Raw genomic sequence first — 113,905 nt, 5'->3', positions numbered from 1 at the left:
GAGCATTCGCTCAGCCACTGTGATGACCGGGGTGAAGTGATATTCAAAGCGGATATTGGAGTGCTTTCCCGTGCGGTCAGCCAGATTCAGGGTGTCTGGATCCGTCCGGCGGATCGAGGGAAGGGGCTGAGTGCCGGGTACATGGCTGCCGTGGTGGTTCTGGCTCAGCGACTGGCTCCCGTGGTGAGCCTCTACGTCAATGACTACAACGTCCGGGCCCGCGCCACCTATGAGACTGTGGGTTTTGAGCAGGTAGGAACTTTTGCCACGGTGTTGTTCTGAGTGATCAGCGAGTCAGATCTGACTGGAAAATCTACACGGGTAACTCTTGATGGTTTGCTCAGAATAAATGAAAGAGCGTGAGTTGGCGAAAAGTCGTTGACACGAGTAGATCTTGTTGCAAGACTATCCGACATGACTGAGATCACACCTTTCTCCTTGGGCATCGTCGGCGCTGGCCAGTTCTCCGGCCAGTTCGCCAAGCTGTTCGCCGCACACCCCTATATTTCTGACGTCTATGTCACCGACGTGCTTCCCGAGCGTGCAGCGACGCTGGCGGAACGCCTGCAGCTGGCGGGTACCTATCCCAGCTTTGAAGCCATGCTGGAGAGCGATCTGGACGCGGTGGCCATCTTTACCCAACGCTGGACGCATGGCCCGCTGGTGGTTCAGGCGCTCCGGTCAGGCAAACATGTCTACTCTGCCGTGCCGATGGCGATCAGCGAGGAGGAGATTGCCGCGATCATCGAGGCAGTCAGGGAGACCGGTCTGACCTACATGATGGGGGAGACCAGCTACTACAACCCCGCCACCATCTATGCCCGCAACCGTCAGGCGGAGGGCGCCTTCGGACGGATCTTCTATGCCGAGGGTGACTATGTGCACGATATGGACCTGGGCTTCTATGCCGCCTACCAGTACAGCGGCGGCGATAACTGGAAGAGCACCGCGAGCTACCCGCCCATGCTGTACCCCACCCACTCGCTCGGTGGCGTGATCGGTGGAGTTGGTGGGCACCTGGTGAGCGTAAGCTGCCTGGGTGTCCGGGATGATCGCGGGGATGGCGTCTTCGATCAGGAGGTCAGCATGTTCAATAACGACTTCTCCAATGCCACGGCGCTGTTTGAGATGGCTGGCGGCGGCAGCGTGCGCGTCAACGAATTCCGACGGGTGGGCTACCCCTCTCACCTCCGTGAGAGCCGTTTCCGGTTCTTTGGCACCGAGGGCAGCTTTGAGCAGCTGGTGGAAACCGCCGTCTGGCAGGACAAGGAAGGTTTCACCGATGTCTCTGAGCTGCTGGAGACCGCCCCCAGCATGGATCCTGATGATCCTTCGCTGGCTGATGTCGACCCGGCGCTGCGCGATGCCTTCATCTCCGGGCTTGCTCCGGTGCACGACGCGGCCAGGCTGCCCGCTGAACTCAAAGTGCTGCCCAGCGGCCATGAAGGCAGCCACCACTTCCTGGTGGACGACTTTGCCTTAGCGGTGGCCACCCAATCCCTGCCGCCGGTCAATGCCTGGCAGGCTGCCCGCTACACATTGCCCGGCATTGTGGCTCACCAGTCAGCCCTGAGGGGTGGCGAGCGGCTTCCCATCCGTGATTTCGGGGATGCCCCAGCAGAGCTTCAGTAACGCGCGGCTACCATATGATCATGTCTCTCACCCCGGATGCCAGGCCTGCGGTTACGCGCAAGGACGTTGCGCGACTGGCCGGCGTGAGCACCGCCGTCGTGAGTTATGTGATCAATGACGGGCCCAGGCGGGTCTCACCCGCCACGGCTCTGAAAGTGCGCGATGCCGTCGCGGTGTTGGGCTACCGTCCCAATGCCGCGGCGCGTGCGCTCAAGCTCGGGTCCTCCGAACTGCTCGGCATGGTGGTTCCGGTGATCACCAATCCGTTCTTCGCCTCGCTGACCCATGCCGTGGAGCGGGCGGCCGCTCGGCGTGGCTATGCGCTGTTGGTGGCCACCTCAGGCGGCTCAGTCAAAAAGGAACGGGAGCAGATCAACCATCTGGCCAGTCGACGGGTGGACGGTGTCTTCCTCAGCAGCGTCCTTTTCGAACCGGATCTGAGCGATCTGGAAGAGCTGCGGATCCCGTCCGTCCTCCTGAATCACAGTGTGGAAGCCTCGGGCTTCAACTCGGTGGGCGTCCAGCTGGCCGAAGGCTCACGAGTCGCAGTGGACCACCTGCGTGGCCATGGGCATCGGGACATCGCTTTGGTGATGGGCAACAACGCCGGGCGCGAGCTCGACGGCCGCGAAGTGGGCTGGCGTTGGGCGCTGGCCGGTGTGGGTCTTCCGGAAGGGCCGGTCTTCCGGGTGGACTTCGACCGTGAGGGAGGCTACCTGGCGGGGCAGCGCTTCCTCACCCTGAAACAACCGCCGCATGCGGTGTACATCAGCTCCGATCTGCAGGCTGTCGGATTCCTGAGGGCCATGCATGAAGCAGGCGTCCGGGTTCCCGAAGAGGTGGCGATCGTGTCGTTCGATGGTTCCCTGGAAGCCGAGTACGCCTGGCCACGACTGACCACGGTGGCTCAGCCGATCGTCGCCATGGCGGAAGCCGCGGTGACGGCGCTGATCGACGGCGGAAGCACGGGCCAGGTCCGGAATCAGACCTTTCCCGCTGAGCTCGTCATCGGTCGTTCCTGCGGCTGTGAACCGACCTACTCGGGGTCGGCCTTGGCTTCGCGGAGTGGCCCGACGGTGCCCTCGGTGCCATAGTCGCCTTTGGCATACTGGCCGATTTCCGTTGCCGCAGTGCGCGCCGGGGCAGCGCCGGCGTCACCATAGCTTCCCCTCACGTACCGCCCTACCTCACCGGCTTGGGTGCCCAGAGGCTCAGGCAGGTTACCCTGCTCCCCGGCCTCGCCGTAGTTGCCTTCGGTGTACTGGCCCTCGGTGTCCTCCGAATGGCGGCCCGTCAGAGTACCGGCCTTGCTGTACGTTCCCTTGACGTAGCGTCCCCGGAGCTCGGGCTCGCCGACGTTCTCCTCGACAGCCGCGGTCTCCGGTGGCAGGTCTGGATTGTTGATCTCGGTCATGATTTTGTCCCTTCACAACATGGTGATGCGTTTGATGTTCGCAATGCCAGCTTAGTCCCGGCCAGGGGACTGAGATAGAGGAGCCGGTGACTCAGCTGGAGCTGGTGTTCTCCTGCTCCGCCGCCTGGCGGTTCAGAGCCAGGGAAGTGCCACTGAGCATCTCTGCTGCCTGCAGAAGGGTGGGCGCGTGTGAGGAGTTCCAGGCATGGGTGAAGAAAAAAGCGTCGGGACCATGCCATTGCAACCCACCATTGATGGTGGAGATCAGCCCGGCACGGGCCGTGCGCAGCATCTGGGCGCTGTGTTCCATATCGCGGGAGAGTGCACGCAACTCCTCCAGGTTGGCACCCAGTAGGTTTTCACTCATCTGAGTTTCTCCCGACCGTCACCTCACCAGCCTAAGCGAGCAGACGATGCCGGGCTATGGGGAGTACTGCCCATGGATGCGCGGTCACAACTCACCGGTCAGATATCGCTGGATGGTCGGTGCCACCCACTCCACTAACTCATCCATGGTCGCTGAGGCCAACGGCTCCACCCGGAGCACATGCCGTGCCATCAGCAATCCGATCACCTGGCTCACTACCAGGCTGCCGCGCATCCGGCGCTGTTCCGGTGAGCCCTCCAGTCCCTGAATCAGCACCGGCATCAGTAGCCGGGTCAGAGCCTGACTCAACAGGGCTGCGCGTGCCGGTGAACTCACGGCGGCTTTCACCAGAGCCAGAAGGGCCGGCCGGGCCTGTGATTCCCAGAGGCCCAGGACCGTGCGAAGGAGGGCCTCGGCCCGCTGATCCGGACTTTGACTGGCCACCTCCGCCAGGACCGTGGCCGGGTCTGCAGGGAGCGCCACGCAGGCCGTGAACAGATCCTCCTTGGAATCGAAGTAGTGGTGGACCAGCGCGGGATCCACACCTGCCTGGCGGGCTATCTGACGCATGCTGACGCTGTCGAACCCAGCTTCCGCGAAGAGCTCCCGGGCACAGGAGAGAATCAGCTCCCGGGTATCTGAGCTGCCTCCACGCCGTCCGCGCCTCCGCAGGCCCTCCGGGCCTACAGCCCCTTGCATTGCGCCCCGGGATCCTGTCGCCTGGGCGGGGGTGCCCGTCATGCGGTTTTGCGCCGCAAGGTCAGCGCGGCCAGAACCAGCAGACCCAGCACGACGGTGGCCAGCACGATCACATCTCCCCAGAGCAGATCCGTGGCCTCCGCGTGTCTACCGAGTTCACCGAGTGCCTCCACCGAGTAGCTCAGTGGCATGAACCGGGCCGCTGCCTGCAGAAAGTCATTCATCTGGTCCCGTGCGACGAAGAGCCCGCAGAGCAGAAGCTGAGGGATCACCACCACGGGCATGAACTGGACGGCCTGGAACTCCGTGCGGGCAAAGGCGGAACAGAGCAGGCCCAGCGCAACACCGAGGACGGCGCCAAGAACGGCCACCAGCATCACCAGCCAGGCAGGCCCCTTAATGTTCAGGGCGAAACACCAGTATGCGATGCCGGTCGCGACGAGCGTCTGCGCGGCTGCCATCACGGAGAACGCCAGTGCGTAGCCGATCACCAGATCAGCCTTGTGGATTGGCGTGGTCAACAACCGTTCCAGGGTGCCCGAGGTACGTTCGCGGAGCATGGTGACCGAGGTGACCAGAAACATCACCACGAAAGGGAAGACCGCCAGCATGACCAGGCCGATGCGGTCAAAACTCCGGCCCACGCCGGGCGGCAACTTCTCGTTCTCGAACAGGAAGTAGATCGCGGTCAACAGCAGGGCAGGGACCACCAGGATCAGGGCGATGCTGCGCGGATCCCGACGCAGCTGACTCAGCACGCGCACCGTGGTGGCCCACGTCATCGACAGATTCACGACCCTGCCTCCTGGTCCGTGGTGGGCACCGCCGCATGAGCTGCCCGAGCGGAGGCAGTACCTCCCGAGTCTGCACGATCCGAGCCTGCCGCGAGGATCAGCTGAAGGAACGCCAGTTCCAGATCCTCAGACGTCCCGCGACGTCGCAGTTGAGCGGGTGTCAACTGAGCCAGCAGGCGGCCTTCACGCAATAACAGCAACGCATCACAATGGCTGGCTTCCTCCATAACATGACTGGAGACCAGCAGGGTGCGTCCGGCGGCTGCCATTGCGGCGAACCTCTGCCATAGATCGGCACGCAGCACCGGGTCCAGCCCCACCGTGGGCTCATCCAGGACGAGCAGTTGCGGGTCGGCCGCCAGTGCGCAGGCCAGGGAGACCCGGTTGAATTCGCCACCGGAGAGATCGCTGGCCTTGCGCTGCGCCAGTGCGCTCAGGCCGACGTCGGCGATGGCCTCCAGCGCCGCAGCGCGGGACCGGCCGTACAGCCTGGTGAAGTACCGGACGTTCTCCAGCACCGAGAGGTCGCGGTAGATGCTCGGTGCCTGGGTCACGTAGCCCAGAGTGTGTCGTAGTTCCGGGGCGCCCGCAGGGTGGCCCAGAACGCTGATCTGCCCGCTGCTGATCCTCTGGACGCCCACCACAGCACGGAGCAGGGTGGTTTTTCCTGAGCCCGAGGGGCCGAGTAACCCGGTAATGCTGCCGTAGCTGAGGCTGAAGTCCAGCTGCTTGAGGATCTCTGCCTTTCCATGCCGGATGCTCAGCTCGCTGACCAGCACGGCAGGCTCAGCCTCGACCGCCATCAGATGGGACATCGGGGCCTCCTTAATTCAACAGGTGATGAATTCAGCGTAGAACTGACTCTTGCACCTGTCCAGACTCCGGGACAGATCGCCGGAGCTGGCATGGCAGGGCTGCAGAAGCCGGGTAGATTAGAGGAGACTTTTCCAGCCTCGCCTCGCGGGGCCACCTCTGATTCCGGAAGGGAGCCGCTCCCGTGGTTCTTCGCCTGTCTACTCTCTTTGTGCGAACCTTGCGCGAGGATCCCGCGGATGCGGAAATTGCCAGCCACAGGCTGCTGATCCGGGCCGGGTACATTCGTCGCGCGGCTCCTGGCATCTACACCTGGCTGCCCCTGGGACTGAAGGTGCTGGGCAAGGTGGAGGCCATTGTGCGGGAGGAGATGGCGTCGATCGGCGCTCAGGAAGTGCATTTCCCCGCGCTACTGCCCCGCGAGCCTTATGAGGCGACCAACCGGTGGACCGAATACGGTGACGGAATCTTCCGGCTCAAGGACCGCAAGGACAACGACTACCTCCTGGCTCCGACCCATGAGGAAATGTTCACCCTGCTGGTCAAGGACCTGTACTCCTCGTATAAGGACCTGCCGGTGAGCCTCTACCAGATCCAGACCAAGTACCGCGATGAAGCCCGTCCGCGGGCAGGTCTGATGCGTGGGCGGGAGTTCATCATGAAGGACTCCTACTCCTTCGACATCGACGACGCCGGCCTGGACGCGAGCTATGCGGCCCACCGTGCTGCGTACTTCCGGATTTTCGCCCGACTGGGACTTGAGGTGGTGGCGGTCAAGGCTACCTCCGGTGCCATGGGTGGCTCCAAGAGCGAGGAATTCCTGCACCCCACCCCGGTGGGTGAGGACACCTTCGTCCGCTCGGCCGGTGGCTATGCGGCCAATGTCGAAGCGGTCTCCACGGTCGTTCCCGAAGCCATCGACTTCACCGATTTCGCTGCGGCCGAGGTCCGGGACACCCCGGATACGCCGACCATCGACACGCTGGTCAGCGCCGCCAATGAGCTGGCACCCCGGGCCGATGGCACGGCCTGGACGGCAGCGGACACGCTCAAGAATGTGGTGCTTGCCATCAGCCTGCCCACCGGTGAGCGCCAGATCGTGGTGATTGGTGTTCCCGGAGATCGCGGCGTCGATCTCAAGCGCATCGAAGCGAATATCGGGTCCCACCTGGGCGTGGGCGGCGAAGTGGGCGTTGAGGCCGCCAATGAAGAGGACCTGAAGAAGCACCCGCTGCTGGTCAAGGGGTACATCGGCCCCGGACTTACGCTCGATGCCGCCGTGCTCGGTGCCGAGGCGAGCACCGGACTGGTCTACCTGGTGGACCCCCGGGTGGTGGCTGGAACCCGCTGGATCACCGGCGCCAACCTGCCCGGGAAGCATGTCTTCGGCCTGGTGGCCGGTCGCGACTTCGGCTGGGACGGGGTGATCGAAGCGGTGGAAGTCCGCGATGGTGATGAGGCCCCGGACGGCAGCGGCGCCCTGGAAATTGCACGCGGCATTGAAATGGGCCACGTCTTCCAGCTGGGACGCAAGTTTGCGGAGGCCTTGGATCTTAAGGTTCTGGACCAGAACGGCAAGCAGGTCGTCGTCACCATGGGCTCCTACGGCATCGGCGTCACGCGTTCCGTGGCAGCGATCGCCGAGGGCAATAACGACGAGAAGGGTCTCATCTGGCCGCTCGCCGTGGCCCCGGCGCATGTTCATCTGGTGGCCGTGGGGCGCGATGACGCCGTGTTTGCCGCCGCCGAGCAGATCGCTGTGGACCTTGAGTCGGCTGGTGTGGAAGTGCTCTTCGATGACCGCCCCAAGGTCTCGCCCGGGGTGAAGTTCGGTGATGCCGAGCTGATCGGCGTGCCGATCGTCCTGGCCGTGGGTCGCGGTCTGGCCGATGGCGTCATCGAGCTTAAGGACCGTCGCAGCGGCGAGGCCTCCAATGTGCCGGTGGCGGATGTGGTGGAGCGGGTGCTCGCGCTACGCGCCACTCTGGTCTGAGAGCCAGTGCTCTGATGCCCCGCACGGGAAGTTGAGGATTGGTGCCGTCGGGATTTGAGGACCTTTCGCTGTGGACCCTGCTGCTCATTGTGGTGGCAGGGTTCGGGGCCGGCTGGATCGACGCCGTGGTGGGCGGTGGAGGGCTGCTGCAGCTTCCCGTCATGCTGATGGTGCCCGGAATCACGCCGGTGCAGGCGCTTGCGACCAATAAGATGGGCTCGATCTTCGGTACCGCCACCAGCTCGGTGGCCTACTATCGACGGGTCGGTCCGGATCTGCGGACGGCTCTGCCGATGGCCGCCATCGCCCTGCTGGGCAGTCTCGGTGGGGCGGTGCTGGCCGCCAACCTGCCGCAATCGGTGTTCAAACCGATCATTGTGGTCGCGCTGATCGTGGTCGCGATTTTCACTGCGGCCACGCCGCGGCTGGGGGCTGAAACGGCCTTGCGCCACTCGGGTTCCCGGCACCATGTGCTGGCCGGGGTGATTGGTGCCGGCATCGGGTTTTATGACGGGCTGATCGGCCCAGGAACCGGGTCTTTCCTCGTCATCGCCCTGGTCTCGGTGCTGGGGTATGCCTTTCTGGAGGCGAGCGCGAAGGCTAAAATCGTGAACCTTGCGACCAACGCCGGGGCTCTGATGTTCTTCCTTCCGCATGGTTCGCTGCTCTGGGGGCTCGGCCTGGTGCTGGGGGCCTCCAATATGGGCGGTGCCTATCTGGGGGCCCGGATGGCAGTGGCTCGCGGCAACACCTTCATCAGGGTGGTGTTCCTGACGGTGGTGGCGGCACTGATTCTGAAGCTGGGCTGGGACGTCGTGAACGAGAACTTCCTGCGGCACTGAGTTCAGCTGACCGGCGCGTCAGCCCATGTCCAGCTGGTGAGGATGCGGCAGACCCTCGAGGGTGCGCCCGGCGAGCGTGCTGGAGATCCAGAGCGAGCGCTGCAGGTCTTTGCGATGACCGGGTTTGGCCGCGTACCAGAGGATGTTTTCCATCTCCCGTGCAATGCTCCACTGCCGGGCTACCTCCTGGTCCAGACCGGCCGCTGAGCACAGCGCCTGGAGCCGCTCCAGGAGGGCAAGTTCCGGATTACGCTCCGGCAAGTCAGCCAGCCGGTTGTTCAGCATCGGCGTCACGGCAAACTCGGCGTCGCCCACCACGGCCTGCGGGTCGATGGCCAGGAAATCGCTGGCCTGCCAGCCGGTGCTGCCCGGCCTGGCCAGAATGTTCATGCCGTGAAGATCGGCGTGCACCAGCACATCCCGAGACTGGCGCCGTCCAACGGCCCCGCGGGTCTGGCACACCTCCAGCGCGGCTTCCAGCAGCCAGCGCGGACACGGCTCGGCCAGCCGGGACCACTCGGCCGGGAAATCATCGCTCCAGCGCTCGGCCCGATCCGCCAAGGAGGGAATGACCCGCCACTGCGGCCGCCCGTCCTCGGCGATGGAGAGCGTACTGACCAGCGATCCCCAGACCGCAATGGCCTCCGGCAGGGGCGCAGCCTGCAGCCAGCGAGCCGCATCGAGCCGTTCGAGGAGCATGGCGCTGCTGGCGGCATCGTGGTCCAGTAGGCGCACCGCTCCCTGCCCGGACCAGAGTTGCAGGGCGTCCGGCTCATGAGCGATGTCCTCGTAGGGGAAGGAGATCTTGAGGACGGCCGGGGAACCGTCTGCCTGGCGTACCGGGAGGGCGATGGCGGCGAAACCGTTCCAGGGCACAGCGCCGGGTTGTAGATCCGGGCGCAGATCCCAGCGTTCGCAAGCATCGTGGATCAGGGTAGGCAGGCGTTGCAGCCAGGCGCGGCGCTCCGCGGTGGTGGAGTAGCGCTTCAGCAGGTCAGCTGGCAGAGGGATGCTCACGCACCCAGTCTGTCAGTTCGAGCCGTCCTCAGTTCGAGTTGGGCAAGCCCGGGAGGGGCCGCGCGGGCACTCCCTGAGCCCAGGTGCGCTGGTTGGTGCTGCTGGCCAGGAGTGCGGTGATGGCCTGATCTCTGAGGCTGCCAGTGCTCAGCGCCACGGCCTGCCCATAAACCACGCCGAGTTGATCCTCCAGAGAAGCGAGGCCACGCTCCGGCTGCGCCAGGAAATCGGCTGGAACCGTGAACCCTGCCTCCCTGGCCGGGGGTTGGACGCAGTGGGCGCGCAGGGCGGTTTCTGCGACCTGCAGTGCAGTTTGGTGGCTGGATAGCAGGGGGAGCGCGGTCTTGGTGGTGGTCACTGAGCTGGTGCGGGCCAGGACCAGCTGGTAGGCATAGATGGCTTTCTGCTCGGCCAGCGCCACGGCGGCAAGCGCACCGTCCGGGGTCACCGCATCGGCAGCGACCGGCATCGGGCTGGCACAGGACGTCGATGCCGCCTGCCCGGCTGTCGGCCCAGCTGTTGGTAGGGACGTGCTGGGCTGTCCGGGGGCGGGAAGTCCTGCCTGTTGGGCCAACTGGGAAGCGGTGGCCAGCTCGCCGGCGCCGGTGGCGGCCAGGACTCGGGCCATGCCGCCGTCTGCGGTGCGGGCGGCATCGAGGGCTCGCTGGGCTGCCTGACTCAGCTTGCTCAGCAGGGAGGGTAAGTCCGAAGGAGCCGGGGGAGTAGCCGGGGGAGTTGTCGGAGAGGTTGCGGCGGATGCCGAGGTGCTGGGGCTGGCGGTGCTGCCTGCCGGGCTGGTTGCGCCGGTTGTGCTGGTTGCCTCAGTTGCGCTAGGCGCCAGTGCGGCCTGGGCCGCCTGCAGGGTGGCCTGCACCGCGTTGAGCGCGGGCAGGGCGGCGGAGCCGGGGGAGGAGCGCTGAACCGCCTGCTGGGCTGCGGCGGTCTGGGTCAGCAGACTCACGACGTCGGTCAGGGCGGCACTGCGCGCCAGTTCCGTGGCGCTGGGCGGCGTGGGCGGATCTTCGGAATGGGGCCTCACCGCGCTGCCCATCACCGCTGCCAGCAGGGCACAAACTAGCAGGACCCCGGTGGCCGTCCAGACAGCGATCCAACCGCGCTTCGTTGAACGGAATGGGTCCGAGGGTTGTTTCTGCTCAGCCGGAGCCTGGGCCCGGGCAGATCCTTCGTTGCTTCGCTCCTGCGCGCGCAAGGCCTGCCGGGTCAGCGGGACGGCGGCCGGAGATGCTTCTGCTTCTGGGGCTGTTTCCTCTGATTCATCGGCGGCGGCTTCAGCGACCGTGGCGTCAGAGGGCTCGAGATCGGTGGGTGAGTCGGCATCGACGGATGGCTCGGAGTTGGTGGCAGACGTGGCTTCGGCGGACGGTTCAGTGTTGGTGGCAGACGTGGCTTCGGCAAGGGAGAGGCTCTCCGCTGACTCATCGCGGTCCTCAGCCTGCTGAGGCTCCTCGGATTCTGCAGGGGCCGCGGCTTCAGTGTCCGGTTCCCGAGTGATGTCCTGGTCTTGAGCAAGAGCATCATCACCAGCGTTGTGATCAGCAGCGTCGTCGCCCGCTGTGGACTCTTCGGAGGACGATTCCTCCGCAAGCTCAGGCTCCGCAGGCTCCTCAGGTTTGGAGGGCTCGGAGGGTTCGGGCTGGGCGGCCTCGGACTTTTCCCCGGGCGTCGGATCGGTGTCCTCTAGGGCAGGCCCAGTGGAGGCTTCTCCGGGTTCCGTGCCTGTCTCGGCATCGGCTTCATCGACAGTCGCTTCTTCAGCTTCCTCAGCTTCTTCAACTGGCGGTGCCTCAACAGGCGGTGTTTCAACCTCAGGTGCCTCGGCTGTGTTCTCTGTTGCGTCCTGTGCGGCGGGCGTCTCAACAGGTACCGAAGGGGCAGGCGTCGTGGTCGCCGGGATGGTTTCTGTGCTTGCTGCGATGCTCGGGGCCGAGGGCGGCCCCGCAGGCGCTGTGGCACGCCGAGGCTTCTTGCGGGGACTGCCCGCGCCACCCCCGGCCGACCCTGAAGCCGACGAGCCGGTCACCGCGCCATCTCGTGGCGGGTTGACGGCGGAATCATCGGCGGCAGAGGGTTTTGTCACAATCCTCGATCATGCCATGTTCAGCCATGGGCCGCACCTCTCCCAACTGAGTAGCACAAATTGCATGTGGAAACGTTTCCAGAGCGCAATTTCTGCTACTCAGTTGGGAGAGAGGAGAGGGGGCGTGGGTCTCCCGCAGGGCACCTGCCGTCACGGTTGGCGCTGTATTGTCGGTAGGCTAGGGAAGTAACTCTGTGTCACCGGCCCGCAAGGGAACCGGGCACAGATACCGTGCGCCAACAGAGCGCACCAGTAGAACGAGTGATCAATAGCGGTGGGAGGATGGCGAACATGCCACGATCGGAGCAGGCACAACGTCTCTATGAACTCCTCCAGCCCACGGTGGAGCGGGCCGAGCTGAGCCTGGAGGACGTGGTGGTCCGCACCCTCGGGAAGCGACGCACCATCGAGGTGTACCTGGATCTTCCCGAGCAGGAGACCGGCAGCCTGGGCCTGGACCGGATCGAAGAGATCACTCCCGCCATCTCAGATGCGCTGGACCTGGATCCGGAGGACGACGGCACCCCCTATGATCTGGAAATTTCTTCGCCCGGCGTCGACCGTCCGCTGACCAACCTTCGGCACTGGCGCCGCGCGCTCGGTCGCATGGTCAACGTCACCCTGGAACATCCCTGGGAGTCCACCGCAGCCGGTGCAGTAGCGTTGCTGCCTTCCGCGGAACACCCCACCGTACTGCGCGGTCGCCTCGTAGCGGTCCATCCGGATGCCGCTGAGCTACGCGCTGAAACTCAGGTTAAAAAAGGTATGAAGCCCAGAATCGGAGCCCCGGTTCCGGTGGAATTCTCCGCAATCCGCCACGCTGCGGTGGACGTGGAGTTTGCCGCGGTTCTGGACTCCGTGGAGGAACAGGTCGATGCCGCCGATTGGCAGCACAGCGAGGGCGAGGCCGCATCGAGCGGGCTCGCAGAGGAAGGTCAGGACTGAGCATGGACATCGATATGAGTGCACTGCGCGCCTTGGAACGGGAACGCGATATCCCTCTGGAGAAGCTGGTCCCCGCGATTGAACAGGCCGTCCTGACCGCCTATCACAAGTCTCCCGGGGCCGTGGATCGCGCCCGGGCAGAGCTGGACCGCAAGAGCGGGCGCGTCACCATCTGGGCCGCTGAGTACGATGATGATGGCGTCGTAGTCGGCGAGTTCGACGACACTCCAGACGGCTTCGGACGTATCGCCTCGATCGCCGCTCGCAACGCCATCCTGCAGCGCCTGCGCGATGTCGAGGATGAGAACGTGCTGGGTGAATTCCGTGGCAAGGAAGGCGAACTCGTCTCCGGTCAGATCCAGCAGGGCCACAACCCGAATATGGTTCAGGTGAATCTGGGTGCAGTGGAAGCTGTACTGCCTCCCACCGAGCAGGTCCCGGGGGAGACCTACCCGCACGGTGGACGTCTGCGTGCCTACGTCATCGACGTTCACCGCGGGCCCAAGGGCCCCTCAATCACCCTGTCCCGCTCGCACCCCGGCCTGGTTCGTAAGCTCTTCGAGCTGGAGGTTCCGGAGATCGCCGACCACTCGGTGGAACTGGTGGCTCTGGCCCGCGAAGCCGGGCACCGCACCAAGCTGGCGGTCCGCGCCACCAAACCCGGCATCAACGCCAAGGGTGCCTGCATCGGTGAACTCGGCTCCCGTGTGCGTGCCGTGATGACCGAACTCAATGACGAGAAGATCGACATTGTCGATTACAGCGATGATCCGGCAGTGTTTATTGCCAGCGCTCTCTCGCCCTCTAAAGTGACCTCGGTCGCCATTCTGGATGAGGCCGGACGCTCCGCCCGGGTCCGCGTTCCGGAGTACCAACTCTCCCTCGCGATCGGCAAAGAGGGGCAGAACGCCCGGCTCGCCGCGAAGCTCACCGGCTGGCGAATCGACATCATCTCCGATACCGCACCGCAGGACGCGACGGGAGAGGGCGCCCGGGATTCGGGCTGAACCCCCGCATGGGGATAGACTGGACGTTGCCGGGTCATTCGACCGTCGTCTCCCATCAAAGGTTTCCCGTGGTCCTTACGCAGCATTCTGCGGCTGAGGGGCCTTTGAGAACCTGCGTGGGATGCCGGGAACGCGATCTGGCAGAACGAATGCTGAAAGTGGTGCTGCTGGCCGATGGCGGGCTCACGGTGGATTTTCGCCGGAGACTTCCAGGCCGCGGCGCATGGCTGCATCCCGATGCTTCGTGTTGGGATCCGGCAATTCACCGCAAGGGTTTGAACAGGGCCTTCCGAGGGCCGGTAGACACCGTGCGGATGGAACAACAACTCAAGGAATTCGAACGAACCACCCAATCTGAAAGCAGGATAGAAACCTGATGGAAACCCGATGAGTACCCAGCGATGAGTGCCCACTCATGAGTGTCATCCAGCGCTCACACCTCGGCCTTCTCCTGGTGGAAAGCCGAAATCAGCAATAGATGGTTCGTGCCTGTCCGGTGCGAACCGAGACAGGAGTAAAGCGTGGCCAAGGCCCGTGTACATGAGCTCGCCAAAGAGCTCGGCATCAGTTCCAAGGACGCTGTGGCAAAGCTGCAGGAACTCGGCGAATTCGTTCGCTCCGCGTCCTCAACCATTGAAGCCCCCGTGGTGAAGAAGCTCCGTGAGGCCTTCCCGCAGAACGCTTCCGCCAAGGATTCCTCCGCCGGTGCGCCGGCGGCCCGTCCCGCGGCACGGCCCGCTGGAGTGAAGCCGGGAGTTGTTCCCGGCCCGAAGGCACCGGCATCCAGCCCGGCGCCGGCTGCACCTGCAGCTCCGGTAACCCAGGCTGCTGCACCGTCCGCTCCCTCCGTAGCAGCACCGGGCGCCTCCGCGTCCTCCGCCCCACGTCCGGGTGCGGCTCGCCCCGGCGCAGCACGTCCGGGTGCGGCTCGTCCTGGCTCTTCCGCCGGCGGTCCCCGTCCGGGCAATAACCCCTTCGCCTCCTCGCAGGGCATGCCCCGTTCCGGTGCACGCCCCGACCGAGGTGAGCGGTCCGACCGTCCTGAGCGTGCCGATCGGCCCGGTCAGAGCAGTGGTGGCCCCCGCCCCGGCGGGCCCCGCCCGGGCAATAACCCCTTCGCCTCCTCGCAGGGCATGCCCCGGTCCGGTGCACGCCCCGACCGTGGTGAGCGTTCCGCCCGTCCTGAGCGTTCCGATCGTCCCGGTCAGAGCAGTGGTGGCCCCCGCCCCGGCGGTCCCCGCCCGGGCAATAACCCCTTCGCCTCATCGCAGGGCATGCCCCGTTCCGGTGCACGTCCCGATGGCGAGCGTCCCGGCGGGCCCCGCCCGGGCAATAACCCCGTCGCCGCCTCGCAGGGCCTGCCCCGTTCCGGTGCACGGCCCGATGGCGAGCGTCCCGGCGGGCCCCGCCCGGGCAATAACCCCGTCGCCGCCTCGCAGGGCATGCCCCGTTCCGGTGCACGTCCCGATGGCGAGCGTCCCGGCGGTCCCCGCCCGGCAGCCGGTGCCGGTGGACCCCGGCCCGCTGCTCCTCGTCCTGGTGCCCCGCGCCCCGGAGGCGCTGGCGGAAACCGGCCGACGCCGGGCATGATGCCCAACCGCACCGAACGTCCGGCTCCGGCCGCTCGTGGTGGCGCAGCTGGCGGCCCCGGCCGTGGGCGTCCCGGCGGCGCGCCTGGCGGTGCTCCGGGTGCCGGTGGCGGTGCTCCCGCTGGTGGTGGCTTCGGTAAGGGCGGCCGCGGTCGCGGTGGAACGCAGGGTGCTTTCGGTAAGGGAGGCGCCGGTCGCGGCAAGCAGCGCAAGTCGAAGCGGGCCAAGCGGCAAGAGCTGGAGCAGATGAGTGCTCCTTCGCTGGGCGGCGTGAGCGTACCCCGTGGCGACGGCAGCACCGTGGTGCGCCTGCGCCGGGGCTCCTCCATCACCGACTTTGCGGACAAGATCGAGGCAAACCCCGCAGCACTGGTGACCGTGCTGTTCCACCTGGGCGAGATGGCCACGGCCACTCAGTCCCTCGATGAGGACACCTTCGCCCTGTTGGGTGAGGAGCTCGGTTACAAGCTGCAAGTCGTTTCCCCGGAGGACGAGGAGCGCGAGCTGCTGAGCACCTTCGACATCGACTTCGATGCCGAGCTTGAAGCTGAAGGCGACGACGAGCTGGAGGCACGCCCGCCGGTCGTCACCGTCATGGGTCACGTTGACCACGGTAAGACCCGCCTGCTCGACGCGATCCGCAACTCGGACGTCGTCGCCGGCGAGCACGGTGGCATCACCCAGCACATCGGTGCTTACCAGGTCAGCCACGAGCACGAAGGCGAACTGCGCAAGATCACCTTCATCGACACCCCCGGTCACGAGGCGTTCACCGCCATGCGTGCCCGTGGTGCCAAGGTCACCGACATCGCGATCCTGGTGGTCGCGGCCGATGACGGCGTCATGCCTCAGACGGTGGAAGCGCTCAACCACTCGCAGGCTGCTGGCGTGCCGATCGTCGTCGCGGTCAACAAGATCGACAAGGAAGGTGCGAACCCGGAGAAGATCCGTGGCCAGCTCACCGAGTACGGTCTGGTTCCCGAGGAATACGGCGGCGACACCATGTTCGTAGATGTCTCTGCGCGCCAGAACCTCAACATCGACGCGCTGCTTGAGGCGGTCATGCTGACCGCTGACGCCGCTCTGGACCTGCGTGCCAACCCGAACAAGGACGCCCGCGGCATCGCGATTGAAGCCAACCTGGACAAGGGCCGTGGTTCCGTGGCCACCGTCCTGGTGCAGTCCGGAACGCTGGAAGTCGGCGATACGATCGTGGCCGGCACGGCTCACGGACGTGTCCGTGCCATGTTCGATGATGACGGAAGCGCCGTCACCGAAGCCGGGCCTTCGCGTCCGGTCCAGGTGCTGGGTCTGTCCTCGGTGCCGCGCGCCGGTGACACCTTCTTCGTCACGGCCGATGAGCGTACCGCCCGCCAGATCGCTGAAAAGCGTGAAGCTGCGGATCGCAACGCGGCCCTGGCCAAGCGGCGCAAGCGGATCAGCCTGGAGGACTTCGATCAGGCGGTGGCCGAGGGCAAGGTCGACACCCTCAACCTCATCCTCAAGGGCGACGTGTCCGGTGCTGTTGAAGCCCTGGAAGATTCCTTGCTCAAGATCGATGTGGGCGAAGGCGTTCAGCTGCGGGTTATTCACCGCGGCGTGGGTGCTATCACCCAGAACGACGTCAACCTGGCCACGGTGGACAACGCCATCATCATCGGCTTCAACGTCAAGCCCGCCGAGCGGGTGGCCGACCTGGCTGACCGCGAAGGTGTCGATATGCGTTTCTACTCGGTCATCTACGCGGCGATCGACGACATCGAGCTGGCGCTCAAGGGCATGCTCAAGCCGGAATACGAGGAAGTGCAGCTGGGTACCGCGGAAATCCGTGAGATCTTCCGCTCCTCCAAGTTCGGCAACATCGCCGGTTCCATCGTGCGCAGCGGCCTGATCCGTCGCAATGCCAAGGCCCGCGTGCTGCGCGGTGGCAAGGTCGTGGGGGAAAACCTCACGGTCGAGTCGCTCAAGCGGTTCAAGGACGATGCGACCGAGGTCCGCGAGGGCTTCGAGTGCGGTATTGGCCTGGGCTCGTTCAACGATCTGCAGCTCGAAGACATCATCGAGACCTTCGAGATGCGCGAGAAGCCGCGCGTCTAAGTCCTCACTCAGTGATGGGGCCCCCGCCCGCTTCGCGGACGCCCGAAGCCGTCCCTGGGGCCCTATCACTGATGTCGTATAGCGCATGACTCGCTCGCGTATTTGAACGTCTGATTTACAGGAGGAACAATGGCTGATCCGGCACGGGCTGCGCGGTTGGCGCAGCGTATCAAGGTCGTCGTTGCCGAGGCTCTGCGCAAGCAGGTCAAGGAGCCCGGGGTGGAGAACATCACCCTGACCGAGGTGCGCGTCACCAACGACCTGCAGCATGCCACGGTGTATTACACGATTTTTGGCGATGCGGCTGCGAAGCAGGAGGCGACAGAGTCCCTGGAGCGTTCGCGCGGAATTCTGCGACGCGAAGTGGGCCGGAACCTGACGATTCGTCTGGTGCCGACGCTGGAATTCGTCTCAGACGAGATTCCGGAGACGGCGAGCCAGCTCGAGGAGCTCATCCGCCAGACCAAGGAGCGCGATGCTGCTCTGGCGGCAGCGGCCGCAGGGGCAACCTTCGCTGGCGATGCCGACCCGTACAAGTCCGCAGCGGACGAGGACGACGAAGACGACGAGGCGTAGCCGCCCGTCATTTCGCGAACGAAAACGGAAAGAGCACCTGCAATCGCGGGTCCTCAAGAGTGGGGCACGAGGGCCCCGGCGTGGCGCCGCAGGCGACCATCCGGGAGTGCCCCACTCGCCGTTAAAGTTCGCGAAATCGTCCAGCAACGTTCGCAGGATCACGCCCTCCGAACGAGCCCCATGACCTCAGGGAACGTCCGGGCCTTCTATACTGGAAGGCGTGGTTTCTGGACTGATAATCGTTGACAAGCCGCAGGGCTGGACGAGTCACGATGTAGTCGCCAAACTCCGCCGCCTTGCCGGTACCCGCAAAGTGGGCCATGCCGGGACCCTGGATCCCATGGCGACCGGTGTTCTCGTGATCGGCCTCAACAAGGCCACCCGGCTGCTGACCTTCATCGTCGGCACGGGCAAGAGCTACGACGCCACCATTCGACTGGGCCAGTCCACCGTGACCGACGATGCCGAAGGCGAAGTGACCGCCTCGCACGGCACCGAGGGCGTCACCGAGGCTGGCATTCAGGAACAGATCGCTGCGCTCACCGGCGCCATTGAGCAGATTCCGAGCAGCGTCAGCGCCATCAAGGTCAACGGGGAACGTTCCTACGCCCGGGTCCGCTCGGGTGAAGAGGTGGTCCTGGCCGCGCGTCCGGTGAGGATTGATCGCTTCGAGGTGCATTCGATGCAACGCATCACCCTGGAGGATGGCCTCGAGGTCATCGACCTGACGGTCAGCATCGACTGTTCCTCCGGGACGTATATTCGTGCCCTGGCCCGGGATCTCGGGCGGGGCCTGGGCGTCGGCGGGCATTTGACGGCCCTGCGCCGCACCGCCGTCGGACCCTACACACTGGAGCAGGCGAGCAGCCTGACGCAGCTGGAAGAACTTCGTGAGGCTGGTTCTGACCTGCCGGTTCTGGAGCTCGGCCAGGCCGCACGCCAGTTACTGCCCGTGCGTGAGGTCACTGCGGAGGAAGCGATTGAACTCTCCTTCGGCCGTCGCATTACCGCAGGGCCGACCGAGCATCCCGCCACGGAGCCATCGGCAGCCTTTGATCCCGAGGGGCGACTGGTGGCTCTTCTGGAGGACTCGGGGCCTTCCGGTAAAAAAGCCAGGGCCATTCTGGTTCTACAGGCCGAGGGGGATCATGCCTGACGCCTGGTTTTATCTTTCTCTGGTGATCGGCGGTGCCTCCTTCCTGCTCTGCCTGGGGTATGCGGTGGCCAAAAAAGCACCTAACGATGTGACGATCCTGGCAGCAGCCGCGGTGGAGCTCTACCTTCTGGTGTTCGTCGTGGCCAGCATCGTGCGAGCCAGCATCGGCGAGCGGATCGCCGGTGATCCCTGGGAGTTCTGGGGCTATGCCGCCACCGCGGTGGTGATCCCGATCGGTGCGGTGTACTGGTCACTGATGGAGCGCACCCGGTGGAGCAATATTGTTCTGGCTGCCGTGGGCCTGATCGGCATCGTGATGATGTTCCGGATGGAGCAGATCTGGTATGGCTTCGGCGGGGTGATTCTGCGATGACGAAAAAGATCTCTGAGCTGCGTTCCAGGGATTCGGGTTCCAGCCGGGCCACCGGACCGGGACGGCTGTTGATTGCGGTGTATGCCGTGTTCACGCTGGCGGCGGGTGCCCGGGCCGGCTACCAGCTGGCCAGCAATTTTTCTGCGGCTCCGCTGGCCTATCTGCTCTCCGCGGTGGCGGCCGTGATCTATCTGCTGGCAACCGTATCCCTGGCTCTGCGGGGCACCCGCTGGTACTGGGTATCCGTGGTGGCCGTGTCCGTGGAACTGCTGGGTGTGCTGATCGTCGGTTCGCTCAGTCTGGCCGATGCCCAGGCCTTCCCCCGTGACACGGTGTGGAGTGGCTATGGCCGCGGCTATGGCTTTGTCCCGCTGCTGTTGCCGATCCTGGGCCTGATCTGGCTGTACCGGCATCATCCACGGCTCAGCGCGGCATCCCTGGGACCTGAGCCTTCGAACCCCGAGCCTTCACCTACCGAAGAAAAAGAACGTCCATGACTGTCCATCTCTCCCCGGAATCTGCCACGACCCCCGAAGATCTGGTCCAGACCGACCTGGTCCCGGTGCTCAGCGATGGCACCGTGACGCTACGGGCGCTCACCTTGGCCGATGTGCCCGGCATCGTGCGCAACTGCCGCGATGATCAGGCTCAGCGCTGGATTTCCCGGCTGCCCCTGGACTATGGCGAGTCCGATGCCGTTCATTACCTCACCGAGATTGTGGCCACAGGATGGCGGGACGGCAGCACTCAGGATTTTGCCGTGGCGGACGCCTCCGACGAGGGGCTGCTGGGCACCATCGGCCTTCACGCCTTCCGGGCCGGAACGGCGGAGCTGGGGATCAATCTGGGCCCGGCGAGTCGCGGCCGCGGTGTAGGCTCGCACGCCGTGGCACTTCTGCTCGACTACGCGTTCAACGGGCTGAATCTGGAGTACCTGTACTGGTTCGCGCTGGCGCCTCACTGGGCAAGCCGCAAACTCGCCGAGAAATCCGGATTCCGTTTTGAGGCGGAACTGCGGGGCTTCGCTGATCATCGGGGAACAAGCGCTGCGGTTTGGATGCTGTCTCAGAGCAGGGAAGAGTACCTGAGCCGGGTTGAGCCCCGGACGGCGCGGCTGGTCGATGGCCTGCCTTCAGAACCCCCTGGAGCATAGGCTAGGGCCAAGACACCGCAACAGACATCGAAGGATTCCCGCCCGGAGGCGTCGGATCCGTAGGGACGAAAGGTGAGCCGCTATGACCGAGAGTGATGCGGTACCCGCAATGGAGCCAGAAGATTCTGGCGCGCCCGAAGGGGAAACCCCCGAAGGGGAAGACACTGGAGGGGAAGACACTGGAGCTGAGCAGCCCGGTGCGGCGAAGAAGGAGCCACCAACCTCAGAATGGCGCCTGTTCCGCCTCGTGCTGGCGGTGTTCGGCCTCCTGTTGGCGGGCGTCGGTCTCTTTGACCTGTTCTCCGGCATCTCGAATCTGCCCGATGCCGGGAGCAGCCTCAACGCCACGATCCAGAGCAATTATCGTTTCCTGGCTGCTTTTCTGGTGGGCACCGGGATCAGCTATCTGTTGATTGCCTTCAAATTCGTCTGGTCGAAGGCGCTGATGGTGCTCAGCTCGACGGTGTTCCTGGGTGGTCTGGCCCGCGTGTACTCCTGGGCGGTATCCGGTCTTCCGGAGGTGACCGTGATCCTGTTGCTGATTGCCGAACTCGTGCTGCCGCCCGTCATCGTGGTCTGGTACCTCTGGGTGGAGCGGACGCAGACTCTGCGGGCCCGCTTTCTGGCCACCGGAACGCTTCCCGGCTGATTCCGTTCCAGCCGCCCATACTCATTTCATTGAGGCTTTCAGCCCATCACTTAAGGGACCTACCGCACAGTGCACGTCTACCATGGTTTATCCCAGTTGCCCCAGGCCTTCGGACCGTCCGTGGTCACACTGGGCAATTTTGACGGCGTCCATCGCGGTCATCAGCAGGTGCTGTCCTGGCTCGTGGCGGAAGCCGTGCGCCAGAAAGCTTCCTCGGTGGTGATCACCTTTGATCCGCACCCGCTGGAGGTGCACCGTCCGGATTCGGCACCGGGGCAGATCATGAGTCTGGCTCAGCGCCTGGACGCTCTCGCCAGCACCGGTCTGGATGCCACTGTGGTGATCCGGTACACCCTGGACTTCGCCCGGAGCACCCCGGAGGAATTTGTCCGCTCGGTCCTGGTCGGAAATCTGCAGGCCAAAACCGTGGTGGTCGGTCAGGACGTGAGATTCGGCCGTGACAACTCCGGCGACCTGCACACCATGCAGGAGATGGGGGAGCAGTTCGGCTTCGCCGTCGTGGTGGTGGACGAACTGGGCGAACGGCGCCGCTGGTCCTCAACCTGGGTACGCGAGGCACTTGACCGCGGGGCAGTGGAAGAGGCAGCCGATATTTTGGGGCACCCACACACCATGGTGGGTGAGGTGGTCCATGGCGCCGCCCGGGGGCGCGATCTGGGCTTCCCCACGGCCAATCTGGCGCCGGAGGCAGAGGGCTATATCCCGGCCGATGGTGTCTACGCAGGCTGGCTGGTGGACGCGGCGGGTACCCGGTGGCCGGCAGCGATTTCGGTCGGCAGCAATCCGACGTTCGAGGGAGTCAGCCGCCAGGTGGAGGCGCACGTCCTGGACCGACCCGTGGAACTCGTCGAGGACTTCGATCTCTATGGCCAGCGCGTGCGGGTGGAGTTTGTGGCGCGGCTGCGGGGAATGGTCGCCTATACCGGACCGGAGGCGCTGATCGAGCAAATGTGCCAGGATGTGGCTGATTCCCGGATCATCCTCGCTGAAGCTGCCAAAGGGGTGGAACGATGAAATCCGCGAAAGCTCTCGAGACGGTCTACCGGATCGGCATTGCGATCAAGGGTTTCGACGGCGTTGTCGAGTTGGTGGCAGGTCTTGCGCTGTGGTTCTTCCCTGAGCTGCTGACCAGCCTCTTGAGCCCGATTGCCACCCCGGTGGAGGGCCATCATCCGATCCGGAACTTCATCGGCTACTGGGCCGGCCGGATGGACCACGAGCTCAGTAGCGGCTCGCACGCCTTCGTCATTTTCTTCCTGCTCGCCCACGGCATCGTCAAAATTGTTCTGGTCTATTGCCTTTTCAAGGAATATCACTGGGTCTACCCCTACGCTCTGGCGGTCCTGGGGCTGTTTACGGCATATCAGATCTACGTTCTGATCACCCGGCCGACCATCGGCATGGTGCTCTTCACTCTGCTGGACCTGGTCATCATGTGGCTGGTCTGGCGGGAATGGCGGGAGTTGGTCCACAAGGCCACTGCGAGTTCCGCCGCCCCAGCGGAGTCTGCCTCGACGGAGTGACGGCTCGCTTCGACAGAGTGATGGGTGCCAGAGTAAACTGAAGGTGCGAATCCGGCTGCAGTCCGTGGCGGCTGGATTCGGTGGTGTCCGGGACAGGTTCCGGCACCGCGCACCCGGTGGCGCAGCGCCATGCGGGACTCACGGCACATCCAAGGAGTTATCTGTGGCACTTGACGCCGCTGTAAAGCAAGAAATCATCAAGGAATACGCCACTGGCGAGGGTGACACCGGTTCGCCGGAGGTCCAGGTTGCGATGCTCTCCAAGCGCATCTCCGATCTGACCGAGCACCTCAAGATGCACAAGCACGATCACCACACCCGCCGCGGCCTGCTGCTGCTGGTTGGCCGTCGCCGTCGCCTGCTGGACTACTTGAAGGACACCGATATCACGCGTTACCGCACGCTCATTGAGCGCCTCGGCCTGCGCCGATAACCTGTGATCAGGGCCGTATTCCAGCAATGGAGTGCGGCCCTGACGGTTCCACCCTATGGCGGACTCATCGGGGAAGGCCCTTCGCGGTCCTCGGTAGTGGCTTCCGGGAGCATTCGCTTCCCGTGAGCTTCGATCGAAGACCAGAGGTTCCTGAGCCCGGACAGTCCTCCGTTGACCAGACACCCCTGAACAGAAACGGAGGTGACTCTCTATGGAGGGTCCCGAAATCCAGTTCGCTGAAGCAGTGATCGACAACGGTCGCTTCGGCACACGCACCATTCGCTTTGAGACCGGACGGCTCGCCCAGCAGGCTGCTGGCGCTGCCATGGTCTACATCGATGACGACACCGCCCTGCTCTCTGCCACCACGGCAGGCAAGCAGCCGCGTGACGGCTTCGACTTCTTCCCGCTGACCGTGGATGTCGAGGAGCGTATGTACGCTGCCGGCCGCATCCCCGGATCCTTCTTCCGTCGTGAGGGCCGTCCCTCCACCGAGGCCATCCTGGCCTGCCGCCTGATGGACCGCCCGCTGCGCCCGGCCTTCGTCAAGGGTCTGCGCAACGAGGTCCAGGTCGTCGTCACCGTGCTGGCGATCAACCCGGACGAGCTCTACGACGTTGTTGCCATCAACGCCTCCTCCATGTCCACCCAGCTCTCCGGTCTGCCGTTCTCCGGTCCGATCGGCGGCGTCCGGGTGGCGCTGATCGACGGCCAGTGGGTTGCCTTCCCGCGGCACTCCGAGCTGGAGAACGCGGTGTTCGACATGGTCGTGGCCGGTCGCGTTGCCGGTGACGACGTCGCCATCATGATGGTCGAGGCCGAGGCCACCGACAACTCCTGGAACCTGATCAAGGAACAGGGCGCCACCGCTCCGACTGAAGAGGTCGTGGCTGAGGGCCTGGAGGCGGCCAAGCCGTTCATCCGCCTGCTCTGTGAAGCTCAGGCTGATCTGGCCGCCCGCGCGGCCAAGCCCAGCGTCGAGTTCCCGATCTTCCTGGACTACCAGGACGATGTGTACGCTGCCGTTGACGCAGCAGCCGCCGCCAAGTTGGCTGAGGTTTTCCAGATCGCGGACAAGCAGGAGCGTGACAACGCCTCTGATGCGCTCAAGGACGCGGTCATCGCTGAGCTCGCCCCGCAGTTCGAGGGTCGCGAGAAGGAAATCTCCGCAGCCTTCCGTTCGGTCACCAAGAAGGTGGTGCGCCAGCGCATCCTCAAGGACCAGGTGCGCATCGACGGCCGTGGCCTGACGGACATCCGCCAGCTCACTGCTGAGGTTGAGGTTCTGCCCCGCGTGCATGGTTCCGCCATCTTCGAACGTGGCGAGACCCAGATCCTCGGTGTAACCACCTTGAACATGCTCAAGATGGAACAGCAGATCGATTCGCTCTCCCCGGAGAAAACGAAGCGGTACATGCACAACTACAACTTCCCGCCCTACTCCACCGGCGAGACCGGCCGCGTGGGTTCGCCCAAGCGCCGCGAAATCGGCCATGGTGCTCTCGCTGAGCGCGCCCTGGTACCGGTGCTGCCGACCCGCGAGGAATTCCCCTACGCGATCCGCCAGGTCTCCGAGGCACTGAGCTCCAACGGCTCCACCTCCATGGGCTCCGTTTGCGCCTCGACCCTGTCGCTGCTCAACGCCGGTGTGCCGCTGAAGGCTCCGGTTGCCGGTATCGCCATGGGCCTCGTTTCGGATGAGGTCGACGGCCAGACCCGCTATGCCGCGCTGACCGATATCCTCGGTGCCGAAGACGCCTTCGGTGACATGGACTTCAAGGTCGCCGGTACTTCCGAGTTCGTCACGGCGATCCAGCTGGACACCAAGCTGGACGGCATCCCGGCCTCCGTGCTTGCTGCCGCGCTCAAGCAGGCCCGTGAAGCCCGTCTGCACATCCTTGGTGTGCTGAATGCCGCGATCGACGTCCCGGACGAGCTCTCCGAGTTCGCTCCCCGCGTCATCGCGGTCAAGATCCCGGTAGACAAGATCGGCGAGGTCATCGGCCCGAAGGGCAAGATGATCAACCAGATCCAGGAAGACACTGGCGCGGACATCTCGATTGAAGATGACGGCACCGTGTACATCGGCGCGACCAACGGTCCCTCGGCCGAGGCTGCCCGGTCCGCGATCAACGCCATCGCCAACCCGCAGGTCCCCGAGATCGGTGAGCGCTACCTGGGTACGGTCGTCAAGACCACCACCTTCGGTGCTTTCGTCTCGTTGACCCCGGGCAAGGATGGTCTGCTGCACGTCACCGAGTTGCGCAAGATCAACGACGGCAAGCGGGTGGACAACGTCGATGACGTCGTCTCCGTCGGCCAGAAGATCCAGGTGGAGATCACCAAGATCGATGACCGTGGAAAGCTCTCGCTCTCCCCGGTGGTGGCCGGGGAAGCCGCAGCTGCTGAAGCTGTGGCGGTTGACGCTGACGCCGAAGCGGCAGCCAACTAGTCGCTTGGCTGTACAACTACCGCTCAACTCTGCTGGCTCGGGTGGGGTGACCGTCACCGACGGCTCCCTGCCCGGCCAGCAGTTTTGGCCTACGCACCCAGATTCCCGGACTGGTCTGTCGTCCTGGGACGGTTCCCTGGAACTGAGCGATGAGCACCTCCAGGGCGAGGTCCTGGCCGGTCAGCCCGGTGGCGCCATCGTCCGCCGCTCCATTCTGCCCGGCGGTGTCCGGGTCCTGACCGAGTCCATGCCCGGCCAGCGCAGCGCCACCCTGGGCTTCTGGGTGGGCGTTGGTTCCCGCGATGAGGCCGAGGGCCAGCATGGCTCCACACACTTCCTGGAACATCTGCTGTTCAAAGGGACCCCACGTCGCAGCGCGCTCGACATCGCTGCGGCCTTCGATGAGGTGGGTGGCGAATCCAATGCCGCAACCGCCAAAGAAAGCACCTGCTACTACGCGCGGGTGCTGGACGTCGACCTTCCGATGGCGATCGACGTGATTGCCGATATGGTGACCTCCGCTGTCCTCGATCCTGAGGAACTCGAATCAGAGCGTGAGGTCATCCTCGAAGAACTGGCGATGGACGGCGACGACCCGACCGACGTCGCGCACGAAAAGTTTGTCGCCACCGTGCTCGGCGATCACCCTCTGGGCCGTCCGATTGGCGGAACCGCGGAGACGATCCGTGGCGTGGCCCGGGAATCGGTCTGGGAGCACTACCAGCGCTTCTACCGGCCTGAAGAGCTCGTGGTGACCGCTGCGGGCGGCCTTGACCATGCTCAGGTCTGCCGGATGGTCCTGACAGCGTTGCACCGTGCTGGATGGGCGCTGGATCCGCATCAGGCACCGCGACCCCGACGCTCCGGCGAGCTGGCTCAGATCACCGGGACTCCCGGGGTGCAGGTGGTGCCGCGCACCGTCGAGCAGGCCAACGTGATTGTCGGCTGCCCGGCCTTTGCTGCCAATGATGAGCGTCGCTTCACCATGAGCGTGCTCAATGCGATTCTTGGCGGAGGTATGTCCTCCCGTCTGTTCCAGGAGATCCGCGAAAAGCGCGGTCTGGCCTACTCGACGTATTCCTTCTCCTCAGCCTTTGCCGATGCCGGATACTTCGGCATGTACGCTGGCTGCTCCCCGGCCAAGGTCCAGCAGGTGCTGGAGCTGATGGTGCAGGAGCTGGAGAAGCTGGCCGCCGATGGCGTCTCGGAGCAGGAACTGCGCAAGGCCACCGGGCAGCTCTCGGGTGGCATCGTGCTGGCCCTGGAGGACACCGGTTCGCGGATGTCCCGGCTGGGACGGGCCGAGCTGGTGGCGGGCGAGTTCATGGATATCGACGAGACGCTCGAACGCATCCACGCCGTCACCGCGGCGCAGGTGCGGGATCTGGCCCGGGAACTCGCCGCCGCACCGCGCAGCGTCACGGTGGTCGGGCCGTTCGAGGAGACCGAGACCTTCGGGTTCTAGGAACTGGTTGACGGCTGGGCTGGTGACGGGTGTTCGTTGCAACCCGGGCCGGCTGCCGGCCCATTGGAGCTAATGCTAATTTCCGTGGGTGCGGGAGACTCCCTGACGCGGAGCGAAAGGTGGGCAACTGCCCCGACTCGATTCCTCGCTTCCAGGCTTTCCACAGGTGAAGAGCCATGGCGAGTCTTCTGCAGGCCGTTGTAACCGTGCGCCTGCATCACAGGTGCGATGACGGTCATCAAATCGTCCGCAGTGACACGGGCCCCCTCAGCCAGGAACTCTGTTGAGGCGACCGTGCAGGTGCCATCCTGCGCCAGTCCATAGACTCTGGGGACTTGGCTTGAGCGAAAACTGATCTCCGGATACTTTGCGGATATAGCGTCCTTCAGGGCGGTGGCGATTCCCTCCGCATTCTCCTGTGCTGCTTTGACCATGGGCGGCGTGTCCACGGAGGGCTGACAGGCACAGAGGGTCAGGAGCGCCACCGTGCCAGCAATCAACGGCACTACGAGTCGCTTCATTGCCTCTTGATCCATGATCCGACTATAGAGGAGGCCCCGAGACGGGGGCAGGGGGAGTTCTCCCCATTGAGCCGCTTCATAGACCACCGGTATTTTTTTGGGGAGAGGATTCCTCTGGAAGGTGGAAGTCGTGAATAGCTTGACGGCGATGCAGGGATCACAGCCGCAAATTTTCCAGACGGCGGTCGGCATCATGGCGGTGGGTGACCTCAACGGAGTTCCCGCTGCCCGACTCATGCTCCGGGGCCCCGAAGTCGGAGACATTGTGGATCTGCGGGTGGGCGATCGAGTTCATCTCGAAGGGCGATGGTTCATGAGGCTGGATGCCGCGATCGCCAGCGAAGCAGCTCCTGGGGCTGGGTCAGTCACTCTCAGCTGGGAGGAGGGTAGCCCCGATGAGTGAGTTTCTCGGCGCCTCCCCAGAACAACTGCGGGCACTGGCGGTGGACGTCCTCGCTGCCAGAAGCCAGATTGATACCGCCGCACAGCTGCTGGACGGCTCGGTGGGCACCGCAAAATGGTACGGCAGCGATGCATCCACCTTTCGCCAGCAGTGGTCCGTTCGTCACCGTCCAACCTTGTCCAGCGTCGCCGGAAGTCTGGACGCACTCGCAGAGACGCTTCGCCGCAATGCCTTGGAACAGGAACAAGCGAGCGCTGTCGAAGGTGGGGGCGGCTCGGTTTCGGTCCGGACCATCACAGGCAGCCCTTCGGCCCCTGGTGGTCCGGGACCGCTTCCCGACTCGGATGACGCGCTTGGCCCTCGCAATATTCATCAAGGCCAGCTGAGTGACTGTTGGTTCCTGTCCGGTGTGGGTGTTGTGGGCATGAAAGATCCTCAGTTTTTGCGGAACCATATTCGATGGGATGAAGCGAGCGGGAAATACATCGTGACGTTCTACGAATGGGACGGTGTTGGTCCCTGGGCGACCGCCAAGCCGGTGGAGGTGTCGGTTGAACCGGTTGCCGTGGACCAGGGAGTCCGCGGTCCTGATGGCCAGACGAACCTCTATTCAGTCTGGGAGAACGCTGCAAGGACTCATATGAAAAATATGGGCCTGAACCTCGACCAAGGGAATGCGAACTGGACCGGATTGGAAATGGTGACTGGTCAGCATGCCCAGACGACACTCACCGCGTTTGAGTCCCTGAGTGATATCCGCTCGTCGCTGGACAATGGTGCCCTGATGACGGCATCGACCAAGCAATTTCAGATTTTGGGTGCGGAGAAGTCCAGCGTCGTTCCCAGCCACGTTTATATGGTCGATGGCGTGGTGGAACGGCCGGACCCAGCCAATCCTTCTGGGCCGCCCGTACAGATGATCCATGTGATCAATCCTTGGGGCGAGACGCTCGTCGACAATGGCGTCTCCAAAAGTGCAGATCTCTACCTGACAGAGGCCGAGTTCAGAAACTACTTCAATTTCACCAGTTCGGTGGAGCTTCCCAAAGACCGGTGAACCGTCAGCCACCACTATCCTGAAGGTATGAGTACTGAGTTGCGCGTCGCCGTCGTGGGCGCGAATGGACGGATGGGGCGAGCGGCCGTTGCCGCTCTGGAGGCGGCCGACGGGCTGGAACTTGTTGCAGCGCTGGGCCGGGGCGATGCCCTGCAGGTCCTGGTGGATGCCGGAGCGCAGGTTCTGGTGGAGCTGACGGTTCCCGATTCCTCCGAGGCCAATGTGCGTTTCGCTGTGGAGCATGGCATTCATGCGGTGGTCGGCACCACCGGCTGGGACGAGGCACAACGGGCGCGCCTGGAGTCGCTGCTGGCGCAGCACCCCGAGGTCGGCGTGCTGATCGCTCCGAACTTCGCGCTCGGCTCCGTCCTGGCTACTCGCTTCGCCGCGCAGGCCGCGCCCTACTTCGACTCGGTGGAGATCATCGAGTTGCACCATCCGCACAAGGTGGATGCTCCTTCCGGCACCGCGATACGGACCGCACAGCTGATCTCTGAGGCCAGGGCGCAGCGCCAGGTTCCTCCAGCCCCCGACGCGACCGAACGTTCTCTGGCCGGGGCCCGCGGTGCCACGGTGGACGGCATTCCCGTGCACTCGGTCCGCCTGGCCGGCCTGACCGCTCACCAGGAGGTCCTGCTCGGTTCTGCGGGGGAGCAGCTGACATTGCGCCATGACTCCTTCGGTCAGGATTCCTTCATGCCCGGCATCCTGCTCGGGGTGCGCACGGTGGGGGGACGTCCCGGCCTGACCTATGGCCTGGACGGCTACCTCTCGCTGGGAAACTGAGGCAGGCACGCCATGCGCACCAAAATCTGGGTAGGGCTACTCTGCCTGCTCTTGCTGTTCTATCTCGTCGTACTGCTCCAGCGGTCCATCCTGTTGCTCACCGATCCGAACCCGGTGGCCAAAGCGCTGGGCGCCGCGCTGACCCTGTTGCCGCCGATCGGCGCCTGGGCCATGCTGCGCGAGCTTCTGTTCGGAACGCGGATGGAGAAGCTGGCCAGCATTCTCGAATCAGAGGACGGCTTGCCGGTCGATGATCTGCCCCGGACCCCGGCCGGCCGCATTGTCCGCGAGGCAGCGGACGCCGAATTCCGCAAATACCAGGCCGAGGCGGAAGCCGCGCCGGGGGACTGGCGGTCCTGGTTCAGGCTTTCCTGCGCCTACGATGCTGCCGGGGATCGCAAGCGAGCCCGTAGCGCGATGCGCGACGCCATTTCGCTCTACCGGGGCAAAGGCCGTGCCGTACACGTCTAACGCGGACGATGCCGTTCAGCTGGCCTGGGCGGAGTCCGGGAACCCGGAAGGTGAACCGCTGCTGCTGGTCCACGGCAGCGCCCTCTCCAAGGCCGTCTGGCGTGGCATGGGTTATCTGGCCGCTTTTGCTGCCGACTATCGCGTGCTGACCCTGGATCTGCGCGGGCACGGCCGCAGCGGCAAACCACATGAGCCAGAGAGTTACCGGCTGGAGCGCGTGGTGGGAGACGTGCTGGCCGTCCTCGATGCGGCGGGAGTGGCCAGGACTCATTACCTGGGCTACTCCTTCGGTGCCCGCACCGGTTTTGCACTGGCGGAGACCTCGCCCGAGCGGATGCGTAGCTTTGTCTCGGTGGCCGGAACCTATCACACGCATCCTGGAACGATCGCTGAGCTGTTCTTTGCCGACTACGATGAGGCGCTGGCCCGGGCGGGGATGCCCGGGTTCCTGGCCGGTTGGGAGACGGCGCTCGGCCGGAGCGTCGATCCCGCCACCCGCCAGGCGTTTCTGGCCAATGACGCGCAGGCACTGCGAGCCTATTTCCACCAGGTGGAGTCCGGGGTGGGAGTCGAGGAAACGGCTCTGGCCGGCCTCAACGTCCCGACCCTGCTGCTGGCCGGTACCCAGGATGAGCCGCGGATGAGGGCTTCCCTCCGCGCGGCGGAGTTGATGCCGAATGCGCAGTTCATCGCCTTGCCCGGCCGCGGCCACAGCAATACTCTGATGCCCAGCGCGCAGGTGCTGGACGTCGTCCTGCCTTTTCTTGCTCAGTGGTGAGCTGACGCCCCTAAACCGCCGGGTTGAGGGCGTCAGCTCACCACTGAGCGTCCGGAGGGGAGGGAGGCTGACTTCCGGTGGCTTGCTGGTACTCCTCCCACAGGGCGGGCAGCATCGCCTTGGCCGTGCGACGGTAGCCCGTCCCGGAGGGATGAAAGCGGTCTACCGCGAACATGGTCTCCGGCTCTTCGCGGAACATCGGCCCCACCAGGGAGCCCAGTTTGACGTATCTCGTGCCCAGATCGCGCGCCACCTGAGCCTGGACTGCCGCCATTCTGCGGGAGGCGATCGATGCCACCGAGCGCAGCGGCTGGGGGACCGGCCGCAACGCTCCCAGATCCGGACAGGTACCGACGACGATCCGGCTACCACGTTCCTGGAGCGCCTGGATTGTTTCGCGCAGATGCCTGGCCGCCAGGACCGGGCTGATTCCGTGGGTTACGTCGTTCCCACCGACCACGATGACGGCCAGCAAGGGCCGGTAGCCCTCCTCCAGGGAGGCCAGCTGGCTGGCGAGCGCGGAGGATTCGCTGCCCACCACGGCAGCCGTACGTAGCCTCACGGAACGCTGGGTTCGTTTGGCCAGCCCACGGGCGAGTCGTGCGCCCAGCGTGTCCCGCGGACGTTCGGCTCCGAGCCCGGCCGCAATCGAGTCGCCGAGCACCACCAGATCGAAGGGGTCGCCGAACGAGTGTTTGTACCGGCGATCCGCAGCCGGAGCCTGCTCGCCCAGTGGTATGCCGATCCGACGCCGCGCCACCCTGCCCTGCGCTTTGAAGAGGTAGACGGCTGCAGCTCCGGCCGCCGTCGCGCCTCCGAGCCCGGCCCCCACCGCCAGAACCGTCCTGGACAGTGGCGAGAGAGCCGACAGCGGGGAGAGGGTATGGCGCATTCCAGGCCTGCCTGCTGGCCTGCTGATCCCCGAACCACTCCGGTTGGTCACGGCAACAGTCTAACCAGTATGCAGCGCACCAAGCTCCACGCTGAGCGCCGGGCTGCGGCGGCGCAGCAGCGCCATCGCCAGCAGAAACACGGCCGTCAGCGCCAGTACCAGGCGGCTCCAGGGCAGGGCATCGGCAAAGCGGGGCACGAAGTACAGCACGTTCAGGGCGACCGGCACGGCGAGGTATTCCCACCGACCGCTGAGCAGCACAAAAGGCAGCACGAGCAGCCCGTACCAAGGGTAGCTGGGGCTGACCACCAGCAGCACCACGGCCAGATACGTCACCTGAGTGTTCCACGGATGAGCCGGGTCAACCCGTCGCCAGGCCCAGATACCGGCCAGTACCACGATCGCCCCGCCGATCAGCACGGCGGTCTGCTGCGGGAACATCAGGCTCAGCAGCGCAAACCGCGCGGTGGGGTGCCCGGCATCGTACCCTTCCTCGCTGAGGTAGCCGGGCAGATAGCCCAGAATCGCGGTCCCGGACAGCAGCAGATACGGTAGGTACGCCACCGTGAAGGTGGCCAGCGAGAGCAGAACGAATCGCCGGGGCTTGCGGTAGAGCAGCCCGACGGCGGCCAGCACCGGAATGAGCTTGGTGGCCACGGCCGCACCGAAGGCTAACGCGGAGGCGGTCACCCGGCCCCGGGCCAACCACAGCACGGCCAGCAACAGCAGTGCGGCGCCGAGCAGATCGACGTGAGCATTGTTGACACCCTCCCAGACCACCAGCGGGGACCAGCCCCACCAGGCGGCCCGCTCGACGGGCACCCCGCGCTGCCACAGCAGGCCTGCGGTGACCAGCAGGCTCAGCAACAGTCCCGCCAGCTGGAAGGCCACGAATCCCACCGAGGCAGGAAGCGGAGCCCGGACCAGAAGAAAATACAGCTCCGCCACCGGAGGGTAGATCGTAGGGACCATACTGCGGTTGATCGCGGTGCAGAGCCCCTGCTGGACCTCCGCTCCGGTCGGGAAGTCCGCAGCGGGACAGGAAGCGGAGGGTGACGAGTCGCCGGTCTGTGGCTCGCCTGGCTGCGGCGCCCGGTGCTGCGGCTCAAAGAGCCAGGCCGGGCGCAAGGGATCCAGCGTCGGGTCCAGTGGAACATAGCGATAGGGTGACATCCCGGCCTTCTGCACGATCCCGTCCCAGGCGTATCTGGCCGAATCGTTGCTGCCAGCCGGCGGAGCGCTGGCCGCGGCCAGTCCCAGTATCAGCGAGCCCAGCAGCACGATGCCGGCCGCAGCACGCCGCGGGACCCTCCGGAACACGCGCCTCGCCTGCAGCGCTGCGAGCGCGAAGAGCAGCCAGCTCAGCAACACGCCGCCCAGCAGGACGGCATCCGCGCCAGTGCTTCGCCGGTTCAGGCCGGGGAGCAGCCAGGCTAACCGGCCGGCATCGGCCAGCGAGAACTCCAACCAGACAGAGAGCACCAGGAGCCCGAGTAGCATCAGCACGCCAACCCAGCCGGTGCGCAGGGGCACTGGTCCTGGTGGCACTGGTCCCAGTGCCCGGGGATTCCTTCTCACACTATGATCCTGCCGCACCGCTCCGCTCCGGAAGCCCCTCCGGCGCCAACCGTTCAGCTTTCGTAAGGACTGGGCGTTCCGGCTGCCCGGCGACGGTGCTTTCATCAGAAGATGGACCAGCTGACCCGACGGCTACAGCATCTGATGGACGCGATGAATGCCCGGATGCACTCCTCGGTGCGAGGATCCCGGTTGACCGTGCAGATCGGCCGCTGGATCGGGCCCGCCTTTCTGTTGTGTTTCGCCACCGGGATGTTCTCGCACTACCTCCAGGACCCGGGGGACTTCCCGGTGTTTTCCGGCTTCCCGGTACGCCCCGTCTGGATCTATCAGCTGATGCAGGGGCTTCACGTGACCAGCGGCATCGCTGCTATTCCTCTCCTGCTGGCCAAGCTGTGGTCCGTCTACCCGGCTCTGCTGCGTTGGCCGCCGATCCGGGGCCTGCGTGATGCCGCCGAACGCGGGTCCATAGCATTGTTCGTTGCGGCGAGCCTGGTGGAGCTGGCCATCGGCCTGGTGAACACCTACAAGTGGTACCCCTGGCCGTTCCCCTTCCGGCAGACCCACTACTGGCTGGCCTGGATTGTCATGGGTTCGCTGATCCTGCACCTGGCGCTCAAGCTGCCGGTGATCGTCCAGCACTGGCGCCGGCCGCGGCCCCGGGATCCGCAGCCCACAAGAACGCGGCGCGCCAGCCCGGGACGGACGCTCGGTTGGAGCCGGCGAGGCTTTCTGACCGGCATCGGCCTCGCCTCGGCGGCCCTGGTCATGACCACCGCAGGGCAGTCGTTCTCCTGGCTGTCCTTCGCGAATCTCTTTGCTCCGCGCAGTCAGGGGCAGGGGCCGCAGGGCGTTCCGGTGAACCGGACTGCGGAGCAGGCGCAGGTCGCTGCGCGTGCGCTGGACCCCAGGTGGAGGCTGCACCTGAGCTATCACGGGCAGGAACTGGCGCTGAGCCTGCCTCAACTGAGGGCCATGACGCTGGTGGAATACGAGCTTCCGGTGGCCTGCGTGGAGGGATGGAGCCAGAACGCCCGATGGCGGGGCGTTCCGGTCCGCGAGGTTCTGGCCCTGGTGGGGGCGCCTGCGGATTCTGTGCTGAGGTTCAGTTCCCTGGAGCCTGCCGGGAACTACCGGGAGATGCTCATGCCGGCGGCCTATGCCCAGGACGAGCAGACCCTGCTGGCGCTGGAATTGAACGGCGCGGTGCTGGATCTGGATCACGGCTACCCGGTGCGAGTGATGGCCCCAGGGCGCCCGGGGGTGTTGCAGACCAAGTGGCTGGAACGCATTGAGGTGGTGTCATGAGCCAGCGAAAGACTCCGCGCCGGCCGGTGGCTCCGATGTCCGTGCTTCGACTGGCGATGGCGATACTGGGAGTGGCGCTCCTGGGCATCGGCCTGCTGGGGCTTCCCACGCAGCTGAAGCCCGGTGAACTGGCCGGGCTGCTGGGATGGCTGGCGGCAGCGTTGGTACTGCACGATGGCGTGCTGGTGCCGCTGAGCCACCTGCTGGGCGGTGGACTGCGACGGCTGGCAACGGGCCTGCAGCCCGTATCTGCCATGATCATCCGGACCGTACTGCTGATCGGGGCCACGGTGACGCTCGTGGTGTTGCCGTTGCTCCGGGCGCAGCAACTTGCCCGGGACGTCTCGGTGCTGCAGGGTGACTATGGCGTTGAATTGCTCTGGTTCTGGGCTGCACTGCTGGTGCTGGGGGCCGCCGGTGCGGCGCTGGTGGAGGTGCGGTATCGAGCCCGGAACGGGGGTTCTGCCCCCGCCGGTCGGTCATAGTTTTAATCACTTACCGGCCCGTGCAGCCAGCCATTCCCCGGATTCCAGGGATTGTGGTGGATCCCGCCGGTGGTAAGTGCTTAAAACTTCAACGCCCGCTTCACGACGACCAGGCCGTCCGCAGGACAGCGAATTCGCGACCACGCCGACTGAAACTGCTCTCCATGGACCAGCCCGCTGTGGCAGCGATCTGGGGCAGGGCTCGCAGGCCCAGACGCGCCCAGGGAAAGGGCTCACTCATCGTGCCGCCGGGTCCATGCACGGTGGCCTGATAGCGGGTTGCGATGTGTCGAACCGGGTCAGTCTCCACCAGGAGGGTGGCGCCCGGGGCACTGAGCGCGCGGGCACGGCGGAACAGGCGGTGCGGGTCACCGCCGATGCCGATATTGCCGTCCAGGAGCAGGAGACCCCGCTGGTGAGGTCCCTCCAGCAGATCGGGAAGGGGATCGAACACCGACTGCACCAGTACGCAGGCGCCCCGGGCGCGGGCGCGCGCAGCGGCGGCCGTGCTGGAGTCCAGACCCAGGGCAGGGAGCCCCAGCGCTGAGGCCGCGGCGACCATCCGGCCCGGGCCGCAACCGATGTCCAGTACCGGGCCGCGCATCGCCTTCAACAGGCCGCGCTCCAGACGGTTGGCGGAGGCCAGCCAGCGCTCCACCCGGAAGTGAACCTCGGGTATCACGCCCGCTGCATCGACCAGGCGCAGAGCACCCTGCCCGCGGACCAGAGCCTCCTCATAGGGGTGGGTGCCGCCAGTGCCAAAGTCAGCCAGGCCGGCGGTAGCAGAACGAGGCACCTGGCGGAGCAGATCGAAGGATCCGGGCTGCTTGGCCGCTCTGGGTGGGCTGAGCAAGGCATCGAGTGTCATTGCTGTGCCCCCGAGGGGAGAGCGGGGAATCTCAGCTCGCTCCGCCGGCCAGCCAGCCGTCTACATTCCAGCCGTCTAATTTCCCGAGCAAACGGCGTTTCCGGACAGAGCCGTGCCACCGCGAGCGCATCCTGGAACTGATCAACATCCCGTAGCGGCGGCAGCATCCCGACGGACAGACCAGCCGCCAGCAACCGCTCATACTGGGCGCCGCCGGTCTGCGGGGTGGACATCGGCACCCCGCGGATCAGTGCTGGGTCCGGCACAGCCAGCGCGAGTGCCCAGAAGCCGCCATCCTCAGCCAGGCCCAGCCAGGCATCGCGGCGGGCACGGGCTGCAGGGAAACCAGCTGAAGAAGATCCGCCAGACGACCAGTCGCGGAACAAGGAATCCAGGGCGGCAGCCGAGACCTGCGGGGTGTCCATCCCGAGAATCAGAAGTGGACCCTCGACCGCTGCGCAGACGGCCGCCAGACGCAGATCCAGCCCGCCGGTCACCTGCGGAAGCACCCGGAAGCCGGCGGCATCGTGCGCCAGGGGGCAGCCGTCCATCACCAGGAGGCGGTAACGCGCGGGGAGCTGCCGAACGGTCTCCAGCGTCTGGCTCAGACTCGTCTGGGCCAGAGCGGCGGCCTGTGCCGGACTCAGCGGGGGAGTGAGCCGGGTTTTGACTCTGCCCGGGAGGCATTCCTTGGCGATCACCGCGATGGTGAGCTGCTCCAGCCAGTTCACCGTATCCGGAAGGGTCATGCGAGCGCCCCCAGAACCCGGTGCATATCCGCCACCGCAGTGAGCGTGCCGCGAACCGTTCCGGTGATTTTGGAACGGCCGATGCGCGGCCGGTAGTCCACCGGAAACTCTGCCAGCCGCCATCCTGCGTGGTGCGCCCGGAGCACCATCTCCAGCGGGTAGCCACTGCGTCGATCGGTCAGGCCCAGCTCCAGCAGCGGCTCCCGCCTGGCCAGTCGTAGCGGGCCAAGATCGCTCAACGGGGCGCCGGTGATCCGCCGTAGCCGCCAGGCCAGCGCCGCATTGGCCCACCGGGCATGCGGTGGCCACGCTCCCGCGGAGGCCTGGCGGGCGCCCAGCACCAGATCCGCCTCTCCAGCCGCGATCAAGGTGCGGAAGCTCTCCAGATCCGAGGGGTCCAGCGAGCCGTCGGCATCGCAGAAGGCGACCAGTGGTGCGGTGGCCGCGAGCAGCCCGGCATGGGCGGCGCTGCCGAAACCGCGCCGGGCCTCCTGGATCACCAGGGCACCGAGAGAGCGGGCTATGGCTGCCGAACCGTCCTCGCAGCCGTTGTCCACCACGATGGCGCGGGCACCCTCGGGGAGTCTGGCCAGCACAGTGGGCAGCGCCCGCGCCTCATTGAGACAGGGGAAGATGATGTCAATCTGGATCACTCTTCGACGGTAAATTTTCTGCGCTGTTCTGGTACCCGGATTTCCTTACAGAACCGGGACGATTGCGGATTGTCGGCGGAATCCGGCGCCAGAGTGTCCGCGGAAACCTATGCTGAAAAGGTGAAGACTGAGGGACCGCAGAAGCAACCGGGCCGGGGTGCCTTTGATGGCTGCGTCCCGGAGACCGGCAACCGCAGGATTCTGCTCGTCGAGGACGAAGAACTGATCGCCGGGGTGGTCCGTGATTACCTCCTCACCGCCGGCTATCAGGTGGAATCCGCCAGCGACGGCTTCACCGCGCTGCATCTGGCCGCCCACACTGCGCCGGATCTGATCATCCTGGACCGGATGCTGCCCGGCCTCGACGGCGTGGAGGTCTGCCGAAGGATCCGGGCGACCATGAGCGTGCCGATCATCCTGCTCACCGCGCTGGGCACCGAGGATGACCGGATTCTGGGTCTGGAAATGGGTGCCGACGATTACGTGACCAAGCCGTTCTCGCCCCGGGAGCTGGTCCTGCGGGTGGGGTCGGTGCTGCGTCGCAGTGTGAAAGAATTCACCCCGGAACCGGTCATCGAGCTCGCAGACTTCAGGCTCGACCCGGCCGCCCGGCAGGTCAGCCGTCGCGGCGAGCAGCTGACGCTCACCACCCGCGAATTCGATCTGCTGGCCTTTTTCCTTCGCCACCCGCACCAGGTGTTCAGCCGGGAGGATCTGATCAGGGCCGTCTGGGGGTGGGACTTCGGGGACCTCTCCACCGTCACGGTGCATGTCCGGCGTCTGCGCGAAAAGATTGAAGCTAATCCCACCGAACCGGCGCTGCTGCACACCGTCTGGGGTGTGGGCTACCGCTTTGACGTACCGGCGGCGGAATTCGGGGTGAGTCCGTGACGCTGGCCGATATCATCACCGTGCTGGTCTGGGTCCTGGCCTGGGCACTCCTGATCGGCGGGCTGACCCTGGTGCTCCAACGCCTGTTGCGCAGGTCCTCGATCGTGCTGCAGATCTGTCTGGTCGTCGTCGCAACCGTGGCGGTGCTCATCGCCGGGGTGATCAGTGCGATGAATGCGATGTTCCTCTCCTCCTCGAATATCGAGGTGCTCTGGTACATCCTCGCCATCGCCTCCGCCATGGCAGTGGTGGTGGCGCTGATCCTGGGACTGGGTCTGTCCCGCTACACCGCCCGGCTGGTGAATGCGGCCCGGAACATTGGCCTGGGCCAGACGGTGGCCCCGGAGCGTCGGATGAGCTCAGAGCTTGCCGCTCTGGCCGCGGAACTGCAGCGCACCAGCGAAAAACTCGAGCAGTCCCGCCAGCGCGAGGCAGCGGTGGAGGCTGCCCGACGGGAGCTGGTCGCCTGGGTGTCTCACGATCTGCGCACGCCCCTGGCGAGTATGAAGGCGATGACCGAGGCCCTGGAGGACGGGGTCGTCACCGATGTCTCCGGCTATCACCGCAAGATCATCGACCAGGCGGACCAGATGGCGGTGCTGGTCAATGACCTTATGGAGCTCTCCACCATCCAGTCCGGCTCGCTGGTCATTCACGCCGAGCCGCTGGACCTCTACGATCTGGTCAGCGATGCCATTGCGGATATCGCACCGTTGGCCCGGCGCAGAAACCTCTCGATGGATGGCAGCGCGGTCACCAGCTCTGTCGTCACGGTCGATGGCGGCCTGATCGGACGCGTGATCCGCAATCTGATCCTCAACGCGGTCAGCTACTCACCGGAAGGCTCCACAGTGTGGATCAGCACTGCTGAGATCGCGCCGGATGCCGCCTTCCCCCAGGGTGGGGTCGCCATCGAGGTCAGCGACGAATGCGGCGGGATTGACGAGCAGGACCTGGGCAGGCTCTTTGAAACCGGCTGGCGCAAAAGCCAGCAACGCCAGCGCTCCGCCTTCAGCGGAGCCGGCGTGGGGTTGAGCACTGTAGCAGGAATCGTGGCTGCCCATGGCGGTGAGGTGGGCGTCCGCAACACCGGGCGAGGATGCTGCTTCACGGTCAGGATTCCCGAAGCCAACGTCCCTGGAGCCCTGGCCGGGGTGAGCGCACCATGAACACTCCACGAGCCGGGCGGTGGTGGGCGGCTCTGAGTGGCCTGCTCGCGGTCGGTCTCGGACTGCTGCTCTCCGAGGTGACGGCGGGCCTGGTGAGCCCCTCGGTGTCGCCGGTGACCGCGGTCGGCTCGGCCGTCATCGACGTCCTGCCGCCAGGGCTCAAAGAAGGAGCCATCTCCTTGTTCGGCACCTCGGACAAACTGGTATTCCTCGTGACGCTCAGCACCGTGGTTGCCATTCTCGCCGCGCTCGCCGGGGTCCTGGAGTACCGGCGGCGATACCTCGGGTTGGTGGTGATCGCTCTCTTCGGTGTCCTTGGGGTGGTGGCGATCCTGAGCCGTTCCGCGGTGAGTGCGGGGCAGAGCGCCACGGCGGCACTGCTGGCGCCAGGGGTGGCTGTGCTGGTCGGAATGGCTGCGTTGCGGTTCCTGCTCAACCGGCTGCAGGCCTGGCAGGAAGCAGCAACCAGGCAGCCAGCAGCGCACTCCGGCCCCGAGCGCCGGATCTTTCTGCGGTCCATGGCCATTGCCGCAGCCGGAGGCCTGATGGCGGCGCTGGTGACCGGCGTCGTCCGTAGCTCTCAGGCGGCCTATCAGGCGGCCCGGGCCAGACTGAAGCTTCCGGTGCCGCAGAGCCCGGCTCCGGCGATCCCGGCTGGAGCGGTACTGCCGGTGGCCGGCATCAGCGATCTGGTCACCGCCAACCCGCAGTTTTACCGCATCGACACGGCGCTCTCCGTCCCGCAGGTCAATCCCGACGACTGGAAGCTCACCGTCACCGGCCTGGTGAACCGACAGGTGAGTCTCAACCTGGCGGATCTGCTGGCCAAACCCTTGGTGGAGCGATACGTGACCATCGCCTGCGTCTCCAATGAGGTGGGCGGGGACCTGATCGGCAATGCCCGCTGGCTGGGCTGGCCGGTGCGCGAGCTGCTGGCGGAGGCCGGGGTGGCGCCGGGTGCGGACATGGTGCTGTCCCGCAGCGTCGATGGCTTCACCGCGAGCACCCCTCTGGAGGCGATGCTTGACGCGCGGGATGCGCTGGTGGTGGTCGGGATGAATGGCGAGTTGCTGCCCCTGGAACACGGCTTCCCGGTCCGGCTCATCGTCCCGGGCCTCTATGGTTTCGTCTCGGCGACCAAATGGCTCACCGAACTGAAGGTGACCACTTTCGCCGCGGATACCGCCTACTGGTCCAGCCGTGGCTGGTCGGATCACGGCATGATCAAAAGCTCCTCACGGATCGATACCCCGGTGAACGGCTCCTCCGTTCCGGTGGGCTCGGTGACACTGGGTGGGGTCGCCTGGGCACCGGAGCAGGGTATTCGATCGGTGGAGGTGAAGGTCGATGACGGCGCCTGGCAGGCGGCCGAGCTCGGCTCCGGAATTTCCCGCGATACCTGGCTGCAATGGCGGGCGGACGTCCGGCTGACTGCCGGTCAGCACAGGCTCCAGGTACGGTGCACCGATGGGAACGGTCAGCTGCAGAGCAGTGCGGTGGCGCCTCCGGCACCGGACGGGTCCAGCGGATACCATCAGATTTCTGTCACGGCCCACTGAGCTTCAATGACCAGCCTCTGCTAGTCGCGCAGCGGTGCCAGCGCAAAGTTCCGCATTCCCTCGACGAAGCCATAGTGGGGGGTCCAGCCCAGCTCACGGTGTATCCGCTCCGAGCTGGCGGTCACATGCCGCACATCGCCGAGTCGGTACTCCCCGGTGATGACCGGGGCCGGGCCGCCCAGGGCGGCAGAGAGCGCTTGGGCCACTTCTCCCACGGTGCGTACCTCGGTGGAACCGACGTTGTAGGCCCGGAAACTGGGTCTTTGCTGACAAGGCTCATCCTGAGCCAGGCTCTGCAGGGCTGCCAGGTTCGCGGCAGCCACATCACGCACCTCGACGAAACTGCGGCGCTGCTGCCCGTCCTCGAAGACCCGCGGGGCGGCATCGCGCTCCAGCGCGCTGCGGAAAATGCTGCAGACTCCGGCATAAGGGGTGTTTTTCGGCATTCGTGCCCCATACACATTGTGATACCTCAGAGCGATCACCCGGCCACCGCACTCCCGCGCCCAATGGGAGCTGAGCAGCTCCTGGCTCAGCTTGCTCGTGGCGTACACATTGCGAGGGTCCACCATCGCGTCTTCATCCAGCAGACCTGGGTGCAGGAGCTCCCCGGTATCGGGATCCCGGGGGTCGAAAATTCCTGCGGCCAGGTCGGCTTCGTTCCGTGCTGCCGGGCGCACTGCCCGCCCGGCAGCCGTCCGGTACAGACCTTCCCCGTAGACCACCATGGAGGAGGCAAGCACCAGGCCCCGGATGTGGTGTTGGGCCAGCCCGGCCAGCAGTACGGTGGTGCCATGAATGTTCTGTTCCACATAGTCCGGCGCATCGGCAAAAGACACGCCCAGACCCACTTTGGCGGCCTGATGACTCACCAGATCCACCCCCTGCAGTGCCTGCGCCACGGCGTCCGGGTCGGTGACTGATCCCTGAACCAGCTCCACGCCATCGGGTACTGACGGTTTCTGGGTGTGGACCTGCGGGGACAGCGAATCAAGGATCCGTACCTGCCAGCCCTGGGCCAGGGCTGCCTCAACCACATGGCCGCCGATAAACCCTGCACCTCCCGTGACCAGAAGCCGCATCAGGGCTGGACCTTCCCGAATGAGGCGTTCGACGGCTCAGCTGAGGGAGGCAGCGCCAGGACGGCCTGAACCACTTCGGGAGCCAACCGTTCCTCGGCGCGGTAGTGCGGATCCAGACGCTCCACTACGGTGCCGAGAACCGCGCGAATCCGGGCCCGGGCTGCCGTGAGACGGGCAAACACCAGCTCCGCGGTGACCGGTTCTGACCCATCGTGGCCAGTGTCCGCATCGGTGATATACGCCAGCGTGGCGTAGCCCAGGTTGAGTTCAGCGGCCAGGACCGGCTCAGGATACTGCGTCATGCTCACCAGCTCCGCACCGGCGCTGGCCAGCCAGGCGGACTCCGCAGGGGAAGAGAATCGTGGGCCATTGATCACCGCCACCGTCCCGTGGCCCTGATGTGCTTCACCATGCTCGCGCAGGCTGTCGGCCAGCGTTGAGCGTAACCTCGGGCAGAACACGCCCGCGGCAGGAACGTGCTGCACGCCCAGGCCCTCCTGTCCCAGGTAGAAGCTGTCTGCCCGGCCCCAGGTGCGGTCGAAGAAATCGCTGACCACCGCGAAGCTGTCCCGGGGCTGGCCCGGCACCAGCGAGCCGACCGCTGCGGAGGAGATCACCGCGCGGACCCCCAGTGAGGCGAGTGCCCACAGATTGGCCCGGTAGTTGATCTGCTGCGGTGGCAGTCGGTGTCCGGCACCGTGTCTGGCCAGGAACGCGACCGGCCTGCCGTTGAGTTCTGCCAGGGTGATGGCGGACGACGGCGCCCCGAAAGGCGTCGGAATGTTCAGCGTCTGCAGGGTGCGGCTGCCGGGCAGGTGATACATCCCGCTGCCGCCGATGATGCCGAGCAGGGGCTGAAGATCAAGGCTCATGCCTTCATTCTTTCAGCGGGAGTGGAGCCCGTGTCCGCTCCCGGATTACGGAATGCTGACGTCCTGGACTAGCCCGGCGCAGGCCCGGAACTGGCCCGGGCGGCGAGGGAGAGAGGGAAGGATGCAAAGATGGCCGCTATGAGTGATCATCCGTACAGCGACTCAGACAGCAGCACCCCAGGGACCGGCACTGCCTCCGGTCAGACCCGCACCGCGGGGCTGGTGGTGGCATCCACCCGCGCCTCCACAGGCATTCGCCCGGACACCAGCGCGCCACTGCTGGAAGACTGGTTTCTCAGCCAGGGCTTCGAGGTGCTTCCGGTACGGATCGTGCCCGATGGCGAGCCGGTGCGCCAGGCTCTGCTGGACCTGCTGGCCGCGGGTGCTTCCGTGCTGCTGACCACCGGAGGCACCGGGCTCACCCCGGATGACCTGACTCCGGAGATGACCCGGCCGCTCCTGGACCGGGAGATTCCCGGCATCATGGAGGCCATCAGGCTGAAGGGCTCTGCCACGACCGCCACGGCCTGGCTCAGTCGGGGGTATGCCGGGGTGGCCGGGAACTGCCTGATCGTTAACCTTCCGGGGTCCCGGGGTGGAATCCGGGACGGGCTGGCCGTGCTGGAACCCCTGCTCGCTCATCTGCTGGACCAGCTGGCCGGCAGCCACGACCACTGAGCCCATCGGGGGCGGCATCGAACCCGTCCGGCGAGCGAATCGGTGCGCAACCGGGTACCCTTTGAAGCATGACTGATCCGTCCCGCAGCTACCCTTTCGGCACCCTCGTGGCCGCGATGGTGACCCCGTTCACCTCCGATGGCCAGCTCGATCTGGAGGAAGCCGCCAAGCTGGCGGTCAAGCTCGTGGACGATGGTTGCGATGGCCTGGTGGTCACCGGAACGACGGGGGAGACCTCCACCCTGACGGACGAGGAAAACCTCACTATGTTCCGCGTGGTCCGGGAGGCCGTCGGCGGGCGGGCCAAGATCATCGCCGGTACCGGCACCAATGACACCCGGCATTCGATCTCGCTGTCCCAGCGGGCTGAGGCGCTCGGCGTCGATGGCCTGCTGCTGGTCACGCCCTACTACAACAAGCCCAGCCAGAACGGCCTGCGTGCGCATTTTGAGGCGGTCGCGGATTCCACCGATCTGCCGATCATGCTCTACGACATCCCCGGACGCGCCGGTGTGCCGATTGCCACCGAGACCATCCTCCGCCTGGCTGACCACCCGCGCATCGCCGGTCTCAAAGATGCCAAGGGCGATTTCTCCGCGGTGACCCGGGTTCTGGCCAATACCGATCTGAGCGTGCTCTGCGGCGATGACGGGCTGACCCTTCCCTGGATGTCCGCCGGTGCTCACGGCGTGGTCAGCGTGACCGTCCATGTGGCCACCGCACAGTTCCGTCGCCTGGTTGACGCAGCTCTGGCCGGTGATTTTGCGACCGCGCGGGCGGTACATTTCGAACTCGACCCGGTGATCCGGGCCACCATGACGCACCTGCAGGGCGCGGTCTCGGTGAAGCAAATCTTGAAGTGGCAGGGAGTCCTGCCCAACTCAGCGGTCAGATTGCCGCTGGTGGAACCGGATGAACAGGAGCTCATTCCGGTCAAGGCCGACCTCGAGGAGGCCGGTTGGAGTCTTCCATGGTGAAAGAGAGAGCATGACTCAAGTTGCCCTACAAGGCCTGCACACCCCGCCCCCGCTCGCTGAAGGAACCCTGCGGATCGTTCCGCTGGGTGGTCTGGGGGAGATCGGCCGCAACATGGCCGTCTTCGAAATCGACGGCAAGCTGCTGATCGTCGACTGCGGAGTCCTCTTCCCCGAGGAGACTCAGCCCGGCGTTGACCTGATCCTGCCGGATTTCTCCTATATCGAGGACCGCCTCGATGATGTCGTGGCCGTGGTGCTCACCCACGGGCATGAGGACCACATCGGCGCTGTTCCGTACCTCCTGCGGTTGCGTGCAGACATCCCCCTGATCGGCTCTCAGCTGACCCTGGCGCTGATCGAGGCCAAGCTACAGGAGCACCGGATCAAGCCCTACACCCTGGCTGTGGAGGAGGGCCAGATCGAACGCCTTGGCCCCTTCGAATGTGAGTTCGTAGCGGTCAACCACTCGATTCCGGATGCGCTGGCAGTTTTCATCCGCACCGAGGGCGGCACCGTGCTGCACACCGGTGACTTTAAGATGGACCAGTTGCCGCTCGATGGCCGGATCACCGACCTCCGCGCCTTCGCCCGCCTGGGCGAAGAGGGCGTCGATCTGTTCATGGTCGACTCCACCAACGCCGACGTGCCTGGCTTCACCACCTCGGAGCGGGAAATTGGCCCCACGCTGAGCCGGCTCTTCGGTGAGGCTCAGAAGCGAATCATCGTCGCCTCGTTCTCTTCACACGTGCACCGCGTTCAGCAGGTGCTCGATGCCGCCGCCGAGCATGGCCGGAAGGTCGCCTTTGTGGGGCGGTCCATGGTCCGCAATATGGGGATCGCCGCTCAACTGGGCTACCTCAAGGTGCCGGACGGCATCCTGGTGGACCTGAAGAATGTGGACAATCTTCCTGATTCGAAGGTCGTCCTGATGTCCACCGGTTCCCAGGGGGAGCCGATGGCGGCCCTGTCCCGGATGGCGAACGGTGACCACCGTGTGCAGGTGGGCCCCGGCGATACCGTGATCCTGGCCTCCAGCCTGATCCCGGGCAATGAGAACGCCGTGTTCCGGGTGATCAACGGCCTGCTCAAACTCGGTGCCGAGGTGATCCATAAGGGCACTGCCAAGGTGCACGTCTCCGGTCACGCGGCTGCCGGGGAGCTGTTGTACTGCTACAACATCCTCAGGCCGAAGAACGTCATGCCGGTCCATGGCGAGACCCGCCATCTGATTGCCAACGGCCGGATCGCCGAGGCCTCCGGAGTGCCCTCGGACCGGATTCTGCTCACCGACGGTGGCACCGTGGTTGATCTGAAGGACCATGTGGCTCGCATCGTCGGTCAGGTGGAGTGCGGCTTCGTCTATGTCGACGGCACCAGCATCGGTGAAGTCACCGAAACCGATCTGAAGGACCGTCGGATCCTGGGGGATGAAGGCTTCATCTCCGTGGTCACGGTGGTCAACCGCAGCACCGGAAAGGTCGTTTCCGGCCCGGAGATCCACGCCCGCGGCGTCGCGGAGGATGACTCGGTGTTCGAGGAGGTCATTCCGAAGATCAACGCGGCGCTGGAAGAAGCGGTGACCTCGTCCAAGGAACACACGACCTACCAGTTGCAGCAGGTGGTGCGTCGCACCATGGGCACCTGGGTCAGCCGCAAGCTGCGTCGTCGCCCGATGATCATCCCGGTGGTGCTGGAGGCATAGTCCTCCCGAATCTGGGTTCAGAGGTGGGGTGGCCCCCAGGCCAGGAGGGGCCACACCCCGGCAAATCCTGAGAAAACGCTAGGCACGGCGGTACCGTGGACCCATGGCGACTCGAACTTCCCCCGTGCGCCCGTCCAGCAGTCGTGCCCCGAGTACCAAGGGCAAGGCGAGTTCCCGCCCGGCTGAACCTGTGGCGGAGCATCGTCCTGCCTGGCCTCTGCGGGCTGTAGCGGGCCTGTGGCTTGGCCTGGCTCATCTGATGGGCGGTGGCATCCGTCGACTCGGTCACGACAAGTCCTCGCTGGATCATGCCCTGCGCCGCGACGGCGGTGCACTGCTGTTGCTGGTGGTCGCCGTGGGCATCGCCACCTTCGAGTGGTGGGGGCTCAAGGGCTGGCTTGCTGACGGCGTTCACGGCGTCGTGGAGGGAACCGTCGGCTGGATGGGCATGCTGTTGCCGCTGATGCTGTTCATCTGCGCGATCCGTCAGTTCCGGACTCCGGAGCAGGTCCGGGCGAACAACCGGGTCGCCATCGGCTTCACCGTCATGACCGTGGCGGGTGCCGCCATCGCCCATGTGGTGGGTGGGCAACCCAGTCTCAGCGCCGGTTTTGACGGTGTCCGGCAGGCCGGAGGCACCATTGGATTCCTGGCCGCTGCGCCGCTCGTCTCGCTCAATGTCTGGCTGGCGGTGCTGGTGTATGCCGCCCTGGCTTTCGTCAGCGTGCTGATTGTCACCGCCACACCGGTCACGTCGATCCCCTCGCGGTTGAGCGACCTCTATGAGCACCTCACCGGTCAGGATCCCGAATCCTCTGCAGGGCGTGAGCGTCTGGATCTGGACGCTCACGACCAGAGCTACCTCTATGACCGCCCGGCCGCGCAGCATATGAACCGGCCCGCGAAGAAGCGCTCCTGGTTTGGCCGCAAGTCCGCTCAGGAAGACAGCTCACTGTTGCCCGGCTACCACGGCGACGAGGCCTTCGATCACGCCGTGATCGACGATGACGACGTCGCAGATTCCACTCCGGGCACCCAGCCAACCCAGGCGCTGGCCTCCAGCCCAGCCGTTCCGCCGGGCGTTCGCCGCCCCACCCGGGCCGAACTCGCAGCGGAGGAGCTCAAAGCCGCCCAGGGCCTTGGTGCTCAGCCCGTCGGAGTGCCGACGGGCGTTGAGCCGGTCACTGAAGCGATCTCCACCGCAGCCCTCAACGTTGCCCTGCAGCAGCCTGCCGCCCCGGCCACGCCGCACGCTGTGGATCTGGTGGCGCAGGTGCCGAATACTCCCATTCCGCAGCGTTCGGAGCAGCTGAGCCTGGCTGGGGACGTGACGTACACGCTGCCGAATGCGGATCTGCTGACCCCTGGGACGCCGCCCAAGGAGCGCTCCGAGGCCAACGATGCGATCGTTGCCGCCCTGACCAACGTACTCACCCAGTTCGGCGTGGATGCCCAGGTCACCGGCTTCTCCCGCGGCCCGACCGTCACCCGCTACGAGATCGAACTCGGTGCCGGGACCAAGGTGGAGCGGGTAACCGCTCTGTCCAAGAACATCTCCTACGCTGTCGCCAGCGCCGATGTCCGGATCCTTTCGCCCATCCCCGGCAAGTCCGCCATCGGCATCGAGATTCCCAATACCGATCGTGAGACGGTCTCCCTGGGGGATGTGCTGCGCTCTCACAACGCCCGGCGTACCGATCACCCCATGGTCATGGGCGTCGGCAAGGACGTCGAGGGTGGTTTCGTTGTTGCGAACCTGGCCAAGATGCCGCACCTCCTGGTGGCCGGTGCCACCGGTGCCGGTAAGTCGTCCTTTGTGAACTCGATGATCACCTCGATTCTGATGCGCTCCACTCCGGATGAGGTGCGCATGGTCATGGTGGACCCCAAGCGTGTGGAGCTCACCGCCTATGAGGGCGTGCCGCATCTGATCACCCCGATCATCACGAATCCCAAAAAAGCTGCCGAGGCACTGCAATGGGTGGTGCGGGAGATGGACACCCGCTACGACGACCTGTCCAACTTCGGTTTCAAGCACATCGACGACTTCAACAAGGCGGTCCGTGCGGGGAAGGTCAAGCTCCCGGAAGGGTCCAAGCGAGTCCTCAAGCCCTATCCCTACCTCCTGGTGATCGTGGACGAGCTCGCCGACCTCATGATGGTCGCCCCTCGCGACGTCGAGGACTCGATCGTCCGCATCACCCAGCTGGCGCGCGCCGCCGGCATCCACCTGGTGCTGGCCACCCAGCGGCCCTCGGTGGACGTGGTGACCGGTCTGATCAAGGCCAATGTCCCCTCCCGGATGGCCTTCGCCACCTCCTCGGTGACTGATTCCCGCGTGGTGCTGGATCAGCCGGGTGCTGAAAAACTGATCGGGCAGGGCGACGCGCTCTTCCTGCCGATGGGCGCCTCGAAAGCCATGCGCGTCCAGGGTGCCTGGGTCAGCGAGTCGGAGATCCACCAGGTGGTGGAGCACGTCAAGGGCCAGCTGCAGGCCGTCTACCGCGAGGATGTCGCCGCGGAAGCACCGAAGAAGCAGATCGATGAGGAGATCGGTGACGATCTCGAGGTACTGATTCAGGCCGCAGAGTTGATCATCACCTCCCAGTTCGGCTCCACGTCCATGTTGCAACGCAAATTGCGGGTCGGCTTCGCCAAGGCCGGGCGTCTGATGGACCTGCTGGAAAGTCGCGGCGTCGTCGGGCCCTCCGAGGGTTCCAAGGCACGTGATGTCCTGGTCAAACCTGATGATCTGGCAGCGACGCTGGCGGCGATCCGCGGCGACGATGCTCCCGCGGTGGCCGATGCGACCACGGCTGCACTGGCTGATAATGCCAATATCAATCAGGGATTCGGGACTCCGGTCGATCTGGTGGCTCAGGATCTGGAGTCCCGGCCTCAGGCCACTGAGTACTACGACGATGACGACGATGACGACGGTGGCGAGGACGCCTGGCAACTCACCGGGCGATAGTCTGATGCGGCGTGCAGGACGGTAGGCTGGGAGGGTGAGCGAACCGCAGGAGATCTCCGGCCAGCCCGGAGCGTCCTCCGCGGCATCGGCCCCCGTGCCCGTGCTGAATATTGCCAATTTTCTGACGGTGCTTCGCATCGTCATGGTGCCTTTCTTCATCTGGTTCTTTCTCGCTGACAGTCAGCACTACGGACCGTGGCGCTGGGCAGCCCTGCTGACCTTTTGTGTGGCCATCTACACTGATCAGCTCGATGGTGACCTGGCGCGCAGGCGCGGCCTGATCACCGATTTCGGCAAGATCGCCGATCCTATTGCGGACAAACTGCTGATCGGTGCGGCGCTCGTCCTGCTCTCCTGGCTGGGGGAGCTCTCCTGGTGGATCACCGGCGTCATCCTGATCAGGGAGCTCGGCATCACCGGTCTGCGCTTTGTGGTGATCCGCTACGGTGTGATCCCGGCATCCAGGGGCGGAAAGTTGAAGACCGTATTGCAGACTGCGGCGATCTTCCTGTTCCTGCTGCCTGTCACGCCGCAATGGCCCTGGTTGTGGTGGGTGGCGTTCATAGTGATGCTGGCCGCACTCGTGGTCACTGTGGTGACCGGAGTTGACTACATTCTGCAGGCGATCAGGCTGCGCAGAGTCGGCAGGGCACAGTAGTCGTGAGCAACCCGGAGTGCGCGCGGGAGTTGGTGCAGGAGCTGATCCGGAGGAATCTCACGGTCGCCACCGCAGAGTCACTCACCGGTGGTGCGGTGGCCGCCAGCCTGGTCTCTGTCGCTGGGGTCTCCGCCGTCTTCCAGGGCGGCATCGTCGCTTATCAGAATCAGGTCAAAGCGGATCTGCTCGGTGTGTCGACCGCCTTGCTCGAGAGGGTCGGGTCGGTGGATGGTGAGGTGGCCGCGCAGATGGCCCAGGGGGCGGCGCACCGGTTGGGAAGTCGACTCGGACTGGCCACCACCGGGGCTGCCGGCCCGGAATCACACGACGGCCAGCCCGTGGGAACTGTTTTCCTCGCTGTGGCGTTGGACTCACAGACGCGGGTGGTGGAACGTCACTATTCCGGTGACCGGGACGACATCCGACGTCAATCGGTGACGGATGTACTGGCGCTGGCCCATGAAGTAGTGGCAGGCTGTAAGGACGACTCACAGTAATTTCCCATCCCGCGGGTGGGAACAAAACCATTTGATCGATAGTTGATCAGGTTATCCAAGGCGGCTCAAGTGGTTGTTGCGGGTCAGAAAACATGTGCCTTTCGGGGATAAGAAGGAGAAGCGATACTCATGGTGAAGCAACCCGTATCCGTCAACGGCGTAGTGCGCTGGCGGGATGTGGGTTTGGCGGATGAAGCGAAAGTGGCACCGGGAGCGCCCAAGAAAATGGTGGTGCTTCGCCACGAAATCGGTGACGTTCTGCGAGACCTGCGTCAACGCCAGGGGCGGACGCTGCGTGAAGTGTCACATAACGCCAGGGTGTCGTTGGGGTATCTGAGCGAAGTGGAGCGTGGTCAGAAAGAGGCCTCCTCAGAACTGCTCTCCTCGATCTGCACCGCACTGGATGTGCCGCTGTCCATCATGCTGCGTGAGGTGAGCGATCGGCTTGCCGTGGCTGAAGGAATGAAGGTTCCGGACACCTTGCCGCAGGATTTTGCGGCGCGGTATGGCCGTAGCCTGGATGACGAACTGTCTGCTGAATTCGGCACGCCCGCTTACAACTGAATCAGAGGTCGGTCCGCTGACCCCTCCATCGACGATCGTTCAGGCGTCGAGGCTCAGGCCTCGGCGCCTGCGTCGTAGGGGCCATTGAATTTGGCCAATAGTCTGGCGAACTCGCTGATATCCGCAGGGCTCCACTGGGCCAGACGGGCGTGCAAGGCCTCTTTGCGGGCCACCAGAGCGGCCTCCAGGCGGCTCCGCCCTTCGTCGGTGAGCGTGATGAGCTGCGCTCTGCCATCCAGCGGGTCATTGACCTTGCGCACCAACTCGATCGATTCCAGGAAGCTGACCTGACGGCTGACTGAGGGCTTGCCCACGCCGATGCTGGCCGCCAGATCGGTCAGGCGCAAGGGCCCGGTGCGGTTGATCATCGCCAGCAGGCCGTAAGCGGCCGGGTCAAGATCGAAATGAACCTCACGCGCCAGATGGTAGGAGAGCGCGCGGGCCCGTCGCCACAGCGTGCTGATTTCCGCTTCTGCAGACTCCAGGGCGGCCTCCGTGGAGGCTGAGTCGATCCGGCCGACGTCGCGGCTGTCCGTGGTGTTCCCGGATGGCCCGCCTGTGCTCCGGGCAGGGTCCTGGCGATCACCGGTGGATGCTGTCATGGCACTAGCTTAGGGGAGCCTTGCCAGGGTACTGCAGGGGTGTCGGGAAGTGACACAATTTCCAGATGCGGATAAGCCACTTCTGGAAGTTGATGGATGATGAGTTCGGGCCCGCGTATTCGCGGTCCCTGGCGCGGGATGCCGTGCTGAGTTCGCTGGGTGGCCGGACGGCCGTGGACGCGCTGAGTACCGGGGTTGAACCGCGGCTCGTCTGGGAGGCCGTGTGCGTGCTCCAGGATGTTCCCTTGACACGTCGGCTGGGGCGGGATGTACCACCGCGTCGATGACGCGGAACATGGTCACCAACACGCCGAAAAACATTCGAATATTTGTTCGGTTCGGCGGTAGGCTTGAGCTCAAGAAGTTGAGAACAGGCCCGACTCTTCCTGCACATCCCGGGGGCGGTGGGTCTTTCCTCACAAACCAGGCCTGAACAGTGTTCCGGACAGAAAACTGTCGGCACCACGGTCTAGCGTCTCACTCAACGCCACGGAACGCTACGAGATCGTGGATCGAGTTTCAGCACACACAGAGGAGTCATCATGGCAGCCGCACCGGATCGCGAAAAGGCGCTTGAAGCAGCACTTGCCCAGATCGACAAGCAGTTTGGCAAAGGGTCCATCATGCGCCTGGGCGATGAGGTCCGCGCTCCGATTGAGACCATTCCAACGGGCTCCATTGCGTTGGATGTTGCGCTGGGTATCGGGGGACTTCCCCGTGGGCGGGTCGTGGAGATCTATGGGCCGGAGTCCTCGGGTAAGACCACCGTGGCTTTGCACGCGGTAGCCAATGCTCAGCGCAATGGCGGCATCGCTGCCTTTATTGACGCCGAACACGCCCTGGATCCGGATTATGCAGCCAAGCTCGGCGTGGATGTCGACGCGCTCCTGGTCTCTCAACCGGATACCGGTGAGCAGGCGCTGGAGATCATGGACATGCTGGTCGGCTCCGGGTCGCTGGACATCGTGGTGATCGACTCCGTTGCTGCCCTGGTGCCCCGGGCGGAAATCGAAGGCGAGATGGGAGACAGTCACGTAGGCCTTCAGGCTCGCCTGATGAGCCAGGCGCTGCGTAAAATCACCGGTCGCCTGAGCCAGACCAAGACCACGGCCATCTTCATCAACCAACTGCGCGAGAAGATCGGCGTGTTCTTCGGCAGCCCCGAGACTACGACCGGTGGTAAGGCTCTCAAGTTCTACGCCTCGGTGCGCATTGACGTTCGTCGGATCCAGACCCTCAAAGAGGGCGCCGATTCGGTCGGTAACCGTACCAAGGCAAAGATCGTCAAGAACAAGATGGCTCCGCCCTTCAAGGTTGCGGAATTTGACATCATCTATGGCCAGGGCATTTCTCGCGAAGGCGGGATCATCGATATGGGCGTGGAGCACGGCATCATCAAGAAGTCCGGTTCCTGGTTTACCTACGATGGCGATCAGCTGGGCCAGGGGATGGAGAACTCGAGGCGCTTCCTACGGGATAACCCGGAGTTGGCGGAAGAGCTTGAGCGCCTGATCAAGGAGAAGTTGGGCGTGGGGGTCAAAGCCGCTGAAGGAGACGCCAAGTCGCCGCAACTGCGCGCTGTAGATGACCTCTGAGACTCCAGCGGCCCCAGTCGATCCAGAGGCGCTGGCCAGGAGCATTGTTCTGCGGCAGTTGACGGCCTCGCCGCGAAGCCGCAAGCAGCTGACGGATGCGCTGGCCAAACGTGAGGTGCCAGATGAGGTAGCCAGCACGGTTCTTGATCGCTTCGAAGAGCTCAGGCTGATCGATGATGCCGAGTTTGCAGCTCTCTGGGTGCGCTCCAGGGCCGAACATCGTTCACTGGCCCGGGGTGTGCTCAGGCGCGAACTGGTGGAGAAAGGCATCTCGGCGGATCTGATCGAGCAGGCACTGGCTCAGCGCAGCGACAATCAGGAACGAGCTTCGGCCCGGGAACTCGTCCGCAGAAAATTGCGCACGGTCCCGCATGGCCCGTGGGATCGGGCCATGCGGGATAATCTGATGCGGAGACTGACCTCAATGCTGGCACGCAGGGGCTACCCCAGCTCCTTGGCATGGTCGGTGGTCAGTGCCGAATTGGAGGCCCTGGGGGCCGAGTCTGACGTGGGGTACAGCTAAGCCGCACGTTGGCGTGGAGGTTTCCGGGTAGCCGCTCGGTGGGATCCTTTGACGCGGTAAGTAGTGATCTTTGCCGCAGCCTGGGTTATTCTGGGGACCGTATGTTCAGGTTCAGGCACAAGGTAAGAGTTCTGATTCCGGTGACGGCTCTCGTCGCCGCTTTAGTGTTGCCCGGGCTTTCTGCAGTACCCGCACGTGCTGACGGTGACACGCCACCGAGTGGTTACCCGTCGTGGGCTGATGTTCAGCAGGCTAAACAGAACGCTGCCAGCACCGCGGCTGAAACTGACCGGATCACTGCGCTGCTGGGGCAGCTGACCACGAAGGCGGCCCAGCTGGGTGATGCTGCGGTGACGGCCTCGAAGACCTATGCCGAAACCAAGATTGCCCTGGATGCGGCCACTGCCCGCACGGCGGAGATCGCTCAGCAGAGCGATGCAGCCGCACGCACCTCGGAACAGCTCCGTCAGGAGGCTGCCTCACTCGCCGTGCAGGCCTATAAAAATGGTGGGACCGGTCTGCAGAGCCTCGCCGTTCTGGGAGATCTGGGCAGCAGTGAAGGCCTGCACCAGGCGTCACTGCTCGGTTACGTCACCCGGGACACCTCAAATCTTCTGGTCAAAACCCAGGCTGCGCAGCGGTACACCGATGCGCTGAAGCAGCAACTGCAGGCCAGTCAGGACGAGCGAAGCCGGCTCGAAAGCCAGGCCAGGACGCAGCTTGACGCTGCTGCTGCGGCGCAGAAGGCTGCGGAAGTGGAAGTGAGCACTCAGCAGAGCGCGCACGACACCCTGGTCTCTCAACTGGCCTCGCTGAATAATGTTGCAGCCACGACAGATGCGAAGTATCAGCAGGGCGTTCAGGCCCAGAGAGAATACGAAGCGGCCCAGCAGGCGAAAGCTGCTGCGGCCGCAGCAGCGGCAGAACAGCAACGCCAACAGCAGGAGGCTGCCCGGGCGGCTCATAATGCCGCGCAACAGGGCTCCGGTGGGTCTGGTGGTAATTCCGGTGGCTCCGGTGGGGGCGGCTATACGCCACCGCCGGTGGTCTCCCCACCCATTCCCGGAGGAGCGGTGAACGACCCGGCCGGGGCGCAGGCTTACGCTCAGGCGAATCTGGGCGCCTTTGGCTGGGGGCAGGATCAATTCGGCTGCCTGCTTCAGTTGTGGAATCGTGAATCGAGCTGGCTGACCAATGCCACCAATCCCAGCAGTGGAGCCTACGGTATTCCCCAGTCTCTGCCGGCTTCCAAGATGGGCCAAACCGGTTCGGACTGGCTGACTAACTACCGCACTCAGATCAACTGGGGCCTGAACTACATTCTGGGTCGTTACGGCTCGCCCTGCGGCGCCTGGGCGCACGAAGTATCTAGCGGCTGGTACTGACCGCCGTACGGTTCTCACGGTTGGGGAGCCCCGCGGGCCCGGGAGGACTACCATAGTGTGGTGACTTTGAACGACACCCTGACCGCCGCTCCGCAGCGCACCTACCAGGTGCGCACCTTTGGATGCCAGATGAACGTCCATGACTCCGAACGGATGGCAGGCCTGCTGGAGAGCTCCGGCCTGGTTCGCGCCGAGGGCGATCTGGCCGACGTCGTCGTCTTCAATACCTGCGCCGTACGCGAGAACGCGGACAATAAGCTCTACGGCAACCTGGGCCAGCTGGCCCCGATCAAAGAAGCTCATCCCGGCATGCAGATTGCCGTAGGTGGATGTCTTGCCCAGAAGGACCGGGACACCATTGTGGCCAGGGCTCCCTGGGTGGACGTGGTGTTCGGAACGCACAACGTCGGCTCACTGCCTGCGCTGCTGGAACGCGCACGGCACAATCAGGAAGCCCAGCTGGAGATCCTGGAGTCTCTGGAGGTCTTTCCCTCCACGCTTCCCACCCGGCGCGATGCCGTCTACTCCGGGTGGGTGTCCATCTCAGTGGGCTGCAACAACACCTGCACCTTCTGCATCGTGCCCTCGCTACGTGGCAAGGAACGCGACCGCCGCCCGGGGGACATCCTCAACGAGATCAAAGCCCTCGTGGAGGATGGCGCCATCGAGGTCACCCTGCTGGGGCAGAACGTCAATTCCTACGGAGTCGAATTCGGGGACCGGCAGGCCTTTTCCAAACTCCTGAGGGCCTGCGGTGAGATCGACGGCCTGGAGCGGGTTCGCTTCACCAGCCCGCATCCGGCGGCCTTCACCGACGATGTCATCGAGGCCATGGCGGAAACGCCCAATGTCATGCCGCAGCTGCATATGCCGTTGCAGTCGGGCTCGGACACCATCCTCAAGGCCATGCGCCGTTCGTATCGTTCCAGCAAATTCCTGGGAATCCTGGACAAGGTGCGTGAGCGAATTCCGCACGCCGCAATCTCCACGGACATCATCGTCGGCTTCCCAGGAGAGACCGAAGAGGACTTCCAGAACACGCTGGACGTCGTGGAGCGGGCCCGGTTCGCCACGGCCTTCACTTTCCAGTATTCCAAGCGCCCCGGGACACCGGCCGCAGACCTGCCCGATCAGCTGCCCAAAGCGGTGGTCCAGGAACGGTTTGAACGATTGGTTGCACTGCAGGATCGGATCAGCGCCGAGGAGAACGCAGCCCAGGTGGGGCGCGAGGTAGAGCTGCTGGTCCTTGCTGAGAAGGGCAAGCGCGCAGCGCAGACCCACCGTCTCTCCGGGCGGGCTCAGGACAACCGACTGGTGCACTTTGCGGTTCCGGAAGGGGAACAGACACCACGACCCGGTGACGTGGTCACCGTGACACTCAGCGAGGCTGCGTCCTTCCACTTGGTGGCAGATCCCGGAGCCGGCCGCACGTACCGGGTGCGGCGCAGCCGCGCAGGAGACGCTTGGGATCGTGCACAGGCAGACTCCTGTGGGGTTCCCGCGGGGCCCGCAAGTACCACGGCGGCTACGGGCTCCGTGTCGCTGGGTATGCCGACGCTGCCGGTGCGGTCCGCGGCCGGCATCGCCGGCTGATCTGCGCGTGAAGTTGATCCGGGCGTGAACCAGTCACCTCCGATGCCGGTCGTCATCGCGGTGGTCGGACCGACCGGGACCGGAAAATCGGATCTGGCACTCGACCTCGCTGAGCGACTGGGCGGGGAAGTCGTCAATGCGGACTCCATGCAGTTCTATCGGGGCATGAATATCGGCACCGCCAAGCTGCCTCCCGAGCAACGACGCGGCGTCCCACACCATCTGCTGGACACCCTTGAGCTCAGGGAGGAAGCCAGCCTGGCCGAGTTCCAGACCCAGGCCCGGGAGGCGATAGCGCAGATTCAACAGCGAGGTCTGCATCCCCTGGTAGTGGGTGGCTCGGGGCTGTACGTCCGGGCGGCGCTGGACGTACTGGAGCTGCCGCCTACTGACCCGGCGCTGCGTGATCGTCTTGCCGCTGAGCTCGAGGACCAGGGGGTGGAGGCCTTCCGGGTGCGACTGCGTGCGGTGGACCCGGCATCGGAGGCGAGAATTGGCGATGCCCGGCGCCTGGTGCGGGCGATGGAGGTCTATGAGCTGACCGGCCGCACCTTCGAGTCGTTTATGCCACGCCGGGAGTACGTCCAGCCGGCGGTGCAGATCGGCCTCAACGGTGATCGCGGAGTTCTACACAACCGGCTCGCCACCCGGGTAAGGCAGATGTCAGATGGCGGGCTGTTGGAGGAGGTGCGTCGACTGGATCTTCTGGGTTTGCGAGAGGGGAAGACGGCGTCCCGTGCGTTGGGATATCAGCAGTTTTTGCGGGTGCTCGGCGGCCAGACAGGTCAGGATGGCGTTGGCTACAGCGGCGTCGGCTACAGCGGCGTTGGCTACAGCGGCGTCGGCTACAGCGAGGAACAGGCCATCGAGGACACTGTTGTGGCGACCCGGCAGTTCGCCCGCCGTCAGGTCACCTGGTTCTCTGCGGATCCACGGGTCCATTGGCTGGATTTCGCCGGTAGCCCAGAGAAGAAGGTGACAGCCGTCATCGACCGTCTTCGTGGATCACGCTAGCGCCCAGCACGCTCCCCAGACTCGCGAGCTCACCCGGGGCCCCTCGCGCGCTAGCGCCCCGCACGCTCCCCAGACTCGCGAGCTCCCCCGGGGCCCCTCGCGCGCTAGCGCCCAGGACGCTCCCCAGACGCGCGAGCTCACCCGGGGCCCCTCGCGCGCTCGCGCCCAGCACGCTCCCCAGACTCGCGAGCGCACCCGGGGCCCCTCGCGCGCTAGCGCCCCGCACGCTCCCCAGACTCGCGAGCTCCCCCGGGGCCCCTCGCGCGCTAGCGCCCAGGACGCTCCCCAGACGCGCGAGCTCACCCGGTGCCCCTAGCGCGCTAGCGCCCAGCCCGCTCCCCAGACTCGCGAGCTCACCCGGGGCCCCTCGCGCGCTAGGCTTAGGTTCATGGTGCAGAACGGTATGGAGTCATTGAGTGGTGTTGCGTTCCGTAAGGGACATGGCACCGGTAACGACTTTGTGCTGCTCCGTGATGCCGAGGGAGCTCTGGCCCTGGATGCGTCCACCGTGGCTGTGGTCTGTGACCGGCGCCGGGGTGTGGGTGGTGACGGGCTGATCCGGGCCATCAAGTCCGCGCAGCTGCCGGACGGCCGGGCAGTGCTCGATCGTGACCCCTCCGCCGAATGGTTTATGGACTACCGCAACGCCGATGGGTCGATCTCTCAGATGTGCGGTAACGGCGTTCGGGTCTTCGTGGAGTTCCTGCTGGACGAAGGGCTCGCCTCACTCGAAGACGGCGGGACGCTGGCCATCGGCACCCGCGCCGGCGTCAAATATGTGCAGCGCGTGCCGAACGGTTATGCGGTGGATATGGGTCCCTGGTCGCTGGCTGAACCCGAGCAGGCCGCAACAGCTGGTGTGGATGCCCTGGTGAAGGCCCATGAGCTCGATGTCGCCCGCCCGGCGCTGTCGATCAACACCGGTAACGAGCACACGGTGGTGGCTCTGGCGCACCGCGCCGAACTGGATGAGCTGGAGCTTTTCCGGGCTCCTGTGGTGGATCCTGCCCCGGTCAACGGATCGAATGTCGAGTTTGCACTGCCGCACGAGCCACTAGTGGTGGATGGTGTAGCGGAGATCAGCATGCGCGTCTATGAGCGTGGAGTGGGGGAGACCCTCTCCTGCGGAACAGGTGCCTGCGCTGCTGCTGCTGCCACCCGGTACTGGGCCGGCCCCGAGGCGCCCGACAGTTGGCGGGTCCAGGTTCCCGGTGGCACTCTGGGCGTACGGTTCTTCACGGCGGAGGACGGCCTGGAACACGTGGAACTCTCCGGGCCAGCGGTACTGGTCGCCTCCGGCGTCTTGGGCTGAGGCGACCACCGAACCCGGCCTCAGGCGCCGCTGCCAGCCGGGTCCGGATTCGGACTCAGCTTTCCGCCGGGCGAACGACCTCCAGGACCCGGAACGCTTTCACACTGGTCATCCGGCGGATACTGAGATCATCGAAGGTCCCAGCGATCCACTCCTGGAGCGAGTCCGATCCCAGATTCTTCTGCACCACCAGATAGGCCTTGCCGCCCACGGCCAGACGCGGAAGCCAGATCTGCAGAATCTCGTGCAATACGGCCTTGCCGACCCTGATGGGCGGATTGGACCAGATCAGATCGAAGCGCAGACCCGGGTCAATTTCCTGTGGAGTGCTGACATGCACCCTGCTCAGGCCCAGCGCAGCGGCATTTTCCCGGGTGACTTCAAGAGCCCGCTCATTGACGTCCACTGCGTACACCTCGGCCTCGGGTGCGCGGAGGCCAAGGCTCAGAGCGATCGGCCCCCAACCACAGCCAATGTCGAGCAGCTTCCCGCGCGCGGGCGGTTCCGGTGCTGTGCTGAGCAGGACCTGAGTACCCTTGTCGACGCCATCGGGGGAGAAGATTCCCGAATCCGTGGTGACGGTGCGCTCGGCTCCCGCCAGCATGACAGTGCGGCTGCGCGGCTTGCGGGCGATGCCGGGCTGGGCAGAGAAATAGTGATCAGACACCGTTCCACGATAGTTGTCGCGCTGACCGGAAGAGAAGTTCCGGCCTCGATGTGCCGGAGGCACTATCCCGCTGTGGAGTGACGAGTGCCGGATCGGCTATTATTGAACAATGCTGATTTTTCTCTGAGCCCATTTTTTGTTGAGCTTCGCCCCGATCGATCGCCTGTGAAGGCGGATGCCTGGTCCAGGCGGGCTCCAGGTGCGGCTTTTCATCTTTTTATCAGCCATTCGCCCAGCGGGATGGATTCTCGTTTCCCACATGTTGTCGGTGAACACGAGGTCTCTCCGAAGCGGCCCTTTTGAACAACAACCTCAGCGTCTGCCGATGGCAGCTCCGGTTCGTTGTTCCTTTCAGGAGGCACCGTGGTACCCCACGATCACACCATACGCTCCCGGCAGGATGTCGGTGGAGCGAGCTACGATAAAAACTCAGAGACTTCCAAGGAGAATATGACCACGCCCCATACCCAGCCGGACCCGCACTCGGAGGCAGGTCAGCAGGCCGCCATCGACGGCTCGAGCGGGGATCTCAGCCCGGCCGAGATTCAGGCCGTGATTGATCGCATTCTGGCCAAAGAGCCCGGACGGACAGGCTCAACGAGTCAGAACGGGTCAGCAGAGCACAGCAGCCCCGGTGGCGTTCTGGACGGACGTGCCCAAGCGCTGAGCTCGCTGCAGCGCGAACACAGCTCCTTCGACGGCGACCAGGCTGATCTGGCAGATCGCCGCGCGCTCAAGCGGGTTGCGGGCCTCTCCACCGAACTCGATGACGTCACCGAGGTCGAATACCGGCAGCTACGCCTAGAACGCGTGGTGCTGGCTGGTCTCTGGTCCGAGGGCACACTGGCGGATGCGGAAAATTCGCTACGCGAATTGGCCGCGCTGGCGGAAACTGCGGGTTCCGAGGTCCTCGATGGCCTGGTTCAGCGTCGGCTTAAGCCGGATCCCGGCACCTACCTGGGCTCGGGCAAGGCACAGGAGCTCAAGAACATCGTGGCGGCTACCGGGGCGGACACCGTGGTGGTGGACGGCGAGCTTGCTCCCTCACAGCGGCGCGGCCTGGAAGACATCGTCAAGGTCAAGGTGATTGACCGGACGGCCCTGATTCTGGACATCTTCGCCCAGCATGCCAAAAGCCGCGAAGGCAAAGCCCAGGTGGAACTGGCGCAGCTGGAATACCTGTTGCCACGCCTGCGTGGTTGGGGCGAATCCATGTCCCGACAGGCCGGTGGCCGGGTGGGTGCTGCCGGCGGCGGCATCGGCTCCCGTGGCCCCGGTGAGACCAAGATCGAACTGGACCGCCGACGCATCCGCACCCGGATGGCCAAGTTGCGCCGCGACATTGTCGCCATGAAGCCTGCGCGGGAGACCAAACGGGCCAATCGGCGTCGCAACGAGATGCCTTCCGTGGCCATTGCCGGGTACACCAATGCCGGGAAGTCCTCGATTCTCAACCGGCTCACCCACGCCGGGGTGCTGGTCCAGAACGCGCTCTTCGCGACCCTGGACCCGACAGTGCGGCGCGCCGAGACCCCCGACGGCATCGGCTACACTCTCGCGGACACCGTGGGATTCGTACGGTCGCTGCCCACCCAGCTGGTGGAAGCCTTCCGTTCCACGCTGGAAGAAGTGGCAGATTCCGATCTCATCGTCCACGTGGTGGATGTTTCGCATCCTGATCCGGAAGGCCAGATCGCTGCCGTACGGCAAGTGCTTTCCGAAGTGGACGCGCGCTCCATCCCAGAAATCATCGTGCTCAACAAGGCCGATGTCGCCGATCCCCTGGTGGTGGAACGGATGCGCCAGCGGGAGCGGAACACCGTGCTGGTCTCCGCACGGACCGGTCAGGGCATGGAAGAGCTGCGAGAGGCGATCAGCGCTGCGATTCCGCGCCCGGGCGTCACTCTCAGCCTGCTTATTCCCTATGCGCGAGGTGAGGTGATCAGCCGCCTGCACCAGTCAGATGCGAAGATCCTGGACCAGGAGCATGTGGCGGAAGGCACCCGGCTACGGGTGATGGTCCGCGAAGGGCTGGCGGCCGAGTTACGGGAGTTCAGTATCGATGGCTGAACCCGCACCGCAGGAGGACTCCGGGACGGAGCTGGCTCTGGAGCTGCTGTCCAGGGTCGTGGACCAGATGGGTGGTCAACAACGGCCCGGGCAACAGGAGATGATCCGGCAGGTCAGCGCTGCCATTGAGTCTGATACCCATCTGCTGGTGCAGGCGGGAACGGGAACCGGTAAGTCGCTGGGTTACCTCATTCCGCTCGTCGTTCATGCCCTGGAGAGCGAGCGGCCTTCGATCGTCGCCACGGCAACGCTGGCCCTCCAGTCGCAAATTGTTTCCCGGGACCTGCCTAAACTCCTGGCCGCACTGGAGCCGGTGCTCCCACGAGCCATCGACGTGGCGTTGATCAAGGGTCGCAGCAATTACGTGTGCAAACACAAGGTCTCCGGTGGTTTCCCGACGGATGAAGCCGAAGACGGCCAGCTGTTTGCGCTGGGGGAGGACGCCTCGATGGTGCTCCCCGGTGCTGGTCCGGCGACCTCCCTGGGCAAGGAAGTCGTCCGGCTACGGGAGTGGGCGGAGGAGACCGAGACGGGCGATCGGGATGAACTGATGCCCGGGGTGAGCGATCGCGCCTGGCGACAGGTCTCAGTGACCGCGCGGGAATGCCTCGGCTTCCAGAAATGCCCTCTGGCCTCGGAGTGCTTCAGCGAGCGGGCGCGCGCACGAGGGGCGGAGGCGGATGTGGTGGTGACGAATCACGCGCTGTTGGCGATCAACACCTTCGGCGACGCGGCGGTCTTACCCGAGAGCGACGTCGTGGTGGTCGATGAGGCACACGAACTGGTGGACCGGGTGACCGGTGCTGTCTCGGCTCAGCTCTCAGCCGCCATGGTGACGGCTGCGGCGGCGGCGGCTCGGAGGCACACTGCGATCTCGGTGGATGCGCTGCATTCTGCGGCGGAGGCACTGGAAGCAGCACTCAGTGGTCCCCCAGCAGGATGGATGCCTGATGGCGTCAACGCGGAGCAGGGATCAGCCCTGACGCTCGTGCGTGATGCAGCGCGAGTGGCGCTCTCTGACTCCAAGGGTGATGCCGGTCAGCCTGCAGCAGGTGGGCGGCAGCAGGCGCGGGCGAGGCTTCAGGAAGTGTTGGATGTCAGCGAGCGGATTCTGCTCGCAGGCCAGAGTAGAGATGGCCAGAGTGACGACGTTCTCTGGCTGGCCCGGGCGGGGGTGTTCAACCCGCAGCAGGGGTACGCGGCAGCGGCCGATTCGGAGCCGGGAATGCTGCATGTGGCCCCGTTGAGTGTTGCCATGACCCTGCGTGAGTCGTTGTTCGGCAACCACACCGTAGTGCTCACCTCGGCGACGCTCGCCATCGGCTCCGCGTTCCAGCCCACGGCCGGTGCTCTGGGCCTGCTGGGGGCCGGTGCACCCAGCTGGAACGGCGTGGACGTCGGCAGCCCCTTTGACTACCCGCGGCAGGGCATGCTCTATGTTGCTGCTCATCTGGACAAGCCCGGACGGGGAAACTCGCCGGAGCAACTGGATGAATTGCAGGCCCTGATCCAGGCCTCAGGCGGCGGTGCACTCTGCCTGTTTTCCTCCCGAAAGGCAGCGGAAGAGGCTGCTGATGCCATGCGGAAACGCACGGATCTGAACATTCTGTGTCAGGGGGAGAGCTCCATGGGAGCGCTCATCCGGCAATTTGAGGCGGAGCCTGATACCTGCCTCTTTGGCACGATGTCACTCTGGCAGGGCGTAGATGTGCAGGGAACCTCCTGCCGGCTGGTCACGATTGACCGGATTCCCTTCCCGCGGCCGGATGACCCCCTGATGACGGCGCGAACCCGGGAGGTGGCCCGCAACGGCGGCAACGGCTTCATGTCGGTTTCCGCCACTCACGCGGCCATTCGTCTGGCTCAGGGGGCCGGGCGGCTGATCCGGTCCTCCCAGGACAGGGGAGTGGTTGCAGTACTGGATTCGCGCCTGGCGACAGCGCGCTACGGCGGATTTCTCCGTTCAGCGCTTCCCCCGTTCTGGGCCACGACGGATAAGGCACTGGTGCTGGGCGCACTGAAACGGCTGGCCCCTGCCGACTGATGGCCTGTGCCGACTGATGTCCTGTGCGGATCAGAGGGCGCGCAGTACGGTGACAACCTTGCCCATCACGGTCGCGTGGTCACCCAGAATCGGCTCGTACTGGGTGTTCTGGGGGAGCAGCCAAGTGTGGCCGTCGCGCTGACGGAAGGTTTTGACGGTGGCCTCGTCGTCCAGCAGTGCGGCCACAATGTCTCCATTCTGGGCGTCGTTCTGCCTCCGTACCACCACCCAGTCGCCGTCACAGATGGCGGCATCGATCATGGAATCGCCGGCCACCTTGAGCATGAACAGTTCGCCGTGGCCGACCAGCTGGCGTGGAAGTGGCATCACGTCCTCCACGGTCTGTTCAGCCAGAATCGGGCCACCGGCGGCGATCCGTCCGACCAGGGGCACCATGGCGGTGTCCTGAGCACTGGAGAGCTCAGCGACCCGCTGGCCGTGGTGACCCAGCAGTTCGTCCTGTTGCTCCGTGGCCGCTGATGCCACGTCCTCTTCCTCAGTTTCCCGGAGCGTGAGGGGAATCAGAACTTCCATGGCGCGCGGACGCTTGGGATCGCGACGCAGATACCCCTGGCGTTCCAGCTGGGTGAGCTGGTGGGTGACGCTGGAGAGACTCGCCAATCCGACCAGATCGCCGATTTCGCGCATGGACGGCGGGTATCCGTTACTGCTGATCGAGCGTTGGATGCACTCCAGGATCTTCTTCTGGCGCACGGTCAAACCCCGGAGGCCGGTCTTACCGGTTCCCGGTGTGGCGTTGGTTTCCGTGGGCATTGAGCCACCGGCCTTTCCCTTGCAGCGATGAACTTCACTATCTTGTCGGTGCCCGCTGATGGACTGAACTCAACGCGGAATTCCACCAACGCTGAGGTTCCTCATCGATCCGGGCCCCGGCTCGATCTTTCCCTCAGGCTAGGGGGCCGGAAGCAAGAAATCAAACATTTGTTCGAGCGAGTCTTGATCCCCTTCGATCATTCGTGCTAAAACTGACTTTAGAGATTCGAAAATATGTTCTATGACGCTTGAGAATGCTTCCGGCCAAACGGCGGAATGTTCGAAGGTCACGGACCCTCGAATTCGCCATCACAGAAAGGTAATGCCCATGTCCACACTTCATGTCGCAACGGCAGCATTCGCTCCAAGCCGTCGTGCAGTGGTCCCCATGGCGATCTCTGCCTCCCGCATCCGCCGTGCCCCGGGTGCTACGTCCCGGGGTGTCGCGTTCCAGAACGCCGAGCCAGGGAGCGCCCTGCACCTGACCAGACGCGGGCGTATGGTGCTGATCGGCGTTCCACTGATGCTGCTTGCAGTCGCGGTCCTGGTGCTGATCGGATCCTTCGTGGGACAGGTCAAGGCTTCTGATGCCGCAGTGTCCGGGGTGCAGGCGACCTCCGTGACCGTGCAGCCCGGTGACTCGATCTGGTCGCTCGCCGCGCACAGTGGGGTTAACCGTGATCAAGGGGATCTGGTGACCGAAATCATCGAACTCAATGGCCTCACGTCTTCGGTGCTACAGCCCGGTCAGAGTCTGCTGGTGCCGACTCGCTAGGAGGTCCAACGCTCCTTGTGGGGAAACCTGGCGGCCGGTATCCGTCCATCTGCAACGGTGGCTGGCCCGGATGATGGTCAGGGTTCGGCGGGTGCCCACTTGCTCACCTAGAATTGACGGGTGAGTGAATTCCCTGAATCAGACCGGCGCGCAGCCTTGAACGGGCTGCCGCTTCGTCCCGAGTTGTGTGGCATGGAGCCCTATGGGGCGCCCCAGCTTGACGTGCCCATCATGCTCAACGTCAACGAAAATACTCACAGTTTTCCCGAAGATGCACATCGCGCCATTGTTGATGCGGTGGATGCCGCCGTCAAGGGCCTTAACCGCTACCCGGACCGTGAATTCACGGTGCTGCGCAGTGCACTGGCGGACTACCTCGGTCACGGGCTGAGTGCGGACCAGATCTGGGCGGCCAACGGGTCCAATGAGGTGCTCCAGCAGATCCTTCAGGCTTTTGGCGGCCCGGGGCGAAAGCTGTTGAGTTTCCCCCCGACATACTCCATGTATCCTCTGCTGGCGCGAGGTACCGGGACGGAGTACATCAGCGGGCAACGAGCCGAGGATTTCACGCTGAGTGCGGAGAGTGCAGCTGCTCAGGTGGAGCAGTACCAGCCGGACCTTGTGGTGCTGTGCTCACCCAATAACCCCACGGGAACCGCTCTGGAGCTCGAGGTGATCGAGGCGGTGTATCGCGCCGGGGAGGCCAGCCGTACCGTCGTCATTGTCGATGAGGCCTATGCGGAGTTCCGCCAGGCCGGGACCCCGAGCGCCCTGGAGCTGTTGCCCGGTCGAGATCGCTTGATCGTGACCCGGACCATGAGTAAGGCCTTCGCTCTGGCAGGCGCCAGATTGGGGTATCTCGCTGCTGCTCCTGCGATGACCGATGCCTTACGACTGGTCCGTCTTCCGTATCATCTCTCGGCCCTGACTCAGGCTGCCGCAGTAGCGGCGCTGGAGTGCTCCGGATCCCTGCTGAGAAACGTCGAGGACATCAAGGTCCAGCGGGACCGGATCGTCGACGGCCTCAAGAGCCTGGGGCTGGAACCCGCCCGTTCCGATTCAAACTTCGTCTTCTTCCGGGGAGTGAAGGATCCGCACAGCCTCTGGCAGGGTCTGCTGGACCAGGGGATTCTGGTCCGCGACGTCGGTCTGCCGCATAGCCTGCGGGTGACGGCTGGCACTGCGGAAGAAACAGATGCCTTCCTCAACGCCCTTCCCAGCTTATTGAATCAGGCCTGATTGCTGGACTAGGCCTGATCGACCACCTAGACCACAGTTTTCGCACATTTAGTCAAAGGACATTATGGTGACCCATCGCATCGCGCGGCTCGAACGCAGCACCTCGGAGTCCTCCGTGCTGGTCGAAGTTGATCTCGACGGCACCGGACAGGCGGACATCGACACGTCCGTGCCGTTCTACGACCACATGCTTAACGCGCTGGCCAAGCACTCGCTCATTGACCTGAAGGTCAGAGCGAGCGGTGATACTCACATCGATGTTCACCACACAGTGGAGGACGTGGCGATCACCTTCGGTGAGGTGCTGCGCGAAGCCCTGGGCAATAAGGCAGGCATCCGCCGCTTCGGTGATGCCTCGGTTCCCCTGGATGAGGCCCTGACGCACGCCGTCGTGGACATCTCAGGACGCCCCTACCTGGTGCACAGCGGTGAGCCTGCCGGGCAGGAATACCACCTGATCGGCGGTCACTTCACTGGATCGCTGACCCGCCATGTCTTTGAGGCCATCACCCTGCACGCCCAGATCTGCCTGCACCTGCGGGTGTTGGCCGGACGCGACCCTCACCACATTGTGGAGTCGCAGTTCAAGGCCTTCGCCCGGGCCCTGCGGATGGCGATTGAGCCGGACCCTCGGGTGAGTGGCATCCCCTCTACTAAGGGCCTGCTGTGAGTGAGTCACTGCCTGAGACGCCCGGACCCACGGTCACCGTTCTCGACTACGGTTCCGGCAATGTGCGCTCCGCAGTCCGTGCGCTGGAGCGGGCTGGTGCCCGGGTGACGCTCAGTGCTGACCCGAAGGATGTCCTCGAGGCGGACGGTCTGGTGGTGCCGGGCGTGGGTGCCTTCGCCACCGTGATGAAGGAACTCCGTGCGGTGGATGGCTTGCGTCTGATCGGCCGTCGCGTAGCCGGTGGACGGCCCGTTCTGGCCATCTGCGTGGGCCTTCAGATCCTCTTTGAGCACGGCGTTGAACATGGCATCAGCTCCGATGGCATGGGGGAATGGCCAGGCACGGTGAAGCTGCTGCCCGCCCCTGTGGTCCCCCACATGGGCTGGAATACCGTGAAAGTCCCCGAAGGCAGCAAACTCTTCGCCGGTGTGGAGGACGAGCGGTTCTATTTTGTGCACTCGTACGGGGTCCAGGAATGGGACTTCGACGTGAATCAGCCGAAAATGAAGCCGCCGCTGGTGACCTGGAGCGAGCACGGTGCGCCGTTCATCGCCGCGGTGGAGAACGGGCCGCTGTCCGCGACGCAGTTCCACCCGGAGAAATCCGGTAATGCTGGAGCACGATTGCTGCGTAACTGGGTCGAATCGCTGCCCCGACTGAGTCCGGTCCCTGACGAAACAACCACTGCCTGATGTGGTCGATTCTGCTCATGGGCCTGGGTGGCCTGCTGGTCGGCGGCGTGATTGCCTTCTGGCAGCAGAAAGCACCGCGTTGGGTCCCAGTGTGTTTCGGGATCCTGGCCGTGCTGGCATTCATCGCCGCCTATCTGTTCACGTCCTCGTCCTGAACCACTTTTGCTCAGCACGTCGTCCTGCCCATACCCTTGTTCCACACTGTGAGGAATCATGACCGAGTCAATTCTTGAACTTCTTCCTGCCGTCGATGTCGCCAATGGCCAGGCCGTCCGCCTGGTTCAGGGCGAGGCCGGCAGCGAAACCAGCTACGGCTCCCCCCTGGAAGCTGCTCTGGCCTGGCAGAACGATGGTGCTGAATGGGTTCACCTGGTGGATCTGGACGCGGCCTTCGGCCGTGGCTCCAATGCCGAGTTGCTGCGTGAAGTAGTCTCCACGCTCACGGTGAAAATCGAGCTTTCCGGTGGCATCCGGGACGATGCCTCGCTTGAAGGTGCTCTGGAGCTGGGTGCAGCCCGGGTGAATCTGGGTACGGCAGCTCTGGAGAACCCAGAATGGACGGCCAGGGCCATTGCGCGTTTCGGTGACCAGATCGCCGTGGGACTCGATGTGCGCGGAACTACTCTTGCCGCGCGCGGCTGGACGCGTGACGGCGGGGATCTCTGGGAGGTGCTGGCTCGCCTTGAGGACGCCGGTTGTGCCCGGTATGTGGTGACCGATGTGACCAAGGACGGCACCCTGCGCGGGCCGAACCTTGAGTTGCTCCGCGAAATGACCGAGCGCACCTCCAAGCCCGTGGTCGCCTCCGGAGGCATCTCCAGCCTGGATGACCTGCGCGCCTTGCGCGAGCTGGTACCTGCTGGCGTCGAGGGCGCCATCGTGGGTAAGGCACTCTACGCGGGAGCCTTCACTCTGCCCCAGGCACTGGACGTCGCTGGCCGCCGATGAGCACCCCGTTCCGGGAGCTGCCCGCTCATCTGGCCCAGCGGCTCGGTGCGGCTGGCGGAATGGCCGATGGCGCCGGGCAACCCTGGGCAGGGCGCGATCTTGAAGGTCAGCATCACCGCTTCACGGCCGACGACGGCGCCCCGGACGCGGCGTACCGGAAAAGTGTCGCTGAGCTGTGTGCAGGAAGGGGCAGCGAGGCAGCGGTGGTTGCGAGCCTGGCGCAGGCACGGGTCTTCGTGCCGATTATCGCCACCGACACCAGCGACCCTGCGACGAACGCCGAACATGCTCACCCTGATCATTCGCACGGTGACAAAGAATCGGAGATGGCTCTGGTGACCGTGAAGGCGCCGGACGGGCGTATCGCTCTGCCGGTCTTCAGCTCGCCCGAGCGGCTGACCCAGTGGCACTCACAGGCGCGGCCGGTGCCGGTGTACGCGCCCCGGGCTGCTCTGTCTGCTGTGGCAGAAGGCGCCCAGCTGCTGGTCATCGACCCCGGCACCGAAACCGTGGTGGTGCGCAGGCCTGCCGTGTGGGCCCTGGCACAACAGCGCGAATGGGTGCCGAGTTACGCCGATCCCGTCGTCGAGGAGGAAGTGCGGCGGGTGGTCGGCGGCCTGTGGGACGGCCGGAACAATGCCGCCTCCCTGGCGAGGATCCCAGAGAATAGGCCCAGGGTTCCAGGGGTTGAGTCCGTTGAACCATTCGATAGACTGGCTGAGGTGCCACAGGCCAACCCGATGAGTTGGTTGCACGGCGTGACGATTCAGGCGGGTTCTGGCATTCGCACGGTCTTTCCCGAGGGAGTGACTGTAGCGGGAGGCGGTTCGGGCCCGGAGCTGAACGTCATCGTGCACCTGGTATCCGGACTCGATCATCATCAAGTCAACTCCGTGGTTTCTGCCCTCCAACAAGCCCTTGCGCAGAGCGAGGTTTTTGCGGAGCGGGTCGATTCGCTCCAGATCAGCCTCCGCGGAACGCAAGAGCAACTACCCTAGCCGCACAGATCCCCACAGGACCGAGTGCGGTGGGGAGGCACGGTCTGAGCCTCAGGGCGTGCCTCCATCCTTCTCACTGAAAAGGTCTGTGACGTGAATTTCGGCCAGTACCGTGCGCTGCTCACTAATGCAGCAGTACGAAGGCTCGTCCTGGTGGCGATGATCGCCCGCCTGCCTCATGCGGCGTCCGGCATCATCCTGACCCTCCATGTGGTCAATACCCTTGGCCTGGGCTATGGTGCAGCCGGTGGCGTTGCCGCGGCCGTCACGATCGGTCTGGCCCTGGGTGCTCCCTGGCGCGGTCGTGCGATTGACCGTCAGGGCTTGCGTCGCGCTCTGCTGCCCTCCATCATCGCTGAAGTGGTGGTCTGGTGCACCGCGCCCTTCCTGCCCTACCTGCTCCTACTGGTGGCCGCAGCCATCGGCGGTGCTCTGGCCGTGCCGATTTTCACGGTGGTCCGCCAGGCGCTGGGTGTGATGGTGTCCGCCAACTCGCGCCGCACCGCCTATGCGCTGGATTCCATCGGCACGGAGCTGACCTTCATGGTCGGACCCGCCGCGGGCGTGGTGATTGCCACCCTCAATACCACCCTGGCGCTCATAGTGGTCGGGGTGGCTTCCTCGCTGTCCGGGGTGTTCCTGTACTGGTTCAATCCGCCGACGCGTTCGGATCAGCCCGGCAGCGTGGACTTCGAGGACACTACGGACACGGGGCACTTCCAGGGCCTGCACACCGGGCCGCTGACCGTTGTCTCAGGTGCTGGCGCTGAGGAGGCAACTCTCTCTGAGGTGCACGCGCGCGCAGAAGCGGACGATGCCGGACGCACCGGACGCTGGGGCTACGTCACCAGCACGTTCCGGCAGCGCATGTCCTGGGTGACCGGTGCTGTTCTGGCGATCTTCGCTGCGGCCGTGGGGGTGGGAATGAGCCTGACCGGAACCGACGTCGGCATCGTGGCGAGCCTGCGCGGGGCGGGCCACCAGGACCAGATCGGCATCATTTTCCTGGCCTGGTGCGCCGCATCAGCCATCGGCGGTGTGGTCTACGGCTCTCTGCAGCACAAGGTCAACCCACTCTGGCTCCTGGCGGCCATGGCCGTGCTGACCATACCGATGGGATTCGCCTCGGACACCTGGACGTTGGCTCTGCTGAGCATCCCGCCGGGACTGCTCTGCGCTCCGGTGCTCTCCTCGAGCACGGAATGGGTCGCAGATCTGGTTCCTGAGGAGCGACGTGGCGAGGCGATGGGCTGGTACGGTTCCTCGCTGACACTGGGCAATGCGGTGGGTGCCCCCATCGCGGGTGCCGCTATCGACCAGGCGGGGGCCTGGGCGGGCTTCACACTCATGGGTGGGATGGCGGCTATTCTGGCCGTCGCTGGCCTGGTGACGCAGCGCGTCCGGCGGCGCGCCGTCAGCACGGTCTGAGGGATGCGGCCGGGAGCCGGGCTTGCCGCCTGGGCTGCAAGCCCGAGCAGCCGTAGACCTGACTAGTTGACCGGTCCGGTGAACTTCTCGCCCGGGCCCTTGCCGGGGGCGTCCGGGATCAGTGATGCTTCGCGAAAGGCCAGCTGAAGGGAGCGCAGTCCGTCGCGCAAGGGGCCGGCGTGCTGGCTTCCGATCTCGGGAGCTGCAGCCGTGACGAATCCGGCCAGGGCGGTGATGAGCTTGCGGGCCTCGTCGAGATCGGTCAGTTCTTCGGCATCGGGACTGTCTGCCAGGCCGAGCTTCACCGCGGCGGCACTCATCAGATGCACGGCCGCCGTCGTGATGACTTCCACGGCCGGCACCTCTGCGATGTCCCGCAGGACGGCCGCCTGCGAAGCGGAAGCACTGTCCTCGGCGCGGCTGGCGTCAAAGCGATGGGTATGGGTCGATGCTGCGGAATTATCCTCGGTGCTGCTCATGGTGCTAAGCTTGTCACAGACCGGTCGGTGATGGTTACTCCTGTGCTCAGATGCTCATGCATTCAGCGCGGTTTTCCTCCCGACTAGCAAGTGGAGTTCTCTCCCACCCCTTGACCCGCTTCCAGAGGACGCGGAGTTACCGGGTATAAGGTCGGTTTGAGCGGGTGACGTTTAAGCTGTGATCTTTGAGGCCTTCATTTGCATCGGCAAATGGAGGCCTTCTTCTGTGTCCGATGTCTGAATACTTACTGGCACACGCCCAGTTTTTGACACTGACAGGAGTCACACATTAGCGAGCCACGTATCAATGATCGTATCCGCGTCCCCGAGGTGCGGCTGGTCGGACCAGCAGGTGAACAGGTGGGGATTGTCCGCATTGAGGATGCCCTCCGCCTCGCAGCTGAGTCAGATCTAGATCTGGTCGAGGTTGCCCCGATGGCGAAACCGCCCGTGGCAAAGCTCATGGACTTCGGAAAATACAAGTACGAAGCAGCAGTCAAAGCACGTGAGGCCCGGAAGAACCAGACCAATACCGTGTTGAAGGAAATCCGGTTCCGGCTCAAGATCGACAAGCACGATTACGAGACCAAGACCGGGCATGCGCTGCGCTTCCTGGGCGCTGGTGACAAGGTCAAAGCCATGATCCAGTTCCGCGGACGTGAGCAGCAGCGCCCGGAAATGGGTATTCGCCTGTTGCAGCGTTTCGCTGAAGATGTGGCATCGGTGGGTGTGGTGGAGTCCACCCCGCGCATCGATGGTCGCAATATGGTGATGGTGATCGGTCCGGTCAAGAACAAGGCAGAGGCCAAGGCTGAAGCCCGCCGTGCTGCCCAGCGTGCCGAAGCCAAGGCGCAGAACGAGGCTAAGGCCAAGATCGACGTTTCCGGTTCCGCAGGGCCGATGACGCAGAGCCTGGCTGATCTGCTGCCCGGGTCCTTCACGGTGGAGACGCCGGAGGAGATCGAGACGGACGAGGTCGTCGTGGACGAGGCGCCCGTCGTCGAGGTTGTCGATTCTGTGGAAGCGGTCGAGCCTGAAGAGGCAGAGGTTGCTGAGGAGCCCGCCGTCGCGGAGATCGTGGTGGAGGAACCGAAGCAGGCAGCTCCGGCTGAGCCGAAAGCTGCTGTGAAGCCCGCTACGCCCAAGGTCGCAGCTGCTGCGCCCAAGGCGGTGCCAGCGGCTCCGAAAGCGACGCCGAAGCCGACCGCAAGCCCCAGGCCTGCAGCGCCGAAGCCCGTGGCAAAGGCCCCGGCCAAGTCAGCAGCACCCCGGGCTGCAGGTGCCCGAAGCACTGCAGGCCGGAACACCGCAAGAGACTCGAAAGACTAGCGGCGAGGAGCACACGCTCTTCGCAGCCCTGATGATCGGATTTCTTCGCTCGCGAAGGAATCCTTCGAACCGCTGGGTACCCAGCGCACACTGAAGGAGATCGGCCCATGCCGAAGATGAAGACCCATAGCGGGGCCAAGAAGCGCTTCAAGCTCACTGGCACCGGCAAGCTGAAGCGCCAGCAGGCTAACCGCCGTCACTACCTTGAGCACAAGCCGACGACGCTGACCCGTCGTCTGGCCGGGGACAAGATCGTTGCTCCCGCCGATGCCAAGGTCATCAAGAAGATGCTCGGCGTCTAACCACTCAACCGGCCGCCCAGGCGGCCTCGACCAGCCTTCTCAGGCAGATCAGTTGACTGGAAGACAGTTCACAGGCTTGAGAGCATTATTGAAGGAGTACGCACGTGGCACGTGTGAAGCGGGCAGTCAACGCCCACAAGAAGCGCCGGGTTATTCTCGATCGGGCGTCCGGCTACCGGGGTCAGCGCTCGCGCCTGTACCGCAAGGCCAAAGAGCAGCTGCTGCACTCGTTTGTGTACAGCTACAACGACCGTCGCAAGCGTAAGGGTGACTTCCGTCGCCTCTGGATCCAGCGCATCAACGCTGCGTCCCGCGCCAACGGTCTGACCTACAACCGCCTGATCCAGGGCCTCAAGGCCGCTTCGATCGAGGTCGACCGCCGTATGCTCGCCGAGCTGGCCGTCAATGACGCCGCAGCTTTCGCTGGGCTGGTCAAGCTGGCCAAGGATGCCCTGCCTGCTGACACCTCCGCTCCGGTGGCTGGCTGAACCACGGCCACGCCGTGTAGCCAGACTGATCGCCAGGACGACTGAGTGATTCGCGAAGAGCGCCCCAACGCTGAGGCCATGACCAATCCCCGAGCTGATCGGGCGAAGGATGTGGCCAAACTGCTGGGGCGCTCTTCGCGTACCCGGCGTCGCCAATTCCTGGTCGAAGGTCCACAGGCTGTTCGTGAGGCGTTGCGGGCGCACCGCGACTGCCTGCAGGCTGGGGGTGACGCCCTGGTGGATGAGTTGTACGCCAGCCGGGAGTGTCTGGACCGCTTTCCGGAGTTCGAGGACCTGATCGAATCCAGTGGGCTCGACAGTCGGCTCCGCATCGCCAGTGAATTGGTCCTGGCTGCCATGACGGATACCGTCCACCCGCAGGGAATCGTTGCCGTCTGCCGTTTTGTCGACGTTCCGCTGACCGAAGTGATCGCTGCCAGGCCGCAACTGATTGCCATGATGTGCCGGGTGCAGGATCCGGGCAACGCCGGCGCGCTCCTGCGAGCGGCCGACGCTGCCGGGGCGGACGCGGTGATCTTCAGCTCCTCCAGCGTGGACGCGTACAATCCCAAAGCGGTTCGCAGTACGGCCGGTTCGCTGTTCCATCTGCCCATCGTGCTGGGTGTGGAGCCCGCCGAGGTGGCGCAGGCCTGCCGTTCTGTAGGACTGGGTGTTCTCGCTGCAGACGGATACGGCTCTCTGAACCTCGACGAGTTGCAGGACGAATCAGCGGCACGCGGCTTTGACCAGGAAACTCCGGAAGCGAGCTACGCTCTGGAGCAGCCTACGCTCTGGCTGCTGGGCAACGAGGCGCAGGGACTCTCCGTTGAAGAACTGCAGCTTGCCGATCATCGGGTTGCAGTTCCGGTTTACGGTTCAGCGGAGAGCCTCAACCTGGCTACCGCGGCCACTGTGTGCCTGTACGCCAGCGCGCGCGCCCAGCGTCGCCAATAGTTTCAATTGGCTCAGTAGTTTCGGCTGAAGCGCAGGTTCAGGCGCGGGACTTGCGACCCGTCACAGCACCCCAGATACCAGCTACGACGAGACCTCCGACAATCGCCAGAACCCAGGAACCCAGGTTCCAGAACTCCATCCTGCCCGAGCCGAAGAGCAGGTCTCCGATCCAGCCTCCGACGATGGCGCCGATCACGCCCAGGATCAGCGAGGTGATCCATCCTCCACCGACCTTGCCCGGCATGATGGCCTTGACAATGACGCCGACGACGAGGCCCAGAACGATCCATCCGATGAAACCCATGATGCTCTCCTTCTAGATGTTGGACATTTGTATTATATCGCTGATCCGGACTCATAGTGTAGACATCCGAGAGCTGGTGGTGGGTCATTGCTTGGGAATGATCAATCCCACGCGGTAGCGTGGCGTCAGAACACAGATCACGCACAGGATTCCTGCGTGACGAACACATCGACGCAGAGGAACTGAATGTCTACGCACAGCGGAAATCGCGCCATCATCGCGGCGCTCACTGCCAATCTGGCGATTGCAGTGTTGAAGTTCCTTGCTTTTCTGTTGACTCGCTCCTCCTCGATGCTGGCCGAGTCCATCCACTCGGTGGCAGACTCCGGCAACCAGCTCCTGTTGCTGGTGGGCGCCAAGCGGTCCTCGCGGCAGGCCAGCCCCCAGCATCCCTTCGGTTATGGCCGTGAACGTTACATTTATGCCTTTATCGTCTCGATTGTGCTCTTCAGTGTCGGCGGCCTGTTCGCCTTGTATGAGGCCTGGCAGAAGTTTCACGATCCGCACGGCTTTGAAGGTCCCTGGTGGTGGGTTCCGCTGGTCATCCTGCTGGGTGCGATTGCTCTGGAAGGACGCTCCTTCACGGTCGCGATCAAGGAATCCAATCACACCCGCGGCAGCCGCAGCTGGGTTCAGTTCATCCGCACCGCCAAGGCGCCGGAGTTGCCGGTTATCCTGCTGGAGGACTTCGCAGCGCTGATCGGTCTGGTCTTCGCCCTCTTCGGAGTGTCCCTGACGCTCATGACCGGCAACGGCATCTGGGACGCAGTGGGCACCGGGCTGATCGGCCTGTTGCTGGTCGCGGTCGCCATCGTGCTGGCCTTGGAGACGAAATCGCTGCTCCTGGGTGAGTCTGCTACGGCGGAGGATGTCGCGTCCATTGAGGCAGCTCTGGTGGGTCCGGGTGTTGACCGGATCATCCATCTGCGCACCATGCACCTGGGGCCGGAGGAACTGTTGGTGGCCGCCAAGATCTCGGTGGACGGGGCGGACACCGGCGCTCAGATCGCCCGGTCCATCGACCAGGCGGAACAGCGGGTGCGTGCCGCGGTTCCGATCGCCCGGGTGATCTACCTGGAACCCGATCTGGACCGCAGCGCGGGGGCGGCCCGGGCCTAGTTGCGCGGGGCTAGTCAGCCGGCAGTCGTCCGGCGATCAAAACGACCACTGAACACCGCGATCCCGAGGCCGAGGATCGCCAGAACGGCACCGACCAGGGCCGGAGCGGTGTAACCCCAGCCCCAGGCGATGACGAGCCCACCCAGAAAGGCGCCGAGCGCATTGGCGATGTTGAGGGCCGAGTGGTTCATCGACGATGCCAGGGATTCGGCTCCGGGCGAGACATCGAGGAGGCGCGTCTGGAGGGCGGGTGTCAGGCTGCTGCCGACGGCGCCCAGAATCAGCACCAGCAGCAGAGCCGTGCCGATGAAGTGCACCGCCAGGCTGAACACCACCAGCACCACCGCCATGAGTCCCATGACCAGGTAGATGCTGCGCATCACCGAGCGGTCGGCCAGCCGTCCGCCGATCACATTGCCGATCACCATGCCGACGCCGTACAGCGCCACGACCAGCGGCAGCCAGGCCTTGTCCAGGCCGGTGACCTCCGTCATCGTGGGTGCGATGTAGGCGTAGACCGCAAAGAAACCACCGAAGCCGACGATGCCGATCAGCAGGGCGAGCCAGACCTGGATCCGCTTGAGGGCACTCAGTTCGGTGAGGATGGAGGCGTCGTGTGGGGCGGGCTGGAGCGGAACGAAGAAGGCAATGGCGCAGATGGTCAGGATGCCGATCAGTCCGACCAGAATGAAGAGCAGGCGCCAGCCGAAATTCTGGCCGATGAAGGTGGCCAGGGGAACGCCGATGACGTTCGCCACCGACAGGCCGAGCATCACCATGGAAATGGCCCGGCCGCGCTTGGTGGGAGCGACCAGGGAGGCTGCGATCACGGCGGCAACCCCGAAGAACGCGCCGTGCGGCAGCCCGGCCACAAACCGTGAGATCAGCAGCGACCAGAAATCGGGTGCGGCCACCGAGGACAGATTGCCCAAGGTGAAAAGGCCCATCAGGGCGAGGGCGAGATGCTTGCGTCGCATCCGCGCCGTCAGCGCCACGATGATGGGCGCACCGACCACGACGCCCAGCGCATAGGCGGAGATCAGGTGGCCGGCCTCGGGGATGGTGACATGCACGCCGTCTGCGACATTGGGCAGCAGCCCCATCATGGCGAACTCCACGGTGCCGATGCCAAAGCCACCGAGAGACAGAGCAACGATGGCCAGGGCGAGCTGGCGAGAGGAAAGCTGAGAAGACACGGCGGGGAATTCCTTCTTTGGGGAGTTCCTACCATTGCATCACGGACCCGCGGGCCTGTGGGCTGATCCACGTAGACTGGCGCTGTGATCTCTGACGCGCGGATTGAGGTGGTGGGGGCGGCCCTGCTCGATTCCCTGACGAGTCCGGCTCGGCTTCTGGTGGCGCAGCGCAGTGCCCCGGCCGCACTGGCAGGCCGCTGGGAATTTCCCGGCGGCAAGCGGGAGCGGGCGGAGACGCCGGAAGCTGCTCTGCATCGCGAGCTGCATGAGGAACTCGGCGTGTGCATCGAACTGGGGGACGAAGTGCTTGCCCCTTCGCCGGGTGGATGGCCGCTGAATGAGCGGGCCTCGATGCGCGTCTGGTGCGCTGTGATCAGCGAGGGTGTTCCGGTCATCCTGGAGGACCACCAGGCTCTGCGCTGGATGGATCTCCAGGACAGACAGGCTATCCGTGGGCTGGAGTGGATTGAGGCGGATCGGCCCATTGTGGAGGCGCTTCTCACACGCCTGGCTGTCTCGAGGTCCGGGGTGCAACGCTAGCCGGAGAACGCCCAGAGAGTGTCCTGGATGATGGCGGATCTGGCGTTGCTCGCCTCCACGGTGGGCATGCTGCCCTGCGGATAGTCAGCTTCCTCGATGCGGGGATCCTGCACGACGGTGGGTTTGACCCGGTGCATCGCCGCACTGCCGCCCAGTCCATGACGCTCCCTGAAGTGATGCACCTGGCCGCCGAGCCAGCGGCGGTAATCGGCCGAGGCATAGGAGCCCCCACTGTAGAGACGGCGGTAGCGGCCCACCAGCTCCGGATGGTGGCTGGCAAGCCAGGACATGAACCATTCACGGGTGCCCGACCGCAGGTAGAGCGCCCCTGCGCTGACGCCGGTGGCGCCAGCGGCTGCCAGGGAGCAGAACAAGGAGTCGAGCGCCTCATCACTGTCGGTGAGCCAGGGCAGAATCGGCATCGCCATCACACCGCAGGGCAGGCCGGCCTCGCGGAGTCGGCTGATCAGCGAGAGCCGGGCGCGAGGGGAGGGTGTGCCTGGCTCCAGCGTGGCGGCAAGTTCCTGGTTGGTCAGTGCCAGTGAGATGCCGAGGCCCAGGGGAACCTGGCCGGAGGCCTTCACCAGGAGTGGGATATCACGGGCGAGCAGCGTGCCCTTGGTGAGAATGGAGAACGGTGTCCCGGAGTCCGCCAGCGCTCTGATGGTTCCCGGCATAAGTTGGTAGCGACCCTCTGCTCGCTGATAGGGGTCGGTATTGGTGCCGAGTGCGACGGGGTGCCGCTGCCAGGAGGGCCGGGCGAGTTCGGCCCTCAGTACCTCCACCGCATTGACCTTGACGACCACCTGCGAGTCGAAGTCGCGGCCGGCATCGAACTCCAGATAGGTATGGGACTTGCGGGCAAAGCAGTACACGCAGGCGTGGGAACAACCCCGGTAGGTGTTGATGGTCCACCGGAAGGGCATCGTGGAACCCTCCGGGACCTTGTTGAGGAGGGATTTGGCGGCGACCTCATGGAACGTCACTCCGGAGAACTCAGGGGTGGTGACGCTCCGGAGCAGGCCCTGCAGAGGAATCAGGGGCTGCTCCTGGGCTCCGGGTTCGGGTACCAGTTCCTGAGTTGTCCAACGCATGCTTCTATTCGAACATATATTCGAAAGCGTGGCTAGTGGGGAGATTGGCTCTGTGGGTCACATATCTCGTCGAACACTCGTGTAGTGGACCTGCGGCCCCGGTTGTTGCGATAATCGCTGTACTAACTGTCTGGAACCCTCCCGCAAAGGTCGTCTCATCGTGGCAATCGCATCTGGTCCCCGTCCTCCCATGGACTCGTCCCCGGGGAGGAGGGTGGGGCCCGGGCGGCTCTGGTCCCTCCTGGCTCTGGTGGTAGCAGTCCTCTTTGCACTCTCGGGTTGCAAGTATGAGATGAACACCAAGATCAATTCGCCGACGTCGCTGGATCTGGTGATCGTGATGGCGATCGACAAGGCGGAACTCAAGGGCAAGACCTATGACGACTACGTCAAGAGCCTCGGTGGTGGCTCCAGCACGGATCCCTCGACCAGCTTGCCCGGGGCAAAGGTGGAACCCTACGATGACGGCCAGTACCAAGGTAAGAAGGTGTCCTATTCCGGCTCACCTCAGGATTTGGCTTCCTCATCCGCGGGTAAAGGAATCAGCATCACCTATGCGGATCACAAATACACCTTCAGCATGGTTACCGGGTCCTCCTCGGCCCCAGCGACGTCCGCACCCATCCCGTCCCAACTGAATAATGGAAAGAGCCATATGTCTCTTTCCGTGGAATTTCCCGGGAAGGTAGTCTCCGCGGACGGGGCACAGATTTCCGGCAACAAGGCCACCTGGGACCTCCTCACCTTCAAGGGCGGCTCGCTCAAGGCTGTCGGGGAAGACGGCGGAGCCGGTGCGGCAAACGCGCCCGCAGGTGGTCAGAACCCGGCTGGGACGCCAGGCCAGGATGCAGGCAATGCCGGATTCCCGGTGTGGATCATCATCCTGGCCGTCGTCCTGTTGGTCGTCGTGGTCGGAGGCGTCCTGCTCTTCGTGATGATGAACCGGAAGAAGGCTCCCGCACCCGCCATGACGGGCTACCCGGCACAGGCTGGTTTCCCCGGGCAGCCGGGGTACGGTCAGCAGGCGTATGGGCAGCAGCCGCAGCCCGGCTACGGTCAGCAAGCCTACGGGCAGCCGATGCAGCAGCCCGGCTACGGTCAGCAACCACAGCCGCAGCAGCCCGGCTACGGTCAGCCAGCACAGACTCAGCAGCCCGGATATGGCCAGCAGCCGCAGCCGCAACAGCCCGGATACGGCCAGAACCCCTATGGCCAGCAGCCCTCCACCGGCCAGTCCGGATATGGCCAGCCCGGATACGGCCAGCAGGGCTATGGCCAGCCCGGGTATGGACAGGCTGCGCCTGGTTCGGAGGGAGCACCCCAGCCGCCGCAGAATCCGGGACAGCCGCCATTCCCGCCGCAGAATCCAGGTTCTTACAGTTAATCGCCTGCACGTATGCGGCCCGGCCCGATCGGGCCGCATAGACTGGTTCAGGCAATTCCCCGAACCAAGGTGCATTCCCCATGACCGATTCATCTCTGGACGCCCATCCCATGGCGTCTGATCCCTCTGCGCCCGATGCGACGGCGCCTGAGGCCGCTGCGCCTGGCGTCATCGTGCCTGAGCCGACTGACGAGGCTGGCCTGCAGGCGGCCGTGGCCCGCGCGCTGGTCGATATCGCAGCTGCCCAGGACCTTGAGCAGCTCAAGGCCGCCCGGATCGCGCACACCGGTGAAAAATCGCCGCTGAGCCTGGCGAACCGTGGCATCAAGGATGTGGCCAAGGAGCTCAAGGCCACGGCCGGAAAGCTGATGGGCGCTGCCCGCAGCCAGGTCAACCAGGCCCTCGAGGCCCGCACCGTGGTGCTGGAGGCGGAAGCCGCGGAGCGCATCCTGGTGGAGGAAACGGTAGACGTGACGGCCGCTCCGCAGCGTCGGCGCGCTGGCGCCCGTCACCCGCTGTCCACTCTGCAGGAACGGGTGGCGGACATCTTCGTGGGAATGGGCTGGGAGATCGCCGAAGGCCCGGAGCTCGAATCGGAGTGGTTCAACTTCGACGCACTCAACTTCAAACCGGATCACCCGGCGCGTGAACTCCAGGACACCTTCTTCGTGGAGCCTCCCGAGGCTCATCTGGTGTTGCGCACGCACACGTCACCGGTGCAGGTCCGTTCCATGCTGGAGCGGGAACTGCCTATCTATGTGCTGTGCCCGGGCAAGACCTTCCGTACCGATGAGCTCGACGCCACGCACACCCCCGTCTTCCATCAGTTTGAAGGTCTGGCGATTGACCGGAACCTCTCGATGGCGAATCTGCGCGGAACGTTGGAACACTTTGCCCGCCAGATGTTTGGCGAGGAGGCCAGGATTCGTCTGCGGCCCAACTACTTCCCCTTCACTGAGCCCTCTGCGGAGCTGGACATCTGGCATCCCGGTGCCAAGGGTGGCCCTCGCTGGATCGAATGGGGGGGCTGCGGCATGGTGAATGAAAATGTGCTGCGTGCCGCGGGAATCGATCCTGAGGAGTACTCGGGCTTTGCCTTCGGTATGGGCATCGAGCGGACCTTGATGTTCCGCAATGAGGTCGCGGATATGCGCGACATGATTGAAGGCGATATCCGCTTCAGTGAGCACTTCGGGATGGAAATCTAATGCGTATTCCTTTGTCCTGGCTGCGTGAATTCGCAGCCGTCCCTGCCGAGGCCAGCGCCGAGGACGTGATGAAAGATCTGGTCCGGGTGGGGTTCGAAGAGGAGGCTGTGCACCGGCCGACCGATGCGCTCTCCGGGCCGATCGTGGTCGGCCAGGTGCTCTCGCTGGTGAAGGAACCGCAAAGCAACGGCAAGACCATCAACTGGTGTCAGGTCCGCGTGGTTCCTGAAGGGGCAGAGCAGCCGCTGGCGCGTGAGGACGGCTCAGCGGAGGGCATTTCGCCCGATGGCGTTCAGGGCATCGTCTGCGGTGCGCACAACTTCGTCGAGGGAGACAAGGTCATCGTGACCCTGCCGGGTGCCGTGCTGCCCGGCGATTTCCGGATCTCCCCCCGGAAGACGTATGGACATGTCTCCGCCGGGATGATCGCCTCCGCCCGCGAGCTGGGGCTGGGCCAGGAGCATGACGGCATCGTGGTGCTGTCCACTCTGGGCCTTGACCCGGAGGTCGGCACGAGCGTTTACGAGCTGCTGAACCTGCACGATCATGCGGCCGAGGTCAATGTCACCCCGGATCGTGGCTACGCTTTCTCGATCCGCGGCATCGCGCGTGAATACGCTCATGCCACGGGCACCGAGTTCACCGACCCGGCCAGCCTGCCGGCTACGGTGGCGGCCGATGGACAGGGCTACCCGGTGACGATCGCTGACCAGGCGCCCATCTATGGCAGGCCCGGAGCCGATCGGTTTGTGGCCCGCGTGGTGCGCGGCATTGACGCCAGCCGTCCCACCCCGGTGTGGATGGCCTCGCGTCTGCGCCTGGCCGGGATCCGCAGTATTTCGCTGCCGGTCGACATCTCCAACTACGTCATGTGGGAGCTCGGCCAGCCGCTGCACTTCTACGATCTGGACAAGGTCACCGGGCCGATCGTGGTGCGCCGCGCTGAGGCCGGAGAGACGCTGACGACGCTCGACGCCAAGACCCGCACCCTTCATACAGAAGACTTGCTGATCACCGACGAGACCGGCCCGATCGGCATCGCCGGTGTGATGGGGGGCGCTTCCACCGAGGTGTCTGAGAGCACGCGGGACGTGCTGATCGAGGCGGCACACTTCGAGGAAGTGTCGATTGCGCGCAGCCGGCGCCGGCACAAACTGCCGTCCGAAGCCTCCAAGCGCTTCGAGCGTGGGGTGGACTGGCAGGTGGCCGATAGGGCCGCCCAGCGTGCTGTGGACCTGCTGGTAGCCCTCGCGGGTGGCACCGTGGACGAGCACGGCACCGACGTCGGTGCCGAGCCTGTTGCGGTGGCCATCGAGCTGCCCGTGGCGTACCCGGCCCAGCGGATAGGCGTTGATTTCACCGCCGAGCAGGTCGAAGGGTCACTGCGTGACCTGGGTGCCATCGTGGAGCCTGCAGGGGACGACGCGTATCTGGTGACCCCGCCCAGCTGGCGGACCGATCTGCTGACCCGCGATGACCTGGCCGAGGAAGTCGCCCGGTTGGTCGGCTTCGAGCACATCCCCTCCGTGCTGCCGGTCGCCCCGCCCGGACGTGGCCTGAGTCGCATCCAGCAGCAGCGCCGTCGTCTGCTCAGTGCCCTGGCGTCCTCCGGGCTGGTGGAGGTCATGGCCTACCCCTTCGTCTCACAGGCCGGCAACAACACGTTCGGCACGCCCGACGCCGGGCAGCCGGTCACCGCGGTGAAACTGGCCAACCCGATCAGCGAGGAGTTCGGTTTCCTGCGGACCTCGCTGCTGCCGGGGCTGATCGAGGTGGCCAGGCGCAACCTCTCCCGCGGCTTCCGTGATCTGGCGCTCTTCGAGGCCGGATCGGTATTCCTGCCCGGTGAGACGATGGGAACCGCCAGCATTCCGCCGCTGGGCATCAAGCCCGACGAGGACGTTCTGGAAGCGCTCTACTCCGGGATTCCGGATCAGCCGCTTCATGTGGCCGCGCTGCTGCTCGGTCACGACACGGTTGCCGCGCCGGGTCACGCCCCGCGTGCCTGGGATTATGCTGATGCCCTCGATGTGGCCAAGGTCGCTGCCGAGGTGCTCGGTGTCGATCTGGTGGTCAGTCAGGGCCGCCACCAGGCATTCCACCCGGGACGCACCGCCACGCTGAGCCTGCGCAGTGGTGCCGTGGTGGGTTATGCGGGCGAATTGCATCCGCGGCTGCTCGCTGAACTGGATCTGCCCGAACGTACCGTAGCGGTGGAGTTCGATGCCGATGCCCTGTTCGAGGAGACCGCCGACGTGATCGTCGCAAAGGATCTCTCTACCTTCCCGGTGGCCTCGCAGGATGTCGCCCTCCTGGTCCCGGCCGAGATCCCTGCGGCAGAGGTGCTGGAAGTGCTGCGCACCGGTGCCGGCGAGCTGCTGGAGGATGTGGCGCTCTTTGACGATTACCGGGGTGCCTCGGTTGGTGAAGGCCAGAAGTCCCTGGCGTTCAGCCTGCGGTTCCGGGCACCGGACCGCACGTTGACCGCCGATGAAGCGAGTGCCGCCCGGGAAGCAGCCGTGGCCGCCGCGGCGGAGGCGTTTGGCGCCGTCCTGCGCTAAGTTCGGTTTTTTCCTCATCGATTGCTGCGTTGTGTGCCGATTTCTCGCTGGAAAAACGGCACACAACGCAGCAATCGATGCTTGATCGTCAGTACAGGTTGCCTTCTTCCGGACCGAAGAGATCCGAGGCCCGGCCAACCACCAGAGCATCCGGCGTGCCCACGAGCTCGACGTCCTTGCCCGGATAATCGAACTTGGCCAGCACCAGCCGCATGGCTTCGAGGCGGGCGCGTTTCTTGTCGTTGCTTTTGACCACGGTCCACGGCGACTGGCGGGTATCGGTCTTTCGGAACATGGCTTCCTTGGCCTGCGTGTAGGCATCCCACTTATCCAGCGATGCCAGGTCCATGGGGGAGAGTTTCCACTGGCGAACCGGGTCCACCTGACGGATGGTGAAGCGGGTCAGCTGCTCGGCCCGAGAGACAGAGAACCAGAACTTCACCAGGTGGATGCCGTCATTGAGCAGCATCTTCTCGAAGGCCGGGGCCTGCTTGTAGAACTCGGTGTACTGGGCTTCGGTGCAGAAGCCCATGACCCGTTCCACACCCGCCCGGGTGTACCAGGAGCGGTCGAAGAGGACGATCTCACCCGCAGAGGGAAGATGGGCGATATAACGCTGAAAGTACCACTGGGTCTTTTCGCGTTCACTGGGTTTCTCGAGGGCGACCACCCGTGCGCCGCGCGGGTTGAGATGCTCAGTGAACCGTTTGATGGTGCCGCCCTTACCCGCAGCATCGCGGCCTTCGAAGAGCAGCACAATGCGCTGGCCGGACTCCTTAACCCAGTTCTGCAGCTTCAGCAGTTCGATCTGGAGCAGCCGCTTGTCCACTTCGTAGACCTCGCGGGAGAGCCGTTCTGGGTAGGGGTAGCCCTCACGCCAGGTGTCCACAGCCCTGCCGTCCGGGCCGATCAGTACCGGGTCATCGTCGTCGGTATCCAGCACGGTGTAGCCAGCACCCTCGAGCGTCATGTCCATCATGGAAGAACCTTAGGCTAGGAGGGTGAATGGCCGATTAAGTCAGAGTGAACCCACAGCCGTGGGCGGCTCTGACGTTCGGTGGCACGGCGAGGTTGCGGTGCGGGCGGTCAGACTTGATCGATTCCACCCGCAACCCGAAGAGCTTTCCTGGCTGACGCCTGCCGAAACAGGGCGGGCTGGGCGGCTGGTTGCACTACGCGACCGGAGGAATTTTCAGCGCCGACGCATTGCCCTGCGCTATTTTGTGGCCGAGCTGGCGGGTGTCTCACCGGGCAGTCTGATGCCGAGCTATGTGTGTCCGGTCCATGGCGAGGGCGGTGATCATGGAAGGCCGGGCTTCCATGGGGTGCCAGGATCCTTCAGCGCCACGAGCAGCCAGGGTTGGGCGATGATGGCGGGCACGATGACGGCGGGCCTCCGCGTGGGCGTGGACTGTGAGCGCAACGGAGCGGCGGACTTTGCGGGCTTTACCAGGCTGATGCATCCCGCGGAGCAGGTGGCTCTGGTGCGCTGCGAGACGGCTGCGGACCGCAGCAGGTTCCGAACCGAATGCTGGGCCGCGACCGAAGCCTGGCTCAAACTGCGCGGAACCGGGCTGCAGGAGGACCCGGCGGCCGTGGACACCGTCGCGCTGCGGAGCGCGGGCACTGTGGAACTGCTGGATGCAGCCGACTACGGCCTGCCGGAGAGCCTGGTGCTGGCGCTCGCGGTGGGCTGAGCCGCGGATCGCTCCTTGCCAGAGGCCCGTCGCCGTCCCAGGAGGAAGGACCCGATCCAGACCAGGGAGCCGAGGACCGGCAGCAACACGACGATGATGCTCCACACCGCTCGCTGAGCTGGGCTGAGGTAGGCGGACCTGAGAATCATGACCAGAGTCAGGACAAAGAGCGCGAACCAGACGATGGTGGTGACGGCTCCCAAGGCGGAGAACCACCCGGGGATCTGAGGTTCAGGGCTCACGGTGACTCCTCTCAGGATGCGCCCATCGGAAGCAGCGGATCTTGGCTGGCATTCATCCGCGCACTGCTTTGAAATTCCTTGAAGCGATCTGTGAACCAGCGTAGCGTGATCTTACCGGTTCGTTCGAACATCACGAGAACCTATGGGCGTCGTGGGTCAGTCCACCCGAAGGAGAGCGACATGCATTACGCACGGATCCGGCTGATTGGCTATGGCGCCTTGGCACTGGTGCTGGGAGTCGTCCTGCTCGAAGTGAGCACTCAGGTGAGTGGGTTGTTCGTTGACGCGCTCCGCGGCTCGAACAACACCGGCCTGGGAATTCTTACCTTCTTCCTCGATGTCCTCAACAGGGGAGTGATACCGCTTGGCGCTTCCATGTTGGCCATGGGCATTGCCTTGTGGCTGGTGGAGAGGGGGAAAGCTGCTGAGGCTGCGGCGATCACGACGCAGGACCCCGCTGACGGTCAGCCCGCCAAACAGTAGCTGTCTCAGCCCAGCGGCGGCAGCTCGGCCTGGAACAGCCAGGGGTTCAACAGCACTGCGGCGTCGACGTCCGGGTGCAGCTCCTCGATCAGTGCCAGGAAACCCGCCGTGCTGACGGTGCCGTGACGGAAACGGGCCGTCCAGGTCCGCAGCAACTCGAAGAACGCCGCATCGCCCAGGCGTAGCCGCACGCTGTGCAGCGCCAGTGCGCCGCGCTTATAGACCCGGTCGTCGAACATCAGCTCCGGTCCGGGCGCGCCCACCAGGAGATCCTGAGGCTTGCCGGCCAGCATCCGGTGTGCCGCCGTCGCGCGCTGTTCCGCCGTGGGCGCTCCGGAAGCCTCGGACCAGAGCCACTCGGCGTAGCAGGCGAAGCCCTCATGCAGCCAGATGTCCGACCAGGTGCCCACGGTCAGCGAGTTGCCGAACCACTGGTGGGAGAGTTCGTGGGCGATCAGGCGTTGGGATTCCCAACTGGCATCGAGATGGTTCCGGCCGATGATCGACAGCGACTGGGCTTCCAGCGGAATATCCAGCTCATCCGGGGTGACCACCACGGTGTACCCGGTGAAGGGGTAGCGGCCGAAGGCTCGCTCAAAGGCGTCCAGCATGTCACGCTGCCGCGACAATCCACGTTGCGCCTTCGCAGCCAGCGCGGCGGGCACCGCGACGGCCAGCGGCACCGCCGGAGCCGGCGCGGCCTGCAGGGGCTGGAGCTCGTAGCGCCCAATCTGCAGGGTGGCCAGATAGGTCGCCATGGGTTCGGGCTGCTCGTAGACCCAGGTTTCCCGGCTGGATTTGCTGCGCCGCTGCACCAGAACGCCATTGCAGACCGGCCGGTAATTCGCATCCGTGGTGACCGCCAGAACGAAGCTGGCCTTCTGACTCGGGTGGTCATTACAGGGGAACCAGGTGGAGGCGCCGGTAGGCTGGCCGGCCACGAGCACGCCATCCTCCAGCTCCTCCCAGCCCACGTCTCCCCAGACGCCCATGGCCGGCCCGGGATTGCCCTCGTAGCGAATGTCCAGGGTGAACTTTGTGCCTTTGGCGAGGGCCTCGTCCAGGGTGATGGTCAGAACATCGGAGCGATGGGCATACTTGGCGATCCGCTGTGCCTTGCCCCCCACACTGACCGCGATTTTGCCCGGTTTCAGGTCGGTGAGGCTGAGCCGGACGGTCTTGAGCTTGACCTGACTTTCCGCCTCGATCCTGGCCCGGCCGGCCAGCCGGTTGGATCCCAGACGGCAGTCGAGCTCCAGATCATAGTGATGGACGCGGTAGTCCGCACTGCCGTGGGCCGGAGTGTAGGCGTCCAGCGTGTCCTGGGGGTTCTTCTCGCGTGTGGGGCTCATCAGTCCTGGTGGTGGGTAGGGGAACTCGAGGGTATCAGGGGCGGGTCTGTGGGGCTTGTGGGCGACGCCAGGGGCTTACTGGATTGCCAATCCAGTAGCTTCCGGCAGGCACGGTTTCCCCTCGCATGACCAGCGATGCCGGGCCCACCGTTCCTCCCACGCCAATCCGTGCGGCGGGGAGGATGACGCCGTGTGGGCCCATCGTGGCGCCATCGGCCAGAACCACGGTGTCCAGGGCCATGATCCGGTCATGGAAGAGGTGGGTCTGCACGACGCAGCCACGGTTCACCGTGGAGCTTTCACCCAGGGTGACCAGATCCGCCTCCGGCAGCCAGTAGGACTCGCACCAGGCGCCGTGGCCGATTTTGGCGCCCAGCGCGCGCAGCCACCACACCAAAGCGGGGGTTCCGCTGGCGGCCCGGGCAAACCAGGGGGCGGCGACCAGCTCCACGAAGGTATCGGCCACCTCATTGCGCCAGATGAACGAGCTCCAGAGCGGATGCTCACCCGTGCGGATTTTGCCAACCAGCACCCATTTGGCGACCACGGCGGAGCCCGCAGCGACACAACCGGCCAACATCATCACCACGCCACCCAGGGCGGCGGCCAGCCAGTAGGTGCCGACGCTGGCCAGCCAGCTCATCAGCGCCAGCACGGACAGCGCCAGGGCCACGGTCAGCATCACTGGCACCACCCGGCACAGCTCCCAGAGCGTGCGTGCCACTTTGAGTCGGGTGGGTGGTTCAAAGGTGCGCTCGGTATCCGATTGTTGCGCAACCCGGCGCAGCCGCACCGGCGGCGCACCCAGCCAGGAGGTGCCCGCCTTGGCCTTGGCCGGTGTCGCGGAGAGCACCGCGACCAGCGAATTCTTAGGCACGGAGCGGCCCGCCGCGGTCATTCCGGAATTCCCCAGGAAGGCACGTTTGCCGACCTTCGCCGGAGCAATACGGACAAAACCGCCACCGAGCTCATAGGAGGCGACCATCGTGTCGTCGGCCAGGAAGGCACCATCGCCCACGGTGGTCATGGACGGCAGCAGGAGCACCGTGGAGGCCTCGACGTTCTTGCCGATCGTGGCGCCGAGCAGCCGCAGCCACACCGGGGTGAACAGCGAGGCGTAGATCGGGAAGAGCAGGTCCCGGGCCAGATCCAGTACCCGCTCGGTGGCCCAGACCTGCCAGCCGACCCGGCTGAGCACGGGGTGGAAGCCTTCACGCAGGCCGATGCCGAGCAGCCGCACGGTCACTCCGATCAGCACCATGAGGCTCAGGAACCAGACGATGGCGGCCAACGGGACAGCCAACAGGAGCTGCGGGTAGAGCTCGTGGAGCGCGGTGGCAGGGGAGCCTGCCGGCAACCACAGCTGCGCCAGGCGCAGCCCCACCCAGGCGCTCAGTGCGGCGGCGAGGAACGGGATCATGGCCAGAGCGGTGGAAGCGCAGGCATAGATGACCAGCCAGAGACGGTTGCTCCGGTGCGGTGCCTCCGGCCAGTCCGGCCGGGCCTTGCCGACCCGTTGAGCGGGAGAGCCGGAGAAAAGCTGGCCTGCCCGGACCTTGCCCAGAACGGCAGAGCCCGCAGCCACCTGCGCACCCTTACCGACGCGGGCGCCGGGCATCAGGGTGCTGCGCGCCCCGACCGTGGCATTCGCTCCGACCGAGATCTCACCGATGTGGACGTCATCGCCGTCAATCCACCAGCCTGACAGGTCCACCTCCGGTTCAATGGAGGAACCATCACCCAGCCGGAGCATGCCGGTGACCGGGGGAACCGAGTGCAGGCTAACATCCTTGCCAATCCGGGCTCCCAGGGCGCGGGCATAGTGGGTGACCCATGGGGCACTGGACAGCGACACCGCCTGGGCGTGATCGGCAATCTGCTGGGCCAGCCAGAGCCGCAGATGCACCCGACCGCTGCGTGGGTACACCCCGGGTGTGACGTCTTTGAGCAGAATGCGGGCTGCAGCGATCGAGATCCCCATCCGGCCCCAGGGGCTGACGAAGACCAGCCAGCTGGCCAGCACCCACCACCAGCTCACGGCCGGGCCCCACCAGCCCGATGCAGTGTCTCCACCGTGGCCGGTGAGGAACCACGGCAGCAGGTTGTTCAGCGCCATCAGGTAGGTCAGCCAGCGCATGGCCACCAGGATGTGCAGTGGAATGCCCATCAGCGTCTGGAAGACCTGGGAGCGTCGGGCCGTCCGGCGGACGGTGCGTTCCACGGCGACTGCGCCGAGGCGCGGTGCGTGGGTGCGGGCCAACTCCAGCAGGGCACCGACACGCGGGTGGGCGTAGATGTCGGCCACTGTCACGGTGGGGTAGCGGACCCGGAGTGCAGAGACCAGCTGGGCCGCGGCGAGCGAGCCGCCGCCGAGCGCGAAGAAGTCCGCATCGAGATTCCTGGCCGAGCCGCCCAGAACAGCGTTCCATTGCTCCAGGACCCAGCGCTCGTCCTCGGCCAGGTCGCCTGCCGGCGCACCGTCGTCGGCGCTGTCAGAACCGGGAAGCGGCCAGGGGAGTGCCTGGCGATCCACCTTGCCGCTGGTCTTGGTGGGAAGCGTGTCGACCACGGCCAGCAGCGGGATCAGCGGAGCGGGAAGCTCGGTGGCCAGGGCCGTGCGGAAGAGGGTGGTATCCGGGACGGTTCCGGCGGCTGGCACCAGGTATCCAACCAGGATCTGATTGCCTGCCGCCGTGGTCTTGACGGCAGCAGCGGCACCGGCGACACCGTCCAGAGCCTGCAGTGCGGCGTCGATCTCCCCGAGTTCTATGCGGCGCCCGCCCAGTTTGACCTGTTCATCGGCGCGACCCATGAACACCAGGCCGGCCGGTTCATAGCGCACCAGATCACCGCTGCGATAGGCGCGCTGCCAGCCGAGGCTGGGCATCGCCGCATACTTTTCGGCGTCCTTGGCCGGATCGAGGTAACGGGCCAGGCCTACGCCCCCGATGATCAGCTCGCCCACCTCACCCGCGGCTACCGGAACCCCGGCGGCATCGACGACGGCAAGGTCCCAGCCGTCGAGCGGCAGACCGATCCGGATGGGGTTCGTCTCTGAATGCCCGAGGTACCCGCCCTCCAGAGGGGCGGCGCAGGCGACGACAGTCGCCTCGGTAGGCCCATAGGTGTTCCAGACCTCGCGGTCCTCGACGGCCAGCCGGTCCGCCAGCTCCGGCGGGCAGGCCTCCCCGCCGAAGATCAGCAGCCTGACATTCTCCAGAGCCTCGGCGGGCCACAGCGCGGCCAGGGTGGGCACCGTGGAGACCACCGTGATCCCGTGATTGATCAGCCACGGGCCAAGGTCCATGCCGCTACGCACCAGTGAGCGGGGCGCGGGGACCAGACAGGCGCCGTGCCGCCAGGCCAGCCACATTTCCTCGCAGGAGGCATCGAAGGCCACGGACAGGCCGGCCAACACCCGGTCCTGCGGGCCGATCGGGCCGCCTGCCGCACTGTCCGGGTTCTGCAGGAAAAGTCGCGCCTCGGCATCGACAAAGGCCGCCGAGGAACGGTGGGAGACGGCGACGCCCTTCGGGGTGCCCGTGGAGCCGGAGGTAAAGATCACCCAGGAGTCGTCATCCGGGGTGGGGTTACGCGGTGCCGGGAAGGGCTTTGGTCTGCCGGGGGCGGCGATGATGCCGTCATCCTCATCGCTCGCGGCGTGCAGGATGCCTGCCACCTTCGCCTCGGAAAAGACAAGTTTGGCGCGCTCGTCGGGGTCGTCGGCATCGACCGGCACGTAAGCCGCTCCGATGGCAAGCACCGCCAGAATGGCCAGGTACAGTTCTGCGGTGCCGGAGGGGATCCGCACGCCGATCTTGTCCCCGGCGCCCAGACCAGCCCGATGCAGCTTCTGCGCATAGCGGTTCACCTCGCGCAACAACTCGGCATAGCCGAGGCAGCGCTCGCCGTCGTCCAGGGCGGAAGCGTCCGGGAATGATTGAGCGGTGCTGTGCAGGATCTGGATCAGCGTCCGCTCCGGCGGAGTTGAAGCGCTTCCGGGCAGCTGCGGGGCGTACACGGGCTCGCTCATGGAATCAGGACGAGCTTTCCGGTGGTGGCGCGGGCCTGCAGGTCACGATGGGCGTCGGCAGCATCCGCCAGCGGGTAGCTGCCACCGATGCGGACGGACAACGTGCCGTTGGCGGCGGCCTCGAAAACCTCGGAGGAGCGCCACCGACGTTCCTCCGGTGTCAACAGATAGGAGCCCAGCGTCGGTCGGGTGAGGTAGAGCGAGCCACCACGGTTGAGCCGCTGGGGATCCACTGCTGGGACCGGGCCGGAGGCCGCCCCATAGAGCACCAGCATGCCACGGGTGGCGAGCGATTCCAGCGAGCCGTCAAAGGTGGTCTGGCCGACGCCATCGAACACCACATCGACGCCGTGCCCCCCGGTGAGCTCGCGGACCTGCGGGGCAAAGTCCTGGTATCCCAGCACATGGTCGGCCCCGGCTGCCCGAGCCAGTGCCTCCTTCTCCTGCGTGGAGACCGTGGTGATCACGGTGGCGCCACGCGCCTTGAGCAGCTGGGTCAGCAGCAGCCCGACGCCACCGGCCCCGGCATGGCTGAGTACGGTCTGGCCTGGCTGTACCGGGAAGGTGGAATTCATCAGATAGTGGGCGGTCATGCCTTGCAGCGGGAGGGCTGCGGCCGTCGTCAGATCCAGGCCATCGGGTACCGGAAGGGCTTTGTCCTGGGGGATCAGCGCATATTCCGCGTAGGTCTTGCTCGCTTCGGCAGTGGCCACCCGGTCGCCGGGGGCGAATCCTTCCACGCCCTCGCCCACTGTGACCACGATGCCGGCCGCCTCGGCTCCGGGAGTGAAGGGCAAGGGGGTGGGGTAAATGCCTTCACGCTGATAGGTCTCAATGAAATTCACCCCCGCAGCAGCAACCTGGATGAGCAATTCTCCCGGACCAGGGATCGGGGTGGCGACCTCGTCGAGATGGAGGACCTCCGGCCCGCCGTGGGTCGTGGCGACTATCGCTTTCAAGCTCGCGCTCCTGTGGTTCACGTGCGTCGGGCAGGTACTTGGTACGGTCCCATGCTAGTGGTTGAAGCCCAGCGAGGGAGCGATTATCGATGCCGGGTAAGTCACATCCGAGGGGGTGGGCTGCGCGCCGGTGCGCGGCGTCAGAGTTTTAAGCACTTACTTCCTGCCTGCGCGGAAGGAACCGCCAAACCCCGGGGATTGCACGTGACGGAGGGGCCGGTAACTGCTTAAAACCTTGACGCGACTCGGGTGAGCTTTTGGCCTGGACCCGGCCGGCGCCTGGGATGGTAGTCCGGCATCGGGTGGGTGAAAATACGCCGCGGAACGCCCACCCAATGCTGAACCACCATCCCTGGGCCGTAGGAACCCCTGAAGTGAGAGGATGGCGTTCATGGTGTTCGGACAACGCGAGCGAGCTGAGGCTGAACAGCGTCGTCGTGCGCTTCAGGCCCAGGTGGAGGCACGAGGCTGGACCTGGCACGACGCTGCTCCCGCGCCGGCCCAGGAGATCTGCGAAGCGTCCTTCCGGCTGGCTCGGATGACAGGACCCATCTGGCCGATAGGCCTGGCCGATGTGGTGAACGGCGTCCTGGATGACCGGCAGTTTGAGGCTGCGCGGCTGGTGGGTTATGCCCACAACTCGACGAATAGCGGATCGAAGTTTGGCGATCGCAAGCAGACCAACGTGCTCTGGGTGCAGCTCCCGGCGTCCCTGCCGGAGATCCGTCTGGTCGATTCCAGTGGGCCCGGGCGCGACCACGGCCTCCGGCTGCCACCGCTGGGCCAGGCGGGTCGCTGGACCGTCGAAGGCTTCGTTCCCGCCTTCGCCACCGATCTGCTGCAACCCGAGGTTCTGGCCTGGCTGGATCAGCTGCCCCCGGTGAATGCCGTCGTCATCCGTGCCGGAGTCGTTCTCGCCTACGGGATGGCGGATCTGGACACCGGCACGATGGCGACGGTGGCGACCGTGCTCGCCGGGCTGATGGCCGCGGTACCCGCCACGACCTGGGGTCGTACTGATGCGCTCCTTGCCGGAACCGGGGTGTTTCCTTACCAAATGCGCGATGGCGCAGGGCTGGTGCTGACGAAGCGGCTGGTCAGTCGGGACTGGAAGGGGCAGGGGATAGCGGCCGCCGTGCCATGGCAGGAAGCGCCCGATGCGCCCGGCATGGTCACCCTCTCCTGGCGGGATGCTGATGTGTGGCAGGTCCCGGCCGGAACGATGCCGCAATCGGCCGGATTCAGCTTCACGCAGGACAACGGCACCGGAAGCCCGGTATACATTCCCACGGTCGTTGAATCCCCGACGCAGCCAGAAACACCGATGCATAATAATTTACAGTGATGCATATTTACAGCTAGACTGTGATCATGACGATTTCTGTGGCTGTCTCCGGAGCCAGTGGATATGCCGGGGGAGAGCTCCTTCGGCTGCTGGCCAACCATCCTGAGGTGCGCATCGGCGCCATCACCGCACACTCCAATGCGGGCGCGCGCCTGGGGCAGTTGCAGCCGCATTTGCTGACACTGGCCGACCGCCTGCTGGAAGAGACCACGGTGGAGAACCTGGCAGGGCATGACGTCGTGTTCCTGGCCTTGCCGCACGGGGCCTCGGGTGCCATCGCCGCTCAGCTGCCGCCGGAGACGCTGGTCGTGGATGCGGGTGCAGACCACCGGCTCAGCGACCCGCGGGCCTGGGAAGAGTTCTATGGTTCGCCGCATTCCGGCACCTGGCCCTATGGTCTTCCGGAGTTGCCGGGTCAGCGCCGGAAGCTGAAGGGCGCCACACGGATCGCGGTGCCCGGCTGCTACCCGACGAGCGCCCTGCTGGCACTGACCCCCGGATTTGCCGCGGGTGTGCTGGAGCCCCAGGATGTCGTCATCGTCTCCGCCTCCGGCACGTCCGGTGCCGGCAAGTCGCTCAAACCGCATCTGCTCGGCTCTGAGGTGATGGGAACCATGACGCCCTACGGTGTAGGCGGCGTCCACCGGCACACCCCGGAGATCGAACAGGGCCTCAGCCAGGTCTCCGGCCAGCCGGTCACGGTCTCCTTCACGCCGACGCTGGCGCCGATGAGCCGGGGTATCCTCACCACGGCCACCGCCCGGCTCCGGCCTGAACACGCTGGCCTCGACGCCGCAGCGATCCGCCAGATCTGGCTCGACGCCTATGACGGTGAGGACTTCATCCACGTCCTGCCAGAGGGCCAGTGGCCCAGCACCAAGTCCGTCGTCGGCTCCAACTATGTGGCCCTTCAGGTGGCCTACGATGCGCGGACCGGCCGGGTGGTGGTCTGTTCCGTGATCGACAACCTGGTGAAAGGCACCGCAGGCGGCGCCGTGCAGTCCATGAATATTGCGCTGGGATTCCCGGAGAACCTCGGCCTGACCACACTAGGAGTGGCCCCGTGAATTCCGTCTCGCCTGAATCAGTCGAACAGCCAGAATCAGCAGAACTTCCAGCAGGAAAAGCAGGGAAAACCGGCGTCACCGCTGCCGCAGGCTTCCGTGCCGCAGGCGTCGTCGCCGGGCTCAAGAGCACCGGGAAGCCGGATGTCGCTCTGGTGGTCAATGACGGCCCGCTGCATGCCGCTGCTGCGGTGTTCACCAGCAACCGGGTGGCTGCGGCTCCCGTCCACTGGTCCCGCACCGTGGTGGGCGACGGCCGGGCGGATGCCGTGGTGCTCAACTCCGGCGGCGCGAACGCCTGCACGGGCGCTGAAGGCTTTCAGAACACACACGCCACTGCGGAGAAGGTTGCCGAGCTGCTGGGCGTGTCCGCAGGGGACGTCCTGGTCTGCTCCACCGGCCTGATCGGCGAGCAGCTCCCCATGGACAAAGTGCTGGCAGGCGCCACCGAGGCTGCCGGGTCACTGGCCGCCGATGGCGGTGCGCAGGCCGCCCAGGCGATGATGACCACGGACACGGTGAGCAAGCAGGCGCAGTGGACCAGCCCGGCAGGCTGGAGCGTGGGCGGTATGGCGAAGGGCGCCGGCATGCTGGCCCCGGCGCTGGCCACCATGCTGGTGGTGCTCACCACGGACGCCGTCCTGGAACCGGAGGCTCTGGACGCCTCCCTGCGGGAAGCCACCCGGCTCAGTTTTGACCGGGCGGATTCCGATGGCTGCATGTCCACTAACGACACCGTGATTCTCATGGCCTCCGGAGCCTCCGGCCTGATCCCGAACCCGCAGGAGTTCCAGAGCGCACTCACCGCGGTATGCACCGAGCTGGCCCAGGCACTGATCGCCGATGCCGAAGGCGCCAGCCACGAGATTTCGATCCGCACCTTCAACGCTGTTTCCGAGGCGGAGGCGATGGAGGTCAACCGCGCGGTGGGCCGTTCCAATCTCTTCAAGACCGCCATCTTTGGTCAGGATCCCAACTGGGGCCGGGTACTCTCCGCGGTGGGAACCGTTCCGGTGGAGCGGGCCGCCTACGATGCCGATCAGCTGGACGTGTCGATCAACGGCGTGCAGATCTGCCGCAATGGTGGCATCGGGGATCCCCGCGATGGGGTGGACCTCAGTGGCCGCCAGGTGCTGGTGGAGATCAACCTCAAAGCGGGCCAGGCGGAAGCCACCCTCTGGACCAACGACCTGACGCACGACTACGTCCACGAGAACAGCGCGTATTCCTCATGACCAAACATCAGAACCATTCAGCCCAGCAGAATTCCGCCCAGGACAAGGCCGCCATTCTGATTGAAGCGCTGCCCTGGATCCAGCGGTTCGCGGGCACCGTCGTCGTGGTCAAATACGGCGGCAACGCCATGGTGAGCGAGGAGCTGCGCCAGGCTTTTGCCGAGGACATGGTGTTCTTGCGTCATGTGGGGCTCAAGCCCGTCGTGGTCCACGGCGGCGGCCCGCAGATCAACGCCATGCTGTCCCGGCTAGGGATTGAATCCGAGTTCCGTGGCGGCCTGCGGGTTACCACCCCGGAGGCCATGGATGTGGTGCGGATGGTGCTGACCGGTCAGGTGGGCCGGGAACTGGTCGGCCTGATCAACGCCCACGGTCGCTATGCCGTGGGTCTTTCCGGTGAAGACGGTGGCCTGCTGCAGGCCGAGCGGGTCGGCACCGTGGTCGATGGCGAAGAGGTGGATCTGGGGCAGGTCGGCGAGGTGGTGCGGGTCAACCCTGGCTCGATCCTTGACCTGCTCGAGGCCGGGCGGATCCCGGTGATTTCCACGGTGGCACCGGAGGTCGGCAACGCCGCGAGCGTGCTCAACGTCAATGCCGATACCGCAGCAGCGGCTCTGGCCATTGCACTTCAGGCCTCCCGCCTGGTCATCCTGACCGACGTCGAGGGCCTCTACCGGAACTGGCCGGACCGTGATTCGCTGATCAGCGCGCTGAGCGTGAGCGAGCTGAGGGAACTGCTGCCGAGCCTGGCCTCCGGAATGATCCCCAAAATGCAGGCCTGTCTCGCGGCGGTTGAGGGCGGAGTGGAGAGTGCCTCGGTGGTGGACGGCCGGGTGGCACATTCCATGCTGGTGGAGATGTTCACCGCAGCTGGCAATGGCACCCAGGTGTTCCCGGACAGCTCTGAGAACCACCTTGACTCCCACGAACTTGACTCCCACGAAGAGGCACCGGCATGAGCATCGAACCACAGGCAGAAACGTCACAGGACACCACGCTGGTCGCTGCGGACAGCGGCGCGCACTGGCTGGCGCGCTACCAGAAATCCTTGCTGAACGTCTTCGGTGCCCCGCAGCGGGTCCTGGTGCGCGGACAGGGCGCCCTGGTCTGGGACGCCGACGGCAAGGAATATCTGGACCTGCTGGGCGGCATAGCGGTTAACGCACTGGGCCATGCGCACCCCTTCGTCACCTCGGTGATCGCCAGCCAGATGGCCACCCTCGGGCATGTCTCCAATTTCTTCACCAGCCCCAGCCAGATCGCGTTGGCGGAGAAGCTGCTGAGCGTGGTGAAGGCACCGGAGGGTTCCGCGGCCTTCTTTGCGAACTCGGGGGCGGAAGCCAATGAAGCTGCCTTCAAACTGGCGCGCTCCTACGGGAACACCCAGGGAAAACCAACCATTCTGGCACTGGAAGGTGCCTTCCACGGCCGGACCATGGGGGCGCTCGCCCTGACCGCCAAAAAGGCCTACCGGGCTCCCTTCGAGCCGATGCCGGCCGGAGTTGAGCACCTTCCCTTCGGCGATCTCGGAGCCCTGGAAGCAGCCCTGGCCACCGGCACGGTGGCTGCCCTGGTCCTGGAACCGATCCAGGGCGAGGTCGGCGTCCGCCCGCTCCCGCCGGGGTACCTCAAAGCCGCACGCCAGTTGACCCGGCAGGCAGGCGCGCTGTTGATCGTCGACGAGGTACAGACCGGCATCGGGCGCACGGGGGACTGGCTGGCCTACCCCGGGGTCTACGGTCCGGACTTCATGCCTGCGGAGCTTCCCGATGCCCTGACCTTCGCCAAGGGCCTGGGCTCCGGGTTTCCGATCGGTGCCCTGGTCACCATCGGCCCGGCAGCCACGAGCCTGCTCAGCGCGGGCCAGCACGGCACGACGTTCGGCGGCAATCCGGTGGCAACGGCGGCCGCACTGGCCACCCTGCACACGATTGACACGACCGGCCTGCTGGCTGCGGTCACTGAGCGCGGCGAGGCGCTGCGTGCCGGGCTGCGTGCGGTCGAGGGGGTGACCGAGGTCCGCGGAGCTGGTCTGCTGATCGGCTTCGATCTGGACGCCCCTTGCGCTCCGGAGCTGGTTCAGGCCGCGCTGGACGCGGGATTCATCATCAACGCCCCCGCGCCGGGCACCATCCGGCTGGCCCCGCCCCTGATCCTCACCGAGGCGCAGGCGCGCCAGTTCCTGGACGCCCTGCCCGGCTTGATTCATACTGCCAAGACGCCCATCCAGCACAGAGACAGTGAGACAGCATGACTCGGCACTTCCTCATCGACACCGATCTCAGCCCCGAGGAACAGAATGAAGTTCTGGACCTCGCCCTGCAGCTCAAGCGCAGCCCTTACCTCCGCCAGCCCTTTGCCGGGGAGGGGGCAGGCCGGAAGACCGTCGCGGTGATCTTTGACAAGACCTCCACCCGGACCAGGGTCTCCTTCGCGACCGGTATCTCGGAGATGGGCGGGACCCCGCTGATCATCGGCGCCGGTGAATCGCAGCTGGGCCACAAGGAATCCATCGCGGATACCGCCAAGGTGCTGGAGCGCCAGGTCGCGGCGATTGTCTGGCGGACCTTCGCCCAGGCCGGTCTGGAAGAGATGGCCGCGAACTCCTCCGTGCCCGTGGTCAACGCGCTCTCCGACGACTACCACCCCTGCCAGCTGCTGGCCGACCTGCTCACTATCAAGGAACACAAGGGCGAGCTCAAGGGCCTGACCATGACGTACCTGGGCGATGGCGCCAACAATATGGCGAACTCCTACCTGCTCGCCGGGGTGACAGCTGGCATGCACGTGCGGATCGGTGCGCCGGCTGACTACCAGCCCAGCGCCGAGGTGATCGCCCTGGCGCAGGAGCGCGCGGAGGCCACTGGTGGTTCCGTGCTGGTCACCGACGATGCCGCCGAGGCAGCCCGGGGTGCCGATGTTCTGGCCACCGATACCTGGGTGTCCATGGGGCAGGAAGAGGAGAAGGCGGCCCGCTCCCAACTGTTCACCGCGTACGCCCTCGATGAGGCGGCGCTGGCACTGGCTGCGCCGGACGCCATCGTGCTGCATTGCCTTCCCGCCTACCGTGGCTATGAGATTGCCGCTGCCGTGATCGACGGGCCGCAGTCCGTGGTCTGGGATGAGGCCGAGAACCGCCTGCATGCTCAGAAGGCGCTGCTGGCCTGGTTGATGGAACGTTCGTGAGCGCGCAGCCAGCCGATGGGGCGTCTGGCCGCACCGATGATGCGCTGACCGGGACCGCGATCCCGGCGACCAAAACGGCGCGACAGGCCCGGATTGCCGCGCTGCTGACGGCCCAGCCGGTCCGGTCCCAGGCGGAGCTTGCCGGTCTGCTGGCCGACGACGGCGTCCAGGTCACCCAGGCGACGCTCTCCCGGGATCTGGTGGAGCTGGGTGCTGTGCGGGTCCGTGGCGAGGGTGGTCTGGTGTACGCCGTTCCGCAGGCCGGGGTGGACCGGACCCCGTACGCCGCGGTGTCCAAAGAGTCGCTGGACGCCCGGCTGGCCAAGCTCTGCGCTGAGCTGCTGGTCACCGCGGAGGCCTCGGCGAACCTGGTGGTGTTGCGCACCCCGCCGGGGGCGGCGAACTTCCTGGCCATGTCGATTGATCACTCGGTGATGCCCGATACTCTGGGCTGCATCGCCGGAGACGATACGGTGGTGGTCATCACGCGTGATCCATTGGGTGGCGCGGCGGTTGCCGAGCGCTTCCTGCAGCTGGCTGAGGATACAACTGGCTAGTGACCCGGCAACCTGAACCAGGCTGCCGGACCTCAAGTGTGAATTATTGAATGCTTTACGTGTGTGTTGTGCTGTGAAAGGACAAAAGATGACTGACCGCATTGTGCTTGCCTACTCGGGTGGCCTGGACACCTCCGTGGCCATCGGCTGGATCGGTGAGGCCACCGGTGCCGAAGTGATCGCCGTGGCGGTCGACGTCGGCCAGGGCGGCGAATCGCTGGAGACCGTGCGTCAGCGTGCGCTCGGCTGCGGCGCGGTGGAGGCTTATGTGGCGGATGCCCGCGACGAATTCGCCGACGAATACTGCATGCCGACGCTCAAAGCGAATGCGCTCTACCAGGGCCACTACCCGCTGGTGTCCGCCATCTCGCGGCCCGTCATCGTCAAGCACCTGGTGAAGGCTGCCCGCGAGTTCGGTGCCACCACCGTAGCTCACGGCTGCACCGGCAAGGGCAACGACCAGGTCCGCTTTGAGGTCGGCATCCAGACCCTGGGTCCGGACCTCAAGTGCATCGCGCCGGTCCGTGACCTGGCTCTGACCCGCGATAAGGCGATCGAGTACGCCGAGCGGAACAACCTGCCCATCGAGACGACCAAGAAGAACCCGTACTCGATCGACCAGAACGTCTGGGGCCGCGCCGTGGAGACCGGCTACCTGGAGGACATCTGGAACGCCCCCACCAAGGACATCTACGACTACACCGCCACCCCGGAATTCCCGCCGGCACCGGATGAGGTCACCATCTCCTTCGTCTCCGGCGTGCCGGTTGCGCTCGATGGCGTGGCGCTCACCCCGCTGCAGATCATCCAGGAACTGAACCGCCGGGCTGGCGCGCAGGGCGTGGGGCGGATCGATGTGGTCGAAGACCGTCTGGTCGGCATCAAGAGCCGCGAAATCTATGAAGCCCCCGGTGCCATGACGCTGATCACCGCACACAAGCACCTCGAGGACGTCACTATCGAGCGCGAGCAGGCCCGTTTCAAGGCGATGGTCGGTCAGCGCTGGAGCGAACTGGTCTACGACGGCCAGTGGTTCTCCCCGTTGAAGCGTTCGCTCGATGTGTTCATCGAAGACACTCAGAAGTATGTCTCCGGTGACATCCGGCTTACTCTGCACGGGGGAGTGGCTCAGGTCAACGGCCGCCGTTCGGACACCGGTCTGTATGACTTCAACCTGGCCACCTACGACACCGGTGATACCTTCGACCAGTCGCAGGCGAAGGGCTTCATTGAGCTCTGGGGTATGTCCGCCAAGACCGCCTCGAGCCGGGATCAGCGGATCGCGGGCCTGTGAGCCAGTCCAGTATCAGCCAGTCCAGTACCAACGAGTCCAGTACTAACGAGGGGGCGCTCTGGGGTGCCCGGTTTGCCGGGGCTCCGGCGGATGCCCTGGCGGCGCTGAGCAAGTCCACCCACTTTGACTGGCGGCTGGCCCGCTATGATCTGGCCGGCTCCCGGGCACATGCCCGGGTGCTGAACCGAGCGGGTCTGCTCAGCGAGGAGGAGCTGGCCGGGATGCTCACTGCTCTTGATCAGCTGGATGCCGATGTCGTTTCCGGGGCCTTTGTGGCTGCTGAGAGCGATGAGGATGTCCACGGGGCGCTGGAGCGCGGGTTGATCGAACGCGCCGGAGCTGCCCTGGGCGGCAAGCTGCGCGCCGGGCGTTCGCGGAACGATCAGATCGCCACCCTGGGTCGGATGTTCCTGCGGGACCATGCCCGGATCATTGCCCGGGGTGTGTTGGCCACCATTGAGGCGCTGCTGGCTCAGGCCACGGCGCACCACGGGGTCGCCATGCCGGGGCGTACTCATCTTCAGCATGCACAGCCGGTTCTGCTGAGCCATCATCTGCTGGCCCATGCCTGGGCTCTGCTGCGCGATGTGCAGCGTCTGGTGGACTGGGATAAGCGTGCTGCCATCTCGCCCTATGGCTCGGGCGCTCTGGCGGGATCCTCGCTGGGCCTGGATCCACGGGCGGTGGCAGCGGATCTGGGCTTCGACTCGGCTGTCTGGAACTCGATCGACGGCACCGCCTCGCGTGATGTCTTTGCCGAGTTCGCCTGGGTATCCGCGATGATCGGCGTTGACCTTTCCCGGGTGAGCGAAGAAATCATTCTCTGGGCCACCAAGGAGTTCTCTTTCGTCACGCTCGATGATTCCTACTCCACGGGATCCTCGATCATGCCGCAGAAGAAAAACCCGGATGTCGCCGAACTGGCCCGCGGTAAAGCAGGCCGCCTGATCGGGGACCTCACGGGTCTGCTGGCCACGTTGAAAGGCCTGCCACTGGCCTACAACCGGGATCTGCAGGAGGACAAGGAACCGGTGTTCGACGCCGCAGACACTCTGGAGCTGCTGCTCCCGGCCGTCTCCGGCATGATCGCCACGCTGACTTTCAACACCGCCCGGATGCAGGAACTGGCACCGCTCGGCTTCGCGCTGGCCACCGATGTGGCGGACTGGCTGGTCCGCCAGGGGATCCCGTTCCGTGACGCCCATGAGCTCTCCGGGGCAGCCGTGAAACTGGCCGAATCCCGTGGCGTGGAGCTGTGGGACCTCAGCGACGCGGACTATGCCTCCATCTCGGAGCACCTTACCGGCGAGGTCCGTTCCGTGCTCAGCACCCAGGGCTCGCTGGAGAGCCGCAACGCGCAGGGCGGCACGGCGCCATCGGCCGTCCTGGATCAGCGGGCCGCGCTCGAGGCTCAGCTGGCCGAGCTCCGGAGCTTTGCGCAGTAAACATCCTTTGAGATCGTGACGGGCCGTCAGATGAGGTGAGTTAGCAGCTGTCTAACTCGCCTCATCTGACGGCCCGTCGGTGTATGGACAGCTCAGACCCACGGCCCGGACGTAGGATCGGCGTATGACTGTCACCGACTTGCCCGTTGTTGCCGAATCGCTCGCCTCTGCCCACAGCATTCTCGATTGGCTGGCAGCCGCACCGGAGGCCGCCGTGCGCGAACCCTCCGTCCTGCCGGGATGGACCCGCGCGCATGTGCTGGCTCATCTGCGAGGGGTGAGCCATGCGGTGGCAAGTCAGCTCGAGTATGCCCTGCGCCATGAGCAGGTGGTGATGTACGACGGCGGCGCGGACGGGCGCAACGCGGATATCTCCCGGATCGCTGCGCTGGAGCAGCCCGCCCTGGAGGCAGAGGTCCGCCAGGCGTTCGATCGCCTCAACGCCGCGGTCTCCACCCTGAATGAGGGGGACCTTGCCCTGCCCACGGCATTCTGGAACGGACCGGTCTCCGGCGTGCTGGGTGCCATGGCCCGTGAACTTCTGCTGCACCACGCGGACCTGGCGATCGGCTACACCAGCAATGACTTCAGCGAGGCCTTCTCGCTGACTTTGATCGACTTCCTGGAGGCGCGGGTTCCGGAGAAGACCCGCTTGCTCATCCAGCCGCTGGGCCGGCAGCCTCTGGTCCTGACAAATGGCAATGTCTCCGGTAAGACCATCGTCATCACCGGGATGCTGACCGATATTGCCGCCTGGCTGGCCGGGCGGCAGCCGGTCGGCCAGGTCAGCGCCAGTGCCGCAGCGGACGCCGTCGAGCTCCCGGTCCTCAAACCCTGGCCCGCTCCGCCAGCGCCGGTGCCGGCCTCGGACCCAGAGCGCAGCACCAGCACCGACCCTCAGATCAGCATTGAGGCGGCCAGATGACACCAGCGGTCCACCCCGGTGGGCCCAGGGAGCGACTGAGCGCGCTCATCCAGATTCCCACCGTGTCCCGTGCGGATCCGGAGTTGGTGGATCAGGCTGCTTTTGAGCGGTTCATCACGGCGATCGAGGCCTTCTATCCGCTTGTTCATCGGAGCCTGAGCCTGGAGCGGGTCAACGGTCAGGGGCTCCTGTTCCGCTGGACGGGTCGCCGCCCGGAGCAGCCCACGGTTCTGATGGCGCACTACGACGTGGTGCCAGTGCTGCCGGAGGATCACTGGACGCACCCTGCGTTCTCCGGGCACGATGACGGCGAATTCATCTGGGGCCGCGGAACTCTCGACGACAAGGCCTGCGTGGCAGCGATTCTCGAAGCGGTGGAGGCGGCGCTGGGCGAGGGATTCGTTCCGGCCCACGATGTCTATCTGAGCTTCGGCAACAATGAGGAGACGCACGGCTCCAGCGCCCGTCGTGCGGCGGAGTTGCTGGCCGAGCGCGGCGTCCGACCCTGGCTGGTCCTGGATGAGGGCGGGGCAGTCGTCTCGGAGGCCTTCCCCGGGGTCAGCCAGCCCATTGCCATGGTGGGCATTGCCGAGAAGGGCACACTGGATGTCGAGCTCTCGGTGCACATGCCGGGTGGGCATTCCTCGATGCCTGCGCGCTGGGGTGCCACGGCCCGGCTGGCCCGAGCCATCCTCCGGCTGGAAAAACATCCCTTCCCGGCGCGGTTGCCTCAGGCGGTCCGGCAGATGCTGACCGCCCTGGCTCCGCTGATCAGCGAGGAGCGGATAGCGAGGCCGCTGGGTGCTCTGCTGAGCCGGGAGGGTCTGATGGAGAAACCACTTACCGCCCTGCTGACGCGGCTCTCGCCGGAAACGAACGCCCTGGTGCGAACGACCGCGGTCACCACCACCCTGCGAGGCAGCCAGGGTGCCAATGTGCTGGCTTCCACGGCCACCGCGGGCGTCAATATCCGGATTGCCCCTGGGGAGACGGTGGATGGCGTCCTGGAGCGATTGAAGCGCGTGATCCGCGACCCGGCGGTCGCCGTGCGGAAGATCGCCGGGGGTGGGCCGTCACTGACTTCGCGGACCGATCATGCACCGCATACGGCCCTGAGCCGGGCGATCGCCGAGGCGTTCCCCGGCGTTCCACAGGCACCATACCTGATGATGGGAGCCACCGATTCCCGGTACTTCGCCGCCCGCTGTGACGCGGTGTACCGCTTTGCGCCGTTCCGGATGAACGGGCAGCTGAGGGCCACGATCCACGGAGTGAACGAACGCATCCCCGTGAGCAGCTATCTCGAGGGCATCGGCTTCTATGGGGCGCTACTTCGCCAGATCGCGAATCACTGAGGGAACCGGCTGGCCTCAGAGCATCGACAGGCCGGCTGCCCGGGCCTCTCGCGCCAGGAGGCTCTCCTTCACCGGAACACCCCAGCGGAAGCCGCCCAGGCCGCCATCGAGCCTCACCACGCGGTGGCACGGGACGAACAGTGCGGCCGCATTCAGCGCGCAGGCCCCTGCTGCGGCCCGGACCGCCGCGGGCCGACCCGCCAGCAGCGCATATTCGCTGTAGGTGACCGGATGGCCGGGCGCCACGGTCCGCAGCACGTCCCAGGCGTGAGTGCGGAATTCCCCGGAATGCTGCAGCACCGGGACGCGGCGGATCGGCTCGAAGTCATCGGCGTAGAACGCCTCGATAGCCTCACGAATCGCGCGCAGTCCGGCCTGATCCGGCGCCTTCGTCAGGGTGCTGTCAAGGCGCTGAGCCGACTCGGGGGCAAAGCGGGCACGCAGGGTCGGATGGATCTGGCCGATCAGCTCAGAAGGATCAGCAGTCCAACCGGAGGCCAGGACACTGGATGTCGGTTCAGTCCCTGCCGGCTGTGCTTCGCGCGGTTCGGTGAGTGTCGAAATCACCGTGAACGGACCGTCGGGGGTGGTGACGGTGAAAAGGGTGGAGTTCATGAGAGGTCCTTCCGGGAGCGTTGAGCAGTGGTGCGTGCTGAGGTGCGCAGGGATGCTGCACGCCAGAAATGTGCGGTGGCGTAGGAACGCCAGGGGGCCAGATCGGCGACGGCCTCGGGGAGGACACCCAGAGCGGCCATCCCGGTTTTCACGGCGACGTCGTTGGCCAGGAAGACATCCGGATCGCCCAGAAGCCGCATCGCCAGGTAGCCCACGGTCCAGGGGCCGATGCCGGGCAGAGGCACCAGCGAAGCCTCCAGTGAAGCCCTGTCATCCTGGACGCCGAAGACCAGGGCGCCCTCGCCTTCCGACCGGCCTGCGTCCGGGCTTTCAGCACCGGCGGCCAGCAGACGCATGACGTTCAGAATTGACTCACGACGCCGGGCCGGTCCACGCAGCATCGGTTCCGCGTGGTCGGCGATCTGAGCAGCTGTCGGGAAGAGCCTGCTGAGCGGCGGCGTATCCGGACGCTCGATGTTGTCCGTCGGCTGTTCGGCCGCTGCGCTGGCTGGCGGCAGTGGGGTCACTGCTGGATAAGCGTCGCCCAGGGTGGCGATCTGGTGGAGCATGGTGCGTGCCGCCACGACGGTGATCTGTTGGCCGATCATGGCTCGGAGCAGCATTTCCGTGCCATCCACGGCACCCGGGACGCGCAGACCCGGAATCCGGGCGGTGGCCTCGGCCAGAGGTATCCCGAGGCCGCGATCGATGGCGACGGGATCGGCATCGAGGTCAAAGAGCCTCCGGGTGCGTGCCAGCAGGCTGGGCAGGTCCCGCAGATCGCTGACCGTGGACGTGAGGTCAAGGGCAGTGATGGCCTGGGCCTGTTCCAGCTGCGGAAGGTGCTGCAGGCTCGCTGGAATGCTGACCGTGAACGCAGCCGGTCCGTGGGCCAGCGACAGGGTGCGGCTGTAGCTGTGCTCCCCAGCCCGTTCCACGCCGTCCACTGCCCGGGCTGCCAGAAACCCGAAGATTCCCGGATCGTAGGGCGGTCGTAGGGGCAGTTTCAGCGTCAGCGTGCTGCCAATGGTCCCGGTGGGCGCACGATCCACGGTGTGGGCCTTCGCCGTACGGGCCGTGGCCCTCAGCTGGCTGGGCGTGAGATCGAAGATCTGTGAGACCGTCTCGTTGAACTGCCGGATCGATGCGAAGCCGGAGGCAAAGGCGACATCGGCAATCGGCAGGGTGGTGGAGGTGAGCAGTGTGCGGGCGGTCTGCGCCCGGGACGCCCTGGCCAGCGCGAGCGGACCGGCTCCCAGCTCCGCCACCAGGATCCGGTTGAGCTGCCGTGAGGAGTAACCGAGCCGCCGGGCCAGCAGGTCCACACCGCCACGCTCCACCGTGCCGTCGATAATCAGCCGCATGGCCCGGGCGGCGACATCGGACCGGACGTTCCATTGCGGGGTACCGGGAACAGCCTCCGGCAGGCAGCGCTTGCAGGCGCGGTATCCTGCCTCGTGGGCCGCGGCGCTGGTGGCGTAGAAGGTGACGTTCGATCGCCGTGGTGTGCGGGCCGGGCAGGACGGGCGGCAGTAGATGCGGGTGCTGCTCACCGCCGTCACAAACTGTCCGTCGAAACGCGCATCCCGCGAATCGATGGCTCGGTAGCACTGTTCGAAGTCCATAGCCACCATCCTGTCAGCTGGGACCGACAGGATCTAGCGAAAATCGGACATGGCCGTAGGGCGTCCAGGAAGGGCCTGATGACGGATCTGGGAGAGTTACTGCGCCAGGACAGCGTCACGGTGGCGCCCCGGTTGCTGGGTGCCCTGCTGACCTCGGTGACCGCGGACGGGCAGCGGGTCACGGTGCGTCTGACGGAGGTGGAGGCATACCAAGGGCCCCACGATTCTGCTGCACCGGATCCCGGCTCGCACAGCTATCGGGGCCGGACGCCGCGGACGTCGGTCATGTTCGGCGCGCCCGGGCACCTGTACTGCTATTTCACCTATGGCATGCACTGGTGTGCAAACGTCGTGTGTGCGCCAGAAGGGACCTCCTCCGCGGTGTTACTGCGCGCGGGCGAGGTGGTGGAGGGGCTGGAAACGGCTCACCGTCGACGCCCGGCGGCGCGTAAGGCCAAGGAACTCGCCTCCGGACCGGCGCGGCTTGCCAGCGCCCTGGGACTGGCCCGGAACGCCAACGGCCTGCCGCTGCGGGGAATGGGCCTGCCCGGTTCGGGCCTGTCCCGTGGTGGCGTGCCCACGCTCCCGGACGACGCCAACCTCACGGTGAGTCTGGAACTTCAGCCCCGGCTCGCGGCGGAGCAGCTGGCGTCCGGGCCCCGCGTGGGAGTCAGCGGAGCAGGTGGCTCGCTGAGCTACCCCTGGCGCTTCTGGATCGCTGGCGATCCCACGGTGTCACGCTATGTGCCGGGGCGGACTTACGGGCACCAGTAGCTGGGGATGTACCAGGTGCTGTAATCGCGCACCGGGCAGCCGTAGAACGGGGGTTCGCTTCCGGGGCCTCCGGCGCCACACATCGGATCGGTTTCCGTGCTGCTGGTCGTGGTCGTACCCATTGAGGTCTGACCGCAGACGGCGGACCCTGCCTGCGCAGGGCTGGCGACAAAGAGGCTGACACCGAGCAGGGCAATCCCGGCGCCGAGTACGGTGACTCGGTGTGCGGCCTTGGTGAGCTTTTTCATTGAAGTATTCTCCAGACTCAGGGGGGGCGAGTGTGCCGACCGGGTGACCGCTGATCGGTAGGCCTCAAACATAGCGCATTTGCCCCGTTCAGGGGAGAGGTTTTTGTCATGATTCCGCGAGGATACGGCGCACCGAGCCCCTTGCCTGCCGCAGATGCGGTAGCCTCAGGAATCGTGAATGAACCTGTGGAGAGTGACGTCCGTGACCTGATTCTTGGCCTCTGTGCGGTGATCCCGGACTACCCGAAGCCGGGGATCGTGTTCCGTGACCTCACTCCGGTCTTTGCCGACGGTCCCGCCTTTCATCGGGTGGTCGAGGCACTGGTGGCGTCCTTCCCGGAACCCTTCGATGCCGTGGTGGGTGTGGAGGCCAGGGGCTTCCTGCTCGCCGCCGCTGCTGCGGCCTTCAGCGGCACCGGAGTGGTGACTATCCGCAAGCCCGGAAAGCTGCCCCGCGAGGTCTACGCGGAGGACTATGCGCTCGAATACGGCACAGGCACTCTGGAACTGCATCGCGACGATCTTGCTCCCGGATCCCGGGTGGTGATTCTCGATGACGTCCTGGCCACCGGTGGGACGCTCTCTGCGGCTCGCAGGCTGCTGGCCCGTGCGGAGGTCGAGGTGGTCGGCCTGGGCGTCGTTCTGGAACTGGAAGAGCTGCACGGCCGCGACGCACTGCCCGGTGAACAGGTGCATTCCCTGGTCCGGTTGTAGCTCATTACTCGGGTTTACCCGGTGTTCACGCACATGCGAGTATCATGGACGGTCTGCTTTTCTCATGGAAGGGATCGTGCGGATGTCTGAAGTAGAAGTAGCCCATTCTGAGCGGGTGCACCACGGCTTGGAGGAGCTTGCGCATGAGCGTGACTACGTCGCAGGGCTGTATGCCCGGCTGGATGAACTGCGTGAGGAAAAGCTCCAGCAACTGGCCAGCGTGCGCCGCGATGGCTCGGTGGGATCGCACCAGAACCGTTCCGAACGTGATGCCTTTGCGAGCCTCTATGAAGACCGCCTGGCCCAGTTGAACGGGGTGGATGACCGGCTCGTCTTCGGCCGGCTCGATCTCGACTCGGGGGAGCAGCGATACATCGGGCGTATCGGGCTCTCTACGGATGATCTCCGCCAGTTGATGGTCGACTGGCGTGCGCCTGAAGCCGGGACCTTCTATCAGGCGACCGCTTTTGAGCGGCTCGGCGTGCGTCGTCGTCGTCATCTGATTCTTTCCGGCCGTGAGGTCAAGGCGATCGAGGATGAAGTGCTCGATGCCGAGCTGCTGGTGGAAGGGCATGAGCACCAGGGCGAAGGGGCACTGCTTGCAGCGCTCAACGCCAAACGCACCGGTCGGATGGCCGATATCGTCGGCACCATCCAGGCCGAACAGGACCGGATCGTCCGGGCACCGCTGTCCGGCGCGCTCGTGGTCCAGGGTGGGCCGGGCACCGGAAAGACCGCTGTCGCCCTGCACCGGGCTGCCTACCTGCTGTACACGCACCGCCAGCGTCTGGGGTCCGCTGGCGTGCTGCTGGTCGGTCCGTCATCGTCCTTTATGAACTACATCGAGCGGGTGTTGCCCTCGCTGGGCGAGACCGGCGTGGTCATGTCCTCGCTGGGCAGGCTGTATCCCGGAATCCGGGCCACCGCGCGGGAATCAGCCCGGACTGCGGAGGTCAAGGGCCGCGCCGTGATGGCCGAGGTGGTGGCCGCAGCCGTGGCGAACCGGCAACGCGTCCCGGCGGCGGATCGCGTGCTTGAGATCGAAGGGCATCGCCTGGTGCTCACGCCGCGGCAGGTCCGTCGCGCCCGGGACAAGGCCCGTGCCACCGGCAAGCCGCATAATGAGGCGCGGTTGACCTTCGTCAAAATCCTGCTCCGCGAGCTCACCGAGCGGCTCACCGAGGAAGTTCTGGAATCGGCGGGCGGCAATACGGCTGATCGGTCCTATCTGGCCGAGGAGGTGCGGAGCGCCCGCGACGTGCGGGTGGCGTTGAACCTGGCCTGGATGCCGATGACCCCGGAGAAGCTGCTCACCGAACTCTTCGCAAAACCCGCACTGCTGGAGGCTGCGGCCCCGCAACTGAGCGAGGCGGAGCGGGAACTGCTCTACCGAGATCCGGAATCCGGTTGGACTGAGGCGGATGTTCCCTTGCTCGACGAGGCCGCTGAACTGTTGGGTGAGCTCGATGGCGGCAAGGCCTCGGAGGCCGCCGCTCGTGAGGCGAGCCGACGCCGGGATCTGGATAATGCCGAACACGCGCTGGAGAACATGCACCAGTCGATGGCGGACGCCGGCGTCGACGGCATGCTCACCGCAGAGGATCTGGCGGCCTTCAACGCAGCGGGGGAGGAGCGACTCAACCCTGCGGAACGGGCGGTCACCGACAGGAACTGGGCCTTCGGACACGTAGTGGTCGACGAAGCCCAGGAACTCTCCGCCATGCAGTGGCGCCTGCTGACCCGACGCTGCCCCGTCAAGTCCTTCACGATCGTCGGTGACATCGCGCAGACTTCCTCGGAAGCAGGCGCTCATTCCTGGGCGCAGGCGCTCGAGCCGGATTTTGCGGACCGCTGGAGCCTGGAGGAGCTGACCGTCAACTACCGCACGCCCTCGCAGATCGCGGAAGCCGCGGTGCGGGTGGCCAATGCTGCCGGCCGGGACATCTCGGCACCCAAGGCCGTTCGTGAAGGTGAGTGGCCGCCCGTCGTGGATGAGGTCAGCGACTCGACTGAGGGCGTACTCGCCGCTGTTCCCGAAGAGCTTCGAATACTCGACGGCGGTCTGCTGGCGATCATTGCCGCCCCACAGCGGGTGGCAGGGCTCACTGCGGCATTGCGCGCCGTGTATGGTGCCCGGGTCGGGCACGGTGCCGGGTCGCTGGAGCAGGACATTGTGGTGATCGACGCCCGTGAGGCCAAGGGGCTGGAATTCGACGGCGTGATTCTGGTGGAACCGCTGGAGCTGAGTCGGGGAGACCGTGTGGGGGATCTCTACGTGGCGATGACTCGTCCCACCCAGCGCCTGCGCCTGATCACCTCCGAGGGCGTACCCGCCGGGCTGTAGTACCTTGGACTGGTGTCTGAAGCATCGCGAACCCAGCTCCTCGAGGGCCAACAGAACGACGAATCCTTTGCCAATATCTGGCAGGAACTTCTCTGGAGGGGCCTGATCCAGGTTTCCACCGATCAGGCGGCGCTGGAGAAAGCGCTGACCGAGGAGACCGTCACTTATTACTGTGGCTTTGATCCGACCGCAGCCAGCCTGCACCTCGGGCACCTGGTTCAGCTGCTGCTCATGCGTCGGCTGCAACTGGCTGGCCACAAGCCGTTGGCTCTGGTGGGTGGTTCCACCGGCCTGATCGGCGACCCGCGGCCTACGACCGAGCGGTCCATGCAGACGAAGGAGCAGGTGGCCGAATGGGTCGCCAGCATCCAGGCCCAGGTGCAGCCTTTCCTGTCCTTTGACGGCGTGAACGCTGCCCGTATGGTCAACAACCTTGACTGGACCGCGCCGATGAGCGCCATCGATTTCCTACGCGAGATCGGCAAGCACTTCCGGGTGGGCACCATGATCAAGAAAGACATCGTGGCGAGCCGGCTCAACTCGGAGGAAGGCATTTCCTACGCGGAGTTCAGCTACCAGATTCTGCAGGGACTGGACTTCCTGGAGCTGAACCGGCAGTACGGCTGCACCCTGCAGTCCGGCGGTTCGGACCAGTGGGGCAATCTCACCTCGGGCACCGAGCTGATCCGCAAGGTCAACGGCTCGCCGGTGCATGCCGTAGGTACCCCGCTCATCACCAACTCGGACGGCACGAAGTTCGGGAAGAGCGAAGGGAACGCGATCTGGCTCAACCCCGAGATGACCAGCCCGTACGAGTTCTACCAGTTCTGGCTCAACACTGCCGATGCCGATGTGGTGGACCGCCTGAAGGTCTTCACCTTCCGCAGCAAGGCGGAGATCGAGGAGCTGGCACGCAAGACGGCGGAGCGTCCGCATGAGCGGGCCGCCCAGAAAGCGTTGGCCTGGGAGGTGAACTCGCTGGTGCACGGGGTTGAGGCGACGGAGAAAGTGATTGCTGCCTCGGCAGCGATTTTCGGTCAGGGTGCCCTGGAAGATCTTGATGAACTGACGCTGCGGGCGGCGACGGCGGAGCTGCCGCATGCCCAGGTTGGCCCGGACTCTCTGGGGCTGGTTGAACTCCTGGTGGCCTCTGGGCTGGTGGACAGCAACTCTGCAGCGCGACGCACCATCACCGAAGGTGGCGCCTACGTCAATAACCGCAAAGTGATTGAGCTGGATGCGGTTCTTTCGTCAGAGGATCTGCTGCATGGACGGTACGCCTTGCTGCGTAGGGGCAAGCGCACCATGGCGATGGTGGATGTGACCGCTCGCTGATCTTGCTCATGGTGCTTTGAGGGCCACTATGAGGGCTGAAAAGTGAGCTAGATCATGAGAGGTTCTTTCCTCCCAGCGGCAACAGGTGCCTGTTTCTGGAAACGGCGATTCCGCGTCATTGCACGCAGAATCGCCGTTTTCTGCGTCTGAGGGGCGGTCTGCCCGGTGGACTTGCGCCGACTCTGAAGAGCGTGTAATGTCTTCTGAGTCGCCCGCCGATGGGTGTGTCGAGATGACCTGGAACATGGCACTCGCCACCGGAGCGGGAACCACCCACTAACTTTCAGTGATCTATCTGTGTGCTTTTGAGCAGTCAGAGAAAATCAGGTGATGATGTGTGGGCGCATGAATGAACATCGTGAAAATTCTTCGGAAACGCGGATTTGACACGAAAGAAATGAATGCAATAAGCTAAGTAATACAACGAGGAAAACGAATTCGGGAAAGAATTCAATTACTTGAATGTGTCTGTTGTTTGAGATCTCAATAGTGTGTTTTGTGTTTGTTGATA

At 65.1% G+C, this 113,905-nt stretch carries 110 protein-coding genes (1 of these 110 cut by a window edge); 80 read left to right on the top strand and 30 right to left on the bottom strand.

Going from position 1 to position 113,905, the window contains the following annotated elements:
* From QQM37_RS08495 to QQM37_RS08485, 3 genes are all read left to right on the top strand, one after another.
* Window positions 1-282, top strand: partial view of a GNAT family N-acetyltransferase gene (locus QQM37_RS08495; RefSeq protein ID WP_285726518.1) — the final stretch only. The gene continues 630 nt to the left of window position 1, outside the view; the window shows 282 of its 912 coding nt (coding positions 631-912); its start codon lies beyond the left edge, outside the window; its stop codon occupies window positions 280-282.
* 132 nt (window positions 283-414) lie between these two features.
* A complete protein-coding gene (locus QQM37_RS08490) occupies window positions 415-1,632 on the top strand; it encodes a Gfo/Idh/MocA family protein (RefSeq protein ID WP_285726517.1) in 1,218 nt (405 codons plus the stop codon).
* Window positions 1,633-1,646: 14 nt separating this feature from the next.
* The gene (locus QQM37_RS08485; protein ID WP_420030142.1) at window positions 1,647-2,726 is read left to right on the top strand and encodes a LacI family DNA-binding transcriptional regulator; all 1,080 of its coding nucleotides are present in this window, start codon (window positions 1,647-1,649) and stop codon (window positions 2,724-2,726) included.
* Here the strand turns inward: QQM37_RS08485 and QQM37_RS08480 are convergent.
* The 5 genes from QQM37_RS08480 to QQM37_RS08460 all read right to left on the bottom strand — a co-directional run bounded on the left by QQM37_RS08480 (window position 2,669) and on the right by QQM37_RS08460 (window position 5,721).
* A complete protein-coding gene (locus QQM37_RS08480) occupies window positions 2,669-3,046 on the bottom strand; it encodes a hypothetical protein (protein ID WP_285726512.1) in 378 nt (125 codons plus the stop codon). The genes QQM37_RS08485 and QQM37_RS08480 overlap by 58 nt on opposite strands.
* Before the next feature lie 91 nt (window positions 3,047-3,137).
* Window positions 3,138-3,413: a hypothetical protein gene (locus tag QQM37_RS08475; RefSeq protein ID WP_285726510.1), complete on the bottom strand. Its 276-nt coding sequence runs from the start codon at window positions 3,411-3,413 to the stop codon at window positions 3,138-3,140.
* Window positions 3,414-3,497: 84 nt separating this feature from the next.
* Window positions 3,498-4,154 (bottom strand): TetR/AcrR family transcriptional regulator, encoded by a 657-nt coding sequence (locus QQM37_RS08470; RefSeq protein WP_285726508.1) that lies wholly within the window; start codon window positions 4,152-4,154, stop codon window positions 3,498-3,500.
* Window positions 4,151-4,894 carry an ABC transporter permease gene (locus tag QQM37_RS08465; protein WP_285726745.1) on the bottom strand — a complete coding sequence of 248 codons (744 nt, stop codon included), beginning with the start codon at window positions 4,892-4,894 and terminating at the stop codon, window positions 4,151-4,153. Before QQM37_RS08465 ends, QQM37_RS08470 begins: the two co-directional genes overlap by 4 nt.
* An 8-nt stretch (window positions 4,895-4,902) precedes the next feature.
* A complete protein-coding gene (locus tag QQM37_RS08460; RefSeq protein ID WP_285726506.1) occupies window positions 4,903-5,721 on the bottom strand; it encodes an ABC transporter ATP-binding protein in 819 nt (272 codons plus the stop codon).
* A gap of 182 nt (window positions 5,722-5,903) precedes the next feature.
* On the opposite strand from QQM37_RS08460, the gene QQM37_RS08455 reads away from it, so the two are divergent.
* Together QQM37_RS08455 and QQM37_RS08450 are read left to right on the top strand one after the other, a co-directional pair.
* Complete coding sequence (locus QQM37_RS08455; RefSeq protein ID WP_285726504.1) at window positions 5,904-7,712, top strand: proline--tRNA ligase; 1,809 nt, start codon at window positions 5,904-5,906, stop codon at window positions 7,710-7,712.
* Between the two features lie 41 nt (window positions 7,713-7,753).
* On the top strand, window positions 7,754-8,554 hold the full coding sequence (locus tag QQM37_RS08450) for a sulfite exporter TauE/SafE family protein (RefSeq protein ID WP_285726502.1): 801 nt from the start codon (window positions 7,754-7,756) through the stop codon (window positions 8,552-8,554).
* A gap of 18 nt (window positions 8,555-8,572) precedes the next feature.
* On the opposite strand, the gene QQM37_RS08445 is transcribed toward QQM37_RS08450, so the two are convergent.
* Window positions 8,573-9,571: an aminoglycoside phosphotransferase family protein gene (locus QQM37_RS08445; RefSeq protein WP_285726500.1), complete on the bottom strand. Its 999-nt coding sequence runs from the start codon at window positions 9,569-9,571 to the stop codon at window positions 8,573-8,575.
* A 28-nt stretch (window positions 9,572-9,599) separates the two neighbouring features.
* The gene (locus tag QQM37_RS08440) at window positions 9,600-11,669 is read right to left on the bottom strand and encodes a DUF4439 domain-containing protein (RefSeq protein ID WP_285726498.1); all 2,070 of its coding nucleotides are present in this window, start codon (window positions 11,667-11,669) and stop codon (window positions 9,600-9,602) included.
* A 291-nt stretch (window positions 11,670-11,960) separates the two neighbouring features.
* On the opposite strand from QQM37_RS08440, the gene QQM37_RS08435 reads away from it, so the two are divergent.
* From QQM37_RS08435 to QQM37_RS08365, 15 genes are all read left to right on the top strand, one after another.
* Window positions 11,961-12,614 carry a ribosome maturation factor RimP gene (locus tag QQM37_RS08435; protein WP_285726496.1) on the top strand — a complete coding sequence of 218 codons (654 nt, stop codon included), beginning with the start codon at window positions 11,961-11,963 and terminating at the stop codon, window positions 12,612-12,614.
* Window positions 12,615-12,616: 2 nt separating this feature from the next.
* Window positions 12,617-13,621 carry a transcription termination factor NusA gene (gene nusA, locus QQM37_RS08430; RefSeq protein WP_285726494.1) on the top strand — a complete coding sequence of 335 codons (1,005 nt, stop codon included), beginning with the start codon at window positions 12,617-12,619 and terminating at the stop codon, window positions 13,619-13,621.
* Window positions 13,622-13,770: 149 nt separating this feature from the next.
* Window positions 13,771-13,998 carry a YlxR family protein gene (locus tag QQM37_RS08425; protein ID WP_285726492.1) on the top strand — a complete coding sequence of 76 codons (228 nt, stop codon included), beginning with the start codon at window positions 13,771-13,773 and terminating at the stop codon, window positions 13,996-13,998.
* 144 nt (window positions 13,999-14,142) lie between these two features.
* Window positions 14,143-17,307 (top strand): translation initiation factor IF-2, encoded by a 3,165-nt coding sequence (infB, locus tag QQM37_RS08420; RefSeq protein ID WP_285726491.1) that lies wholly within the window; start codon window positions 14,143-14,145, stop codon window positions 17,305-17,307.
* Window positions 17,308-17,436: 129 nt separating this feature from the next.
* The gene (gene rbfA, locus QQM37_RS08415) at window positions 17,437-17,883 is read left to right on the top strand and encodes a 30S ribosome-binding factor RbfA (RefSeq protein ID WP_285726489.1); all 447 of its coding nucleotides are present in this window, start codon (window positions 17,437-17,439) and stop codon (window positions 17,881-17,883) included.
* 220 nt (window positions 17,884-18,103) lie between these two features.
* A complete protein-coding gene (gene truB, locus QQM37_RS08410) occupies window positions 18,104-19,039 on the top strand; it encodes a tRNA pseudouridine(55) synthase TruB (protein WP_285726487.1) in 936 nt (311 codons plus the stop codon).
* Window positions 19,032-19,412 (top strand): hypothetical protein, encoded by a 381-nt coding sequence (locus QQM37_RS08405; RefSeq protein WP_285726485.1) that lies wholly within the window; start codon window positions 19,032-19,034, stop codon window positions 19,410-19,412. Before truB ends, QQM37_RS08405 begins: the two co-directional genes overlap by 8 nt.
* Entirely contained in the window at window positions 19,409-19,909 is a 501-nt protein-coding gene (locus QQM37_RS08400) for a hypothetical protein (protein ID WP_285726483.1), read from the top strand. Before QQM37_RS08405 ends, QQM37_RS08400 begins: the two co-directional genes overlap by 4 nt.
* Window positions 19,906-20,565, top strand: a complete 660-nt coding sequence (locus QQM37_RS08395; RefSeq protein WP_285726481.1) for a GNAT family N-acetyltransferase — start codon at window positions 19,906-19,908, stop codon at window positions 20,563-20,565. Before QQM37_RS08400 ends, QQM37_RS08395 begins: the two co-directional genes overlap by 4 nt.
* Before the next feature lie 82 nt (window positions 20,566-20,647).
* Complete coding sequence (locus QQM37_RS08390) at window positions 20,648-21,214, top strand: DUF4345 domain-containing protein (RefSeq protein WP_285726478.1); 567 nt, start codon at window positions 20,648-20,650, stop codon at window positions 21,212-21,214.
* A gap of 69 nt (window positions 21,215-21,283) precedes the next feature.
* Window positions 21,284-22,249, top strand: a complete 966-nt coding sequence (locus tag QQM37_RS08385; protein ID WP_285726476.1) for a bifunctional riboflavin kinase/FAD synthetase — start codon at window positions 21,284-21,286, stop codon at window positions 22,247-22,249.
* Window positions 22,246-22,758: a DUF2127 domain-containing protein gene (locus QQM37_RS08380; protein WP_285726474.1), complete on the top strand. Its 513-nt coding sequence runs from the start codon at window positions 22,246-22,248 to the stop codon at window positions 22,756-22,758. Before QQM37_RS08385 ends, QQM37_RS08380 begins: the two co-directional genes overlap by 4 nt.
* Window positions 22,759-22,921: 163 nt before the next feature.
* Window positions 22,922-23,191, top strand: coding sequence for a 30S ribosomal protein S15 (gene rpsO, locus QQM37_RS08375; protein ID WP_285726472.1), 270 nt, complete (start codon window positions 22,922-22,924; stop codon window positions 23,189-23,191).
* 211 nt (window positions 23,192-23,402) lie between these two features.
* A complete protein-coding gene (locus QQM37_RS08370; protein WP_285726470.1) occupies window positions 23,403-25,643 on the top strand; it encodes a polyribonucleotide nucleotidyltransferase in 2,241 nt (746 codons plus the stop codon).
* 136 nt (window positions 25,644-25,779) lie between these two features.
* Entirely contained in the window at window positions 25,780-27,108 is a 1,329-nt protein-coding gene (locus tag QQM37_RS08365; RefSeq protein WP_285726743.1) for a M16 family metallopeptidase, read from the top strand.
* Here QQM37_RS08365 and QQM37_RS08360 read toward each other — a convergent pair.
* Window positions 27,105-27,644, bottom strand: coding sequence for a hypothetical protein (locus tag QQM37_RS08360; RefSeq protein WP_285726468.1), 540 nt, complete (start codon window positions 27,642-27,644; stop codon window positions 27,105-27,107). The genes QQM37_RS08365 and QQM37_RS08360 overlap by 4 nt on opposite strands.
* Window positions 27,645-27,759: 115 nt before the next feature.
* Here QQM37_RS08360 and QQM37_RS08355 point away from each other — a divergent pair, with 115 nt between their 5' ends.
* Genes QQM37_RS08355 through QQM37_RS08335 form a run of 5 tightly spaced genes read left to right on the top strand, consistent with a single transcriptional unit; the run spans window position 27,760 to window position 31,124 of the window.
* Window positions 27,760-28,032 (top strand): hypothetical protein, encoded by a 273-nt coding sequence (locus QQM37_RS08355; RefSeq protein ID WP_285726466.1) that lies wholly within the window; start codon window positions 27,760-27,762, stop codon window positions 28,030-28,032.
* Window positions 28,025-29,089 carry a C2 family cysteine protease gene (locus QQM37_RS08350; protein ID WP_285726464.1) on the top strand — a complete coding sequence of 355 codons (1,065 nt, stop codon included), beginning with the start codon at window positions 28,025-28,027 and terminating at the stop codon, window positions 29,087-29,089. The genes QQM37_RS08355 and QQM37_RS08350 overlap by 8 nt, the downstream gene beginning before the upstream one ends.
* A gap of 27 nt (window positions 29,090-29,116) precedes the next feature.
* Window positions 29,117-29,875 (top strand): 4-hydroxy-tetrahydrodipicolinate reductase, encoded by a 759-nt coding sequence (gene dapB / locus QQM37_RS08345; protein ID WP_285726463.1) that lies wholly within the window; start codon window positions 29,117-29,119, stop codon window positions 29,873-29,875.
* 12 nt (window positions 29,876-29,887) lie between these two features.
* Window positions 29,888-30,346, top strand: coding sequence for a hypothetical protein (locus QQM37_RS08340; protein WP_285726461.1), 459 nt, complete (start codon window positions 29,888-29,890; stop codon window positions 30,344-30,346).
* Complete coding sequence (locus tag QQM37_RS08335; protein ID WP_285726459.1) at window positions 30,330-31,124, top strand: alpha/beta fold hydrolase; 795 nt, start codon at window positions 30,330-30,332, stop codon at window positions 31,122-31,124. Before QQM37_RS08340 ends, QQM37_RS08335 begins: the two co-directional genes overlap by 17 nt.
* A gap of 37 nt (window positions 31,125-31,161) precedes the next feature.
* Here QQM37_RS08335 and QQM37_RS08330 read toward each other — a convergent pair whose 3' ends face one another.
* Both QQM37_RS08330 and QQM37_RS08325 read right to left on the bottom strand, forming a co-directional pair.
* Window positions 31,162-32,067, bottom strand: a complete 906-nt coding sequence (locus QQM37_RS08330) for an SGNH/GDSL hydrolase family protein (protein WP_285726457.1) — start codon at window positions 32,065-32,067, stop codon at window positions 31,162-31,164.
* Between the two features lie 9 nt (window positions 32,068-32,076).
* Window positions 32,077-33,549: a glycosyltransferase family 87 protein gene (locus QQM37_RS08325; protein ID WP_285726455.1), complete on the bottom strand. Its 1,473-nt coding sequence runs from the start codon at window positions 33,547-33,549 to the stop codon at window positions 32,077-32,079.
* Window positions 33,550-33,705: 156 nt separating this feature from the next.
* Between QQM37_RS08325 and QQM37_RS08320 the strand changes: the two genes are divergently transcribed.
* Both QQM37_RS08320 and QQM37_RS08315 read left to right on the top strand, forming a co-directional pair.
* On the top strand, window positions 33,706-34,902 hold the full coding sequence (locus tag QQM37_RS08320; protein WP_285726453.1) for a molybdopterin-dependent oxidoreductase: 1,197 nt from the start codon (window positions 33,706-33,708) through the stop codon (window positions 34,900-34,902).
* Window positions 34,899-35,387, top strand: coding sequence for a hypothetical protein (locus QQM37_RS08315; protein ID WP_285726451.1), 489 nt, complete (start codon window positions 34,899-34,901; stop codon window positions 35,385-35,387). Before QQM37_RS08320 ends, QQM37_RS08315 begins: the two co-directional genes overlap by 4 nt.
* Window positions 35,388-35,487: 100 nt before the next feature.
* Here the strand turns inward: QQM37_RS08315 and QQM37_RS08310 are convergent, their stop codons facing one another.
* The 3 genes from QQM37_RS08310 to QQM37_RS08300 are packed head-to-tail and all read right to left on the bottom strand — an operon-like array spanning window position 35,488 to window position 37,657.
* Complete coding sequence (locus QQM37_RS08310; protein WP_285726449.1) at window positions 35,488-36,255, bottom strand: methyltransferase domain-containing protein; 768 nt, start codon at window positions 36,253-36,255, stop codon at window positions 35,488-35,490.
* Window positions 36,252-37,004, bottom strand: coding sequence for a TIGR04282 family arsenosugar biosynthesis glycosyltransferase (locus QQM37_RS08305; protein WP_285726447.1), 753 nt, complete (start codon window positions 37,002-37,004; stop codon window positions 36,252-36,254). The genes QQM37_RS08310 and QQM37_RS08305 overlap by 4 nt, the downstream gene beginning before the upstream one ends.
* Window positions 37,001-37,657, bottom strand: a complete 657-nt coding sequence (locus tag QQM37_RS08300; protein WP_285726446.1) for a glycosyltransferase family 2 protein — start codon at window positions 37,655-37,657, stop codon at window positions 37,001-37,003. The genes QQM37_RS08305 and QQM37_RS08300 overlap by 4 nt, the downstream gene beginning before the upstream one ends.
* 120 nt (window positions 37,658-37,777) lie before the next feature.
* Between QQM37_RS08300 and QQM37_RS08295 the strand changes: the two genes are divergently transcribed.
* The 3 genes from QQM37_RS08295 to QQM37_RS08285 are packed head-to-tail and all read left to right on the top strand — an operon-like array spanning window position 37,778 to window position 41,276.
* Entirely contained in the window at window positions 37,778-38,548 is a 771-nt protein-coding gene (locus QQM37_RS08295) for a response regulator transcription factor (RefSeq protein WP_420030141.1), read from the top strand.
* A complete protein-coding gene (locus QQM37_RS08290; protein ID WP_285726444.1) occupies window positions 38,545-39,717 on the top strand; it encodes a sensor histidine kinase in 1,173 nt (390 codons plus the stop codon). Before QQM37_RS08295 ends, QQM37_RS08290 begins: the two co-directional genes overlap by 4 nt.
* Window positions 39,714-41,276: a molybdopterin-dependent oxidoreductase gene (locus tag QQM37_RS08285; protein WP_285726442.1), complete on the top strand. Its 1,563-nt coding sequence runs from the start codon at window positions 39,714-39,716 to the stop codon at window positions 41,274-41,276. The genes QQM37_RS08290 and QQM37_RS08285 overlap by 4 nt, the downstream gene beginning before the upstream one ends.
* Before the next feature lie 20 nt (window positions 41,277-41,296).
* On the opposite strand, the gene QQM37_RS08280 is transcribed toward QQM37_RS08285, so the two are convergent.
* A complete protein-coding gene (locus tag QQM37_RS08280) occupies window positions 41,297-42,358 on the bottom strand; it encodes an NAD-dependent epimerase/dehydratase family protein (RefSeq protein WP_285726440.1) in 1,062 nt (353 codons plus the stop codon).
* Complete coding sequence (locus QQM37_RS08275) at window positions 42,358-43,230, bottom strand: MTAP family purine nucleoside phosphorylase (protein ID WP_285726439.1); 873 nt, start codon at window positions 43,228-43,230, stop codon at window positions 42,358-42,360. The genes QQM37_RS08280 and QQM37_RS08275 overlap by 1 nt, the downstream gene beginning before the upstream one ends.
* A 138-nt stretch (window positions 43,231-43,368) precedes the next feature.
* Between QQM37_RS08275 and QQM37_RS08270 the strand changes: the two genes are divergently transcribed.
* From QQM37_RS08270 to QQM37_RS08240, 7 genes are all read left to right on the top strand, one after another.
* On the top strand, window positions 43,369-43,908 hold the full coding sequence (locus QQM37_RS08270) for a MogA/MoaB family molybdenum cofactor biosynthesis protein (RefSeq protein ID WP_285726437.1): 540 nt from the start codon (window positions 43,369-43,371) through the stop codon (window positions 43,906-43,908).
* A 68-nt stretch (window positions 43,909-43,976) separates the two neighbouring features.
* On the top strand, window positions 43,977-44,885 hold the full coding sequence (dapA, locus tag QQM37_RS08265) for a 4-hydroxy-tetrahydrodipicolinate synthase (RefSeq protein ID WP_285726435.1): 909 nt from the start codon (window positions 43,977-43,979) through the stop codon (window positions 44,883-44,885).
* Between the two features lie 10 nt (window positions 44,886-44,895).
* A complete protein-coding gene (locus tag QQM37_RS08260) occupies window positions 44,896-46,587 on the top strand; it encodes a ribonuclease J (RefSeq protein ID WP_285726434.1) in 1,692 nt (563 codons plus the stop codon).
* A 103-nt stretch (window positions 46,588-46,690) separates the two neighbouring features.
* Window positions 46,691-49,561 carry an FtsK/SpoIIIE family DNA translocase gene (locus QQM37_RS08255; protein WP_285726432.1) on the top strand — a complete coding sequence of 957 codons (2,871 nt, stop codon included), beginning with the start codon at window positions 46,691-46,693 and terminating at the stop codon, window positions 49,559-49,561.
* Window positions 49,562-49,613: 52 nt separating this feature from the next.
* Window positions 49,614-50,219 (top strand): CDP-diacylglycerol--glycerol-3-phosphate 3-phosphatidyltransferase, encoded by a 606-nt coding sequence (gene pgsA, locus QQM37_RS08250; protein WP_285726740.1) that lies wholly within the window; start codon window positions 49,614-49,616, stop codon window positions 50,217-50,219.
* A 2-nt stretch (window positions 50,220-50,221) separates the two neighbouring features.
* The gene (locus tag QQM37_RS08245; RefSeq protein WP_285726430.1) at window positions 50,222-50,716 is read left to right on the top strand and encodes a CinA family protein; all 495 of its coding nucleotides are present in this window, start codon (window positions 50,222-50,224) and stop codon (window positions 50,714-50,716) included.
* Between the two features lie 129 nt (window positions 50,717-50,845).
* On the top strand, window positions 50,846-51,280 hold the full coding sequence (locus QQM37_RS08240) for a helix-turn-helix domain-containing protein (protein ID WP_285726428.1): 435 nt from the start codon (window positions 50,846-50,848) through the stop codon (window positions 51,278-51,280).
* Window positions 51,281-51,333: 53 nt separating this feature from the next.
* On the opposite strand, the gene QQM37_RS08235 is transcribed toward QQM37_RS08240, so the two are convergent.
* Window positions 51,334-51,882 carry a MarR family winged helix-turn-helix transcriptional regulator gene (locus tag QQM37_RS08235; RefSeq protein ID WP_285726426.1) on the bottom strand — a complete coding sequence of 183 codons (549 nt, stop codon included), beginning with the start codon at window positions 51,880-51,882 and terminating at the stop codon, window positions 51,334-51,336.
* A 65-nt stretch (window positions 51,883-51,947) separates the two neighbouring features.
* Here QQM37_RS08235 and QQM37_RS08230 point away from each other — a divergent pair, with 65 nt between their 5' ends.
* The 7 genes from QQM37_RS08230 to dapF all read left to right on the top strand — a co-directional run bounded on the left by QQM37_RS08230 (window position 51,948) and on the right by dapF (window position 59,304).
* On the top strand, window positions 51,948-52,169 hold the full coding sequence (locus tag QQM37_RS08230; RefSeq protein ID WP_285726424.1) for a DUF3046 domain-containing protein: 222 nt from the start codon (window positions 51,948-51,950) through the stop codon (window positions 52,167-52,169).
* Between the two features lie 255 nt (window positions 52,170-52,424).
* Window positions 52,425-53,477 carry a recombinase RecA gene (gene recA, locus QQM37_RS08225; protein ID WP_285726422.1) on the top strand — a complete coding sequence of 351 codons (1,053 nt, stop codon included), beginning with the start codon at window positions 52,425-52,427 and terminating at the stop codon, window positions 53,475-53,477.
* The gene (locus QQM37_RS08220; RefSeq protein WP_285726420.1) at window positions 53,467-54,000 is read left to right on the top strand and encodes a regulatory protein RecX; all 534 of its coding nucleotides are present in this window, start codon (window positions 53,467-53,469) and stop codon (window positions 53,998-54,000) included. Before recA ends, QQM37_RS08220 begins: the two co-directional genes overlap by 11 nt.
* A gap of 140 nt (window positions 54,001-54,140) precedes the next feature.
* Complete coding sequence (locus tag QQM37_RS08215) at window positions 54,141-55,385, top strand: aggregation-promoting factor C-terminal-like domain-containing protein (protein ID WP_285726418.1); 1,245 nt, start codon at window positions 54,141-54,143, stop codon at window positions 55,383-55,385.
* A 60-nt stretch (window positions 55,386-55,445) separates the two neighbouring features.
* Window positions 55,446-56,978: a tRNA (N6-isopentenyl adenosine(37)-C2)-methylthiotransferase MiaB gene (miaB, locus tag QQM37_RS08210; RefSeq protein WP_285726417.1), complete on the top strand. Its 1,533-nt coding sequence runs from the start codon at window positions 55,446-55,448 to the stop codon at window positions 56,976-56,978.
* A 42-nt stretch (window positions 56,979-57,020) separates the two neighbouring features.
* On the top strand, window positions 57,021-57,992 hold the full coding sequence (gene miaA / locus QQM37_RS08205) for a tRNA (adenosine(37)-N6)-dimethylallyltransferase MiaA (RefSeq protein ID WP_285726738.1): 972 nt from the start codon (window positions 57,021-57,023) through the stop codon (window positions 57,990-57,992).
* A gap of 388 nt (window positions 57,993-58,380) precedes the next feature.
* On the top strand, window positions 58,381-59,304 hold the full coding sequence (gene dapF / locus QQM37_RS08200; RefSeq protein WP_285726415.1) for a diaminopimelate epimerase: 924 nt from the start codon (window positions 58,381-58,383) through the stop codon (window positions 59,302-59,304).
* A gap of 55 nt (window positions 59,305-59,359) precedes the next feature.
* Here dapF and QQM37_RS08195 read toward each other — a convergent pair whose 3' ends face one another.
* Entirely contained in the window at window positions 59,360-59,971 is a 612-nt protein-coding gene (locus tag QQM37_RS08195; RefSeq protein ID WP_285726413.1) for a class I SAM-dependent methyltransferase, read from the bottom strand.
* A gap of 450 nt (window positions 59,972-60,421) precedes the next feature.
* Between QQM37_RS08195 and hflX the strand changes: the two genes are divergently transcribed.
* On the top strand, window positions 60,422-62,041 hold the full coding sequence (gene hflX, locus QQM37_RS08190; protein WP_285726410.1) for a GTPase HflX: 1,620 nt from the start codon (window positions 60,422-60,424) through the stop codon (window positions 62,039-62,041).
* Window positions 62,034-64,085 (top strand): ATP-dependent DNA helicase, encoded by a 2,052-nt coding sequence (locus QQM37_RS08185; RefSeq protein WP_285726408.1) that lies wholly within the window; start codon window positions 62,034-62,036, stop codon window positions 64,083-64,085. Before hflX ends, QQM37_RS08185 begins: the two co-directional genes overlap by 8 nt.
* Window positions 64,086-64,115: 30 nt before the next feature.
* Here the strand turns inward: QQM37_RS08185 and lexA are convergent, their stop codons facing one another.
* Window positions 64,116-64,859, bottom strand: coding sequence for a transcriptional repressor LexA (lexA, locus tag QQM37_RS08180; RefSeq protein WP_285726406.1), 744 nt, complete (start codon window positions 64,857-64,859; stop codon window positions 64,116-64,118).
* Between the two features lie 328 nt (window positions 64,860-65,187).
* Here lexA and QQM37_RS08175 point away from each other — a divergent pair, with 328 nt between their 5' ends.
* The 8 genes from QQM37_RS08175 to QQM37_RS08140 all read left to right on the top strand — a co-directional run bounded on the left by QQM37_RS08175 (window position 65,188) and on the right by QQM37_RS08140 (window position 71,609).
* A complete protein-coding gene (locus QQM37_RS08175; RefSeq protein WP_285726404.1) occupies window positions 65,188-65,634 on the top strand; it encodes a LysM peptidoglycan-binding domain-containing protein in 447 nt (148 codons plus the stop codon).
* Window positions 65,635-65,754: 120 nt separating this feature from the next.
* A complete protein-coding gene (locus QQM37_RS08170; protein WP_285726402.1) occupies window positions 65,755-66,873 on the top strand; it encodes a histidinol-phosphate transaminase in 1,119 nt (372 codons plus the stop codon).
* A gap of 67 nt (window positions 66,874-66,940) precedes the next feature.
* Window positions 66,941-67,543 (top strand): imidazoleglycerol-phosphate dehydratase HisB, encoded by a 603-nt coding sequence (gene hisB / locus QQM37_RS08165; protein WP_285726400.1) that lies wholly within the window; start codon window positions 66,941-66,943, stop codon window positions 67,541-67,543.
* Window positions 67,540-68,235: an imidazole glycerol phosphate synthase subunit HisH gene (hisH, locus tag QQM37_RS08160; protein WP_285726398.1), complete on the top strand. Its 696-nt coding sequence runs from the start codon at window positions 67,540-67,542 to the stop codon at window positions 68,233-68,235. The genes hisB and hisH overlap by 4 nt, the downstream gene beginning before the upstream one ends.
* Window positions 68,235-68,390: a hypothetical protein gene (locus QQM37_RS08155; protein WP_285726396.1), complete on the top strand. Its 156-nt coding sequence runs from the start codon at window positions 68,235-68,237 to the stop codon at window positions 68,388-68,390. Before hisH ends, QQM37_RS08155 begins: the two co-directional genes overlap by 1 nt.
* A 58-nt stretch (window positions 68,391-68,448) precedes the next feature.
* Window positions 68,449-69,183 (top strand): bifunctional 1-(5-phosphoribosyl)-5-((5-phosphoribosylamino)methylideneamino)imidazole-4-carboxamide isomerase/phosphoribosylanthranilate isomerase PriA, encoded by a 735-nt coding sequence (gene priA / locus QQM37_RS08150; protein WP_285726394.1) that lies wholly within the window; start codon window positions 68,449-68,451, stop codon window positions 69,181-69,183.
* Window positions 69,180-70,181: an SseB family protein gene (locus QQM37_RS08145; RefSeq protein WP_285726391.1), complete on the top strand. Its 1,002-nt coding sequence runs from the start codon at window positions 69,180-69,182 to the stop codon at window positions 70,179-70,181. The genes priA and QQM37_RS08145 overlap by 4 nt, the downstream gene beginning before the upstream one ends.
* A 93-nt stretch (window positions 70,182-70,274) precedes the next feature.
* On the top strand, window positions 70,275-71,609 hold the full coding sequence (locus QQM37_RS08140; protein ID WP_285726389.1) for an MFS transporter: 1,335 nt from the start codon (window positions 70,275-70,277) through the stop codon (window positions 71,607-71,609).
* Window positions 71,610-71,671: 62 nt separating this feature from the next.
* Here QQM37_RS08140 and QQM37_RS08135 read toward each other — a convergent pair whose 3' ends face one another.
* Entirely contained in the window at window positions 71,672-72,088 is a 417-nt protein-coding gene (locus tag QQM37_RS08135) for a DUF1844 domain-containing protein (protein WP_285726386.1), read from the bottom strand.
* 330 nt (window positions 72,089-72,418) lie between these two features.
* Here QQM37_RS08135 and infC point away from each other — a divergent pair, with 330 nt between their 5' ends.
* From infC to QQM37_RS08115, 4 genes are all read left to right on the top strand, one after another.
* The gene (gene infC, locus QQM37_RS08130) at window positions 72,419-73,417 is read left to right on the top strand and encodes a translation initiation factor IF-3 (protein WP_420030140.1); all 999 of its coding nucleotides are present in this window, start codon (window positions 72,419-72,421) and stop codon (window positions 73,415-73,417) included.
* Between the two features lie 107 nt (window positions 73,418-73,524).
* Complete coding sequence (gene rpmI, locus QQM37_RS08125; RefSeq protein WP_285726385.1) at window positions 73,525-73,719, top strand: 50S ribosomal protein L35; 195 nt, start codon at window positions 73,525-73,527, stop codon at window positions 73,717-73,719.
* Between the two features lie 104 nt (window positions 73,720-73,823).
* Window positions 73,824-74,207 (top strand): 50S ribosomal protein L20, encoded by a 384-nt coding sequence (gene rplT / locus QQM37_RS08120; protein WP_285726383.1) that lies wholly within the window; start codon window positions 73,824-73,826, stop codon window positions 74,205-74,207.
* A gap of 78 nt (window positions 74,208-74,285) precedes the next feature.
* Window positions 74,286-75,161, top strand: a complete 876-nt coding sequence (locus QQM37_RS08115; protein WP_285726381.1) for a TrmH family RNA methyltransferase — start codon at window positions 74,286-74,288, stop codon at window positions 75,159-75,161.
* 37 nt (window positions 75,162-75,198) lie between these two features.
* Here QQM37_RS08115 and QQM37_RS08110 read toward each other — a convergent pair whose 3' ends face one another.
* Window positions 75,199-75,465 (bottom strand): GlsB/YeaQ/YmgE family stress response membrane protein, encoded by a 267-nt coding sequence (locus QQM37_RS08110; protein WP_285726379.1) that lies wholly within the window; start codon window positions 75,463-75,465, stop codon window positions 75,199-75,201.
* Between the two features lie 186 nt (window positions 75,466-75,651).
* Here QQM37_RS08110 and QQM37_RS08105 point away from each other — a divergent pair, with 186 nt between their 5' ends.
* Window positions 75,652-76,584 carry a cation diffusion facilitator family transporter gene (locus QQM37_RS08105; protein ID WP_285726377.1) on the top strand — a complete coding sequence of 311 codons (933 nt, stop codon included), beginning with the start codon at window positions 75,652-75,654 and terminating at the stop codon, window positions 76,582-76,584.
* 14 nt (window positions 76,585-76,598) lie between these two features.
* On the opposite strand, the gene QQM37_RS08100 is transcribed toward QQM37_RS08105, so the two are convergent.
* Window positions 76,599-77,780 (bottom strand): MFS transporter, encoded by a 1,182-nt coding sequence (locus tag QQM37_RS08100; protein ID WP_285726375.1) that lies wholly within the window; start codon window positions 77,778-77,780, stop codon window positions 76,599-76,601.
* An 87-nt stretch (window positions 77,781-77,867) separates the two neighbouring features.
* On the opposite strand from QQM37_RS08100, the gene QQM37_RS08095 reads away from it, so the two are divergent.
* On the top strand, window positions 77,868-78,320 hold the full coding sequence (locus QQM37_RS08095) for a (deoxy)nucleoside triphosphate pyrophosphohydrolase (protein WP_420030147.1): 453 nt from the start codon (window positions 77,868-77,870) through the stop codon (window positions 78,318-78,320).
* On the opposite strand, the gene QQM37_RS08090 is transcribed toward QQM37_RS08095, so the two are convergent.
* The gene (locus tag QQM37_RS08090) at window positions 78,317-79,414 is read right to left on the bottom strand and encodes an Rv2578c family radical SAM protein (protein ID WP_285726370.1); all 1,098 of its coding nucleotides are present in this window, start codon (window positions 79,412-79,414) and stop codon (window positions 78,317-78,319) included. The genes QQM37_RS08095 and QQM37_RS08090 overlap by 4 nt on opposite strands.
* A 292-nt stretch (window positions 79,415-79,706) precedes the next feature.
* Here QQM37_RS08090 and QQM37_RS08085 point away from each other — a divergent pair, with 292 nt between their 5' ends.
* From QQM37_RS08085 to pheT, 3 genes are all read left to right on the top strand, one after another.
* Window positions 79,707-80,798, top strand: a complete 1,092-nt coding sequence (locus QQM37_RS08085) for an LppM family (lipo)protein (protein WP_285726368.1) — start codon at window positions 79,707-79,709, stop codon at window positions 80,796-80,798.
* A 110-nt stretch (window positions 80,799-80,908) separates the two neighbouring features.
* Window positions 80,909-82,006, top strand: coding sequence for a phenylalanine--tRNA ligase subunit alpha (pheS, locus tag QQM37_RS08080; RefSeq protein ID WP_285726734.1), 1,098 nt, complete (start codon window positions 80,909-80,911; stop codon window positions 82,004-82,006).
* Window positions 82,006-84,567 carry a phenylalanine--tRNA ligase subunit beta gene (pheT, locus tag QQM37_RS08075; RefSeq protein WP_285726367.1) on the top strand — a complete coding sequence of 854 codons (2,562 nt, stop codon included), beginning with the start codon at window positions 82,006-82,008 and terminating at the stop codon, window positions 84,565-84,567. The genes pheS and pheT overlap by 1 nt, the downstream gene beginning before the upstream one ends.
* A gap of 88 nt (window positions 84,568-84,655) precedes the next feature.
* On the opposite strand, the gene ppk2 is transcribed toward pheT, so the two are convergent.
* A complete protein-coding gene (gene ppk2, locus QQM37_RS08070) occupies window positions 84,656-85,546 on the bottom strand; it encodes a polyphosphate kinase 2 (RefSeq protein ID WP_285726365.1) in 891 nt (296 codons plus the stop codon).
* A gap of 22 nt (window positions 85,547-85,568) precedes the next feature.
* Between ppk2 and QQM37_RS08065 the strand changes: the two genes are divergently transcribed.
* Window positions 85,569-86,264 (top strand): 4'-phosphopantetheinyl transferase family protein, encoded by a 696-nt coding sequence (locus QQM37_RS08065; RefSeq protein ID WP_285726363.1) that lies wholly within the window; start codon window positions 85,569-85,571, stop codon window positions 86,262-86,264.
* On the opposite strand, the gene QQM37_RS08060 is transcribed toward QQM37_RS08065, so the two are convergent.
* Window positions 86,219-86,506: a PLDc N-terminal domain-containing protein gene (locus QQM37_RS08060; protein ID WP_285726361.1), complete on the bottom strand. Its 288-nt coding sequence runs from the start codon at window positions 86,504-86,506 to the stop codon at window positions 86,219-86,221. The genes QQM37_RS08065 and QQM37_RS08060 overlap by 46 nt on opposite strands.
* 180 nt (window positions 86,507-86,686) lie before the next feature.
* Between QQM37_RS08060 and QQM37_RS08055 the strand changes: the two genes are divergently transcribed.
* A complete protein-coding gene (locus tag QQM37_RS08055; protein ID WP_285726359.1) occupies window positions 86,687-86,989 on the top strand; it encodes a hypothetical protein in 303 nt (100 codons plus the stop codon).
* 5 nt (window positions 86,990-86,994) lie between these two features.
* Here the strand turns inward: QQM37_RS08055 and QQM37_RS08050 are convergent, their stop codons facing one another.
* Genes QQM37_RS08050 through QQM37_RS08040 form a run of 3 tightly spaced genes read right to left on the bottom strand, consistent with a single transcriptional unit; the run spans window position 86,995 to window position 93,333 of the window.
* A complete protein-coding gene (locus QQM37_RS08050; RefSeq protein WP_285726357.1) occupies window positions 86,995-88,341 on the bottom strand; it encodes a M1 family metallopeptidase in 1,347 nt (448 codons plus the stop codon).
* Between the two features lie 34 nt (window positions 88,342-88,375).
* Window positions 88,376-92,374 (bottom strand): Pls/PosA family non-ribosomal peptide synthetase, encoded by a 3,999-nt coding sequence (locus QQM37_RS08045; RefSeq protein ID WP_285726355.1) that lies wholly within the window; start codon window positions 92,372-92,374, stop codon window positions 88,376-88,378.
* Entirely contained in the window at window positions 92,371-93,333 is a 963-nt protein-coding gene (locus QQM37_RS08040; protein ID WP_285726353.1) for a quinone oxidoreductase family protein, read from the bottom strand. Before QQM37_RS08040 ends, QQM37_RS08045 begins: the two co-directional genes overlap by 4 nt.
* Window positions 93,334-93,724: 391 nt before the next feature.
* On the opposite strand from QQM37_RS08040, the gene QQM37_RS08035 reads away from it, so the two are divergent.
* The 11 genes from QQM37_RS08035 (at window position 93,725) to QQM37_RS07985 (ending at window position 105,739) form a co-directional block, all read left to right on the top strand.
* A complete protein-coding gene (locus QQM37_RS08035) occupies window positions 93,725-94,678 on the top strand; it encodes a hypothetical protein (RefSeq protein WP_285726351.1) in 954 nt (317 codons plus the stop codon).
* A 26-nt stretch (window positions 94,679-94,704) separates the two neighbouring features.
* Window positions 94,705-95,745, top strand: a complete 1,041-nt coding sequence (gene argC / locus QQM37_RS08030) for an N-acetyl-gamma-glutamyl-phosphate reductase (protein ID WP_285726349.1) — start codon at window positions 94,705-94,707, stop codon at window positions 95,743-95,745.
* Window positions 95,742-96,977, top strand: a complete 1,236-nt coding sequence (gene argJ, locus QQM37_RS08025; RefSeq protein ID WP_285726347.1) for a bifunctional glutamate N-acetyltransferase/amino-acid acetyltransferase ArgJ — start codon at window positions 95,742-95,744, stop codon at window positions 96,975-96,977. Before argC ends, argJ begins: the two co-directional genes overlap by 4 nt.
* Window positions 96,974-97,936 carry an acetylglutamate kinase gene (gene argB / locus QQM37_RS08020; protein WP_285726345.1) on the top strand — a complete coding sequence of 321 codons (963 nt, stop codon included), beginning with the start codon at window positions 96,974-96,976 and terminating at the stop codon, window positions 97,934-97,936. The genes argJ and argB overlap by 4 nt, the downstream gene beginning before the upstream one ends.
* Window positions 97,933-99,231, top strand: a complete 1,299-nt coding sequence (locus QQM37_RS08015) for an acetylornithine transaminase (protein WP_285726343.1) — start codon at window positions 97,933-97,935, stop codon at window positions 99,229-99,231. Before argB ends, QQM37_RS08015 begins: the two co-directional genes overlap by 4 nt.
* Complete coding sequence (gene argF, locus QQM37_RS08010; protein WP_285726341.1) at window positions 99,228-100,163, top strand: ornithine carbamoyltransferase; 936 nt, start codon at window positions 99,228-99,230, stop codon at window positions 100,161-100,163. The genes QQM37_RS08015 and argF overlap by 4 nt, the downstream gene beginning before the upstream one ends.
* Before the next feature lie 44 nt (window positions 100,164-100,207).
* Complete coding sequence (locus QQM37_RS08005) at window positions 100,208-100,720, top strand: arginine repressor (protein ID WP_285726732.1); 513 nt, start codon at window positions 100,208-100,210, stop codon at window positions 100,718-100,720.
* Window positions 100,721-100,808: 88 nt separating this feature from the next.
* A complete protein-coding gene (locus tag QQM37_RS08000; protein WP_285726339.1) occupies window positions 100,809-102,014 on the top strand; it encodes an argininosuccinate synthase in 1,206 nt (401 codons plus the stop codon).
* Complete coding sequence (gene argH / locus QQM37_RS07995; RefSeq protein WP_285726336.1) at window positions 102,011-103,459, top strand: argininosuccinate lyase; 1,449 nt, start codon at window positions 102,011-102,013, stop codon at window positions 103,457-103,459. The genes QQM37_RS08000 and argH overlap by 4 nt, the downstream gene beginning before the upstream one ends.
* A gap of 124 nt (window positions 103,460-103,583) precedes the next feature.
* Entirely contained in the window at window positions 103,584-104,384 is an 801-nt protein-coding gene (locus QQM37_RS07990; protein ID WP_285726334.1) for a maleylpyruvate isomerase family mycothiol-dependent enzyme, read from the top strand.
* A complete protein-coding gene (locus QQM37_RS07985) occupies window positions 104,381-105,739 on the top strand; it encodes a M20/M25/M40 family metallo-hydrolase (RefSeq protein ID WP_285726332.1) in 1,359 nt (452 codons plus the stop codon). The genes QQM37_RS07990 and QQM37_RS07985 overlap by 4 nt, the downstream gene beginning before the upstream one ends.
* 15 nt (window positions 105,740-105,754) lie before the next feature.
* Here QQM37_RS07985 and QQM37_RS07980 read toward each other — a convergent pair whose 3' ends face one another.
* Together QQM37_RS07980 and QQM37_RS07975 are read right to left on the bottom strand one after the other, a co-directional pair.
* Complete coding sequence (locus tag QQM37_RS07980) at window positions 105,755-106,354, bottom strand: methylated-DNA--[protein]-cysteine S-methyltransferase (protein WP_285726331.1); 600 nt, start codon at window positions 106,352-106,354, stop codon at window positions 105,755-105,757.
* Window positions 106,351-107,979, bottom strand: coding sequence for a DNA-3-methyladenine glycosylase 2 family protein (locus QQM37_RS07975; RefSeq protein WP_285726329.1), 1,629 nt, complete (start codon window positions 107,977-107,979; stop codon window positions 106,351-106,353). Before QQM37_RS07975 ends, QQM37_RS07980 begins: the two co-directional genes overlap by 4 nt.
* A gap of 78 nt (window positions 107,980-108,057) precedes the next feature.
* Here QQM37_RS07975 and QQM37_RS07970 point away from each other — a divergent pair, with 78 nt between their 5' ends.
* Window positions 108,058-108,753, top strand: a complete 696-nt coding sequence (locus QQM37_RS07970) for a DNA-3-methyladenine glycosylase (RefSeq protein ID WP_285726327.1) — start codon at window positions 108,058-108,060, stop codon at window positions 108,751-108,753.
* On the opposite strand, the gene QQM37_RS07965 is transcribed toward QQM37_RS07970, so the two are convergent.
* Window positions 108,738-109,001, bottom strand: coding sequence for a hypothetical protein (locus QQM37_RS07965; RefSeq protein WP_285726325.1), 264 nt, complete (start codon window positions 108,999-109,001; stop codon window positions 108,738-108,740). The two genes, QQM37_RS07970 and QQM37_RS07965, sit on opposite strands and share 16 nt — an antisense overlap.
* A gap of 171 nt (window positions 109,002-109,172) precedes the next feature.
* On the opposite strand from QQM37_RS07965, the gene QQM37_RS07960 reads away from it, so the two are divergent.
* The 3 genes from QQM37_RS07960 to tyrS all read left to right on the top strand — a co-directional run bounded on the left by QQM37_RS07960 (window position 109,173) and on the right by tyrS (window position 113,394).
* The gene (locus tag QQM37_RS07960; RefSeq protein WP_420030146.1) at window positions 109,173-109,715 is read left to right on the top strand and encodes an adenine phosphoribosyltransferase; all 543 of its coding nucleotides are present in this window, start codon (window positions 109,173-109,175) and stop codon (window positions 109,713-109,715) included.
* Between the two features lie 82 nt (window positions 109,716-109,797).
* The gene (locus tag QQM37_RS07955; RefSeq protein WP_285726321.1) at window positions 109,798-112,059 is read left to right on the top strand and encodes a HelD family protein; all 2,262 of its coding nucleotides are present in this window, start codon (window positions 109,798-109,800) and stop codon (window positions 112,057-112,059) included.
* 12 nt (window positions 112,060-112,071) lie between these two features.
* Window positions 112,072-113,394, top strand: coding sequence for a tyrosine--tRNA ligase (gene tyrS / locus QQM37_RS07950; protein WP_285726319.1), 1,323 nt, complete (start codon window positions 112,072-112,074; stop codon window positions 113,392-113,394).
* Window positions 113,395-113,905: the final 511 nt, after the last annotated feature.

The organism is Psychromicrobium xiongbiense, from assembly GCF_030271165.1.
Lineage (GTDB): Bacteria > Actinomycetota > Actinomycetes > Actinomycetales > Micrococcaceae > Renibacterium > Renibacterium xiongbiense.
Note: the sequence above shows the minus strand (reverse complement) of the source record. Positions and strands in the feature narration are given on the sequence as shown.

Coding starts and splice junctions, on each gene's coding strand:
- QQM37_RS08055 (WP_285726359.1), top strand. CDS start 86,687: ATGCATTACGCACGGATCCGGCTGATTGGCTATGGCGCCTTGGCACTG.
- QQM37_RS08405 (WP_285726485.1), top strand. CDS start 19,032: ATGCCTGACGCCTGGTTTTATCTTTCTCTGGTGATCGGCGGTGCCTCC.
- QQM37_RS08380 (WP_285726474.1), top strand. CDS start 22,246: ATGAAATCCGCGAAAGCTCTCGAGACGGTCTACCGGATCGGCATTGCG.
- QQM37_RS08090 (WP_285726370.1), bottom strand. CDS start 79,414: ATGCGTTGGACAACTCAGGAACTGGTACCCGAACCCGGAGCCCAGGAG.
- QQM37_RS08400 (WP_285726483.1), top strand. CDS start 19,409: ATGACGAAAAAGATCTCTGAGCTGCGTTCCAGGGATTCGGGTTCCAGC.
- QQM37_RS08220 (WP_285726420.1), top strand. CDS start 53,467: ATGACCTCTGAGACTCCAGCGGCCCCAGTCGATCCAGAGGCGCTGGCC.
- hflX (WP_285726410.1), top strand. CDS start 60,422: ATGACCACGCCCCATACCCAGCCGGACCCGCACTCGGAGGCAGGTCAG.
- QQM37_RS08285 (WP_285726442.1), top strand. CDS start 39,714: ATGAACACTCCACGAGCCGGGCGGTGGTGGGCGGCTCTGAGTGGCCTG.
- QQM37_RS08310 (WP_285726449.1), bottom strand. CDS start 36,255: ATGACACTCGATGCCTTGCTCAGCCCACCCAGAGCGGCCAAGCAGCCC.
- dapA (WP_285726435.1), top strand. CDS start 43,977: ATGACTGATCCGTCCCGCAGCTACCCTTTCGGCACCCTCGTGGCCGCG.
- QQM37_RS08480 (WP_285726512.1), bottom strand. CDS start 3,046: ATGACCGAGATCAACAATCCAGACCTGCCACCGGAGACCGCGGCTGTC.
- QQM37_RS08435 (WP_285726496.1), top strand. CDS start 11,961: ATGCCACGATCGGAGCAGGCACAACGTCTCTATGAACTCCTCCAGCCC.
- QQM37_RS08320 (WP_285726453.1), top strand. CDS start 33,706: ATGGACCAGCTGACCCGACGGCTACAGCATCTGATGGACGCGATGAAT.
- QQM37_RS08390 (WP_285726478.1), top strand. CDS start 20,648: ATGACCGAGAGTGATGCGGTACCCGCAATGGAGCCAGAAGATTCTGGC.
- rbfA (WP_285726489.1), top strand. CDS start 17,437: ATGGCTGATCCGGCACGGGCTGCGCGGTTGGCGCAGCGTATCAAGGTC.
- pheS (WP_285726734.1), top strand. CDS start 80,909: ATGGCGTCTGATCCCTCTGCGCCCGATGCGACGGCGCCTGAGGCCGCT.
- QQM37_RS08045 (WP_285726355.1), bottom strand. CDS start 92,374: ATGAGCGAGCCCGTGTACGCCCCGCAGCTGCCCGGAAGCGCTTCAACT.
- QQM37_RS08460 (WP_285726506.1), bottom strand. CDS start 5,721: ATGTCCCATCTGATGGCGGTCGAGGCTGAGCCTGCCGTGCTGGTCAGC.
- QQM37_RS08270 (WP_285726437.1), top strand. CDS start 43,369: ATGAGTGATCATCCGTACAGCGACTCAGACAGCAGCACCCCAGGGACC.
- QQM37_RS08035 (WP_285726351.1), top strand. CDS start 93,725: ATGGTGTTCGGACAACGCGAGCGAGCTGAGGCTGAACAGCGTCGTCGT.
- QQM37_RS07970 (WP_285726327.1), top strand. CDS start 108,058: ATGACGGATCTGGGAGAGTTACTGCGCCAGGACAGCGTCACGGTGGCG.
- QQM37_RS08275 (WP_285726439.1), bottom strand. CDS start 43,230: ATGAGCCTTGATCTTCAGCCCCTGCTCGGCATCATCGGCGGCAGCGGG.
- QQM37_RS08000 (WP_285726339.1), top strand. CDS start 100,809: ATGACTGACCGCATTGTGCTTGCCTACTCGGGTGGCCTGGACACCTCC.
- QQM37_RS07990 (WP_285726334.1), top strand. CDS start 103,584: ATGACTGTCACCGACTTGCCCGTTGTTGCCGAATCGCTCGCCTCTGCC.
- QQM37_RS08135 (WP_285726386.1), bottom strand. CDS start 72,088: ATGAGCAGCACCGAGGATAATTCCGCAGCATCGACCCATACCCATCGC.
- QQM37_RS08260 (WP_285726434.1), top strand. CDS start 44,896: ATGACTCAAGTTGCCCTACAAGGCCTGCACACCCCGCCCCCGCTCGCT.
- QQM37_RS08350 (WP_285726464.1), top strand. CDS start 28,025: ATGAGTGAGTTTCTCGGCGCCTCCCCAGAACAACTGCGGGCACTGGCG.
- QQM37_RS07955 (WP_285726321.1), top strand. CDS start 109,798: ATGTCTGAAGTAGAAGTAGCCCATTCTGAGCGGGTGCACCACGGCTTG.
- argC (WP_285726349.1), top strand. CDS start 94,705: ATGACGATTTCTGTGGCTGTCTCCGGAGCCAGTGGATATGCCGGGGGA.
- QQM37_RS08155 (WP_285726396.1), top strand. CDS start 68,235: ATGTGGTCGATTCTGCTCATGGGCCTGGGTGGCCTGCTGGTCGGCGGC.
- argF (WP_285726341.1), top strand. CDS start 99,228: ATGACTCGGCACTTCCTCATCGACACCGATCTCAGCCCCGAGGAACAG.
- QQM37_RS08425 (WP_285726492.1), top strand. CDS start 13,771: ATGCTGAAAGTGGTGCTGCTGGCCGATGGCGGGCTCACGGTGGATTTT.
- argB (WP_285726345.1), top strand. CDS start 96,974: ATGACCAAACATCAGAACCATTCAGCCCAGCAGAATTCCGCCCAGGAC.
- dapB (WP_285726463.1), top strand. CDS start 29,117: ATGAGTACTGAGTTGCGCGTCGCCGTCGTGGGCGCGAATGGACGGATG.
- lexA (WP_285726406.1), bottom strand. CDS start 64,859: ATGCCCACGGAAACCAACGCCACACCGGGAACCGGTAAGACCGGCCTC.
- QQM37_RS08475 (WP_285726510.1), bottom strand. CDS start 3,413: ATGAGTGAAAACCTACTGGGTGCCAACCTGGAGGAGTTGCGTGCACTC.
- QQM37_RS07985 (WP_285726332.1), top strand. CDS start 104,381: ATGACACCAGCGGTCCACCCCGGTGGGCCCAGGGAGCGACTGAGCGCG.
- QQM37_RS08305 (WP_285726447.1), bottom strand. CDS start 37,004: ATGACCCTTCCGGATACGGTGAACTGGCTGGAGCAGCTCACCATCGCG.
- QQM37_RS08230 (WP_285726424.1), top strand. CDS start 51,948: ATGCGGATAAGCCACTTCTGGAAGTTGATGGATGATGAGTTCGGGCCC.
- QQM37_RS08105 (WP_285726377.1), top strand. CDS start 75,652: ATGTCTACGCACAGCGGAAATCGCGCCATCATCGCGGCGCTCACTGCC.
- QQM37_RS08240 (WP_285726428.1), top strand. CDS start 50,846: ATGGTGAAGCAACCCGTATCCGTCAACGGCGTAGTGCGCTGGCGGGAT.
- pheT (WP_285726367.1), top strand. CDS start 82,006: ATGCGTATTCCTTTGTCCTGGCTGCGTGAATTCGCAGCCGTCCCTGCC.
- QQM37_RS07965 (WP_285726325.1), bottom strand. CDS start 109,001: ATGAAAAAGCTCACCAAGGCCGCACACCGAGTCACCGTACTCGGCGCC.
- miaA (WP_285726738.1), top strand. CDS start 57,021: ATGCCGGTCGTCATCGCGGTGGTCGGACCGACCGGGACCGGAAAATCG.
- QQM37_RS08395 (WP_285726481.1), top strand. CDS start 19,906: ATGACTGTCCATCTCTCCCCGGAATCTGCCACGACCCCCGAAGATCTG.
- QQM37_RS08235 (WP_285726426.1), bottom strand. CDS start 51,882: ATGACAGCATCCACCGGTGATCGCCAGGACCCTGCCCGGAGCACAGGC.
- QQM37_RS08255 (WP_285726432.1), top strand. CDS start 46,691: ATGGCGACTCGAACTTCCCCCGTGCGCCCGTCCAGCAGTCGTGCCCCG.
- QQM37_RS08050 (WP_285726357.1), bottom strand. CDS start 88,341: ATGAGCCCCACACGCGAGAAGAACCCCCAGGACACGCTGGACGCCTAC.
- rpmI (WP_285726385.1), top strand. CDS start 73,525: ATGCCGAAGATGAAGACCCATAGCGGGGCCAAGAAGCGCTTCAAGCTC.
- QQM37_RS08280 (WP_285726440.1), bottom strand. CDS start 42,358: ATGCGGCTTCTGGTCACGGGAGGTGCAGGGTTTATCGGCGGCCATGTG.
- QQM37_RS08115 (WP_285726381.1), top strand. CDS start 74,286: ATGACCAATCCCCGAGCTGATCGGGCGAAGGATGTGGCCAAACTGCTG.
- QQM37_RS07980 (WP_285726331.1), bottom strand. CDS start 106,354: ATGAACTCCACCCTTTTCACCGTCACCACCCCCGACGGTCCGTTCACG.
- QQM37_RS08465 (WP_285726745.1), bottom strand. CDS start 4,894: ATGACGTGGGCCACCACGGTGCGCGTGCTGAGTCAGCTGCGTCGGGAT.
- QQM37_RS08340 (WP_285726461.1), top strand. CDS start 29,888: ATGCGCACCAAAATCTGGGTAGGGCTACTCTGCCTGCTCTTGCTGTTC.
- QQM37_RS08315 (WP_285726451.1), top strand. CDS start 34,899: ATGAGCCAGCGAAAGACTCCGCGCCGGCCGGTGGCTCCGATGTCCGTG.
- QQM37_RS08015 (WP_285726343.1), top strand. CDS start 97,933: ATGAGCATCGAACCACAGGCAGAAACGTCACAGGACACCACGCTGGTC.
- QQM37_RS08490 (WP_285726517.1), top strand. CDS start 415: ATGACTGAGATCACACCTTTCTCCTTGGGCATCGTCGGCGCTGGCCAG.
- priA (WP_285726394.1), top strand. CDS start 68,449: ATGACCGAGTCAATTCTTGAACTTCTTCCTGCCGTCGATGTCGCCAAT.
- recA (WP_285726422.1), top strand. CDS start 52,425: ATGGCAGCCGCACCGGATCGCGAAAAGGCGCTTGAAGCAGCACTTGCC.
- dapF (WP_285726415.1), top strand. CDS start 58,381: ATGGTGCAGAACGGTATGGAGTCATTGAGTGGTGTTGCGTTCCGTAAG.
- QQM37_RS08370 (WP_285726470.1), top strand. CDS start 23,403: ATGGAGGGTCCCGAAATCCAGTTCGCTGAAGCAGTGATCGACAACGGT.
- QQM37_RS08145 (WP_285726391.1), top strand. CDS start 69,180: ATGAGCACCCCGTTCCGGGAGCTGCCCGCTCATCTGGCCCAGCGGCTC.
- QQM37_RS08085 (WP_285726368.1), top strand. CDS start 79,707: ATGAACACCAAGATCAATTCGCCGACGTCGCTGGATCTGGTGATCGTG.
- QQM37_RS08485 (WP_420030142.1), top strand. CDS start 1,647: ATGATCATGTCTCTCACCCCGGATGCCAGGCCTGCGGTTACGCGCAAG.
- QQM37_RS08110 (WP_285726379.1), bottom strand. CDS start 75,465: ATGGGTTTCATCGGATGGATCGTTCTGGGCCTCGTCGTCGGCGTCATT.
- nusA (WP_285726494.1), top strand. CDS start 12,617: ATGGACATCGATATGAGTGCACTGCGCGCCTTGGAACGGGAACGCGAT.
- QQM37_RS08175 (WP_285726404.1), top strand. CDS start 65,188: ATGTCCACACTTCATGTCGCAACGGCAGCATTCGCTCCAAGCCGTCGT.
- ppk2 (WP_285726365.1), bottom strand. CDS start 85,546: ATGATGGACATGACGCTCGAGGGTGCTGGCTACACCGTGCTGGATACC.
- QQM37_RS08185 (WP_285726408.1), top strand. CDS start 62,034: ATGGCTGAACCCGCACCGCAGGAGGACTCCGGGACGGAGCTGGCTCTG.
- QQM37_RS08360 (WP_285726468.1), bottom strand. CDS start 27,644: ATGGATCAAGAGGCAATGAAGCGACTCGTAGTGCCGTTGATTGCTGGC.
- QQM37_RS08470 (WP_285726508.1), bottom strand. CDS start 4,154: ATGACGGGCACCCCCGCCCAGGCGACAGGATCCCGGGGCGCAATGCAA.
- QQM37_RS07975 (WP_285726329.1), bottom strand. CDS start 107,979: ATGGACTTCGAACAGTGCTACCGAGCCATCGATTCGCGGGATGCGCGT.